The following is a 96013-nucleotide window of genomic DNA, read 5'->3' as shown; positions in this document are numbered from 1 at the left end:
CAAATAACTGATCTGTCGCGGGCGGGACTTCGCCCGCGCCGCGCCAGAACAAGGAAAAGACGAATGAACGGCCAGAATATCCGCATACGCCTCAAAGCGTTTGACCACCGGGTGCTTGATGCCTCGACGCGCGAGATCGTGTCGACGGCAAAGCGCACCGGCGCCAACGTCCGCGGCCCCATTCCGCTGCCGACGCGGATCGAGAAATTCACGGTCAACCGCTCGCCGCATGTCGACAAGAAGAGCCGTGAGCAGTTCGAGATGCGCACGCACAAGCGGCTGCTCGATATCGTGGACCCGACGCCCCAGACGGTCGATGCGCTGATGAAGCTCGATCTCGCAGCAGGCGTCGACGTCGAAATCAAGCTCTGAGAGCTGACATGAGCCGGCGGGCGAAGACCCAAAGGCTCCTCTGAAGGAAAACGAACCGATGCGTTCAGGTGTTATAGCACAGAAGTTGGGCATGACCCGCGTCTACAACGACGCCGGCGAGCATGTTCCGGTCACTGTTCTCCGCATGGAGAACTGCCAGGTCGTGGCTCAGCGCACGAAAGAGAAGAACGGCTACACCGCCGTCCAGCTCGGCGTTGGTCTGGCCAAGGTCAAGAACACGTCGAAGTCGATGCGCGGCCATTTCGCCGCCGCCTCGGTCGAGCCGAAGTCGAAGGTCGCGGAATTCCGCGTCTCCGACGAAAATATGCTCGACATCGGCGCCGAGATCACGGTCGAGCATTATGTGCCCGGCCAGAAGGTCGACGTGACCGGCACCACGATCGGCAAGGGCTTCCAGGGCGTCATCAAGCGCCACAATTTCGGTGGCGGCCGTGCGACCCACGGTAACTCGGTGTCGCACCGCACGCACGGCTCGACCGGCCAGCGCCAGGACCCGGGCAAGGTGTTTAAGGGCAAGAAGATGGCCGGCCACATGGGCTCGACCCGCGTGACCACCCAGAATGTCGAGGTTGTTTCGACCGATACGGACCGTGGCCTGATCCTGATCCGCGGTGCGGTTCCGGGTTCGAAGGGCGCATGGATCCTGGTTCGCGACGCCGTCAAGGAAGCGTTGCCTGAAAACGCGCCGAGGCCCGCCGGCATTCGCGCCGCGGCCAAGAGCGCAGCTCCGGCCAATGAGGGAGCGGAATAATGGATCTCAAGATTTCAACGCTTGGCGGCGAAGACGCCGGCAAGGTCAAGCTCTCGGAAGAGATTTTCGGCCTTGACCCGCGCGAGGACATCCTGCAGCGCGTCGTGCGCTGGCAGCTCGCCAAGAAGCAGCAGGGCACGCACAAGACCAAGGGCCGCGCCGAAATCGCGCGCACCGGCGCCAAGATGTACAAGCAGAAGGGTACGGGCCGCGCCCGCCACCATTCGGCTCGCGCTCCGCAGTTCCGCGGCGGCGGCAAGGCGCACGGCCCGGTCGTTCGCAGCCACGAGCATGACCTTCCCAAGAAGGTCCGCGCTCTCGGCCTGAAGCATGCGCTGTCGGCCAAGGCCAAGTCGTCGAGCCTGATCATCGTCGATGATCTGAAGCTGACGGAAGCCAAGACGAAAGCGCTGGTGGCGAACTTCGAAAAGCTCGGCCTGACCAACGCACTGATGATCGGCGGCGCCGAGCTTGACGTGAACTTCAAGCGTGCGGCCACGAACATCCCGAACATCGACGTGCTGCCGATCCAGGGCATCAACGTCTACGACATTCTGCGCCGCGGCACGCTGGTCCTTTCCAAGGCCGCCGTCGAGGCCCTCGAGGAGCGCTTCAAATGACGGATCTCCGCCACTACGACGTGATCGTCAGCCCGGCGATCACCGAAAAGTCGACCATGGCTTCCGAACAGAACCAGGTCGTGTTCAACGTCGCCAAGAAGGCGACGAAGCCGGAAATCAAGGCTGCCATCGAGGCGCTGTTCAGCGTCAAGGTGACGGCTGTCAACACCCTGATCCGCAAGGGCAAGGTGAAGCGTTTCCGCGGCACGGCAGGCCGGCAGAGCGACGTGAAGAAGGCGGTTGTGACGCTGGCCGAAGGCCAGTCGATCGACGTCGCTACGGGTCTCTGAGAGGCGCGAGGACAGTAAAATGGCATTGAAGAATTTCAAACCGGTAACGCCCAGCCTTCGTCAGCTGGTTCTCGTCGACCGCTCGGCCCTCTACAAGGGCAAGCCGGTCAAGGGCCTGACGGAAGGCCTGACCAAGTCGGGCGGCCGCAACAATTACGGCCGCATCACCGCCCGCTTCATCGGCGGCGGCCACAAGCGTTCGTATCGCATCATCGACTTCAAGCGCCGCAAGTTCGACATGGCTGCGACGGTCGAGCGGATCGAGTACGACCCGAACCGCACCGCCTTCATCGCGCTGGTCAAGTATGACGACGGCGAGCTGAACTACATCCTGGCGCCGCAGCGCCTGGCCGTCGGCGACAAGGTCATCGCCGGCGAAGCGGTCGACGTGAAGCCGGGCAATGCGATGCCGCTTTCGGCCATGCCGGTCGGCACCATCGTCCACAATGTCGAGCTGAAGCCCGGCAAGGGCGGCCAGATCGCGCGCTCGGCCGGTTCCTACGCCCAGCTCGTCGGCCGTGACCAGGGCATGGCGATCCTGCGCCTCAATTCGGGCGAGCAGCGCGTCGTCAGCGGCCTGTGCATCGCCACCGTCGGCGCGGTCTCCAATCCGGACCACGCCAACATCAATCTCGGCAAGGCCGGCCGCAAGGTCTGGCTCGGCAAGCGCCCGCACAATCGCGGCGTGACCATGAACCCGGTCGATCACCCGCATGGCGGCGGCGAAGGCCGCACCTCGGGCGGACGCAATCCGGTGTCGCCGTGGGGCAAGCCGACCAAGGGCAAGAAGACGCGGTCCAACAAGGCGACCGACAAGTTCATCCTGCGCTCGCGTCATCAGCGCAAGAGCTAAAGAGAGGTAGGCGGAAGTGACCCGTTCAGTTTGGAAAGGCCCGTTCATCGACGGCTTTCTCTTGAAGAAAGCCGAGAAGGTGCGCGAAGGCGGCCGTAGCGAAGTGATCAAGATGTGGAGCCGCCGCTCTACCATTCTGCCGCAGTTCGTCGGCCTGACCTTCGGCGTCTACAACGGCCAGAAGCACATCCCGGTCTCCGTGTCGGAAGACATGGTCGGCCACAAGTTCGGCGAATTCGCCCCGACCCGGACCTATTACGGTCACGGCGCGGACAAGAAAGCGAAGAGGAAGTAACATGGGCAAGGCCAAAGCTCCGCGCAGGCTTGCTGACAACGAGGCGCGCGCGGTTCTCCGCACCATCCGCATCAGCCCGCAGAAGCTGAACCTCGTTGCCGCGCTCATCCGCGGCAAGAAGGTGGCGACCGCGCTGTCGGATCTCGAATTTTCGCGCAAGCGCATTTCCGGCACCGTCAAGAAGACGCTGGAATCGGCGATCGCCAATGCCGAGAACAATCACGACCTCGACGTCGACGCCCTCGTGGTGGCCGAAGCCTATGTCGGAAAGTCGATTGTCATGAAGCGTTTCCATGCACGTGGCCGCGGCCGCGCCAGCCGGATCGAGAAGCCGTTTTCGCACCTCACGATCGTCGTTCGTGAAGTCGAAGAGAAAGGGGAGGCCGCCTGATGGGTCAGAAAATCAATCCGATCGGTTTCCGCCTCGGCATCAACCGCACCTGGGACTCGCGCTGGTACGCAAACACCGGCGAGTACGGCAAGCTGCTGCATGAAGACATCAAGATCCGCGAATACCTGAAGAACGAGCTGAAGCAGGCCGCGATCTCGAAGGTCGTCATCGAGCGTCCGCACAAGAAGTGCCGCGTCACGATCCATGCCGCCCGTCCTGGCCTGATCATCGGCAAGAAGGGCGCCGACATCGAGAAGCTCCGCAAGAAGCTGATGGAGATGACGAAGTCGGAGACGCATTTGAACATCGTCGAGGTGCGCAAGCCCGAGATCGACGCCATCCTGGTCGCGCAGTCCATCGCGCAGCAGCTCGAGCGCCGCATCGCGTTCCGCCGCGCCATGAAGCGCGCCGTGCAGTCGGCCATGCGTCTCGGCGCCGAAGGCATCCGCATCAACTGCTCGGGGCGTCTCGGCGGCGCTGAAATCGCGCGCATGGAATGGTACCGCGAAGGCCGCGTGCCGCTGCACACGCTGCGTGCCGATGTCGATTACGGCACGGCCGAAGCCAAGACGGCTTACGGCATCTGCGGCGTCAAGGTCTGGGTGTTCAAGGGCGAGATCCTCGAGCACGACCCGATGGCTTCGGAGCGCCGCGCCACCGAAGGCGATCATTCGCATGCAGGCGAACGGGGCGAGCGCAGCCGCCGCCGCGAAAACGCCTGATAAGCATTCGGCGTGATCCCGAAAAGTGGACGCCGGTTTTCGGAAAAGATCACGCTAACAAAAGGATTTGGAGTAAAGAACGATGCTGCAGCCAAAGCGCACAAAGTTCCGCAAGCAGTTCAAGGGACGCATCCACGGGCTTGCCAAGGGCGGCACGAACCTGGATTTCGGCGGCTTTGGTCTGAAGGCGATGGAGCCGGACCGCGTCACCGCGCGTCAGATCGAGGCGGCCCGCCGCGCGATCACTTGTGAGATGAAGCGCCAGGGCCGCGTCTGGATCCGCGTGTTCCCGGACGTGCCGGTGACCTCCAAGCCGACCGAAGTCCGCATGGGCAAGGGCAAGGGCGCGGTTGATTTCTGGGCATGCCGGGTCAAGCCGGGCCGGGTGATGTTTGAGATCGACGGCGTTTCCGAGGAAGTTGCGCGCGAAGCGCTGCGTCTCGGGGCGGCCAAGCTCTCGGTCAAGACGCGCTTCGTTCAGCGCATCGCAGAATAAGGGAAGGGCTGATCATGAAAGCCTCTGACGTCAGGGTGAAGACCCAGGACCAGCTCAACGACGAACTGGCCTCGCTGAAGAAGGAGCAGTTCAACCTGCGCTTCCAGAAGGCGACCGGCCAGCTCGAGAAGACCGCGCGCGTCAAGCAGGTCCGCAGGGACATTGCGCGCATCAAGACCATCGCCGCCGAAAAATCGGCCGGCAAGAAGGCTTAAGGACGAAAAACATGCCAAAGCGCATTCTGCAGGGCACCGTCGTCAGCGACAAGAACGAGAAGACGGTCGTCGTCAAGGTCGAACGGCGCTTCACGCATCCCGTGATGAAGAAGACCGTGCGCCAGACCAAGAAATACAAGGCGCATGACGAGAATAACGCCTGCAAGGTCGGCGATCAGGTCTTCATCCAGGAGTCGGCTCCGATCTCCAAGGACAAGCGCTGGGTCGTCATCACCGAAGCCCAGGCTCAATAACGAAATTTTGGACAAGCCGGGCAGGGCGCATGACGCCACTGTCCACGAATAAAGAAGGCGGCCAGTCATGATTCAGATGCAAACAAACCTCGACGTCGCGGATAATTCCGGCGCCCGTCGTGTCATGTGCATCAAGGTGCTGGGCGGCTCGAAGCGGAAATACGCTTCCGTCGGCGACATCATCGTGGTGTCGATCAAGGAAGCGATCCCGCGCGGCCGCGTAAAGAAGGGCGATGTGATGAAGGCGGTCGTGGTTCGCACGGCCAAGGACATCCGCCGCCCGGACGGCAGCGTGATCCGTTTCGACAAGAACGCGGCCGTTCTCGTCGACAACAAGAAAGAGCCCATCGGCACGCGCATCTTCGGCCCGGTTCCGCGCGAACTGCGCGCCAAGAACCACATGAAGATCATCTCGCTCGCGCCTGAAGTGCTGTAAGGAGCCGGAAAAATGCAGAAGATTCGCAAAGGCGACAAGGTCGTCGTCCTGGCCGGCAAGGACAAGGGCCGTACCGGCGAGGTGCTCAGCGTAGCACCGAAGGACGACAAGGCCATCGTTCGCGGCGTCAACCTGGTGCGCCGCCACCAGAAACAGTCCCAGTCCCAAGAGGGCGGGATCATTACGAAGGAAGCGCCGATCCATTTGTCGAACATCGCGCTGGCCGACCCCAAGGACGGAAAGCCGACCCGCGTCGGCTTCCAGGTCCAGGACGGCAAGAAGGTGCGCGTGGCAAAGCGCTCGGGAGAAGTGATCAATGGCTAAGGCAGAATATCAGGCCCGCCTGAAGACGGTCTACAACGAGACCATCCGCAAGGCGCTGCTCGAAGAGTTCAAGTATGAGAACGAGATGGAGGTCCCGCGCCTCGACAAGATCGTGCTCAACATGGGCGTCGGCGAGGCGACCGCGGACTCCAAGAAGCCTTCGGTTGCGGCTGCCGACCTGGCGCTGATCGCCGGCCAGAAGCCCGTCATCACCTATGCCCGCAATTCGATCGCCGGCTTCAAGGTCCGCGAGAAGATGCCGATCGGCACCAAGGTGACGCTCCGCAAGGAGCGCATGTACGAGTTCCTGGATCGCCTGGTCAACATCGCGCTGCCGCGCGTTCGCGACTTCCGCGGCCTGAACCCCAAGAGCTTCGATGGCCGCGGCAACTATGCCATGGGCATCAAGGAACACATCGTGTTTCCGGAGATCAACTACGACAAGGTTGATCAGATCTGGGGCATGGACATCATCGTTTGTACGACTGCGAAGACGGACGACGAAGCCCGGGCGCTGCTCAAGGCTTTCAACTTCCCCTTCCGCCAGTAACGGCAGCGAGAAAAGGAAAATCTGAAATGGCAAAGACCAGCTCAGTCGAGAAGAACAACAGGCGCCGCCGGCTCGTCGACCAGAAGGCCGCGAAGCGCAAGGCTCTCAAGGCGACGATCATGGACAAGAACGTCCCGATCGAGGAGCGTTTCCGGGCACAGCTGAAGCTCGCGGCGATGCCGCGCAACTCGGCCAAGACCCGTATCCGCAATCGCTGCGAAGTTACCGGCCGTCCGCGCGCCTACTATCGCAAACTGAAGATGTCGCGCATCGCGCTTCGTGAACTTGGCTCGCTGGGCGCAGTGCCCGGTCTCGTCAAGTCGAGCTGGTAAGGAGGACATAACATGTCATTGAGTGATCCTCTCGGCGATATGCTGACCCGCATCCGCAACGCCTATGGCCGCAAGAAGTCGAAGGTTTCGACGCCGGCCTCGCGCCTGCGCGCCCGTGTTCTCGACGTTCTGAAGAACGAAGGCTATATCCGCGACTACACGCAGACCGACTTCGACAACGGCAAGTCCGAGATCGAGATCGAGCTGAAGTATTTCGACGGCGCCCCCGTCATTCGCGAGATCGCCCGCGTTTCGAAGCCTGGCCGCCGCGTCTACGTGTCGGTCAAGTCGATCCCGCAGGTCGCCAACGGCCTCGGCATCTCGATCCTTTCGACCCCGAAGGGCGTGATGGCCGACCATGAAGCGCGCGAGCAGAATGTCGGCGGGGAAATCCTCTGCCAGATTTTCTGATCTGGCCGGCGTGAAGTAAGGACAAGAAAATGTCTCGTATTGGCAAAAAACCCGTTCCGCTGCCGCAAGGCGTGACCGCTACCGTCGACGGCCAGACCGTCACCGCGAAGGGTCCGAAGGGCGAGCTGAAGTTCGTGGTCAACGACGAAGTCCTGGTCAAGATGGAGAATGGCGAGATCGCCGTTCAGCCGCGCGACCAGACCAAGGTCTCGCGCTCCAAATGGGGCATGTCGCGCACGCAGATCGTCAACATCGTCGAGGGCGTGAAGCAGGGCTTCGAAAAGCGGCTCGAGATCAGCGGCGTCGGCTATCGTGCGGCGCTTCAGGGCAAGAACCTGCAGCTCGCGCTTGGCTTCAGCCATGATGTCGTCTATCAGACGCCCGAAGGCATCACGATCACCGTGCCGAAGCCGACCGAAATCGTGGTAGCGGGCATCGATAAGCAGGCGGTCGGCCAGGTTGCTGCGGAAATCCGGAAGTATCGCGGACCCGAGCCCTACAAGGGCAAGGGCGTGAAGTACGCCGGCGAGAAGATCGTCCGCAAAGAAGGCAAGAAGAAATAAGGCCACGGTGCGCGGTCGCGGGAGGCATTACGACTACCGCATATGGCCGCGCCCGTTTCACAAGGCAGGGAATAAGTACCATGGCTTCCAAGGAATCCACCCAGAGCCGCGCGATGCGCGTACGGCGTCAGATCAAGAAGGTCTCGGGCGATCGCCTGCGCCTGTCGGTCTACCGCTCGTCGAAGAACATCCACGCGCAGATCATCGACGATTCGAAGGGCCACACCGTGGCCGCCGCTTCGACGCTCGAGAAGGATCTGAAGGGCGCGCTCAAGACCGGCGCCGACGTTGCAGCCGCCGCTGCCGTTGGCAAGCTGCTTGCCGAACGCGCCACGAAGGCCGGCGTCAAGGAAGTCGTCTTCGATCGCGGACCGTACATCTATCATGGCCGCGTCAAGGCGCTGGCCGATGCCGCCCGCGAGGCGGGCCTCACCTTCTAAGCATGATCCCGAAAAGTTGCAGACTTTTCGGAAAAGATCATGCGATAGAAATGGACTTCCGCCCCGGTGGCGCAAAGCGTCGCCGGATCTTTGTAGAAACCGTGCTTCCGGAAAAGAATAAGGAACAGGATAATGGCACAGGAACGTAGGGATGACCGCCGCGGCGGTCGTGACCGCGAAGAGCGCGACAGCGAGTTTGTCGACAAGCTCGTCCACATCAACCGCGTCGCCAAGGTCGTCAAGGGCGGCCGGCGCTTCGGCTTTGCAGCGCTCGTCGTCGTCGGCGACCAGAAGGGCCGCGTCGGCTTCGGCCACGGCAAGGCTCGCGAAGTGCCTGAGGCGATCCGCAAGGCGACCGAGGCCGCCAAGCGCGAACTGATCTTCGTGCCGCTCCGCTCGGGCCGCACGCTGCACCACGACGTCGAAGGCCGTCACGGCGCCGGCAAGGTTCTGCTGCGCGCCGCCAAGGCCGGCACCGGCATCATCGCCGGCGGCCCGATGCGCGCCGTTTTCGAGACGCTGGGCATGCACGATGTCGTCGCCAAGTCGATGGGTTCGTCGAACCCGTACAACATGGTGCGCGCGACGTTCGATGCGCTGAAGAGCCAGATGCATCCCAAGGATGTGGCGGCCCAGCGCGGCATCAAGTACTCGACGCTCCAGGCCCGCCGCGGCACCGCCGTAGCGGCCGAGGAATAGTCGCTCGAGCTCAGGGATCACGACCATGGCAAAAAAAGCAACCAAGACCGTAACGGTCGAGCAGATCGGCAGCCCGATCCGCCGTCCGAAGGAGCAGCGCGCGACGCTGGTCGGCCTCGGCCTGAACAAGATGCATCGCCGCCGCACGCTCGAAGATACACCTTCGGTGCGCGGCATGATCGCGGCGGTACAGCATCTCGTCCGCGTCGTCGACGAGAAGTAGGCCCGGGCGCAGGAGAAAGACAATGAAACTCAACGATCTGCGCGACAATGAGGGCGCGACCCATTCGAAGAAGCGCCTCGGGCGCGGCATCGGTTCGGGTTCCGGCAAGACTGCCGGCCGCGGCGTGAAGGGCCAGAAGGCGCGCTCCGGCGTCGCCATCAACGGCTTCGAGGGCGGCCAGATGCCGCTCTACCGGCGCCTGCCGAAGCGCGGCTTCAACAACATCTTCCGCAAGGATTATGTGACCGTGTCGCTGGCCCGCATCCAGATAGCCCTCGACGCCAAGAAGCTCGACGCCAAGGCGACCGTGAATGCCGAGGCCCTTGTCAAGGCCGGCGTCATCCGCCGCGCCAAGGACGGCGTGCGCCTGCTCAGCGACGGCGAACTGAAGTCGAAGCTCAGCTTCGACGTCGCCGGCGCTTCGAAGGCCGCGATTGAGAAGGTCGAGAAGGCCGGCGGAACCGTAAAGGTTCCCGAGAAGGCCGACGCGTCGGAATAATTGCACTTTTCAAGCGGCGGTCCCGGCGGCCGCCGCTTGCATCTTTGCCGTCCGAAGCCTATCTCGGAGCTTCGTCGACAATGCCGCCCGCTGCGGGCTTTCAAGCGTGACGAAGCGGAGACTTCCATATGGCATCGGCTGCTGAACAACTTGCATCCAATCTGAATTTCGCAGCCTTCGCCAAGGCCGAAGACCTGAAGAAGCGCATCTGGTTCACCCTGGGCGCGCTCCTGGTCTACCGCCTCGGCACCTATATCCCGCTTCCAGGCATCAATCCCGACGCATTCGCACAGGCTTTCACGCAGCAGTCCGGCGGCGTGCTCGGCATGTTCAACATGTTTGCCGGCGGCGCGGTCGAGCGCATGGCGCTGTTTGCGCTGGGCATCATGCCCTACATTTCGGCCTCCATCATCATGCAGCTGATGACCTCGGTCATCCCCTCGCTCGAAGCCTTGAAGAAGGAAGGCGAGCAGGGCCGCAAGGTCATCAACCAATACACGCGCTACGGCACCGTGCTGCTCGCCCTCGTCCAGGCCTACGGCATCTCGGTCGGGCTTGAGAGCGGCGCCGGCATCGTCACCGAGCCTGGCATTTTCTTCCGCGCCTCGACCGTCATCACCCTGGTCGGCGGCACCATGTTCCTGATGTGGCTGGGTGAGCAGATCACCGCGCGCGGCATCGGCAACGGGATTTCGCTCATAATCTTTGCCGGCATCGTCGCCGGCCTGCCGTCGGCGATTAGCGGCACGCTGGAACTCGGCCGTACCGGCGCGCTGTCGACCGGGCTGATTCTCGCGATCATCGTGCTCGCCATCGCCGTCATCGCGATCATCGTCTTCTTCGAGCGCGCCCAGCGCCGGCTTTTGATCCAGTATCCAAAACGCCAGGTCGGCAACCGCATGTTCCAGGGCGATACGTCGCACCTGCCGCTGAAGCTCAACACCGCCGGCGTCATCCCGCCGATCTTCGCCTCGTCGCTTCTGCTCCTGCCGGCGACCGTCGCGGGATTCTCGGCAACGACGACGATGCCCGGCTGGGCAAGCACTGCCCTGGCAGCCCTTGGCCATGGGCAGCCGCTCTACATGCTGCTTTACGCGGCCATGATCGCGTTTTTCGCCTTCTTCTACACGGCCATCGTGTTCAATCCGAAGGATACGGCCGACCAGCTGAAGAAGCACTCCGGCTTCATTCCCGGCTACCGCCCGGGCGAGCGCACCGCCGAATACATCGACTATGTGCTGACGCGCATCACCGTCGTCGGCGCCATCTACCTCGTCCTCGTCTGCCTGCTGCCCGAATTCCTGATCTCGGCGACTGGCGTGCCGTTCTACCTTGGTGGCACTTCGCTTCTGATCGTGGTCAGTGTAACGCTGGATACGGTTGCGCAGATCCAGGGTCACCTGATTGCCCACCAGTATGAGGGACTGATCAAGAAGTCGAAGCTGCGCGGGGGCAAGAGAGGCAGATGAGGTTGATATTGCTCGGGCCGCCTGGGGCGGGCAAGGGGACGCAAGCCCAGAGGCTGGTCGAGCGGCACGGAATACCGCAACTCTCCACCGGCGACATGCTGCGCGCCGCGGTCGCCAACGGCACCGAGGTGGGCAAGCGCGCCAAGGCCGTGATGGACTCCGGACAGCTTGTCTCGGACGAGATCGTTAACCAGATCGTCTCGGAGCGGATCGACCAGCCGGATGCTGCCCGCGGCTTCATCCTTGACGGCTTTCCGCGCACCGTGCCCCAGGCCGAGGCGCTGACGCAGATGCTCGCCGACAAGGGCCAGAAACTCGACGCCGTGATCGAACTCAAGGTCGACGAATCGGCGCTGGTCAGCCGCATGGAGAAGCGTGTCGCCGAAACGCTGGCGTCAGGCGGCAAGGTGAGGGCGGACGATAATCCGGAATCGTTCAAGAAGCGCCTCAACGAGTATCGCGAAAAGACCGCGCCGCTGTCGGCCTATTACGCCTCCACCGGCGAACTGGTTACGCTGGACGGCATGGCCGACATGGACACGGTTACGGCCGAGATCGAAAAGGCGCTTCACGCAAACGCCTGATGCCCCTGAGAGGGCGGTTGACAGCCGGTCCGTTCTGGACTATGGCAGCCCGTCTCCCATTCAGGCATGAAACGGCCGGTCCGCGAGGACATGACGGTCTATTGAATAGGAACTCCCGCAAGGGCCGGCCTCCACCGGACGCGGGTCAACCCAAAATGCCGGCTCGACCGGCCCACATGGAGAAGAAGATGGCCCGTATAGCAGGCGTCAACATTCCGACCAACAAGCGCGTCATCATCGCGCTGCAGTACATTCACGGCATCGGCAAGAAGTTCGCTTCCGAGATCGTCGAGAAGGTCGGCATTCCGGCCGAGCGTCGCGTCAACCAACTGACCGACGCCGAAGTTCTGGCCATCCGCGAGACCATCGACCGCGACTACCAGGTCGAGGGCGATCTGCGCCGCGAAGTGTCGATGAACATCAAGCGCCTCATGGACCTCGGCTCGTATCGCGGCCTGCGCCATCGCCGCTCGCTGCCGGTCCGCGGCCAGCGCACTCATACCAATGCGCGCACCCGCAAGGGCCCGGCCAAGGCGATTGCCGGCAAGAAGAAGTAATTTGAGGCATTGGGCAGTAGGCAATGGGCAGTAGGGGAATCCGACTGCCTACTGCCTAACCCCTACTGCCTTACCAGGTGGAGCCGCTGGCATTACGGCGGTGTAGAGATCAACTGAAAGGACCATCATGGCCAAGGAAGCCGGGCGTATTCGCCGTCGCGAACGCAAGAACATTTCGTCGGGCGTAGCCCACGTCAATTCGACCTTCAACAATACGATGATCACTATCACCGACGCGCAGGGCAATACGATTGCCTGGTCGTCGGCCGGAGCCCAGGGCTTCAAGGGTTCGCGCAAGTCGACCCCGTTCGCGGCGCAGATGGCTGCCGAGGACGTGAGCAAGAAGGCTCAGGAGCACGGCATGCGCATGCTCGAGGTCGAAGTCTGCGGTCCGGGTTCGGGCCGTGAATCGGCGCTGCGCGCGCTGCAGGCCGGCGGTTTCACGATCACCTCGATCCGCGACGTCACGCCGATCCCGCACAATGGCTGCCGCCCGCGCAAGAAGCGCCGCGTCTGATTATTGCTTAACCGCCGCGTGAGCGTCTTCGGGCGCCTGCGCGGCTTTCCATATCGCCTGCCACGATTGGATGGTGGCAGGATATCGGAAGGAAGATAAAATGATCCAGAAAAACTGGCAGGAACTGATCAAGCCCAACAAGATCGAGTTCTCGTCCAAGAAGAAGACCCTGACCACGCTGGTCGCCGAGCCGCTCGAGCGCGGCTTCGGGCTGACGCTCGGCAACGCGCTTCGCCGCGTGTTGTTGTCGTCGCTGCGCGGCGCTGCCGTGACGGCGGTGCAGATCGACGGCGTGCTGCACGAGTTCTCCTCGATCTCGGGCGTCCGCGAGGACGTGACCGACATCGTGCTAAACATCAAGGAAATCGCCATCAAGATGGAAGGCGACGGCCCCAAGCGCATGGTCGTGCGCAAGCAGGGACCGGGCGCAGTGCTGGCCGGCGACATCCAGACCGTGGGCGACGTCGAGATCCTCAACCCCGACCACGTGATCTGCACGCTGGACGAGGGCGCCGAGATCCGCATGGAATTCACCGTCGACACCGGCAAGGGCTATGTGCCGGCCGACCGCAACCGCGCCGAAGATGCGCCGATCGGCCTTATCCCGGTCGACAGCCTCTATTCGCCGGTCAAGAAGGTCTCCTACAAGGTCGAGAACACCCGCGAAGGCCAGGTTCTCGACTATGACAAGCTGACCATGACCATCGAGACCGACGGTTCGATCACCGGCGAGGACGCGGTCGCTTTCGCCGCGCGCATCCTGCAGGACCAACTCGGCCTGTTCGTCAATTTCGAGGAGCCGCACAAGGTGCAGCCGGAAGAGGCCGTGACCGAGTTGGCCTTCAACCCGGCGCTGCTGAAGAAGGTCGACGAGCTCGAGCTTTCGGTGCGTTCGGCCAACTGCCTGAAGAACGACAACATCGTCTATATCGGCGACCTGATCCAGAAGACCGAAGCCGAGATGCTGCGCACCCCGAACTTCGGCCGCAAGTCGCTGAACGAGATCAAGGAAGTGCTTGCCGCGATGGGTCTCCATCTCGGCATGGAAGTGGCCGACTGGCCGCCGGAAAACATCGAAGATCTCGCCAAGCGTTACGAAGACCAGTATTGAAACCGCGAATAGGGAGTAGCGAATAGGGAAATAGCGGGCGCACTACTATTCGCTATTCGCTATTCGCTCCTCCCTCAATGAAACACCGGGCGTCATGCCCATACTCCAAGGAGAAGAGCCATGCGCCATGGATTTACCGGCCGCCGGCTGGGCCGCAGTGCAAGCCACCGCAGCGCGATGTTCGCAAACCTCGCTGTCTCGCTGATCGAGCATGAGCAGATCGTCACGACGCTGCCGAAGGCGAAGGATCTGCGTCCGATCGTCGAGAAGCTCGTCACGCTCGGCAAGCGCGGCGACCTGCACGCACGCCGTCAGGTGATCGCGCAGATCGGCAATGAAGGCGTCGTCAAGCGCCTGTTCGACACCATCGCGCCGCGCTACGCCACCCGCAATGGCGGCTATCTGCGCATCATGAAGGCCGGCTTCCGCCACGGCGACAACGCCCCGCTGGCCGTCATCGAGTTCGTCGATCGCGACACCTCCGCAAAGGGCGCCGCCGACCGCGCCCGCGTCGAGGCCGAAGATGCCAATTCGGAAGCCGAAGCGGCATAATTTTCCGCCGGGCCGGATTCAGACTTTGCGAAGGGGCCTTGCGGCCCCTTTTTGCTTTTTTGAGCGCACGATGCGGCTGACCGGCGGCAGTGAGGGCAGCGCTGCATAATTCGCGGCAAAGCCTTTCATTCCGCACAATCTTCACGACAATGCGCGCAACCATTCTTTGGAGGATTCGCATGTCTTTTGCGACTAGATTGCCGCATGTCCTGATCGCTACCTGGCTCGCATACGCGCCGGCGTTTTTTGCGCTTCCGGCGGGCGCACAGGACGCTCCGGCACCTCAGAATGCTCCCGTTGCCCAGAATGCTCCGGCTGCCGAGAATGCGCCTGCGGCCGAAGCGGCGCCGAAGGAGGATCCTGGCCTCAAGGACGTGCTGAACGAGCTTCTGAGCGGCGGCGAGGAGCCGCTGCCGCCGGCAGCGCCTCAAGGCCGGCGCCTGCCGTTCGGTCGGGCCGAAATCCAGCTTTCTTTCGCGCCGCTGGTCAAGGAGACCGCGCCGGCCGTCGTCAACGTCTATGCGTCGCAGCAGGCGCGCCTGCGCTCGCCTTTCGAGGGCGATCCGTTCTTCGAGCGCTTCTTCGGACGCCAGGCGCCGCCGCGCGCGCAATCGGCGCTCGGTTCGGGCGTGCTCGTCGATCCGAGCGGCATCGTCGTCACAAATTATCACGTCATCCGCGATGCCGACGCGGTGAAGGTTGCAACGGCCGACGGGCGCGAATTCGAGAGCAAGGTGCTGCTCAAGGACGAATCGCTCGACCTTGGCGTGCTCAAGATCGAGAGCGATGAGCCGTTTCCGGTAATCCCGATCGGCGATTCCGACGCGCTGGAGGTGGGCGATCTCGTCCTGGCGATGGGCAACCCGTTCGGCGTCGGCCAGACCACCACCAGCGGCATCGTCTCCGCACTTGCCCGCACGCATATCGGAGTCAGCGATTTCGGTTTCTTCATCCAGACCGACGCGGCGATCAATCCTGGCAATTCCGGCGGTCCGCTGATCAACATGACCGGCCAGCTCGTCGGCATCAACACTGCAATCTACAGCCGCAGCGGCGGCTCGATCGGCATCGGTTTCGCCATTCCCTCCAATATCGTGCGCGCCGTGACCGAGGCCGCCAAGCAGGGCCGCGACTTCTTCGAACGCCCGTTCATCGGCGCGACTTTCGAGCCGGTTACCGCGCAGATCGCCGACGCTCTTGGCATGGCGCGGCCTTCCGGCGCGCTTGTTGCGGCGCTCGACCCGGAAGGGCCGGCAGCGCGGGCCGGCCTGAGGCCGGGCGACGTCATCCTCGCCATGAACGAGGTCGCGATCGAACATGTGGATGCGCTTGGCTATCGCCTGGCGACGAAGCCCGTCGGCGGCAAGGCCAGCCTGAAGGTGCTCAGCCAGAACGAGGAAAAGACAGTCGAGATCAGTCTCGAGCGGGCGCCCGAGGGCGCATCGGCCAAGGAAGTCATGATCAGGGGACGCAGCCCGTTTTCGGGCGCGAAGGTCGCCGAGCTTTCGCCGCGCCTGGCGCAGCGCCTTCGGCTGCGGACCGACACCAAGGGCGTGACGATCCTCGACGTAGATCGCAACTCGCCGGCGGCCAGCTTCGGCTTTCAGCCGCGCGACATCGTGCGCGAGGTCAATGGCGAAGTGATCGATACACCGGACAAGCTGGCAGCGGTCGCCGCGCAGCAGACGCGCTGGTGGCGCTTCACGGTGGAGCGCGACGGGCAGTTGCTGCGTCAGATGCTGCGATACTGAGTGGACTATGGCTGACCTGTTCAAGGCCGACGAGCCGGAAAAAGAGCCTCCCGGAAGGCCGCTTGCCGACCGGCTGCGCCCTGCGAGCCTGGCCGAGGTGGTCGGCCAGGAGCATCTGACCGGCGAGGACGGCGCGCTGACGCGCATGATCCGCTCGGGCTCGCTCGGCTCCATGATCTTCTGGGGACCGCCGGGAACGGGAAAGACCACGGTTGCCAGGCTGCTGGCCGGCGAAACCGGACTGACCTTCGAGCAGCTTTCGGCGATCTTCTCGGGCGTCGCCGACTTGAAGAAGGTGTTCGAGATGGCGCGGCTGCGCCGCTCGCAGGGCCGTCAGACGCTGCTTTTCGTCGACGAGATTCACCGCTTCAACCGCGCCCAGCAGGATTCTTTCCTTCCCGTCATGGAGGACGGCACCGTCATCCTGGTCGGCGCGACCACGGAAAACCCGTCCTTCGAGCTCAATGCGGCTCTGCTGTCGCGGGCGCGGGTTCTGGTGTTTCATTCGCTGGGCGAGGAAAGCATCGAAAGACTGCTCGCCCGCGCCGAGGAGGCCGAGGGCAAAAAACTGCCGCTGGACGAGGAGGCGAGGGCGGTTCTCATACGCATGTCGGACGGCGACGGCCGTGCGGCGCTGACGCTGGCGGAAGAAGTCTGGCGCGCCGCCAAATCCAAGGAGGTGTTCGATGCCGAGGGCCTGCAGCGCATCGTGCAGCGTCGGGCGCCGATCTACGACAAGGGCCAGGACGGCCACTACAATCTGATCTCGGCGCTGCACAAATCGGTGCGCGGCTCGGACCCCGACGCCGCACTCTACTATCTGGCTCGCATGTTCGACGCCGGCGAGGACCCGCTCTATCTCGGCCGGCGGCTGGTGCGCATGGCGATGGAAGATATCGGCCTTGCCGACCCGCAGGCGCTGGTCGTCGCCAACGCTGCCAAGGACGCCTACGACTATCTCGGCTCGCCGGAGGGCGAACTCGCTTTCGCCGAAGCGACCGTCTATCTCGCCACCGCGCCCAAATCCAACGCCGTCTACACCGCCTTCAAGGGCGCGATGCGCGCTGCCAAGGAGAAAGGCTCACTGCTACCGCCCAAGCACATTTTGAACGCGCCGACCAAGCTGATGAAGGAAGAGAGCTACGGCAAGGGCTACGAATACGACCACGATACGCCCGAAGCCTTTTCCGGGCAGGACTATTTTCCCGAGAAGATGGGCCGCCAGACATTCTATGACCCGCCCGAGCGCGGCTTCGAGCGCGAGATCAGGAAACGGCTGGAATACTGGGCGAAGCTCCGGGCCGAACGATCAAAGGACGGCGGCTCATAGCCGATCGCCGTCACGGGAATTGACGAAGCAGCGCGCGCTTATTCCTGCCAGGGTTCCGAACTCTTGAACTCGACGCCGACGCGCTCGCTCTTTCGCCAGCACACCACGATCCGGTAGGCCAGCCCGTCTGACGGCACATGCAGCAGGAAACGGCCGGGCAGTTCGGTTTCGGCAGCGACATTCAGTTCCGCGCCGCCGGAATGAATATTGCGGACGATGCAGGGGATGCCGGCATTGTCGCCGACCAGGATGACCGCGTTCTTCTGGACGGCGGGCCGCGGCTGGCTGCGGCGTTCCGGCTGGTGGGATGGGCGCATGTCTGCTCCGGGAAAGGGCGGCGACGCTCGTTATCTTTGAACCTGCTTATAGACCAAAGCCAATCGGCGGAACGGGGTCAAGCGCTTATCCCCCAATGCACTGGAAACTTCGCGGCAGGCCACTTCGCGACGGCGAGGGAACGTCTTGGCGGTTCGTCGGTTTGGGGGCGCCCGGTGATTTGCTTTTGAGCGCTCTTCAAGACATCGGTTGACGAACCCTGCCGCCGCGGGCAGGAAACGGTTGCGGGCACTGCTGGGCCAGGCGCCGCTGTCGGGATCGGGTAATGCAGGAATTGCTTGGCACATTGATGTGGGTGGCGCTTGGCAGCGCCGTTGGCGGAATGGCCCGGTTCTTTCTCTCCGGTTTCGTTGGCCGCCGGATCGGCGAGACGTTTCCGTGGGGCACGATGGCCGTCAACTTGACTGGCGCCTTTGCAATTGGGCTGATCGCCGCCGCTGCGGACGGCCGATTGCTTTTCGACACGCCTGCGGCCTGGGCTTTCGTTGTCACAGGTTTCCTCGGTAGCTACACGACGGTTTCCTCGTTCAGCCTGCAGACGCTGGCGCTTGCCCGCGACGGCGATCTGCTGCGCGCCGGCGGCAATGTGGCCCTGTCGGTCATGCTGTGCCTTTGCGCGGTCGCGGCCGGCTTCGCCATCGGCGCCTCGACGTTTGGCGGTAGCATCTTTTGACCCGGCCGCTGAAGCCCAGCCGCGAAAGGCCGAGCGAGCAATCGGCGAAGCAGGACGGGCATGACCGTAAAGTTCCGGTTGGCTCCCGCTCTCACAAATTTCGCGATACTGCGATGCTGTATGCGGGCGTCGCGCTGGGAAGCATGATCGGCGGCGTGTTGCGGGCTCTCGCGTCGATGGCGAGCATTGGTCTTCTGGGACCCGGCTTTCCCGCGGGTACGCTCTTTGTGAACGTGCTTGGCTCGTTCATCATCGGCTTCTACGCCACGCTGACCGGGCCCGACGGCCGCGTTTTTGCTGGTTCTCGCGCGCGTCAGTTCGTGATGGCCGGCATTTGCGGCGGCTTCACCACTTTCTCGATGTTCAGCCTCGAAACCTTCAATCTGCTGCGGGAAGGGCGTCCGCTCGCAGCGGGACTGAATGTGGGAATTTCCGTCATGGCCTGGCTCGCCGCTGTCTGGCTTGGCCACGTGGCCGCATCGCGGCTCAACCGGTTGAAGGGATCTTGAACCATGCAAATACCCAAGCAGGCACAGTTGCTGCGGATATTCATCGGCGAGAACGATCGGGATAATGGCCGTCCGCTCTATGAATCGATCGTACTCAGGGCTCGTGAGATGCAGATCGCGGGTGCGACCGTCATACGGGGCGCGATGGGTTTCGGCCATTCCAGCCGGCTGCACACGACCAAGATCCTCCGGCTGTCGGAAGATTTGCCGCTGGTGATCGAGATTGTCGACAGCGAGGACAAGATCAATGCCTTCCTGCCGGTGCTTGACGCGATCATGACCAGCGGCTTGATCACGCTGGAGAAGGTCCAAGTCGTTCAATATGGAACGAACGGCAAGTGATAGGCTGATTGCCGCGCCGTTCGGCGGTTTGTGGCTCGCAAGAAGCCTCGGCTGATGCTATTGCGCCCGATTGGAAACGGGTAAGAAGCCACGATGGCAGGCGTAGAGCAGATCATGGTCGAGGCCGGCGAGACGGGCATGCGGCTCGACCGCTGGTTCAAGACACATTTTCCCGGCCTGGGTTTCGGCCATTTGCAGAAGCTGCTGCGCTCCGGCCAGATCAGGGTGGATGGCGGCCGCGCCAAGGCGGACACTCGTGTCGAACCCGGCCAGATGATCCGCATCCCGCCGCTCGGCGTCGATCAGAAGGGTGCTGGCCCGCTGACCGCCAAAACCATGCGCAATCAGGATGATGGCGACGTTCTTTCGCAAATGCTGATCTACGAGGACCCCAAGGTCTTCGTTTTCAACAAGCCGGCCGGGCTTGCCGTCCAGGGTGGTTCGGGCGTGGTGCGCCATGTCGACGACATGCTGGAGGCCTGGCGCAATTCCAAGGGCGAGAAGCCGCGGCTTGTACATCGCCTCGACCGCGACACGTCGGGCGTGCTGGTCGTCGCGCGCACCCGGCTTGCGGCGATGAAGCTCGCCGAGGCGTTTCGCGGGCGCGACGCCAAGAAGACCTACTGGGCGCTGGTCAAGGGCGTGCCGAAAAAGCGCGAGGACAAGATCTCGACCTGGCTGGTCAAGGAACCGACACCGGACGGCGACCGCGTGCGGGTGGCGCAGCACGGCGAAAAGGGCGCCGACCACGCGGTTTCGTATTATCGCGTGCTCGAACAGGCCGGGCAGACGCTATCCTGGCTGGAAATGGAGCCGCATACCGGCCGCACACATCAATTGCGCGTCCATGCCGCCCATATTGGCTGCCCGATCATCGGCGATCCGAAATATTTCGAGGCCGACACCAATTGGGATTTTCCCGGCGGCATCCAGAACCGGCTGCACCTCCACGCCAGGCGCATCCGCATTCCCCATCCCGACAAGGGTGTGATCGACGTCACCGCGCCGATGCCGCCGCACATGCGCCAGAGCTGGAACCTGATCGGCTTCGACGAGGCGAGCGCCGGAGAGGATAGTTGAGCGGCGCTGCCGGCGCCTTCGACCGTCGCGACGCCGTCGACCTGGCCGCGGCGGCGATCATGATCGGCCTGACCTTTTCATGGGGGGCTGAACGGCGTCGCCGCTAAAATCTCCTATGCCGGCTTCAGCCCCGTCTTCGTCGCCGTCGCGCGCTCGGCTATCGGCGGGTTGCTGGTGTTCCTGTGGTGCCGCTATCGCGGCATACGGCTGTTCGATAGCGACGGCACGCTGTGGCCGGGGCTGCTCGCCGGTCTGCTGTTCGGCGGAGAATTCCTGCTAATCTTCGTCGGCCTGGAATTCACGACCGTGGCGCGCAGCACCTTGATGGTCAACACGATGCCGTTCTGGGTTCTGGTCGGCGCGCATTTCCTGCTTGGCGAGCATATGACGCTGCGCAAATGGGCGGGCCTGGCTTTGGCTTTCACCGGCGTCGTGCTGGTGTTTTCGGACAAGCTCAGCCTGCCCGGCCCGGAGGCGATCACCGGCGACATTATGAGCCTGGGGGCGGGGGTTCTGTGGGCCGCGACCACGCTGGTCATCAAGAAGAGCAAGCTAGCCACGACCAGCGCCGAAAAGCTGCTGCTCTATCAACTGGCGGTTTCCGCCGTGATGGCCCTGCCGCTTCTGCCGCTTGCCGGCCCCGCCTTGCGCGAATTCTCCGCGTCGGCCTACGCTGCCCTGCTGTTCCAGGCTGTCTATGTCGTCGCCTTCACCTATATTCTGTGGTTCTGGCTGATGCGGCGCTATCCCGCCGCCGGGCTGTCGAGCTTTGCCTTCCTGACGCCGGCCTTCGGCGTCCTGTGTGGCGGGCTGCTGCTTGGCGAACCGCTGAGCATCAAAATATTCGCCGCCCTCGGCCTGATCGCCACTGGGCTGGTCATCGTCAACCGCCCGCGCCGGCAGCTTTCGTGAGGCAACCATGCGCGATCTCCTGAACGATCTCGACGCCCAGAAATACCTGTCCGACCCGGACCCCGTCCGGCGCGCGCAGAGCCAGATGAAAACGCAATTGCCGAAGCGCTTCTACAAGGAGGTTTCGGTTGCGGCGGTGAAGGAGGGGGTTGCCGTCCATCTCGACGGAAAGCCGGTTCGTACGCCGGGCAAGGCCATTTTGGCGTTGCCTACCGAAAAGGCGGCCGGGCTAGTTGCGGAAGAATTCGCCGCGCAGGGCGAAAAGATCGATCCGTCGACCATGCCGGTCTACCGCCTCGTCAACACGGCAATCGACGGCGTCGCTACCGATCCGGTTGCCGTGCGCGACGATGTCGCGCGCTTCGCCTCATCCGATCTGCTGTGCTATCGGGCCGACGCGCCCGCCGGCCTGGTGGAACGCCAGGCCAAGGCATGGGATCCGCTTCTCGAATGGGCGCAGCGGGCGCTCGGGGCGCGGCTTTTGCTTGCGGAGGGAGTTATCCATGTCGAGCAGCCGCGCCGGGCCATGGAGGCCATCGGCGAACATCTTGCGCTGCGCCAGGATCCGCTTCGGCTCGCCGCGCTGCACCTGATGACGACGCTCACCGGTTCGGCGCTTCTGGCGATGGCGGTCGAAGCCGGCGAAATCGACGCCGAAACGGCCTGGTCGGCCGCCCATGTCGACGAGGATTGGCAGGCCGAGCAGTGGGGCCAGGATTCCGAGGCGATGGCGCGTCGCGCCCACCGCAAGCGCGACATGATGGCTGCCGCCTCCCTGATCAAGGCGCTCTGATGGCTGAGCTTAGGCGGAGAAGCCCAGCGCCCTTATCACATTCGGAACAGCGGGCAGCGTAAGTAACGCAGTGAAGACCAGCCAGATCAGTCCGGCGATGCGGCCGTCCGATTGCTGCGACAGCCGCGAATAGAGCGCAGCCGGCACGCCCGAGACCATGAGCGTCAGCGTCGACAGAATCAACGCGCTGAACATGGAGATGATCTGCGGCGATGCCGGAAGCAGCGTGTGCGGGTACCAAAACCAGTTGGCAAGAAACACGACGATCACGAACGGCGAAAAGATGCCGTTGATGATGGCGAGAGCCATGACGGGGACAAGAGCGTTGCGATCCATGGTCAGGCTCCGGGAGCAGCAACGGGACCGAGCCCGAGATTCAAGAGCGTCGCAAGATAGACGAACCGAATGGCCATCAGCCACAGCACACCGAACAGCAGCACGAGCGGATGCGCGATTACGTCCGGCGTGACATAGCGCACGACCCGCACGACCGGGTCAGTGATGAACTTGAATCCGCGCCAGATAAAGTTGTCCCAGTTCTCCGGCACGAACAACCCGAGCACCAGCCGTCCGAGCAAGGTGTACATGATCGCTGCGAGGACGAAATTCGGTACATGAAAATACCAGTAGGACCAGAATTCGTTCATTCGGCAAAGACCTGGAGATTACGCGACAGAGCTGCCTTATGGGCTGCGTCGCGACGAAAAGAAAGCGGGGTCCGTTGCCGGACCCCGCTTCGGTTTCATTGTGGCCGATCAGGCGGTCTTTTCTTCCATGACCGTCTTGCCGCGCGGAACGCGGATCTCCTCGATGAACTCCTGCAGTTCCAGCGAGGGCTCTTTGGTCAGCCTGGAAGCTACGTACATCACGACGAACCCGACAGGCAGGCCGAATGCGGCAGCCGACAGGTTCTTCACGCCCCACCAGCTTGCGATCGTCTGCGCATGCTTGTCGAGTGCCGTCCATGCCGCCTCCTGCGCCTCGGGAGCTGCGGCCGCGAAGGCAGCCTTGAGTTCCGCGAACTTCGTCATCTGTTCGGCGGTGGCCGTGGACAGCCAGCCCCACGTTTCGACGAAGCTGACGGCGCCGTAGCGCGTGCCGAGCAGATAGTAGAGGCAGAGACCGAACCCGGCGATCATGCCGAGCACTGCGCCTGTGGAGTTTGCCCGTTTCCACCACACTCCGAGCACCAGTGCCGGGAACAGCCCGGCAGCGGCGAGCGAGAATGCCCAGGAGACCATCGCAAGGATGTCGCCGGGTTTCGTCGACGCCACATAGGCGGCGCAGATGGCGACCACGACGAGCAGGATGCGCGACACCACCAGGCGGCGGGCGGTCGGAGCATGCTGATCGAGCATCTTGTAGTAGATGTCGTGGCTCAACGCGTTGGCGATGGCGAGCAGCAGGCCATCGGCGGTCGACAGCGCGGCGGCAAGGCCGCCGGCGGCGACAAGGCCCGATATGACATAGGGCATCCCGGCCATTTCGGGCGTGGCAAGCACGATCATATCGGCGTTGAGATTGATGTTGGCAAAGCCGATGTTGGTGACGCCCTGCTCGGCGCAGGCCGCGGCGATTGAAGCGGCATCGAGAGCCGCCTTGCCGCAGATCTGAACGAGCGTGTTGTCAGCTGCCGCCCAGCGCATCATCCAGCTCGCCTTTTCAGCGATGTTGTCCGGTGTCAGCCCAGAGGCCACCAGATCGAGCATCGTCCACTTGGCAAACGCCGCATAGGCCGGCGCCGTGAAGTAGAGCAGGAAGATGAAGAGCAGGGACCACGCGACCGAGACGCGCGCCTCACGCACCGACGGCGTGGTGAAGTAGCGCATCAGCACATGCGGTAGCGAGGCCGTGCCGACCATCAGGCAGAGGATCAGCAGAAAGTAGTTCAGCGCATTGTAGCCGCCATGTACGAATGGCGTGACATGATGGACTGCGATGCCCTGCGCGGTTTCGAGCGCCGTGATGTTCTCGAGCGCCATGCCCTGCATAAGCTGCGGGATCGGAATGCCGGTCTTGACCGTCGACATCCAGATCGCCGGGATCAAATAGGCGATGATCAGCACGATGTACTGCGCGACCTGCGTCCAGGTGACGGCGCGCATGCCGCCGAGCATGGAACAGACCAGGATGCCGGCAAGTCCGACATAGACCGCGACGTTGAAATCGAGGCCGAGGAAACGCGCCGAGATGATGCCGGTCGCGTAAATCTGCGCCACCACATAGGTGAACGAGCAGGAGAACAGCACAACGACGCCGATGAAGCGGGCCAGGTTGCCGCCGTAGCGTGCCGACAGGAAGTCGGGAACCGTGTAGGCGCCGAACTTGCGCAAGTATGGCGCCACGAGGATGGCGACGAGCACATAGCCACCGGTCCAGCCGAGCACGAAGGCCAGGCCGTCGTAACCGAGGACGTAGAGCGTGCCGGCCATGCCGACGAAGGACGCTCCGGACATCCAGTCCGCGCCGGTCGCCATGCCGTTGTAGATCGCCGGGACCCTGCGCCCCGCCACGTAGTATTCGCCGACCTGCATGGTTCGGCTCAAGATTCCGATGACGGCGTAGATCGTGATCGTGAACGCCACGAACAAATAACCGATCACCCGGTTCGGAACGCCCAGGCCGCTCAGGATCGCCATCAGGATGATAAAGGCGATGAAGCCGCCCGTATAAATGCCGTAGACCCGGCCGAGATTGGCGGTGAAGTCGCTGCCGCCTGCTGTGGTGTTAGCCATGATCAATCCCCCCGATCATTCTTCGGCCACGCCATGCTCTTCGTCGATGGCGTTCTGCTTGCGCGCAAACCAGAACAGCATGATGACGAAGGCGATGAGCGAGCCCTGCGCGGCCATGTAGTAGCCAAACGGGAAGCCAAGGATGACGATATTGTCGAGCGCGCCCACAAACATGTGGACGACGTATCCGAAGAACACCCAGAGCGCCAACATGACGAACATGAGACTTCTGGTCTTGTTCCAGTAACTTACGCGGTCTGGCGTCGCCATCGCGTTTTCCCTCCTCCAAAAAGGCCCGGCAATCCTCCTCGACCCACGGACCTGGTTGCCCTGTCGCCCCATAGCCTTGCAACTGCGAGGTGGAGCGACACATCGGAGGACGGCGAGCGGTGCGCGCGCGAATCCGATGTTGACCGAACCTAACATCGGTTGCCGCTTGCTGTTCATAGGACTTTAGAATCAGTCGTCGTGCCTTCGACCGCCATTGGTGCTCGGGAGAAAATGGGGCTAAGCTTGCGACTGGGAAGAATGCGAGGGGTGGCCGTGAGTTTGTTCGACAAGTTTGTGGCTGGTCTGTTCGGCGCCTCCGAAACGGTCGCGGACCGGCGGGCGCTGGCCGATTTCATGGATTCGCGCGCCGCGTTCCTCTGCCAGAAATGCGTGGTGGAGTTCTGCCGGGTGAGGGCAGGCGTCTACTGGCAAAAGCTGTTCAGCGAAGCCGAATTCCAGGAAAAGCTGCGCCAATCGCGCTGGCAAAGCTATCCGCCGGCCTTTGCCATGGTCGCCGAAATGGTCGAGGGCGCCACCAGGTCGCATGCCGGGCAGAGGCAGCGACGGTTGCCGGCCGCGCTCGAAACGGTGGCGGCGGAGGTGTTCGCACGCTACCCGGTACCCGATGGCGCGCCAGTGGATTTCTGGGACGATGCGCTGGTTCTGGTCAGGGAGCGGCTCCAGGCAACGCAAGCCGGGCCACCGCGGCCGGTGAAGGACATGACCAGCCCGTCGGCGCGGATGATCTTCGAGGCGCTGCCGCTGCACAAGGAGATCGTCGCTCACGATTTCGACTATATCCGCAACAACCTGCGCATGAACCTCCTGCGCTTCCACGAGGATTTCGTCGCGGCGGCGCGATTCGAGACGTTAGTGCCTTCGCTGCTGGGCGAGGAGTAGCAGGATCGAAGCGCGCTACGAAAACCCGGCTTGCGCCGGGGCTTTCGGCTAACGCTTGCGGTCCCGTTCGGCTTCCTCGATTGCCGCCTCGTGATACCAGCCGCTGCCGACGGCGACGTTGGCTCGCGGGGCGAGACTCACGGCAGAATCCGCCTGGTTGCCATGGGTATCGGCCTTGATCCTAACCCGTTTGGGGAAGGTATAGATCTTCGCCGACTCGTGAGTAAAAGCCGTGCTCATCGTTCTTGCTTCCGTGCTGTATTGACCAGCGGAGATAACGCTCAATACCACGACTGCAACACATCTGTCCAAAAAAATAGCAGACTGACTAGTATTTAGGCAGGTATCTATTTTGCCGGTTCTTGGAGCATGTTGCAGCGCGCCCGCCAGCCTTGATTTTGAGCGGTTTTCCCATTTGCGCAAGGAAGTGGCATGCTTGTTGCTTGGCTGACGACTGGAATCGGCCTTGGCGGCCGGGATGTCGCGCTCCCTTCCAGGCGCATTGGTTAACTGGTTACGAGAGGCCGGAATGACGAAATACAAGCTCGAATATATTTGGCTGGATGGGTACACCCCGGTCCCCAATCTTCGGGGCAAGACGCAGATCAAGGAATACGCGGAATTTCCGACGCTCGAGCAGCTTCCTTTGTGGGGCTTCGACGGCAGTTCCACCATGCAGGCGGAAGGCCGGAGCTCGGATTGCGTGCTGAAGCCGGTCGCGGTCTATCCGGACCCGGCGCGCACCAACGGCGTTCTCGTCATGTGCGAAGTCATGATGCCGGACGGCGAAACGCCACATCCGTCGAACAAGCGGGCGACCATCCTCGACGACGAGGGAGCATGGTTCGGCTTCGAGCAGGAATATTTCTTCTACAAGAACGGGCGTCCGCTCGGCTTCCCCGAGAGTGGCTATCCCGCGCCGCAGGGTCCGTACTACACCGGCGTTGGTTATTCGAGCGTCGGCGACGTCGCCCGCACCATTGTTGAGGAGCATCTCGATCTGTGCCTCGCCGCCGGCATCAACCACGAGGGCATCAACGCCGAGGTGGCGAAGGGCCAGTGGGAATTCCAGATTTTCGGCAAGGGCTCCAAGAAGGCGGCCGACCAGATGTGGATGGCCCGCTACCTGATGCAGCGCCTGACCGAGAAATACGGCATCGACGTCGAATATCATTGCAAGCCGCTCGGCGACACCGACTGGAACGGCTCGGGCATGCACGCCAACTTCTCGACCGCCTATATGCGCGAAGTCGGCGGCAAGGAGTATTTCGAAGCGCTGATGGCGGCCTTCGAGAAGAACCTGCACGACCACATCGCCGTGTACGGTCCGGACAACCACATGCGCCTGACCGGCAAGCACGAGACTGCCCCGTGGAATAAATTCAGCTACGGCGTCGCTGATCGTGGCGCATCGATCCGCGTGCCGCACTCCTTCGTGCGCAACGGCTACAGGGGCTATCTCGAGGACCGCCGCCCGAATTCGCAGGGCGATCCCTACCAGATCGCCTCCCAGATACTGAAGACGATTGCGAGCGTGGAAGCGGGCGCGGCGGAGAAGGCTGCGGCGTAAGCGCCTGTCGTGAAACGGCGCCAACGCGCCGGATCGCATTCTTCCGGCGGGCGGTGTCAGTGATGACGCCGCCCGCTTCGTTTTGGCTGTGTATGCCCGCGCCATCCGATGGCGATTGACCGCCGCTCAACAAAAAACCCGGCGTTTCCGCCGGGTTTTTTCGTCGTGCCTGAAGCTTCCCGTCAGACCGAATAGTACATGTCGTATTCGACCGGATGCGGGGTCATTTCGAAGCGCATGACCTCGGCCATCTTCAGCTCGATGTAGCTGTCGATCTGGTCGTCGTCGAAGACGCCGCCGGCCTTGAGGAAGCCGCGGTCCTTGTCGAGGCTCTGCAGCGCTTCGCGCAACGAACCGCAGACGGTCGGGATCTTCTTCAGTTCCTTCGGCGGCAGGTCGTAGAGATCCTTGTCCATCGGCTGGCCGGGGTGGATCTTGTTCTTGATGCCGTCGAGGCCGGCCATCAGCATGGCGGCGAAGGCGAGATAGGGGTTCGCGCCCGGATCGGGGAAGCGGACCTCGACGCGCTTCGACTTCGGCGAGGAGCCGAAAGGAATGCGGCAGGAAGCCGAGCGGTTGCGCGCCGAATAGGCGAGCAGCACAGGGGCTTCATAGCCCGGCACCAGGCGCTTGTAGGAGTTGGTCAGCGGGTTGGTGAAGGCGTTGATTGCCTTGGCGTGCTTGATGATGCCGCCGATGTAGTAGAGGCAGGTCTCCGACAGCCCGGCATACTCATTGCCGGCGAAGGTCGGCTTGCCTTCCTTCCAGATCGACTGGTGGACGTGCATGCCCGAGCCGTTGTCGCCGAAGACCGGCTTCGGCATGAAGGTCGCCGTCTTGCCGTAGGCGTTGGCGACCTGGTGCACGACATACTTGTAGATCAGCATCTTGTCGGCGTTGCGGACTAGCGTATCGAACTTGATGCCGAGCTCGTGCTGGGCGGCCGCCACTTCGTGGTGATGCTTCTCGACGCGCACGCCCATCTCGGTCAGCACGGTCAGCATTTCCGAGCGCATGTCCTGGGCCGAATCGACCGGCGGAACCGGGAAGTAGCCACCTTTGATACGCGGGCGGTGGCCGAGATTGCCGGTTTCGTAGTCGGTGTCGTCATTGGACGGCAGTTCGGTCGAATCGAGCTTGAAGCCGGTGTTGTAGGGATCGGTCTTGTATTTTACGTCATCGAACACGAAGAACTCGGCTTCCGGGCCGACATAGATGGTGTCGCCGATGCCTTCGGCCTTCATGTAGGCTTCGGCCTTCTTGGCGGTGCCGCGCGGGTCGCGATTGTAGGCTTCGCCCGAAACCGGATCGAGAATGTCGCACAGGATGACCATGGTCGACTGCGCGAAGAACGGATCCATATGGGCCGTTTCGGCGTCGGGCATCAGAACCATGTCGGATTCGTTGATGGCCTTCCAGCCGGCGATCGACGAGCCGTCGAACATGACGCCGTCGGCGAACATGTCTTCTTCGACCTCGACGACATCCATGGTCACGTGCTGCAGCTTGCCCTTCGGATCGGTAAAGCGCAGATCGACGAATTTTACATCATTGTCCTTGATCTGCTTCAAAATATCTGAGGCTGCCGTCATGTTATGGTTTCCTGTGTAATGACGTTGAATCGAAATGGAAGAGGCGGTGCGATCAGATAGCGTCGATGCCGGTCTCGCCGGTGCGGATGCGCACGACTTCCTCGATATTGGAGACAAAAATCTTGCCGTCGCCGATGCGGCCGGTCTGCGCGGCCTTGCGGATCGCCTCGATGGCGCCTTCGACGGATTCGTCGCCCAGCACCACTTCGATCTTCACCTTGGGGAGGAAATCGACGACATATTCAGCGCCGCGGTAAAGCTCAGTGTGGCCCTTCTGGCGGCCGAAGCCTTTCGCCTCGGTGACGGTGATGCCTTGCAGCCCCGCCTCCTGCAAAGCCTCCTTCACTTCGTCGAGTTTGAACGGTTTGATGATCGCTTCGATCTTTTTCATGGATTGTGTAGGCCTCCGCTAGGGCAAATACGGGCTGTCGCCCCGCTTGCGCCTCTAAAAGCACGATCCGTGCCAATCTTGCCCTGCTGCAACGAATGAGCATGGAACGGAAACCACGCGCGAAAATCTGCTTGTGGGACGCTATTGCCCCGGTTCCGTGCAAGTTGAAGGCGGGCAATGCTAGTGATGAATTTTTCGGCAGGCCAAAAATTGGGCAGAAAGCCTAAAAAACAGGCATCGTGATCGCCGGACGCAACGCACGGTGGCGCGCCTATTCAGGCGCCGCCCGTCATGTGCTACCCGTTGCCGCAGGTGGAGCGCCTGTCGGCAATGTCGAACGAAATCCTGACGCCGCATGAAATGGCCGAGGCGGACCGGCTGGCAATAGCCGCCGGCCCGTTCAGCGGTATCCAACTCATGTGCAATGCTGGTGCGGCGGTTGCGGCGGAGGTGCTGCGGCGCTGGCCGGCGGCAATTCGTGCTCATGTGCTGTGCGGGCCGGGCAACAATGGCGGCGACGGCTATGTCGTGGCCAGACTTCTCGCCGACGTAGGAGTTCGCGTTACGGTCTGGGCCGAGGGTCGGCCAAAAGCCGGAAGCGACGCGGCGCAGGCGGCCGCCGAATGCCCAATCGAGGCGCAGCCGATTTCCGGCTTCCACCCGGAAGGCGGCGACATCGTCGTCGATGCGCTCTATGGCGCAGGTCTTTCGAAGCCGCTTTCGCCAAGTGCGGTCGCGGCGATCGTGAAATGCCGCAAGGCAAAAATCCCGGTCGTTGCCGTCGATCTTCCGTCGGGCATTTCCGGCGAAACCGGTCACCCGGTCGGTGACGAGGCGTTCCGGGCCGCTCTCACCGTCACCTTCGTGCGCAAGAAGCCCGGCCATCTGCTTTTGCCCGGGCGCGAGGCCTGCGGGGAAATCCTAGTCGCGGATATCGGGATCGGCGCGGAGATAATCGCGGCGGTCGGCCCGAAGTGTTTCGAGAACGGCCCGGTTCTGTGGCAATCCCGGTATCCGATGCCGGCGGCCGATACGCATAAATACCGACGCGGTCATGTCGGCGTGTTTTCGGGCGGTCCTTCCTCTACAGGCGCTGCGCGGCTCGCAGCATTTGCCGCGGCGCGGGCAGGGGTGGGGGCCGTAACCGTCCTGTCGCCCGGCAACACGCTGGCGACCAACGCTGCTCATCTGACGTCGATCATGCTGAGGCGGGTCGACGACATAGACGCCGCGCGCGCCTTCATCTCCGATCGCAAGCCGTCCGCGCTCGTGCTGGGGCCGGGCTTCGGCGTCGGCGAGCCGCTGCGGGAACTCGCTTTGGTTGTCCTCGAAACGGCCGGCGCGGAGGTCTCGCTTGTGCTCGATGCCGACGGCATCACCTCATTCCACGACGCGCCTGCCTCGCTCTTCATCGCGGCAGGAGCCAAGGGCGCGGCGGGACTGGTGCTCACGCCGCACGAGGGCGAGTTCGGCCGCCTTTTTCCGGATATCGCCAGGGATGCCGCGCTCTCCAAGCTTGAAAAAGCTCGGAAAGCGGCGGCCCGCTCGCATGGGGTGGTCATCTACAAAGGCCCGGATACGGTGATCGCATCGCCTGACGGGCGGGCGGCGATCAACGCCAACGGCACGCCCCTGCTGGCCACCGCCGGCTCCGGCGACGTGCTGTCGGGCATCGTTGCGGCACTGCTCGCACAGGGGATGCCGGCCTTCGAAGCTGCCTGTGCGGCCGTCTGGATGCACGCCGAGGCGGCGCGGCGCTTCGGGCCGGGGCTGATTGCCGAAGACCTGCCGCTTGCGCTTTGTCCGGTGCTTCGCGAACTTTTGGGCTGAGGCCGGATCGCGGTATGCCCCTCCACCGCTCTTCGCGATCACATCAAGCGTTTGCGCCGCCGTCGATGGTCAGGGCCGAGCCCGTCACGAACCGGCCCTGCGGCCCGGCCAGCCAGGCGACAAGTCCGGCAACGTCTTCCGGCGCGCCGAATTGCGGGATCGCCATCAGGCTGCGCTGTGCATCGGCATATTCGCCGTCTGCCGGGTTCATGTCGGTGTCGGTGGAGCCGGGATGCACGACATTGACGGTGATGCCGCGCGGACCGAGATCGCGCGCCAGCCCCTTGGTCAGCCCGACCAAAGCCGCCTTGCTGGCGGAATAGAGGCTGGTGCCGGGGGCCGGAACGCGTTCGGCGAGATTGCTGCCGATCGAGATGATCCGGCCGCCTTCGCTCATCACGGCCGCCGCTGCCTTGGAAGCGACGAAAGGCGCGCGGAAATTGATAGCCATGGTTTCATCCAGGGCCTCGATCGTCATCGTTTCGATCGAACCTGCCTGATAGATGCCGGCGCTGTTGACCAGGATGTCGAGACGTCCGAATTCGCGGACGGCCGCCGCGACCGCCGCTTCGACCGCGCCGGCGTCGAGATTGTCGGCTCTGATCGCGAAGCCGCGCCGGCCCAGAGCTTCGATCTCTTTCACAACGGCGCCGGCCTTGCCCGCCGAGCGCGCATAGGTCAGCGCGACATCCGCTCCGGCGCGCGCCAGCTTGAGGGCAATCGCCGCGCCAATGCCGCGGCTGCCGCCGGTCACCAGCGCCGCCTTGCCCTGGAGCTCGCCGGCATGGTTGCTTGAATTGCTGTCGTGCATTGCTTTCACCATTTATGTAACAGTCGATACATATATTGGTGGCAGGCTTGCGGTGCGTCGTCAAGCGATTTATGTAACGGTCATGACAGAAAACATCTCGGCGAGCTCAAAAGGCCGGCCGCGCGGCTTCGATCGCGCTGAGGCGCTGCGGCAGGCGATGCGGCTGTTCTGGGCGAAGGGTTACGACGGCGCCTCGCTGGCGGACCTGACGGCGGCGATGGGTATAAATCCCCCCAGCCTCTACGCCGCCTTCGGCAGCAAGGAAGCGCTGTTTCGCGAGGCGACCGATCTCTACAGCGAGACCGAAGGCGTCGACATCTGGCGCAGCCTGCACCAGTCGGCAACGGCAAAGCAGGCGGTGGAGGGCTTTTTGCGCGAATCGGCGGCCGCCTTTTCACGCGCCGGCGATCCGCCGGGCTGCCTGATCGTGCTCGGCGCGCTCAACGCCAACGGCAACAACGCCGCCATCTGCGAGGATCTGCGCCAAAGGCGGGAGGCGAATGTCGCCGAACTCAAGACGCGGCTTGAAGCCGCGGTGCGGGAAGGGGAGTTGCCTGCGGGTATAGATTGCGAAGCGATCGCGGTGTTCTACGTGACGGTCCAGCAGGGCATGTCGATCCAGGCGCGCGACGGCGCTTCGCACGCCAGGCTGCTTGCGGCGGCCGACGGCGCTATGGCCGCCTGGGACGCGCTGACGACGGGTGTGTGATATTCAGGTGATGCCGGCCTGCAAATGGCGGCTTTCTGCGCTTCCGGTACTCGCGTACTCGAATGTTCGCTCCGTTCCGGTTCTCGAAACCCACCATTTTCGGCGCGGCCTGACCTGAATCCCAACACACCCTGCGAAGGCGTGCATGGCCAAGCCAGCTTCTCCAGCGTCAGTCGCTCACCCGCTGCATCAGCGCAATCGCCCCGTGCGGTGCGTGCACCTTGCCGGATGTGATGAAATAGATGAACACGTCGCGCGGCTTGACCGGAGCCTCGCTTGAGGGGTCGGCGCGCGGCAGATCGCCAGGCGTTCCGCCCTCGGCCCATATTTTCGCGCGTGCAGCCCATGCGTCGAGCGCGCTCGGCTTGTAGCAGGTCTCGACTTCGTCCTCGCCGGTCTGCAGCCGGGCGTAGACGAAATCGCCGGTGACGTCGGCAATAGCAGGATATTTTTCGTGGTCGGCATAGACCACCGTGGCGTTGTGCTCGCGCAGCAGGGCCACGAATTCCGGCACGACGAAGGACGGGTTGCGGACCTCCACCGCGTGGCGCAGCGGCACGCCATCCTGTTTTTCGGGCAAAAGCTTCAGGAAGGCGCCGAAATCGGCTGGGTCGAATTTTTTGGTCGGCGCGAACTGCCAGAGGATCGGGCCGAGCTTGTCGCCGAGTTCGGAGACCCCCGAACCGAGAAACCGCTCGACCGACTCGCCGGCTTCCGCCAACACCCTGCGGTTGGTCGCGAAGCGTATGGCTTTCAGTGAAAAGACAAAACCTTCCGGCGCCTCGCTCGCCCATTTGGCGAAAGTGGCGGGCTTGAACGTCGAATAATAGGTGCCGTTGACCTCGATGGACGGAACCTGGCGGCTGGCGAACTGGAGTTGCTTCGCCTTCGACAATTTTTCGGGATAGAAAGAGGTGTCCCAGGGCTCGAAGGTCCAGCCGCCCATGCCGGCGCGGATTTTTCCAGAATCGGTCATGTGCTAAACTCTCAGTTGCATCTATCGGAGGCTGGCATGGTGAGCGTGAACATCACGGAAACTCGAAAGCGAATGAATGAACTGATCGACCGTGCGCTTGCCGGCGAAGAGGTCATCATCATGCGCGGTAAGAAGCCGATTGCAAGAATGAAGCCGCTGACTGCAGAAGAATTCGATCGCAGCAATAATGAGCTTCCAGGCCTTGCTGCTGCGCGAAAATTTGCGCGTAGGAACCCATAGTCTTCGCGGCCAATGCGCGACGCGCTTGCTAGCGTTTTCTCTGCGGTCGAGGTCCAGTGACGGTCGTTCTGACTGGATCGCACGATTTTATTGCGGGATGTCGCGGTGCAGCGGCGGCACCGCAAAGCTCTTTTCCTCGCGGACCGACGCGACGCCGTCCATTTGCTGCACCCGCTGGATCGCCGCATCGTCGGAGGCGGCGCCGACAATGGTTCTCATACCGCGCATGACGCGCTCGACGCGGACACCGCAGGCTTCAACGGCGGCGGTCACGGAATCGAGGCCGTGCTGTTCGTCGACAAGCACCATCACGTTCTTGGCCATCTTCGCGTCCTTTCACGGTCGCCGCATGCCACATCATATAGGTTGGGCTGCCCGCAAGTCCATCGCACTGCTTCACGGCGCGATCACGAGCCCCGAGCCGACATCGCGCGCCGGGTGACCGATATTGCGCGCGCCGCGCTCAAGCGCCGTCCACAGCGCCTTGCCGCGAAGCGTGTTGTCCGACTGCGCCAAAAGGGCGGCGATGCCGGCGACATGCGGCGTCGCCATCGACGTGCCGGAGAACCGGTCGTATTTGCGCGGCATCGGTACGGTGGAAAGAATGTCGACGCCAGGTCCGGCGATATTAACCTCGCCGCCGGCCGGGTTGATGCCGCCACAGGAGAAATTCGCCACCTTCATCTTCGCGTCGATCGCCGCGACCGCCATGATCGAGGCGGCGTTGGCCGGCGACGTGACTGGCCTGATGGAGTTGTACTGCCGCCAGCTTTCATTGCCAGCCGCCGCGATGATCAGTGATCCGTTCTCGAGCGCGTATTCGCCGGCGCGCTCGTAGAACGGGTCCGGTGGCTCGCCCGGCTGCACGGCACGGCCGAGCGACATCGATATGATCTCGCATTTGCTTTCGACCGCCCATTCGATGCCGGCGAGAACCGAGCGTTCAGTGCCGGAGCCGGCATTGTTCAGGACCTTGCCGGCATGAATCTCCGCTTCGTAGGCTACGCCGTAGCGGACCTGCTCGGCCGGCGCCAGCGGCCCGCAGGCGGTGCCGATGACGTGGGTGCCATGGCCCTGGACATCCTGCACGTCCTCGCCCGGCACGAAGCTTGCGGAAACGATGCTGCGCCCGGCGAAATCCGGATGGACGAGGTCGAGGCCGGTATCCAGCACCGCGAGTTTGATGCCCGCACCGGAAAAGGTCGAGCGGTCGACGCCCGTGGCGGTGAGGCCCCAGGTGGCCGAAATCTGCTCGGCGACCGGGATGAACGACGGCGCGGCGATGCCGCCCGGCGGCAGGAGCGCGCGCAGGGCAGGGTCTGCCAGCAGCGAGAGGCCGTCGCGCACCCAGGCGGCGTAGCGCTCGTCCCATCCGGCCAGCACATGCATCCAGAATTCCGGACGCACCTCGACGACCTCCTTGCGGGCGCGAAGCATGGTTGCGGCGACCGATATGCCGTCGCCCTCGGGAGCCTTGATCACGGCGATGCCGAGCCGATCGAGGCTGAGCGCGCCGGCCTCGGCGAAAGCTTCCGCCACATCAGGCCCGGCGGCGCGGAAATCGCGGGAATGCACCACCTTGGCGCCGATCGCGTTGGAGATCAGCCTCTCGATTTCCTTCGGCTTCCGGTTCGGCTGAAACATCACCAGCATATTGCCGGTGGGCTGGGGCGGCGGCGACGCTGCGATATTGTTCATTCGATCCCTCCGGCCTGCGATACCGGCGAGTATGCAGGCGAAAATGCACAATTAAAACGCGCAATTTGGATGACGCAGGTGGCGCGCCCGCGCCGGCCGCCTTATTCCGCCGCCTCCGCCGCCCGCGACTTCGGCCGGCGCGCCAACAACTCCTTAAGGAAATGGCCGGTATAGGAACGCGGCTCTTCGGCAATGTCCTCCGGCCGGCCGGCCGCCACCAGCTCGCCGCCGCCGTCGCCGCCCTCGGGGCCGAGGTCGAGCACCCAGTCGGAGGTCTTGATCACCTCCAGATTGTGCTCGATGACGACCACCGTGTTCCCCTGGTCGACAAGCTCGTGCAGCACTTCAAGAAGTTTCGCCACGTCGTGGAAATGCAAGCCTGTCGTCGGCTCGTCGAGGATGTAGAGCGTCTTGCCGGTCGCCTTTCGCGACAATTCCTTGGCGAGCTTTATGCGCTGCGCCTCGCCGCCCGACAGCGTGTTGGCCTGCTGGCCGACATGGATGTAGCCGAGGCCGACCTTGGCCAGCGTCTCCAGCTTGTCGCGCACGCCGGGCACTGCGGCGAAGAACTCGACGCCTTCCTCGACCGTCATTTCCAGAACGTCGGCGATCGACTTGCCCTTGAAGGTGACGTCGAGCGTCTCGCGGTTGTAGCGCTTGCCGTGGCAGACGTCGCAGGTGACGAAGACGTCAGGCAGGAAGTGCATCTCGATCTTGATCAGGCCGTCGCCCTGGCAGGCCTCGCAGCGCCCGCCCTTGACGTTGAAGGAGAAGCGGCCGGGCTGGTAGCCGCGCGCCTTGGCTTCCGGCAGGCCCGCGAACCAGTCCCGTATCGGCGTGAAGGCGCCGGTGTAGGTCGCCGGGTTTGAGCGAGGGGTGCGCCCGATCGGCGACTGGTCGATGTCGATGACCTTGTCGAGGAATTCGAGGCCCTCGATGCGGTCGTGGTCGGCCGGGTGCTCGCGCGAACCCATGATGCGGCGCGACGCCGCCTTGAACAGCGTCTCGATCAAAAAGGTCGACTTGCCGCCGCCCGAAACGCCGGTGACGGCCGTAAAGGTGCCAAGCGGGATCTCGGCCGTGACGTTCTTCAGATTGTTGCCGCGCGCGCCGACGATTTTTATGCGCCGGTTCTTCTTCAGCTCGCGCCGTGTGGGCGGCGTCGGTATCTCCAGCTCGCCGGTCAGATATCTGCCGGTGATCGAGTTCGGGTTGGACATCACCTCGGCCGGGGTGCCCTGGGCAATGATCTCGCCGCCATGGATGCCGGCGGCCGGGCCTATATCGACGACGTAGTCGGCGGTCAGGATCGCGTCCTCGTCGTGCTCTACCACGATGACGGTGTTGCCGAGGTCGCGCAGATGCTTCAGCGTATCGAGCAGGCGCTGGTTGTCGCGCTGGTGCAGACCGATCGACGGTTCGTCGAGCACGTAGAGCACGCCGGTCAGGCCCGAACCGATCTGCGATGCCAGGCGAATACGCTGGCTCTCGCCGCCCGACAGCGAGCCGGAATTGCGCGACATTGTGAGATAGTCGAGGCCGACATCGTTGAGGAAGCGCAGGCGCTCGCGGATCTCCTTGAGCACGCGCACGGCGATCTCGTTCTGCTTAGCGTTGAGCGCCGCGGGCAGTTCCGCGAACCATTGATTGGCCTTGCGGATCGACATTTCCGAGACTTGGCCGATGTGCAGGCCGGCGATCTTCACCGCCAGCGTCTCGGGCTTCAGGCGGTAGCCGTTGCAAGCCGGGCAGGGGCTGGCCGACATGAAGCGCTCGATCTCCTCACGCATCCAGGCGGATTCGGTTTCCTTCCAACGGCGCTCGAGATTGGGGATGACGCCCTCGAAGGTCTTCGTCGTCTTGTAGGAGCGCAGGCCGTCATCATAGTTGAAGGTGATCTGGCGCTCGCCGGTGCCGTTCAGCACCGCGTCCTTCGCCTCGTCGGTCAGATCCTTGAACTTGTCGCCGAGCTTGAAGCCGTAGACCTTGCCCAGCGCGTCCAGCGTCTGCGAATAATAGGGCGAGGTAGACTTCGCCCACGGGCTGACCGCGCCGTCGCGCAGCGTGACGTTCTCGTCGGGAACGACGAGGCTCGCGTCGATGGCGCGCTGGCTGCCGAGCCCGTCGCAGGCCGGGCAGGCGCCGAACGGATTGTTGAACGAAAACAGCCGCGGCTCGATCTCGGGAATGGTGAAGCCGGAAACCGGGCAGGCGAATTTTTCGGAGAACAGGAGACGCTCATGCGTGTCGTTCTTCGACTTGTTGGCGGAATCCTCCGCCGTTTCCGACGCCGGCAGCGGCCGGTCGGCGAATTCGGCCACGCAAAGCCCTTCGGCCAGCTTCAACGCGGTCTCGATGGAATCCGCAAGCCGCGTGGCGAGGTCGCCGCGCACCACGATGCGGTCGACCACCACATCGATGTCGTGCTTGTACTTCTTGTCGAGCGCCGGCGCGTCGGCAATCTCGTAGAACTGGCCGTCGATCTTGACGCGCTGAAAGCCCTTCTTCTGCAGTTCGGCGAATTCCTTGCGGTACTCGCCTTTGCGGCCGCGCACGATCGGCGCCATGATATAGAGCCGCGTGCCTTCCTCCAGCGCCAGCACCCGATCCACCATCTGGCTGACCGTCTGGCTCTCGATCGGCAGGCCGGTGGCCGGCGAATAGGGAATGCCGACGCGCGCGAAGAGCAGGCGCATGTAGTCGTATATTTCGGTGACCGTGCCGACGGTCGAACGCGGATTGCGCGACGTGGTCTTCTGCTCGATCGAGATCGCGGGTGACAGGCCGTCGATCTGGTCGACATCGGGCTTCTGCATCATCTCCAGGAACTGGCGCGCATAGGCCGAGAGGCTCTCGACATAGCGGCGCTGGCCCTCGGCATAGATCGTGTCGAAGGCGAGCGAGGACTTGCCCGAGCCCGACAGGCCGGTCATCACGATCAGCGAGTCGCGCGGCAGGTCGAGATCGATATTCTTCAGATTGTGTTCGCGCGCGCCGCGAACGGAAAGATATTTGTGATCGGCCATGCCGGTCCGCCGCCTCAATCAAAAATGTTTCGGAGTGGCTGGTTGTCCGGCCATCCCGTCATGTAGGTATTCCTGCCGCTCATTCGAGGGCAGCCAGTTCCCTCGTGTCAGGAGGTTTAGCCGCCTTTGCCGGGGTGGGGCAAGCGAAAAGAACAAACGGGAAACAGGCTCCTGACAAAGTTCCCGCAGCGGCGCACGGCGAAACCGGCGATCACATTTTTTGTAACCGGCTATTGCGCGGGTTGACGCAGCGGAATGAGCGGTGCACGATGCAATCCGTCAGTCGGAGCCGAGCGTCTTCGAGATGCTCTTCGCTGGCAGTCGGCCCGTCTGCGAGACGCCGCAGACAAGCGGATAGGCGCGCCGGCAGGCACAGGATAAACGGATATAGGAGTGAGGCATGACTCCACCGGACAATTCCGAAAGGCTCCACTAAGGTGTGGAGCCGCAGCAGGCAAAAGTGCCTGAGTTCGCTCGGCAGACTTTGACCCGCTGATCCCTTCACAATCAGAGACTACCAGTCGGATCGTCGGCTGATCGCCGCGTTGCATCCGAAATCAAAACTGGTCAGGACGACCAGTAGAATTGGGCTAAGACCCAAAAATGGCCCTGCGAGCTTCCGACGAAGCGGCAGGGCCGAATTTTTGTTGGCTGCCGGAGCGTTGTGGGTTCGAGGAAACTATCGGCCCGTGCGCGGCGCAAATGTCCCGATATCGATGGTGACGCTGCCGGATATTTTCACGTCCCAGTCGCCGATGCGGACAAAGCCGTTGGCGTCGGCTTGCGGCGTGTCGGCAACAGGCTCGCCGAGGGGCCTGATGCGGGCCTGGTCCGCGACCTTGCGGTCGACGCCAGGGAGGCCGGGGCCTTCCTCCGCCTGGAGCGCGGGGATGGCGGCCGAAAGCAAGACGGTCGCGATCGCCAAGGCGTAACTGCTTCGTTGCGGATTCCGATGGCTCATTCCGGTATCATAGTGGTGCGGCCGACAAACGCCAAATGCGCTATGGCGATGAACAGATTTCCGGAAAGGCGGCGTGGAATGACGAACGTTCTTCGAGCCGGCTTTGCACTTGCGCGGCACATGACGGCATGCTAGGAACAAAGAGCGAACAAAACTATTTGTGGACAGCAGGCCTTTTTGGGGTGCGGGCGGCGCATGTGCGGGCGTCGATCGGCTAGAGTGCGGCCTGTTTTGGTTTCGGATGAGCGCGGAGCGGTGTCATGGCGGGTAGCGTCAATAAAGTCATTCTGGTTGGTAATCTTGGCGCAGACCCGGAAATCCGGCGGCTGAACTCGGGCGACCCGGTCGTCAACATCCGTGTCGCGACCTCGGAAAGCTGGCGCGACAAGAATTCCGGCGAGCGCAAGGAAAAGACCGAGTGGCATAATGTCGTGATCTTCAATGACAATCTCGCCAAGGTCGCCGAGCAATATCTGAAGAAGGGCATGAAGGTCTACGTCGAGGGTCAGCTGCAGACCCGCAAATGGCAGGACCAGAGCGGCCAGGACCGCTACACGACGGAAATCGTGCTGCAGAAATTCCGCGGCGAGCTCCAGATGCTCGACGCACGCGGAGGCGGCGAGGGCGGTCAGGTCGGCCAGGGACGCGGCGGCGGTTCCGATTTCGGTCAGTCCGGCCCGACCGACGTTTCGCGCGGCGGCGGCAGCCGGGGCGGCGGCGGCGGATCGTCTCGCGATCTCGACGACGAGATTCCATTCTGAGGATTTGAATCGGCCGGCTACGCTTTCGACGTGGCCGGCTGGCAGGCATGGGATGTGTGGCATGGCAGGTCTCCCGCTGGAGTCGCAGCAACCCTCGGTATCGATTGGCTGAAAGCCTGATCGAGAAACGCACCCCTGACCCGCCGGCCTGCCATTGCGGCGGCCGCGGCGCAGGGGTCAAGCGCCTGTCAGGATTCTGGGCCTCTGATCGGGAAGGCCTTGCCGGCCGGGAGGACGGTGCATGCTGGTCATGCCGCCTCGCCGGAGCCTTGTTGCTGACTTTCGGCCGGCGGGGCATCGACGCTGAGAATGTGAAGTTCATGCCGGCGCCCGTCGCGTGCGGTCCAGCCGATCGATTGGCCCGGCGCAAGGCCGAGCAGCGCCGTGCCGATCGGCGTCAGCACCGAAACCTTGCCGACCGAAATGTCGGCCTCGCCGGGATAGACCAGCGTGACGGTGCGCGTTTCACCGGTGTCGGGTTCAAATTTCACACTTGAACCCATGCGTACCACGTCGTCCGGCACCCGGTCGTCATTCACCACGCGGGCGCGCTCCAGTTCCGCCAGCAGCTCCTCCGACGAATCCGGATTTTGTGCGGCGATGGTGTTGGCGAAGACCAGGAGCCGGTCGTGTTCCGACCTTGCCACGGTGATGACCGGCTTGCGGCCGGCTTTGGCAGTTCTCGGCATTTCAATACCTGTCGTTCTTTCGGCGATCCTTGGGATCGTCCAGCCCTTGTTCTCTGGGCAATTGGGTGTGAAATGCGCCACAGCCCGACGGACCCGGTCAGGGCCTAAACGTCATGGGTCCGGTGGTGTGCCTTCCCCCGCGGCTCGGGGGCGCAAAAGGCCGAGCCGGGGGTTAAGAACCCGCGATGGGACAAACCCGGAAGGGAAAATCGCTCGCGATTTTGGCGGCACGGAACATGAATGGGATTGTCCGCGACCCAGCGCGGGATGTCAAGGCAAGCGCCCTGACGGCAATTGCCGGCTTTCATTTTCGCCCGACGCGGACAACCAGGCGGAGCGCGGCAAATATGTTCTTCGTCGAGCTATGGGCGGAACACTCCTGGAAAATTCAGTCGGGTAATCCTGCCTTCCGCAACGCGTCGGCGAACTCATCCATCAAATGCGGGCGCACGAGATCCATCTTCACGAAACCGCTGATCGTCCATCCGGGGGCGATTTCCAGAAGGCGCGCGGCTGCGACGCGCGCCGCATCGAGACGGTCGAGACTCGCGTGGCTGGCCACCAAGGTCGCGTGGAGTATGCTGAAGCCGGGATTGGACTGGATTGCCAGCGTGGCATAGCCAGCGGCTTCCTCGAAGCGGCGGGTGAACAGAGAGACCCAGGCCAGCGCCAGATAAGGGTGATAATTCAACGGATCGAACGGGCTGAGCCGCAACGCCTTCTGAGCGTCATCGGTCGACCGCTCGTAGCGTCCGCAAAACATGTGCACCAGCGCGCTGAAGCCGAAACCCAGTGCCGAATTGGGGTTCATTTTCAGCCCCCGGTCGAGCGCGCCGATGGCGTTTTCGTAGTCGTGACTGATATTTGCGTAGACGAACGCTCCGATGCACAGCGCCTGCGGATCATCAGTGCCGATGCTCAGCGCGATGTTGGCATGTCGCAGCGCGGCCGCCCTGTCGTCCGGATGGAAACCGCCGCGGAGGAAGCGCTGCTCGTAACTCCACGCCAAGTATCCGTGCGCGACCGCGTAGTTCGGGTCGAGCAGCAAAGCTTCGTTGAGCAGGCGTAGCGCTTCGTTCGTGTTGGCCGGCGTGTTTGCATGAGCATACGGCATAGCTCGTAGATAGAGATCGTAGGCGTCCAGGCTGTCGGGGCGCTTGCGGCGCGCGCGCTCTATCTCGGCGCGCCGGATCGATGGTTCGATCGCACCGACGATGCTCTCCGTCAGCCGATCCTGCAGATCGAAGATGTCTTCGATTGCGCCCTCGAACTTGTCGGCCCAGACATGGGTTGCGTCCGTTCCCTCGACGAGCTGGCCGGTGATGCGCAGACGGTTCGCGGCCTTGCGGACGCTCCCTTCCAGGACGTAGCGTACCCCCAGTTCCTTCGCGACCTGACGGATGTCCGCCACTTTTCCCTTGTAGGCGAAGGTGGAATTGCGGGCGATCACGAAAATGCCGGGCATCTTGGACAGGCTGGTGATCAGGTCTTCGACCAGTCCGTCGGCGAAATACTCCTGCTCCGGGTCGCCGCTCATATTGGTGAAAGGCAGCACCGCGACCGACGGTTTGGTGGGCAGCGCAAGCGGTTTGGCCAGCATCGGCGGGGCTGCACCGCCGATGACGACGCGATAGGCGGGCACCGGCTCGGCTATATTCTTGACCTGCTGCTCGCCCATGGATTCGAATCCGAAGGCGAGCTTTTTCTCGACTTCCCGCGCCACCTTGCCGGAGACGCATATGCCGCCGGGTTCGGCGAGTTGCTCGAGCCGCGCGGCGACGTTGACGCCTTCGCCGTAGCAGTCCTCGCCCTCGATAATGACCTCGCCGAGATTGACGCCTATCCGAACCTCAATGCGCTTGTCTTCCGCAACACTGGCGTTGCGTTCCGCCAGACCGCGCTGCAGCGACACGGCGCATTCCACCGCATTCACGACGCTGCCGAATTCGGCGAGCAATCCGTCGCCCATGAGCTTGAAGATGCGGCCGTGGCGCTTTTCGATTTCGGGTTCGAACAGCTCCTTGCGGCCGGCTTTCAGTCGGTCGAACGTTCCCGCCTCGTCGCGCTCCATAAGAGCCGAGTAGCCGACAACGTCGGCAGCGAGAATCGCCGCGAGCTTCCGCTCCATGAAGGTCCCCTCAGGGCAGGATCGATTGATAATAGAGCACGGCAGGCAAGGGCGGAAGAGCGCCTTCTCGTCAGACCGCCATCAGTTCCCTGATGCCATCGGCGACGAACTGGACGGCAAGCGCCGCGAGGATCACGCCGAGCAGTCGGGTCAGGATCGAGCGGCCGATCTGGCCGAGGAGCCGGTCGATGCGTTCGGCGAGAATGAAGACCAGATAGGTCAAAAGCAGGCATACCGCGATGATGCCGACCAGCGCCGCCTGGGCGGCAAAACCCTGGAACGAACCCGAAAGCAGCACCGTTGCCGAAATCGCGCCGGGGCCGGCGATCAGCGGTATCGCCAGCGGGAAGGCGGCGATGTCGTGGATCATGTCCTTGGTGACAGCCATATCGGAGATCTTCTCCTTACGGTCCTGGCGCTTTTCGAAAACCATCTCGAAGGCGATGAAGAACAGGAGAAGGCCGCCCGCCACCCGGAAGGCGGGCAGGGTGATGCCGAGCACCGACAGGATCAGCGCGCCAGCCAGCGCAAACAGCGCGATCACCGAAAAACCGATGATCGAGGCGCGGATCGAGACCTGCCGGCGCTCGTCGCGGTTCATGCCGCGCGTGACGGCGAGGAAGAGCGGCGCCAGGCCCGGCGGATCGATGGTCACCAGAAGCGTGACGAAGGCGTTGAAGACGCTGTCGTAACTCGGCATGAGGCGGCCCCCTTCGGCACTCGATCGGGTGACAGATCACTTCACGCCGCCGGTGACCCTAATTGAACAAGCGCGTCGGAGTGCAGGCGGTCTTGCGTACCCCTTAGCTTGAAAGGAGACCGTGGATGAAGGGAAAAAGCCAGCGGGATCGCGGTAAGGGCGATCGACAAAATCACCAGCAAGGCGGCTTCGATGAGCGTCCAGGACGGATCCTGCATCGGCATGCCGACGAAAAGGGCTGCCGACCGACAATCGCTATCCGCGCCAAACAACAACAAGGCAATTATGTTGTTTGCGAAATGCGCGCCGAAGGCGGCTGCAAGACTACCGGTTGCGTAGACCAGGATCGTCATGGCAACGGAAAAAACAAGGATACTGGCCAGATAGGCGGCATTCATCCAAGGCAGGGCGTCGGAATCCCAATGCAGCAATGTGAAAACGATGGCGGGCAAAGCCGCCCAGACGCACCAGTGAGGAAACCGGTGCGCAAGAGACTGCTGGAGATAGCCTCGAAATACGAGTTCCTCCGCTGAGCTCTGGAACAGGATGAACAGCGAGAGAGGCAGAAGCGCCAGGCCCCAATCCAGCAATGCCGTTTCGCTTCGTGCGGCAGTCGCGTCCATCGCGAAAAAGGCCGCCGACGAAATTGCGCCGACCACGAACCACACGGCGAAGCTAGCCGCGAAATCCCGCCATGAAAGCCGAGCTGTCGCTCCCATGACGCTGGATAATTTCCTTTTGTGTGTACAATACGGACCACAAACCAGGCGCCAAGCCACATGCAACCAATCGCACCGAGAAGCAGCGCCAGGCCGAACCGTGTGACAAAAAACTCATCCACGGTGTCAAAATAGAGCGTCAATGGGCGATCAATTCCGAGGAGTGCATCATAACCCTTCAGAATGAGGGGATCGACGACAAACGCCGCCACTGCAAATGCGATGTGGAACAGCACAATCAGGATAAAACCCACGGCAATTCGCCGTGCGCTGTTGCGACCTTCACCCGCTCTCGCGACGTAGGCCGCGAAGGCTTCCGGCCGCCAATGCCAGCGTAATAGTACCGATTGAAACACCGCGCGCCCCCCGATCTGTCGGATCGTCCCGCGCAGTCATAGATGCCAATCAGCGTCAAGTGAAGCAATCGGTGACAGACCGGTTACCCGGTTTTGTCACAATAGGCCTCCAGCCGATAGCCGTCGGGATCGGCGACGTAAGCCGCGTAGTAGCCTTCGCCATAGTCGGTCCGCAGGCCGGGTCGGCCATTGTCGCGGCCGCTGGTGGCGAGTGCGGCGCTATGGAAGCTGTCGACGCCTTGGCGGGATGGCGCGGCGAAGCAGAAATGCAGGCCGGAGCCGGCATCGTCTGGGACTGGAGTTTCAACGCGGCTGATCCAGAAACCGACGGCGTCTTTGCCATAGCCGAGCGAGCCATCGGAAGCGCTGAGGCAGGAATAGCCGAGCGGTGCGAGCGCGGCGTCGTAGAAGCGTTTTGTCGCGGCGATGTCGCGAACGCCGATCGAGACGTGGTCGAGCATGTTTTTCTCCATTGCTATCATTGAGCGGACCGGCGGGCGAGGAACTCCACTTCCATCCGCCAGCTGGCGCCGTTGTCGTGCGAGCGTTCGCCGATCCAGCGGAACGCGTCGTCGGTGATGTCGGTAAAACTCCAGCGGACGGTCGAGCCGGTATCGTCGGCGCCCTGCTGGACGATATTGTCGCCCTCCGCGCGGCCGAGTTGCCGGCTGTAATACTGGGTGCGCGGGTCGCTCCAGATGATGTGCCAGGCGCCCAGGCCGGGGTCATAGATGCGCAAAGTCGTGCCGTAGAAGGTCCAGTTCCCGAGCGATGGCGTCGGTCCGGCGTCTCTGGCGGGCAGGATCCAGACATCCTGGATCGCGCGGCCTTCGAGCACCCAGCCGAAATGGATTTCGCCGCGGCCGGTCAGCAGCTTGCCGTCCTCCGGAAAGCGCTTGGCGTCGAACGACCATGCGCCGACGAAGCGGCCGTAGAGATTCAGCTTTTCGGCGTGGTCGGGCGCCGGACCGGCAGAATGCAGGGCTTCGGCAAAGGAACTGGCTTGGGACATGATACGGCTCCCGGATTGTCAGCAGATGCCGCCATGATGGCTGTCGGCCGCTTCATCCGCTTGGGAAAAATTGCTATCTTTTGCCTATGACAGTGACCGCCCATCTACTTGCGTCTGGTCCGGGCTGGCGGGTTCAAGACGTGATCTGCCGCGCCGGCGTTCACGACCGGCCTTTCGAGGAGCAGCACGGCGACTATTGCATCGCGGCCGTGACCGACGGGACTTTTCGCTACAGCGCCACGCAAGGGACTGCGGTTCTCGCGCCCGGCTCGATGCTGCTCGGCAATGCCGGCTCCTGCTTCGAATGCGGGCACGAACATGCGGCGGGTGACCGCTGCCTGTCTTTTCACTATTCGCCGGAATTTCTGGAGGGAGTCGCGGCCGAGACGCCGGGGGCGAGGAAAATCGGCTTCGCCGCGCCGCGGCTGCCGCCGTTGAGAGATTTCGCGCGCCTGCTGGCCGAGGCGGAGATCGCGCGAGACGACGGCGACGGAAACGCGCTCGAAGAGGCTGCCTTGCGGCTGGCCGGCGGCGTCGCCTCGACGCTTGCGGGCACGGCCGCGGATCAGCCGCGGCGGCCGAACCGTTTCGACCAGCGCCGCGTCAGCGAGGCTGTCCGCCGCATTGAACTGGCCGCGCACGAACCGCTTGCGCTCGCCGATCTGGCCAGCGAGGCGGCGACCAGCCCGTTCCACTTCCTGCGTTCGTTTCGCCAGATGACGGGCATGACGCCGCTCCAATATGTGCTGAGAACCCGCCTGCACCGGGCGGCGGTGCGGCTGCGGCTGTCGGACGAGCCGATTTCGGCCATCGCTTTCGATGCCGGTTTCAACGACCTCTCCACTTTCAACCGGCGTTTCAGGCGGATCATGGGCGTGACGCCCGGCGCATTCCGCGCGCCCCATCGCAGCGGTGGCGCAGGCGCTTCAATCCTTTAAGCCAGGACAGGAACGGCAGACGTTCGCGCCAGCCGCCCGCTATCTTGGCAGACATCTCGTCGCAGCCTCTGAAAACAGCCCCTATCCGGTTGATTTAAATCGAAAAATCAACTCTGGATATCGGCTGGATTTCGCATCCGAAAGTTGGAGTCGCCAATCACTTCCTATATAAGGAGCAAGTGATTCCCCATATTGCGTGATCCGATTTGACCGACATCAAAACTCCGCGCGGCCCCGACGGCCCATCCGGCGTCGAGCCGATTTCCATCATCGAGGAGATGGAGCGCTCCTTCCTCGACTATGCCATGAGCGTCATCGTGAGCCGTGCGCTGCCCGACGTGCGCGACGGCCTGAAACCGGTGCATCGGCGCATTCTGTTTGCGGCGCATGAGAGCGGCTACCACTGGAACCGCAAATATGTGAAGTCGGCGCGGCCGGTCGCCGACGTGATGGGTAAATACCATCCGCATGGCGACGCCTCGATCTACGACGCCTTGGTGCGCATGGCGCAGGACTGGTCGATGCGCGTGCCGCTCATCGACGGGCAGGGCAATTTCGGCTCGATCGACGGCGATATGCCGGCGGCGATGCGCTACACGGAATCGCGCCTCACCAAAGTCGCGCACGAGCTGCTGGAGGACATCGACAAGGACACCGTCGATTTCCAGGACACTTATGACGCGTCGGGGCAGGAGCCGCGCGTTCTGCCGGCGCGTTTCCCCAACCTTTTGGTCAACGGTTCCGGCGGCATCGCGGTCGGCATGGCGACCAACATCCCGCCGCACAATCTGAGCGAAGTGTGCAACGGCGCCATCGCGCTGATCGATAATCCGGCGATCGAGCTGCCGGCGCTGATGGAGATCATTCCCGGTCCCGATTTCCCGACCGGCGGCATTATTCTCGGCCGTTCCGGTATCTACAACGCCTATTCGAGCGGGCGCGGCTCGGTCGTCATGCGCGGCCGCGTCGCCATAGAGGAACGCGCCAACGACCGCGAGGCAATCATTATCACTGAGGTGCCCTACCAGGTGAACAAGGCGACGATGATCGAGAAAATGGCCGATCTGGTGCGCGAAAAGCGTATAGAGGGCATTTCCGACATCCGCGACGAGAGCGACCGGCAGGGCTATCGCGTCGTCATCGAATTGAAGCGCGACGCCAATGCCGACGTCATCCTAAACCAGCTCTACCGGTTCACGCCGCTGCAGACGTCTTTCGGCGTCAATATGGTCGCGCTCAACGGCGGCAAGCCGGAACTGATGAACCTGATCGACATCCTGAAGGCGTTCGTCGCCTTCCGCGAGGAGGTCATCAGCCGCCGGACAAAATTCCTGCTGCGCAAGGTGCGCGACCGCGCCCATGTGTTGGTCGGTTTGGCGATAGCGGTCGCCAATATCGACGAAGTCATCAAGCTGATCCGCCAGGCGCCCGACCCGCAGACAGCGCGCGAGCAATTGATGGAGCGGCGCTGGCCGGCGCAGGACGTGGAATCGCTGATCCTTCTGATCGACGATCCGCGCCACCGCATTAATGAGGACGGCACCTACAATCTCTCGGAGGAGCAGGCGCGCGCCATCCTCGAATTGCGCCTGCAGCGCCTGACCGCTCTCGGCCGGGACGAGATTGCCGACGAGTTGAACACGATCGGCGCGGAAATCGCCGACTATCTCGACATTTTGTCGTCGCGCGTGCGCATCCAGCAGATCGTCAAGGACGAGCTTGCGGCCGTGCGCGACGAGTTCGGCACGCCGCGGCGCACCGAGCTTGCCGAAGGCGGCGCGGATATGGACGACGAGGACCTGATCCAGCGCGAGGACATGGTCGTCACCGTCACGCATGAAGGCTACATCAAGCGCGTGCCGCTCTCGATCTACCGGGCGCAGGCGCGCGGCGGCAAGGGCCGCTCGGGCATGTCGACCAAGGACGAGGATTTCGTGACGCGGCTGTTCGTGGCCAACACCCATACGCCGATCCTGTTCTTTTCCTCGCGTGGCATTGTCTACAAGGAAAAGGTCTGGCGGCTGCCGATCGGCACGCCGCAGTCGCGCGGAAAGTTCCTGCGCAACATGCTGCCGCTGGAGGCCGGCGACCGCATTACCGCGATCCTGCCGCTGCCGGAGGACGAAGACAGCTGGGGCGATCTCGACGTGATGTTCGCCACCACGCGCGGCACGGTGCGACGCAACAAGCTTTCCGACTTCGTTCAGGTCAACCGCAATGGCAAGATCGCCATGAAGCTGGAGGAAGAAGGCGACGAGATCCTCGGCGTCGAAACCTGCACGGATAATGACGACGTGCTTCTGACCGCCAGCTCGGGCCAGTGCATCCGCTTCCGGGTCAGCGACGTACGTGTGTTTCAGAGCCGCGCCTCGCTCGGCGTGCGCGGCATCTCGATGGGCGAGAGCGACCGCGTCATCTCGATGGCCATTATCGAGCATGTCGAGGCGTCGCCGGCTACGCGCGCCGCCTATCTCAAGCGTTCGGTCGCAGAACGCCGGCTTGCTTCGGCCGAAGGCGAGGGCGAGGAAGAGATCGCGCTGACCAATGAGGAGGTTGCCGAGGAGGCAGACCTCTCCGACGAGAGCTATGAATTCCTGAAGCAGCACGAGCAGTTCGTGCTGACCGTTACCGAATACGGCTACGGCAAGCGCTCCTCGTCCTACGATTTCCGGCTCACCGGCCGCGGCGGCAAGGGCATTCGCGCCACCGACGTGTCGAAGGTGGCGGAGATCGGACGGCTGGTCGCGACCTTCCCGGTGGGGCAGGACGACCAGATCATGCTGGTTTCGGACGGCGGCCAGGTGATCCGCGTCCCGGTGCACGGCATCCGCATTGCCAGCCGCGCCACCAAGGGCGTCACGATCTTCAACACGGCCGACAGCGAAAAGGTGGTTTCGGTCGAGCGCATCTCGGAGCCGCAGAGCGACGAGGAGGTGGAGGAGATTATCGCTGAGGCCGCCGTGCCGGGCGAAGTCTCGAAAGCCGGAGACGGCGGGACGGAAGAATAGGGCGCTTTCGGTCGCGGCGGAACTGCCGCGGCCTATAGCCGAGGTGGCTTAACGCTGGCGCGGACCGAAGCCGCGTGAGCGGTCGTTGCGCTCCTCGAGGCGGATGCGTGCGGCTTCCTGGTGAAGGCCGAAGGCTGTGGCAATCAGCATGGCGATGGTCATTGCGGCGGCGAGCGTGTAGATCAGCATGACTTTGTTCTCCTGATCATTACAATGGCTACATGGCGATTTGGTTTCCGAATTTGTAGAGACGGTTCATCCGCGGCTGGTTGAACCTTTCGTGATGCGGCTGTTCATCTCCGGTTCATCTTGGTCTTCCGACGCGATGGCCGCGCAGCCGATGCGAATTGCCTTTGACCCTTGCCCCGGCTAGAAGCAGCTTCCATGAAACGCATCACTATATACGCGGGATCGTTCGATCCGCTGACCAACGGCCATCTCGACGTGCTGAAAGCGGCGCTGGCCGTCGCCGACACGATCTACGCCGCGATAGGCGTTCATCCCGGCAAGAAGCCGCTGTTTTCCCTGGAGGAGAGGATCGAGCTCATCGAGCGGGCGGCGCGCGCCGAATTCGGCGCCGACGCGGAGCGCATCAAGGTCATCTCGTTTGACGGGCTGGTGATCGACGCGGCGCGCAAGCATGGCGCATCGACCATGATACGAGGCCTGCGCGATGGCACCGATCTCGATTATGAGATGCAGATGGCCGGCATGAACGAAACCATGGCGCCCGAACTGCAGACCGTTTTCCTGCCGGCGAGCCCCTCCGTCCGCACCATTACCGCCACACTTGTCCGCCAGATAGCCAGCATGGGAGGCGACATCCGCCCCTTCGTTCCGGCCGTGGTCGCCGGCGCGCTCGTCGAAAAATTCGCTCATTGAGGAAATATCCATGAAGCTCAGGAAGCTTGCTTCGTCCCTGATTATTGCCGCGGCCCTGTTTGGCGGCTCGGCCGCGTTAGCCGCAGAGCCCGAAAACACGATGATCATCACGCTGGAGCAGGGCGACGTCACCATCGCGCTCAGGCCCGACATCGCGCCCAAGCATGTCGAGCAGATCAAGGCGCTGGTGCGCGACGGCGAATATGACAATGTCGCCTTCCACCGGGTGATCGACGGCTTCATGGCGCAGACCGGCGACGTGGAATTCGGCGACATCAAGGACGGTTTCGATCCGGACCGCGCCGGCACCGGCGGCTCCAAGCTGCCCGATCTGCCCGCCGAATTCTCCAGCGAGCGCTATGTGCGCGGCACGGTCGGCATGGCGCGCGCGCAGAGCCCGGATTCGGCCAATTCGCAGTTCTTCATCATGTTCGCGCCCAATCCGGGCCTTGAAGGCCAGTACACGGTCGTCGGCACGGTAGAGAGCGGCATGGAACTGATCGATCAGGTGAAAAAGGGCGACCCTGCCCTGAACGGGGTTGTCAGCGAGCCGGATCGGATGATCAAGGTGCGCATCGCCGCCGACGGCAATTGAACAATTAAAACCAGAAAAGGAATTCGGGATGGCCGAGATCAAGGATCGCGAAAACGCGCTCGTCATGGAAACCACCAAGGGCAACGTCGTCATCGAGCTTTTGCCCGATCTGGCGCCGGGCCATGTGGCCCGCATCAAGGAATTGGCGCGCGAGGGCGCCTATGACGGTGTCGTGTTCCACCGCGTCATCGACGGCTTCATGGCCCAGACCGGCGACGTGAAGTTCGGCAATTCGACCAAGCCGTCCTTCAATCCGTCGCGAGCAGGTATGGGCGGTTCGGACAAGCCCGACCTCAAGGCCGAGTTCTCCAACATGAACCACAGCCGCGGCACCTGCTCGATGGCGCGATCGCAGAACCCCAACTCGGCGAATTCGCAGTTCTTCATCTGCTTCGACGACGCGGCCTTCCTCAACCGGCAATATACGGTGTGGGGCCAGGTCATTGAAGGCATGGAGAATGTCGACAAGATCAAACGCGGCGAGCCGGTGCAGGATCCCGACAAGATCGTGTCGATGAAAGTGGCGGCGGACATCGCAGCCTGATTGGCCTGCTCCCCCTTTGAGGGGAAGTCGCCGAGCGAAGCGAGGCGGGTGGGGTTATATTGCTCCATCACCGATCATGCTTCTTGGATATCCAACTGTGAAATCGCACGGTAAGACCCCCATCCGCCCGGCCAAACAGCCGGGCGACCTCCCCTCAAGCGGGAGGTAAGGGTGCGCGTCGACCTCTTCGACTTCGACCTGCCGGAAGACCGGATCGCGCTTCGTCCCGCCGAGCCGCGCGATGCCGCGCGGCTGCTTGTCGTCAGGCCGGGCGAGGGGGTCGAGGACCGCGGCGTGGTCGACCTGCCGGAGCTGCTTCAGCCCGGCGACGTGATGATTTTCAACGACACCAAGGTGATACCGGCGCAGCTGAAGGGCGTGCGGCGGCGCGGCGAAGCGGTAGCGCAAGTGGACGCGACGCTGCACATGCGCGTAGCTCCGGACCGCTGGCTGGCTTTTGTCCGGCCGGGAAAACGCGTGGCGCCGGGCGACCGCATTCATTTCGGGCATGACGGCAACTCGTGCTTCCTCGGCGCGCTCGACGCGACCGTCGTTGAGAAGTGCGAGGGCGGCGAGGCGCTGCTCGCCTTCGACCTGTCGGGGCCGTTGCTGGACGAGGCGCTGCACGCGGTCGGGCATATTCCGCTGCCGCCCTATATCGCTTCAAAGCGGCCGGACGACGAGCGCGACAGGATCGACTACCAGACGATCTTCGCCCGCGACGAGGGTGCTGTCGCCGCGCCCACTGCAGGACTGCATTTCACGCCGGAACTGTTCGCAGCACTCGACGCGCGGGGCGTCGAACGGCATTTCGTCACTTTGCATGTCGGGGCTGGGACTTTTCTCCCGGTCAAGGTGGATGACACCGCCGACCACAAGATGCATGCCGAAAGCGGCAGCGTATCGGCGCAAACGGCCGCGGCGGTGAATGCCGCGAGGGCGCGCGGCAGCCGTGTGGTATCGGTCGGCACGACTTCGCTCCGGCTGCTCGAAAGCGCCGCGCGTGATGATGGCACGCTCGCCGAGTGGTTGGGCGCGACCAGCATCTTCATCACGCCGGGCTACCGCTTCAGGATAGTCGACACGCTGATGACCAATTTCCACCTACCGCGCTCGACGCTGTTCATGCTGGTCTCTGCGTTCAGCGGGCTGGAGACAATGCGCGCGGCCTATGCGCATGCGGTCGAAAACGGCTACAGGTTCTACTCATACGGCGACGCAAGCCTGCTTTTCAAAGCGGGAGAATAGCGATGGACGACGATCTTCCCGTCATAAGCCGCGAAGAACTCGCCGCGCCGGCGCGCCTGTCCACGACAAGGAATTCGATGACCGACCAATTTTCGTTCAAGATACTCGCCACCGACGGCAAGGCCAGGCGTGGCGAGATCTCGATGCCGCGTGGCAAAATCCGCACGCCGGTCTTCATGCCGGTCGGCACCGGCGGCACCGTCAAGGCGATGTATATGGACCAGGTGCGCGGCGTCGGTTCCGACATCATTTTGGGCAACACCTATCATCTGATGCTGCGGCCCGGCGCCGAGCGCGTCGCGCGGCTCGGCGGCCTGCATGAATTCGCCCGCTGGCCGTATCCGATCCTGACCGATTCCGGCGGCTTCCAGGTCATGTCGCTGTCGAAGCTACGCAAGCTCTCCGAAAAAGGCGTGACCTTTCGCTCGCATATAGACGGCGCGGCTTACGAAATGTCGCCGGAGCGCTCGATCGAGATACAGGGCCTGCTCGACAGTGACATCCAGATGCAGCTCGACGAGTGCACTGCGCTGCCCGCCAAGGATAAGGAAATTGAGCGGGCGATGGAGCTTTCGCTGCGCTGGGCGGAGTGCTGCAAGGCGGCTTTCGGCGAGCAGCCGGGCAAGGCGATGTTCGGCATCGTGCAGGGCGGCGACAATGCGCTGCTGCGCGAGAAATCGGCGCAGACGCTGGCAGCTATGGATCTGAAGGGCTACGCGGTCGGTGGGCTGGCGGTCGGCGAGCCGCAGGCGGTGATGCTCGAAATGCTCGAGATCACCTGTCCCGAACTGCCGGCGGAAAAACCGCGCTATCTGATGGGTGTCGGCACGCCCGGCGACATATTGAAGTCGGTCGCCCGCGGCATCGACATGTTCGATTGCGTGATGCCGACGCGCGCCGGCCGTCACGGCCTCGCCTACACCCGACGCGGCAAGGTCAATCTGCGCAACGCCCGTCATGCCGACGATCACCGCCCGCTCGACGAGGAGAGCGACTGCCCTGCCGCGCGCGACTATTCCCGCGCCTATCTGCACCATCTGGTCCGCTCGCAGGAGGCGCTGGGCGCTATGCTACTGACCTGGAACAATCTTTCCTATTACCAGAGCCTGATGGGCCAGATCCGCGATGCGATCTCGGCGGGCGCGTTCGAGGAGCGCTCGGCGGAGATCGCCGAGGGCTGGGCCAAGGGCGACCTGCCGCCGCTTTAGCCCGCCGGTCTGGATACTCGCTTCAGGAATGAGCTTGAGCGAAAGGGAGTCGCGGGGAACATTTGTCGCCAGTCTGGATTGTGTTGGGTGAATGCGCTCGGCGAAAATGCCGGCAGAGGTAAATGCACCGACCATCCGGGCTTGCGCCATGGAGCTTACTGTCTTTCTTTCGAAAGTCTTCGGCATCGGGCTCATCATCATGGGCGTGGCGATCATGATTCGAAGGCGCTACTTCATTCCCGTTTTCGGCGCTTTCGTTGAAGAACGTCTTGTTCGCTTTGTCGTATCGTTGGCTGAGCTTATCGCCGGTCTTTTTCTGGTGATTGGGCACAACGTCTGGTCGCCGCTGCCGGCCGCGATTATCTCGTTGCTCGGGTGGATGGCCGTAATTGAAGCAACAGCCTATTTGCTCCTCCCGGACGATGTGCTCGAAAAGTTCATAGGCACGTTCAATGCCCCTGCCTGGTACCTATTCGGTGGATTATTCACAATTCTGATCGGCATCTACCTGGCCAGTTTTGGCTTTGGCTGGTTGTGACTGTCCACGTGCTCTGGCGACTTCGAGGCCGACCAACGACAGCACTACCGATGGCTCTGCATGTACACGACCGGGCCGGAAATCATGCCTGTTGCAACGGGCCTAGTTGGTCTCCAACAGTCGGAGATGAAGCGATTCTGTACTAGTCATACAAATTTAATGTACTTTTTAGCTGTCCGCATAACCGGAAAAACGGCGGTAATTCAGAAAATCATAATTTAGAATACAATAAAGTGTTCGGAAAAATCTTGCCTCTGGGCGCTATCATATGCAACCTTTGGTTTGCTGGACCGTTTGGTCGGCGTGACGCCATGTCGGGCGAGTGAGCGTCGAAGCGAACTGAAGGATTGGCGTCATGGTTCGTACCGCAATTTTAGCGGCGGCGATGGCAGCAATACTGACCGGTTGCACAGTTACTGATGAAACCCTCGTGACGCGCAGCGTCGCGATAGACAACCGGCCCAACGCGGTTGTCTATCGCGACAGTCGGCCGACTTCCATTACAATGCGGGATGCGCGCCCGAATGCGATCATCTATCGAGACGACCGCCCCGACTCCATCACCTACGAGGACAGCCGTCCTGACTCCGTAATTTACGAGGACAGTCGGCCTGACGAAATCACCTATGAGGATGACGACTGATGTCCGTCTCCATAAGCGGACAAGTGCCACCAGGCGTGACGCAAGCTGACTTGAGGAAGGGTCTTCCCGACAGGTTGGCCCTCGCAAATGCGACAAAAATCGAGGAGGTTGCCATGCGCCCGTTTCTCGGGATTATTTGTCTGTGCCTGATCGGCTGGTCCTTGCCTGCGGCAGCGGCGGAAAAACGCTGTGGGTGGTATGGAAATCCCGCGCCCGGCGACATGCTGCTCACGGACCGGGACGGCGACTGGTGGATCACAGGCGGCGGCGAGGGAGCGTACGCCAAAGGCCTCGATAACGTGCCCCAGATGAGCGACCGCGGATTTATCGCAACCGGTGTGCCGGGTTCAGGCCGAGGCTTCAACTGCGCCTGTCTGACCGTCGAGACCAATGCGAGGACGCAACGGATCACCAGAGTGATCTCCGGCCAAATTCTCCCACTGGCGCAATGCCGCAACGACAGATCGCTTCCAAGTCCGAGCTGACGATCATCGACCGGGCGAGGGGCTCGTCGAAGGGGACACGCTTGTCACCATCGAAAACCTGGAGGAACCCATGAAGAAACCAGCTCTAGCAATTGCTCTGGCGGGCAGCTTCGCGCTGACAGCCTGCCAGTCGTCGTCGGATCCGAACGTGCAGGCGCGCAACGCCGAATTCGGCTGTATCGCCGGCACGGTCGGCGGCGCGATCGTCGGCGGTTTGATCGGCAGCACGATTGGCGGCGGCACTGGCCAGGTTATCGGCACGGCAGTTGGCTTGGGCGGCGGCAGCTTCCTCGGCAATCGCCTGGCATGCCGCTAAGAGAAAGGAACGCACGATGAGAACGAAAATCGCGACCACCGTTTCCGCCCTCCTGCTTTGCACCGCCATGGCTGCCGCGCAGCAAGCCAGCCCCATGCATGAAGGCCATCGGGATCATCTCGATACCGACGACGACGGCGCGGTCAACCGCACAGAGTATCGAGCCTTCATGACCGAGGCCTTCGGCAAGCTTGACACGGACCGGGACGGCAGCTTGCGCGCCGCCGATGTCGGCCAGATCCTCACCACGGATCAGTTCACCGCCATGGACCGAAACGGCGATGGCGCGGTGAGCAGGACCGAGTTCATGAACCAGGTCATGGCGGACTTCGCCAGGGCCGACAGCAGCGGCGACGGCCAGCTTCAGTAAATGGTCAGGAGCATCGGAGGAAGCGGAGATGTCCTTTCTGATGGCGATAGCCGTTGCCGTGATCGCCGCAATCGTCGGGTTGGCGATCGTGTCCGCCATCCTCCGATGGCTCTGGAACGCCACTATGCCCGAAGTCTTTGGTCTCAGGGCACTGACATTCTGGCAGGCGGTCAAGCTCCTGCTCATCGCCACGATACTGTTCGGCGGGCCAACATCCGCCGTGCATCTGGCGCCAGACGACGGCGGACCAGTCATAGCCGGCCTGGAAGATGCGACCGGGCCCGCCGATTGATGCCGACAAGTTAACCTCTCCAACCAGACGTTCCCGTGCTTCGCGAAGTCGGCTTCCGGCATCTCTCGCTCGTTCCCGCACCAGCACGGTTGGCCGCCAAATTCCGGAAGTTCATTTTCTGCCCTGCGGGTAGATCGTCTCGCCGCGCTTCAGCATCTCGACGAAAGCCGCGATCTTCTTCTTGCGGCCCGCCTCGGTCTTCATATTGTGGGTGCGGAAGGCCAGCGCGAAGCGGTTCTGCTCGCTGAGTTTCGCGAGCATTTCCCTGGCATTGGGCTCGGCGTCTATCGCCGCCTGGAGATCGTCGGGGATTTTCATGTCCTTGCCGCTCTTGTAGGCGCGGTCCCAGCGCCCGTCGGCCTTGGCAGCCTCGACTTGCGCGAGCCCATGCTCGGTCATCCGGCCTTCCTCGATCAGCCGGGCGACATTGTCGACATTGATCTGGCTCCAGGTGCTCTTCCTGCCGCGCGGCGTGTAGCGCTGCAGATAGCTTTTGTCGTCGAAGCCCTTGCGGATCGCGTCGATCCAGCCCCAGCAGAGCACCACGTCGATGGCCTCCGTTGGGCTGATCGATTTCAACCTCGATCCCACCTTGTGGACCTTGATCCAGACCTCGTCTTCCTTGTCGTGGTGCTTGCCGAGCCAGTCGTAAAAGCTCTCGGCGTCCTTGAACTCATGGACCTTTTCGGGATCGACATTGAAGGGCGCCATCGAAATCTTCGCTCTCCATGCTCAGCGCATTTAATGACGGCAGACTGACGCCGCGCCACCGGCGTCAGCCGAAGCGTTGCTGATTCCATCATATCATACGTGGCTCGGAGGCATGGCTTCAGCGGCTCGCCGAAAAATTGAGCCCGGTGACCGGAATATATTCGCCTTCTGCCCAATCCGTTTCCAACGGGCGCAGGCAACCTGCCGCGAAATTGGGCAGAGGCCTGATCACGCCCGCGTCCCAACCGATTGGGCTTGCTTTTCCTGACGGACGCAATTGAAATGCGGGGACAGGGGAGTTCGTGCGTGGTCGCTTTCGACGAGATGCTGCCGGAAACTACCGGACTGCGAAGGCCATATACCGGGTATGACAGCTGGCTGAAGAACCAGGATCCGGCGCGGTTGACCGAGAAGATGCGCGATGCCGAACGCGTCTTCCGCAAGACCGGCATCACATTCGCGGTCTATGGCGAGGAGGAGGCGGCGGAGCGGCTGATCCCCTTCGACATCGTGCCGCGCATCATTTCCGGACATGAGTGGCGGCGGCTGACGCAGGGTATCGAACAGCGCGTCCAGGCGCTGAACGCCTTCCTCGACGACATCTACCACCGCCAGGAAATATTGCGAGCCGGCCGGGTGCCGAAGGAACTGGTCGCCAACAATGAGGCGTTCCTGCCCGAAATGATCGGCGTGCGCCCACCGGGCGGCGTCTATACCCATATCATCGGCGTCGACATCGTGCGCATCGGCGAGGATGAGTTCTACGTGCTCGAGGACAATGCGCGCACGCCTTCCGGCGTCTCCTACATGCTGGAGAACCGCGAGACGATGATGCAGCTCTTTCCCGAGCTGTTCCAGCAGATCAAGGTCCGGCCGGTGGAGAACTATCCGCAGCTTCTGCGGCAGTCGCTGGCGACGCTGCGGCCGAACGACATAACGGACGCGCCCTGCATCGCGGTGCTGACGCCCGGCAGCTACAATTCCGCTTATTTCGAGCATGCCTTCCTGGCCGACCAGATGGGTGTCCAGCTCGTCGAGGGCCAGGACCTGCGGGTTGTCGACGGCCATGTGGCGATGCGCACGACCGAGGGCTACAAGCAGATCGACGTGCTCTACCGGCGCGTCGACGACGCTTTCCTCGATCCACTGACCTTCAATCCGGATTCGGCGCTCGGCGTACCCGGCATCATGGATGTATACCGCGCCGGCAACATCACCATCGCCAACGCGCCCGGCACCGGCATCGCCGACGACAAGGCGATCTATTCCTATATGCCGGAGATCATCGAATTCTACACCGGCCGCAAGGCTATCCTCGGCAACATCCCGACCTGGCGCTGCTCGGAGCCCGACAGCCTGAAATATGTCCAGGAACACCTCTCCGAACTGGTCGTCAAGGAGGTGCACGGCTCCGGCGGCTACGGCATGCTGGTCGGGCCGGCGGCGAGCAAGAAGGAGCGCGAGGATTTCGCCAAAAAACTCGCCGCGAAGCCGTCCAACTACATCGCCCAGCCGACGCTGTCGTTGTCGACCTGCCCGATCCTGACCGAGAAGGGGCTGGCCCCGCGTCATGTCGATCTGCGGCCCTTCGTGCTGGTTTCCGACCGCATCCAGATCGTGCCGGGAGGGCTGACGCGGGTGGCGCTGAAGGAAGGCTCGCTGGTCGTCAATTCCTCGCAGGGCGGCGGGACGAAGGATACGTGGGTTCTCGACGATTGAGGGTAGGGAGTAGGAATTAGTGAGTAGTGAGTAGTGAGTAGTGAAAAAGGGGCTGTGATCTGGGGACGGTCGTCAAGTCATATAGAGATCTGCTTGTATGGAAGGCGGCTATCGAACTTGCCGTAGATTGCTATTCGGCGACAAAGGCTTTTCCTGCCAGGGAAATTTACGGGATGAGTTCTCAAATCCGCCGGTCGGCAGCGTCTGTCGGTGCGAACATCGCAGAAGGCTATGGAAGAGAAAATAGGGGTTCATTCATTCAATTCCTCAGGATCGCTCAAGGATCCCTCAAGGAGTTGGAGACGCATGTTATTTTATGCGGAAGGGTAGAGTTGATGCTCGAGAACGACGTTGCCCGGCTGCTTCGCCAATCAGATGATCTGGGGAAGATGTTGCATGCGATGATCCGGAGCCTGCAGCGGAAACCTTCATGATGTTCCCCAACTACTCACTACTCACTATTCCCTATTCACTAAGCGGCGGAGCCGCCTGATGCTCCTCGGTCGCACCGCCAACGGCCTCTACTGGATGAACCGCTATATCGAGCGGGCCGAAAACATGGCGCGGCTGGTCGATGCGGGGTTGCGCATGGCGCTGACCAGGACCGCGAGCTCGGCGGAGGAATGGACCTCCGTGCTTCTGAGCGCCGGCTGCGAGACCGAGTTCCGCAACCGGCATGACGATCTTTCGGCCGCACCCGTCGCTGATTTCCTGCTGCGCGACAGGTCAAATCCCTCCAGCGTCATGTCGTCGATTGAAATCGCGCGCAACAATGCGCGCATGGTGCGCACCGCGCTGACCCGCGAGACCTGGGAGAGCATCAACGAGGCCTGGATGTCGCTGAAGCGCATGCTGGCCGACCCGATCGACGAGCGCGAACTGCCCAAGGTGCTCGACGCCATCAAGCGCGAGACGGCTCTGATACGCGGCGCCTTCTACGGTACCATGCTGCGCAACGAGATCTTTGACTTTTCGCAGATCGGCACTTTTATCGAGCGCGCCGACAATACCGCCCGCATTCTCGATGTGAAATATTACGTGCTGCTGCCGTCGATTTCGTGGGTCGGCTCCTCGCTCGACAACTACCAGTGGGAATCGATCCTGCGCTCGGTCTCGGCGCACCGCTCCTATCGCTGGGTTTATGAGGCCGATTACCGCCCGACCAACATCGCCGATTATCTCATTCTCGATGGCCGCATGCCGCGCTCGCTGGCCTTCTGCTACCGCAACATTTCGCAAAGTCTGAAGTATCTCGATGAGGCGTACGGCATGCGCCATGTGTGCCACAAGACTGTCGCCGAAACGCTCGCCAAGCTGAAGGTCGGGTCGATCAAGGAGATATTCGATTCCGGCCTGCACGAATTCCTGATGGACTTCATCCGCGACAATTACCGGCTGGGCGACGAGGTCGCCGAGCATTACCGGTTCCATTGATGGCGGGCGGTCCGATGCGTCTGAAGATCACCCACCGCACCGAATACCGCTACGACTTTCCCATCCAGTACGGGCTGCAGCGGCTGAGACTGATGCCGAATGGCGGCGCCTGCCAATCGGTGCAGTCCTGGTCGCTCAACATCGAAGGCGCGCGCGAGGAGGTGCGATTCACCGACCAGTTCGGCAATGACACAAGGCTGGTCAGCATCGAGGGCGAGCCGCATATCGTCAGCGTCGAGGCCGCGGGCGAGGTGCTGACGCACAACAAGGCCGGCGTGACCGGCGCGCATCACGGCTTTGCGCCGCTCTGGCTGTTCGAGCGGTCGACGCCGCTCACCGAAGCCGGCGAGGGCATACGCGACCTTGCAGCCTCGATCAGCGGCGGTTCCGACATCGAGCGGCTGCACCGCCTGATGAACGTGATCGGCGAACGCGTCGCCTATACTGCCGGGGTGACCGACGCCGCCACCACCGCCGAGGCGGCGCTGACGTTGAAGAGCGGCGTCTGCCAGGACCATGCGCATATTTTCATCTCGGCGGCGCGGCTGCTCGGTTTTCCCGCGCGATACGTCAGCGGCTATCTTATGATGGACGCCGCCACCGAGCAGGCGGCCAGCCATGCCTGGGCCGAGGCCCATGTAAAATCGCTCGGCTGGGTTGCCTTCGACGGCGCCAACGGTATCTCTCCCGACGAGCGCTATGTGCGGCTGGCGACCGGCCGCGACTATCGCGACGCCGCCCCGGTGTCGGGGATTAGGATTGGACAGGCGGCGGAACAGCTTGCGGTCCGCATCACTGTGGAGCAGTAATTTCCGGCAAATTCGCCGCCGGAAGAGATTCGATGACCTATTGTGTCGGCCTCAAGATCGATCGCGGGCTGGTGTTCATGTCGGACACCCGCACCAATGCCGGGATCGACTCGATATCGACTTTCCGCAAGATGCATCTCTGGGAAAAGCCGGGTGAGCGCGTCGTGGTTCTGATGTCGGCCGGCAATCTGGCGACCACGCAGGCGGTGGTGAGCCTGCTCGACGAGCGCATGAAGGCGGTAAAGGACCGCACGCCGACCCTATTGGCAACGCTGTCAATGTTCCAGACCGCGCGATTGGTCGGAGATACAGTCAAGGAGGTGATTGCCAGTTCGACCCCTGAAGGCGAGCGGGCCGATTCCTATTTCAACGCTTCCTTCATCCTGGGCGGCCAGATCCGCGGCTCCGAGCCGCGCCTGTTCATGATCTACCCGGAAGGCAATTTTATCGAATCGACCGACGACACGCCGTTCTTCCAGGTCGGCGAGACGAAATACGGCAAGCCGATCATCATCAGGGCCTACGATCGCGCCATGAGCTTCGCTGAAACGGTCAAACTGCTCATGATTTCGTTCGATTCGACGCTGAAGTCGAACCTGTCGGTCGGCCTGCCGCTCGATCTGCTGTTTTACGAGAAAGATTCCTTCCGGGTGGCGCTGAACAAGCGCATCGGCCACGACGACCCATACTACCGCACGGTTTCGGATGGCTGGTCCAACGCGCTGAAGCTGGCCTTCAAGAGCCTGCCCGATTTTCCTGATTAATCCCGTTCGCGCTGATTTCGTGCTTCTCCGGATTGACTTCCAGCCACTTTCGTTTTCGAATAGAAAGGCATAAAACGAAAGCGGAGGATCGGAAATGTATCTGTCGGCGCGGCATTCCGAAATCGTGCAATTGGCCAAGGACAACGGCCGCGTGCTCGTCGACGATCTCGCCACCCATTTCGGTGTGACGCCGCAGACGATCCGCAAGGATCTCAACGACTTGTGCGACCAGCGCCTGCTCAGCCGCATCCATGGTGGCGCGCTTTTTCCCTCCGGCATAGAGAATATGGAGTACGAGGCGCGCCGCAAGATCGCTTCTGACGAGAAGGAGGCGATCGGCAAGGCGGCAGCGCGGTTGATCCCGGACAATGCTTCGCTGTTCATCAATATCGGCACCACCACGGAGGCCGTCTCGAAGGCGTTGCTCGACCATGTCGGGCTCATGGTCATCACCAATAACATCAATGTCGCCAACAGGATGCGGGTCTATCCTGGTATCGAGGTGGTGATCGCCGGCGGGGTGGTGCGCGGCTCAGACGGCGGCGTCGTCGGCGAGGCCGCAGTCGATTTCATCAAGCAGTTCAAGGTCGACTACGCTGTGATCGGCGCTTCGGCCATCGACCATGACGGCGCGCTTCTCGATTTCGATTTTCGCGAAGTGAAAGTGGCGCAGGCCATCATCGCCAATGCGAGACACGTCATCCTCGTCTCCGACGCGACGAAATTCGAGCGCACCGCGCCGGTGCGGATCGGCCATCTTTCGCAGGTGGATACCTTCATCACCGACCATTGCGACATCGCGACGGTGCGCCGCATCTGCCAGGATTCGGAGGTGCAACTGATCGAGACCTCGCGCTGAACGGCGGCTTTTCAGTAGAGGAAAGGCCCAAATTTCGCCGGCTGCGGATTTTCGTTTGACATTCGTTCCAACTTCGAAATAATTCCTATATAGTTTCGAAACGGCAAGAAAATGCTGCAGTGCGAAACTCGGGAGGAATTTTTTCTTTGGACGCAGTTCCCATCCATGACATTTTCGTCATTGGCGGCGGCATCAATGGCTGCGGCATAGCCCGCGATGCTGCGGGCCGCGGCTATTCCGTATTCCTCGCGGAAATGAACGATCTCGCAAGCGGCACCTCGTCGGGCTCGACCAAGCTGATCCATGGCGGCCTGCGCTACCTAGAGCATTACGAATTCCGCCTGGTACGCGAGGCGCTGATGGAGCGCGAGGTGCTATGGAAAGCGGCGCCGCACATCATCTGGCCGATGCGCTTCGTGCTGCCTTACGCCAAGGGCCTGCGCCCGGCGTGGTTGATCAGGCTCGGCCTTTTCCTCTACGACCACATTGGCGGGCGCAAAATGCTGCCGCCAACACGCACGCTCGACATGACGCGCGATCCCGCAGGTAAGCCGCTCAAGCCCTTGTTTCGCAAGGCTTTCGAATATTCGGACGGCTGGGTCAATGACGCCCGGCTGGTCGTGCTCAACGCCCGTGACGCGGCCGAGCGCGGCGCAACAATCCGGACGCGCGCCAAGGTGGTGCGGGCGCGGCGCGAGAACGGCCACTGGACGATCGACGTCGAGAATCTGCGCGACAAGACCATCGAGACGGTGAAGGCCCGCCTGATCGTCAACGCGGCCGGGCCGTGGGTGGACAGGGTGCTCGCCGGCGCGGTCGGGCAGAACGATGTCCGCAATGTCCGCCTGGTGCAGGGCAGCCACATCGTCGTCGAGAAGAAATTCGAGGATCCGCGCGCCTATTTCTTCCAGAACAAGGATGGCCGGATCATCTTCGCCATTCCCTATGAGGGCGATTTCACGCTGATCGGCACCACCGACCAGGATTATCTCGGCGACCCCCGCGAAGCGAAGATTACCGACGCCGAGATCGATTATCTCTGTGCGGCCGCCAGCGAGTATTTCGCCGAGCCGGTGCAGCGCAAGGACATTGTCTGGACCTATTCTGCCGTGCGCCCGCTCTATGACGACGGCGCCTCGAAGGCGCAGGAGGCAACCCGCGACTATGTGCTGAAGTCGGACGCGCCGGACGGGCAGGCAGCGATAGTCAATATATTCGGCGGCAAGATCACTACCTACCGGCGGCTCGCCGAATCCATGCTGGAAAACATCGAGGAACACCTCGGCACGCGCGGCAAGCCGTGGACCGCAAACGCGCCGCTGCCCGGCGGCGATTTCCCGGCGACGGGGTTCGAGGAGGAGGTGGCGAAATTAAAAAACGCTTACCCTTTTCTCGATCTGGCCCATGCCAAGAGGCTCACCCGGCTTTACGGTACGCGGGCGAGGACCTTGCTGGGCCTAGCGCGGTCTCAGGCCGATCTCGGCCGGCACTTCGGCGCCGATCTCTACGAGGCCGAAGTCCGCTACCTGATGAACCAGGAATGGGCGGTGACGGCGGAAGATATTTTGTGGCGCAGGACCAAACGCGGCCTGCAGCTCACGCGGGAGCAGGCGGACGCCCTTGACCGCTATATGAACGGCGCGAGCGGCGCGATAGCGGCGGCCGAATGACCGACGCGATGGGCAGAATGGCCTTGGAGGAGGCGCAATGCTGGAACTGAGAAACGTAACCAAGACGGTGGCAGGCGTGGATCACATCAGCGACGTCTCGCTGACGCTCCAGCACGGCTCGCTCAACGTGCTTCTCGGGCCGACGCTTTCCGGCAAGACCAGCCTGATGCGGCTGATGGCGGGGCTCGACGCGCCGAACTCCGGCTCGGTCTGGTTCGACGGCGTCGACGTGACCGGCGTGCCGGTGCAGAAGCGCAACATCGCCATGGTCTACCAGCAGTTCATCAATTATCCGGCGATGACGGTGTATGAAAACATCGCCTCGCCGCTGCGCGTCGCGGGCGCCAGCCGGGCGACCATCGACAGCGAGGTGAAGCGCGCAGCCTCGCTCCTGAAGCTTACGCCCTATCTCGACCGCACGCCGCTCAATCTGTCCGGCGGGCAGCAGCAGCGCACCGCGCTCGCTCGCGCAATTGTCAAGAACGCAAAGATCGTTCTGCTAGATGAGCCGCTCGCCAATCTCGACTACAAGCTGCGCGAGGAATTGCGCGCCGAATTGCCGAAGATATTTGCCGAAACCGGCGCGATTTTCGTTTACGCCACGACCGAACCGCACGAGGCGCTGCTGCTCGGCGGCAATACGGCGACGCTGTCGGAAGGCCGCGTCACGCAGTTCGGGCCGACGATCGACGTGTTCCGCAAGCCCAACGACCTCCTGACCGCGATGACCTTCGCCGACCCGCCGCTGAACACGATCGTGCTCAGGAAGAGCGGGGCGCATTTCCTGCTCGACGGCGGCGTCAACCTTCCTGTTCCTGCCGAGATGGCGCACGCGGAAGATGGGAGCTACACGATCGGCTTCCATCCGCACCACCTCGCGCCACGTGCCAAAACGATGTCGGCGGTGCCGATATCGGCGAAAGTCTCGATCACCGAGATCACCGGCTCGGAGAGTTTTGTACATCTCGACTTCGCCGATGCGCGCTGGGTCATGCTGGCGCACGGTATCCGCGTGTTCGAGCCCGACGAAACCATCGAGGTGTTCATCGATCCGCGTCACATCATGGTCTTCGACGCGAGCGGCCGCGCTGTCGCGGCGCCTCAAAGAATGGCGGCGTAAGAACATGGCGCGCATCGATCTGAACCACATCCGTCACGCCTACATGCCCGATCCGAAATCGGATGCGGATTATGCACTGAAGGAAGTGCACCACACATTCGAGGATGGCGGCGCCTATGCGCTGCTCGGCCCGTCGGGCTGCGGCAAGACCACGCTGTTGAACATCATTTCGGGCCTGCTCCACGCCTCGCACGGCGAACTGCTGTTCGACGGCAAGGATGTCACGCGGCTGTCGACGCAGGAGCGCAACATCGCGCAGGTGTTCCAGTTCCCGGTGATCTACGACACCATGACGGTCTACGACAATCTGGCCTTCCCGCTGCGCAACCGCGGCGTGCCGGAAGCCGACGTGGCCCGCAAGGTGCACGAGACGCTGGAGATGATCGGCCTTGCCGACTGGGCCAAGCGGCGGGCGAGGGGGCTGACCGCCGACCAGAAGCAGAAGATATCGCTGGGGCGCGGCCTGGTGCGCTCGGACGTCAACGCCATCCTGTTCGACGAGCCGCTGACCGTCATCGACCCGCACATGAAGTGGGTGCTGCGCTCGCAGTTGAAGCAGCTTCACCGGCGCTTCGGCTACACCATGGTCTATGTCACGCACGACCAGACCGAAGCGCTGACCTTCGCCGAGAAGGTGGTCGTCATGTATGACGGCGAGATCGTGCAGATCGGCACGCCGGCGGAACTGTTCGAGCGTCCGAAGCACACATTCGTCGGCTATTTCATAGGTTCGCCGGGCATGAACGTCATGCCGGTCGAGATCGACGGCCGCAACGCCCGGCTCGGCGGCCAGGTGATTGTGCTGCCCGGCGCGCCGAAGGCGAAGGCCGGCGGCTCGACCGAACTCGGCATCCGGCCCGAATATGTCCGGCTCGGTAGTGAAGGCATGCCGGTCTCGGTTAGCAAGGTCGAGGATATCGGCCGCCACAAGGTCGTGCGCGCCAGCCTTGAGGGCCGCGAGATCGCGGCCATCCTGGGTGAGGACGAGAGCATCCCTGCCGACCCGAAGATCGTTTTCGACCCGGCCGGCATCAACATCTACGCCAACTCCTGGCGCGTCGAGACGGGGGGCTGATCATGGACAAGACCTGGAACAACAAAGCCTGGTTCATGGTGCTGCCGGTGCTGCTGCTGGTGGCGTTTTCGGCCCTGATCCCGCTGATGACAGTCGTCAACTATTCGGTGCAGGACACGTTCGGCAGCAACGAGTTCTTCTGGGCCGGCACCGCCTGGTACGAGGAAGTGCTGGAATCTGACCGCTTCTGGAATTCGATGGGGCGCAATCTTCTGTTTTCCGCCATCATCCTCGGTATCGAGATCCCGCTCGGCATCTTCATCGCCCTCAACATGCCGCGCAAGGGCTGGGGCGTACCGGTTTGCCTCGTGCTGATGGCGCTGCCGCTGCTCATCCCGTGGAACGTCGTAGGCACGATCTGGCAGGTGTTCGGCCGCATCGACATCGGGCTTCTCGGCTACACGCTTTCGGCGCTGGGTCTCGACTACAATTACGTCAGCGATCCATTCGACGCCTGGGTTACTGTCATCGTCATGGATGTCTGGCACTGGACCAGCCTCGTCGTGCTGCTCTGCTATGCCGGGCTGGTTTCGATCCCCGACGCTTACTACCAGGCGGCCAAGATAGACGGCGCCTCGCGCTGGGCGATCTTCCGCTACATCCAGCTGCCGAAGATGAACCGCGTGCTGCTGATCGCCGTGCTGCTGCGCTTCATGGACAGCTTCATGATCTACACCGAGCCCTTCGTGGTGACCGGCGGCGGGCCGGGCAATACAACGACCTTCCTGTCAATCGATCTGGTCAAGCTGGCTATCGGCGAGTTCAACCTCGGCGAGGCGGCGGCGATGTCGATCGTCTACTTCCTGATCGTGCTCCTGCTGTCATGGGTCTTCTACACGGTCATGACCAGCTACGATGCGGAGCGCTGAGATGACGGTGCGCGAACAGACGACTACCGGCGCGGATGCGCTGATGCGGAAGAGCCAGGCTGGAGCAGAAGTGCATGCGCTCAACGTGGCGCTGGCGCGCAAGATGCGCCGGCGCGGCGAGGAATCGCGCTTCTGGTGGCTGGTGCCGACGATCTACATCATCTTCCTGATGCTGCCGATCTACTGGCTCATCAATATGAGCTTCAAGACCAACCAGGAGATTCTGGGCGCCTTCTCGCTGTGGCCGCAGGACCCGACGCTGCGCAACTATATGGTGATCTTCACCGACCCGTCCTGGTACAAGGGATACATCAACTCGATCATCTATGTGGTCATGAACACGGTGATTTCGGTCACTGTCGCGCTGCCGGCGGCCTACGCCTTCTCACGCTACCGCTTCCTCGGCGACAAGCATCTGTTCTTCTGGCTGCTCACCAATCGCATGGCGCCGCCCGCAGTCTTTGCGCTGCCCTTCTTCCAACTCTATTCCGCCTTCGGCCTGATCGACACGCATATCGCGGTGGCGCTGGCGCACTGCCTTTTCAACGTGCCGCTGGCCGTGTGGATCCTCGAAGGTTTCATGTCGGGCGTGCCGAAGGAGATCGACGAGACCGCCTACATCGATGGCTATTCCTTCCCGCGCTTCTTCGTGAAGATTTTTACGCCGCTGATCGCGAGCGGCATCGGCGTCGCCGCCTTCTTCTGCTTCATGTTCTCCTGGGTCGAACTGCTGATTGCGCGCACCCTGACCACCACCGACGCCAAGCCGATCGCCGCGATCATGACCCGCACCGTCTCGGCCTCCGGCCTCGACTGGGGCGTGCTGGCCGCGGCCGGCGTGCTCACCATCATCCCGGGCGCGCTCGTGATCTGGTTCGTCCGCAACTACATCGCCAAGGGCTTTGCCCTGGGTCGGGTTTAGGAGGAGTGTGATGACCAACACTCGTCGCTGGCAACTCCCCTTTGTCATGGTGCTCGCCTTATACGGAGCCGTCGTATGGCTGCTGACCGGCCTGTTGCCGGTCAAGGATGGCGCTCCCGACTGGTTCGCGCCGCTCAGAGCCGGCGGCTGGATGGCCTGGTCGTTCCCGACCGCACTGTTCTTCCTGACGATCTTGCTGCTGCTCGCGCTCATGGCGGTATGGGAGTACGCTTCGCCCGGCGGCAATCCGCGCGTCGGCCTGCTGCGCTTCGAGACGACGCGCGGCGATCGTCTGTTCATCTCGCTGCTCGGCAGCGCCTATATCCATCTCGCTTGGCTGGGTCTTATCGGACCCAACCTATGGTGGGCTCTCGCCCTTTCTGTGGTCTACGCCATCGGCGTATTCCGCTTCGTCTAGGGCGGGCACTGATCGGAGCGCCGCGCAATGCGAACGCTCTGATGGAACTTGTAACTGTAACGGGAGGAAACCCATGCGAAGGCAATTTCTGACGTCAACAACCGCCCTGGTCCTGCTCCTCGGAGCCGGCCAGGCCTATGCTGGAATGGACGAAGCCAAGGCGTTTCTCGACGCCGAGATCAAGGACATGTCGGTGCTCGACCGCGCCGCGCAGGAAGCCGAGATGCAGTGGTTCGTCGATGCCGCGAAGCCTTTCGCCGGCATGGACATCAAGGTGGTCTCGGAAACCATCACCACCCACGAATACGAATCCAAGACGCTGGCCAAGGCGTTTGCGGACATCACCGGCATCAAGGTCACGCATGACCTGATCGGCGAAGGCGACGTTGTCGAGAAGCTGCAGACGCAGATGCAGTCGGGCGAGAACATCTACGACGCCTACATCAACGATTCGGACCTGATCGGCACCCATTGGCGCTATCAGCAGGCGCGCAACCTGACCGACTGGATGGCCAATGCCGGCAAGGACGTCACCAACCCGAACATCGACGTCGACGACTTCATCGGAAAGTCGTTCACCACGGCGCCGGACGGCAATCTTTACCAACTGCCCGACCAGCAGTTCGCGAACCTCTACTGGTTCCGCTACGACTGGTTCAACGACGAGAAGAACAAGGCCGACTTCAAGGCCGAATACGGCTACGACCTCGGCGTGCCGGTCAATTGGTCGGCCTATGAGGACATCGCCAAGTTCTTCACCGGCCGCGAGATCGACGGCAAGAAGGTCTATGGGCACATGGACTATGGCAAGAAGGACCCGTCGCTCGGCTGGCGCTTCACTGACGCCTGGCTGTCGATGGCCGGCAATGGCGACAAGGGCATTCCGAACGGCCTTCCGGTCGACGAGTGGGGCATCAAGGTCAACGAGAAGTCGCAGCCGGTCGGCTCTTGCGTGGCGCGCGGCGGCGACACCAACGGCCCAGCGGCGGTCTACTCGATCGAAAAGTATCTCGAATGGCTGAAGGCCTACGCGCCGCCGGAAGCCCAGGGCATGACCTTCTCCGAATCCGGACCGGTGCCGGCGCAGGGAGCGATCGCGCAGCAGATCTTCTGGTACACGGCGTTCACCGCCGACATGGTCAAGGAAGGCCTGCCGGTGCTCAACGACGACGGGACGCCGCGCTGGCGCATGGCGCCCAGCCCGCATGGCGTCTACTGGAAGGACGGCATGAAGCTCGGCTACCAGGACGCCGGTTCATGGACGCTGATGAAGTCGACGCCGGACGACCGCGCTAAGGCCGCCTGGCTCTACGCGCAGTTCGTCACCTCGAAGACCGTGGACGTGAAGAAGAGCCATGTCGGCCTGACCTTCATCCGCGAATCGACTCTGCAGCACCAGAGCTTCACCGACCGCGCGCCGAAGCTCGGCGGCCTGATCGAGTTCTACCGCTCGCCGGCCCGCGTGCAGTGGACCCCGACCGGCACCAACGTGCCGGACTATCCGAAGCTGGCGCAGCTCTGGTGGCAGGCGATCGGAGACGCATCGTCGGGCGCCAAGACCGCGCAGGAAGCGATGGATTCGCTCTGCTCCGAGCAGGAGAAGGTGCTGGAACGCCTCGAGCGCGCCGGCGTGCAGGGCGACATCGGCCCGAAGATGGCCGAGGAGACTTCGCTCGAGGAGCAGAACGCAGCCGCGGTCGCGGCCGGCAATCTCGCTCCGCAGCTGAAGATCGAGAACGAGAAGGAACAGCCGCAGACCGTCAACTACGACGAGCTGGTCAAGAGCTGGAGCAAATAGTCACGGCGTCTGCTGTGATCGACATGAGGGGAGGCGGCGTGAATGTCGGCTCCCTTCTTCTATAGCGTAGGGGAGGGATCATGACCGGCTTCATTCTCGCTATCGACCAGGGAACGACGTCCAGCCGCGCCATCGTCTTCGACGGCTCGATGAAGCCCGTGGGCTCCGGCCAGAAGGAATTCACGCAGCATTTTCCGGCTTCCGGATGGGTCGAGCACGATCCGGAGGAGATCTGGTCGACCGTCGTATGGGCTGTGAAAGAGGCGCTGAAGAATGCTGGCCGTTCGGCAAGCGACATTTCCGCTATCGGCATCACTAACCAGCGCGAGACGGTCGTGATCTGGGATAAAGCGACGGGCGAGCCGATCCACAATGCCATCGTCTGGCAGGACCGCCGCACGGCGAAGCTCTGCGAGAAGCTCAAGGCGCAGGGGCTTGAGGAAAAATTCTCGGAGAAGACCGGGCTGCTGCTCGACCCATATTTCTCCGGCACCAAGATCGCCTGGCTGCTCGACGAGGTGAAGGGCGCGGGCGAACGTGCCGAGAAGGGTGAACTGCTCGCCGGCACCATCGACAGTTTCCTGATCTGGCGGCTGACCGGCGGCAAAGTGCACGCGACCGACGCCACCAACGCCTCGCGCACGCTGGTCTACAACATCGAGAAGAACGAGTGGGATGCCGAGCTTCTCGACATTCTTCGCATTCCGGCCGCACTCCTGCCTGAGGTGAAGGATTGCGCCGATGACTATGGATTTACGGAGAAATCCCTGTTCGGCGCCGAAATCCCGATCATGGGAGTGGCCGGCGATCAGCAGGCAGCGACGATCGGCCAGGCCTGCTTCGAGCCGGGCATGATGAAATCGACCTATGGCACCGGCTGTTTCGCGCTGCTCAACACCGGCGGCGACCTTTGCCGTTCGAAGAACCGGCTTTTGACGACGATCGCCTACCGGCTGAACGGCCGGACCACCTATGCGCTGGAGGGCTCCATCTTCGTCGCCGGGGCGGCGGTCCAGTGGCTGCGCGACGGCATCAAGGTGATCGGCAAAGCCGAGCACAGCGGCGAACTGGCGGCAAAGGCCGACGAGACGCAGAACGTCTATCTGGTGCCGGCTTTTGTCGGGCTCGGGGCCCCGCATTGGGATGCGGAGGCGCGCGGAGCTATCTTCGGGCTGACCCGCAACACCGGGCCGGCGGAATTTGCCCGCGCGACGCTGGAATCGGTAGCATTCCAGACCCGCGACCTGCTCGACGCGATGAAGAAGGACTGGAAAAGCGGCAATGGCAAGACAGTGCTGCGCGTCGACGGCGGCATGGTGGCGTCCGACTGGACCATGCAGCGGCTCGCCGACCTGCTCGACGCGCCGGTCGACCGGCCGACCATCCTGGAAACCACTGCGCTGGGTGCTGCATGGCTCGCCGGCTCCCGCGCCGGCGTGTGGCCGAATGCAAAGAAGTTCGCCGAGACCTGGGCGCTCGACCGCCGCTTCGAGCCGCAAATGGACGAAGGCCTGCGTTCGACGAAGCTGAAAGGCTGGCGCGATGCGGTCAGGCGAACGCTGAGTCACTGATTGAATGTAAGGCATGAAAGACCCCGCGCCGAAAGGGCGCGGGTTTTCAGGTCAGCAGGAGGCCAAACGATCAGCTATAGGGCGAGTAGCACTGCCGGCGCGGACCGTTGTAGGGCTGGAAGGTGTTGTCCCACGCGCGGTACGAACGGTAGCGGTCATAGCACCACTGGACATGCGCATTGCCGCCGTAAACCCGACGCGGTGGACTGCTCAGCGCTCCACCGATGATGGCGCCGGTAATGAAGGCGGCGGCCGGGAACCAGAAGTCGCCGTGGCGGCGATAGCCCGGGCGATAGGAGCGGTAGCCGCGGTGACCTCTGTACCAGCCATACCTGTCATCACGATCCCGGCGGATGCTTCGCCGGAAATCGCGCCGGTCCCGGCGAAATTCGCGCCGGTCCCCGCGAAATTCGCGGCGGAATTCGCGGCGGTTGCCGCGGAACTGCCGGCGAAGCCACCTTTCTTCCATCACCTCACGGCCGCGCGACTGGACCTTGATGATATCGGACTGAGCAACCGGAGCCTGGGGAACAATCAGCGGAACCGCATTTACCGGCACGGCCGACGCAATCGCGAAGGACGCGGCCAGCGTTGTGGCGCAAAGGCCGGATAGAAGTTTTCTCATGAGCTTTCTCCTCATAGGGCTGTGCCTGTCCCTTATGGCGGTTGAACGACCGAGCCATGCCATGGTTCCGGCAAAAATGCCAAGTTACTGATAAGTAATGTCTCTTGCTGCCGCGAGGGGACCGGCGGCAAGGCCTCGCGCGAGCGTTGAAAGCCGGTGCTTTTTCCGGTTGACCGGCCCAAACACTCTCCCTATGTTCCGCCGCACTTTCAAAGGGCGCTGAGCGCCCCTGAAAAGCCGGCAGCTGCAGGGCGCCTGACCTCGATGGTTCTGCCGTTGAACCGGACGACTCGGTCGGGCGGTATTTGCGCAACAGCTGCGGCGCGTTGGTGAGGGCGGGTAGCTCAGTGGTAGAGCATTCGACTTTTAATCGAATGGCCGTGGGTTCGATCCCCACCCCGCCTACCAGGCCCACAGTTCACGACAAGCCTGCGACACGGCGTCCGGCCACGCAATGGTGATTGGAGACGCGCCGGCCGAGCGTCTATAGGCGGACAATCAGTCACGCGGCAGGCAACATGGCGATCGACATAGGATTTCTCAGCGCAATAGGGGCGGGCGCGATTTCGTTCCTTTCGCCCTGCGTCCTGCCGCTGGTCCCGCCCTATCTCTGCTACATGGCGGGCGTTTCGGTAGAGGATTTCCGCGCCGATGGGCGCGGCGCGGCGGTCAAGTCCGGCACGCGGAGCGCTCTGCTCGTGACATCATTCGCCTTCGTGCTCGGCTTCACCACGGTTTTCGTGGCGCTCGGGGCCGGCGCCTCGACCATCGGCCGGCTGCTGCGCGTCTGGCAGGAGCCGCTGGCGATGGCGGCGGGCGTTCTCATCATCCTGATGGGCCTCAACTTCCTCGGGGTCCTGCGCATTCGGTTCCTGTCGCGCGAGGCGCGCTTCCAGTCGCAGGGCAAGCCCGCCAGCACGCTGGCGGCCTATGTCATGGGCCTCGCCTTCGCCTTCGGCTGGACGCCCTGCATCGGGCCGGTCCTCGGGCCGATCCTGACGCTGGCGGGCGGACGCGAGACGGTCGGCGAGGGCGCGGCCCTGCTCGCCGCCTATTCGCTCGGTCTCGGCATTCCGTTCCTAATCGCCGCGCTGTTTTCCGGCGCGTTCATGCGTTTTCTGGGACGCTTCCGGGTCCATCTCGGCCGCGTCGAAAAAGCGATCGGGGCAATGCTGGTCGTGGCCGGCGTGTTCTTCCTCACCGGCGGCATGCAGGCGGCGTCGTACTGGCTGCTGGAGACCTTCCCGGCTCTGGGGCAGCTTGGGTAGGGTTTGCTGATTAAGAGTCAGCTGCTCCGGGCATCGAAACTCAGCCGCATTTGGAACGCGATGCGAGCGGTGCTAGAAATATGCACGAATCCCGCCCTTGCTCCGGATCTTCCATGACAAAGAGAACCTGCCTGTCCATCATTCTCGCCGCCGGCGAAGGCACGAGGATGAAGAGCGCGCTGCCCAAGGTGCTGCACAAGATTGCCGGCCTGCCGATGGTCGCCCACGTCGCCAAGGCTGCCGAATCGGCCGGCGGCGAGATCGCGCTGGTCATCGGCCATGGTGCCGACCAGCTCCGGGCGGCCGCGCAGTCCTTTGCGCCGAACGCCGAAACCTTCGTCCAGGAAAAAAGGCTCGGCACCGCGCACGCGGTCCTGGCCGCTCGCGAGGCGATCGCGAAAGGCCATGACGACATTCTGGTGATGTTCGGGGATACGCCGCTGCTGGAGCCGGACGCGCTGCTGCAGGCCAGAGCGGAATTGGCCAGGGGCGCCGCAGTGGTCGTGGTCGGCTTCCGCACCGCCGATCCGACTGGCTATGGCCGGTTGATCGAGGAGAACGGCGCGCTCGTCGCCATCCGCGAGGAAAAGGACTGCACCGAAGCGGAAAAGAAGATCGGCTTCTGCAATGGCGGCCTGATGGCGATTGCCGGGGAGCATGCGCTGGCGCTGCTCGACTCGGTTGGAAACAGCAATGCCAAGGGCGAGTATTATCTTACCGACATTGTCGAGATTGCCCGCAAACGCGGCCTGCAGGTCGTGGCCACCGAGGCGAGTTTCGAGAATGCGCTGGGCATAAACAATCGCGCCGAACTGGCCGAGGCCGAGGCGATCTGGCAGCGCCGCCGCCGCCGCGCAATGATGCTTTCGGGCGTGACGCTGATTGCGCCCGAGACCGTTTTCTTCTCGCACGACACCGAAATCGGCGCGGAGACCATCGTCGAACCCAATGTTTTCTTCGGCCCGGGCGTGAAAGTCGCCACGGGTGCGAAAATCCACGCCTTCTGCCATATCGAGGGCGCGGAGATCGGGGCGGGTTGCGATGTCGGGCCATTCGCCAGGCTGCGACCGGGCGCCGATCTCCGCGAGAAGGCCAAGGTCGGCAATTTCTGCGAGGTCAAGAAGGCCACCATCGAGCCGGGCGCGAAGGTCAACCACCTGACCTATATCGGCGATGCGCGCGTCGGCGCGGGGGCCAATATCGGCGCCGGCACCGTCACATGCAATTACGACGGCTATTCGAAATTCTTCACCGACATCGGCGCCGGCGCCTTCATCGGCTCGAACTCCTCGCTGGTCGCGCCGATTTCCATCGGCGCCCGGGCCTATGTGGCGTCCGGAAGCGTGATCACCGAAAGCGTGCCGGACGACGCGCTGGCTTTCGGCCGCGCGCGACAGAAGACCATGCCTGAAAAGGCCAGCGAGTTGCGCGAACGACGGGCCGGCGCGGCAAAGAAGTAGGCGCTAATGGCAGTCCGGCCATGGTCGCTGTCGCCGTCGGTTGACATGAAAAGTCACCGAAAGTGACTTTCGCCGGGCCATCGGAGTTTTTAAACAGCGACTTGGGTTTGGGCGTGAACGGGGGCTGGGCATGTGCGGTATCGTCGGAATTGTAGGACGCGCTCAGGTGGCGCCGCTGATCGTCGACGCGCTGAAGCGTCTGGAATATCGCGGCTATGATTCGGCGGGCGTCGCAACGGTCGCGGCCGGCGAACTCGGGCGCAGGCGCGCGGAAGGCAAGCTTGTCAATCTCGAACGCCGCCTGAAGGACGAGCCGCTAGACGGCACGATCGGCATCGGCCACACGCGCTGGGCCACACATGGCATTCCCAACGAGACCAACGCGCATCCGCATTTTTCCCACGGCGTGGCGATCGTCCACAACGGCATCATCGAGAATTTCGCCGAGTTGCGCGCCGAGCTGAAGGCCGACGGTTTCGAATTCGCCTCGCAGACCGACACCGAGGTCGTCGCCCACCTTGTGGCTCGGGAACTCGCCCGCGGGGCAGTGCCGGTCAAGGCGGCGCACCTTGCGCTGAAGCGGCTGGAAGGCGCGTTCGCGCTGGCGATCATGTTCCAGGGCGACGACAACCTGATCGTCGGCGCCCGCAACGGCCCGCCGCTGGCCGTCGGCTATGGCGAAGGCGAGATGTTCCTCGGCTCCGACGCGATCGCGCTGGCGCCTTTCACCGATTCCATAACCTATCTCGAGGACGGCGACTGGACGGTGATCCGGCGCGACGAAGTCGGCATTTTCGACATGGACGGCAATGCCGTCGACCGCAAGCGCCAGCAATCGCTGAGCACCAGCTACATGGTCGACAAGGGCAACCACCGCCATTTCATGGAAAAGGAAATCCACGAGCAGCCGGAGGTGATCTCGCACACTCTGGCGCACTATCTGGATTTTGCCGGTGGCGTCTCGCGAAAGCTCGACCTGCCGTTCGATTTCGCCAAACTCGACAGGCTCGCCATCTCGGCCTGCGGAACCGCGTTCCTGAGCGGTCTCATCGGCAAATACTGGTTCGAGCGCTTTGCCAGGCTGCCGGTCGACATCGATATCGCCTCGGAATTCCGCTACCGCGAAATGCCGATTTCGCCCGACAGCGCCGCGCTCTTCGTCTCGCAATCGGGCGAAACCGCCGACACGCTGGCCTCGCTTCGCTATTGCCGCAAGGCTGGCATTCCGATCGGCGCGATCGTGAATGTCCGCGAATCGACGATCGCGCGCGAATCCGATGTCACTTTGCCGACGCTGGCCGGCCCGGAGATCGGCGTTGCCTCCACCAAAGCGTTCACGTGCCAGCTTTCGGTGCTGGCCTCGCTCGCCATCCGCGCCGGCGTCGCCCGCGGTACTATCTCGCCGGAAAAGGAAAGAACGCTGGTGCGCGAGCTTTCCGAGGCGCCGCGCTACGCCAGCCAGGTGCTGCGGCTCGACAGGCAGATCGAAAAGGTGGCGCGCGAACTCGCGCACTACAAACACGTGCTCTATCTCGGCCGCGACACCAACTACCCGCTCGCCATGGAAGGCGCGCTGAAGCTCAAGGAAATCTCCTACATCCACGCGGAGGGCTATGCCGCGGGCGAGTTGAAGCACGGGCCGATTGCGCTGATCGACGAGAACATGCCGGTCATCGTGATCGCGCCGCACGACCGCATCTTCGAAAAGACCGTGTCGAACATGCAGGAGGTGGCGGCGCGCGGCGGCAAGATCATCCTGATCACCGACAAGAAGGGCGCAGCCCAGTCATCCATAGAGACGATGGAGACGATCGTGCTGCCCGACGTGCCGGAGATAATCACGCCGATCATCTATGCGCTCCCGGTGCAGATGCTCGCCTATTTCACCGCCGTATTCATGGGCACCGATGTCGACCAGCCGCGCAATCTGGCCAAGTCGGTGACAGTCGAATAGGGGCCGCTGCCCCGCCTCTCGCAATTCGGTTGTCCTTCGCAGGCAATCCCGTCTAGATAGGTGCGGTGCACAAATCTTGCGGCGGGGCAGATGTCGGATCACACAGGCTCACATCCAGGGATAACCAGGCTCAGGAATTATTTCCTGACTGGCTTCGTCGTCTCCGCGCCCTTGGCGATCACGATCTACATTGCCTGGTCGCTGGTCGGCTGGGTGGATTCGTGGGTAAAGCCCTATGTGCCGGCGAGGTACAATCCGGACAATTATCTGCCCTTCGTCATTCCCGGTTTCGGGCTGATCGTGGCCCTGGTGCTGATCACGCTGATCGGCTTTCTGACCGCCAATATCATCGGCCGCACGATCGTGAAATATGGCGAGTATTTTCTCGACCGAATGCCACTGGTGCGCTCGATCTATCGCGGGCTGAAGCAGATTTTCGAGACGGTGCTTTCCAGCAAGGCCGACAGCTTCCAGAAAGTCGGCCTGATCGAGTATCCGCGTCGCGGAACCTGGGCCGTCGTTTTCATTTCGAGCGAAAAGGAGAACGAGGTCAACGACAAGCTCGCGGGACGCGAGGACGATTTGATCGCCGTCTTCATGCCATCGACGCCGAACCCGACCACCGGCTTCCTGATGTATGTGCCGCGCTCGGATGTGGTTGAACTCTCAATGTCCGTGGAGGAAGCGGCCAAGCTGGTGATCTCGGCGGGCTTGGTCGCGCCGGAATACCGCAAGAAGACCAAGGCGCTGGTTGAGGATGCTCATGTGGTCCGGCCTGCGGCGAATTCTTCCATGCTGGAGGCAGATCAGCCGGCGCGCAAGAGCCGCACCGCCTCGTCGCGCCCGAAAAGATAAAGCAGAATCCGCACCGCCTCGCCGCGCTCCGATTGCAGGTCCGGATCGCGCGACAGGATAAGGCGCGCGTCGTCGCGGGCGATCTCCAGCAAATCGGCATGGGTATCGATGCGCGCGACCTGGAAGCCCGGCGTGCCGGACTGGCGGGTGCCAAGCAATTCGCCTTCGCCGCGCAGCTTCAGATCTTCCTCCGAGATCAGGAAGCCGTCCTCGGTCTCGCGCATCACCGACAGCCGCCGCGCGGCGGTTTCGCCGAGCGGCGCCTGGTATAGCAGCACGCAGGTCGACGCCTTGGAGCCCCGGCCGACGCGGCCGCGCAACTGGTGGAGTTGGGCAAGGCCGAAGCGCTCGGCGTGCTCGATGACAATGATCGTCGCATCCGGCACATCGACGCCGACCTCGATGACGGTGGTGGCGATCAGAATGCGCGCCTCGCCATCCTTGAAGGCGCGCATCGCCGCATCCTTGTCGACACCCTTCATGCGGCCATGCACCAGCCCGACCGCGTCGCCGAACATCGGCTGCAGCGAGGCGAAGCGCTCCTCGGCCGCCATCAGTTCCACTTCTTCGGATTCCTCGACCAGCGGGCATATCCAATAAACCTTCTGGCCGTCGGCGACCGCATCGCTTATACGGCCGATCAACTCGTCGAGACGTTCGAGGGGCAGGGTGACGGTGCGGATAGGCTGGCGGCCGGCCGGCTTTTCCGTGAGCTTCGAGACTTCCATGTCGCCGAACGCGGTCAGCACCAGCGTGCGCGGAATTGGCGTTGCGGTCATCACCAGCATGTCGGGCGCGTCGCCCTTGGCGGTGATCGCGAGGCGCTGATGCACGCCGAAGCGGTGCTGCTCATCGACGATGGCGAGACCCAGATCGCGGAACCGCACGCTTTCCTGAAACAGCGCATGCGTGCCAAGGACAAGGTCGATCTCGCCGCTTTCGAGCCCGGCGAGGATTTCGGCGCGTTCGCGTCCCTTTTCGCGGCCGGTCAGCACCGCGCTTTTCAGGCCTGCCGCTTCGGCCAGCGGCGCAATCGTCGCAAAATGCTGGCGCGCCAGGATCTCGGTCGGCGCCATCAGCGCCGCCTGCCGGCCCGCCTCGGCGGCGCGGCCCATCGCCATCAGCGCCACCACCGTCTTGCCTGAGCCGACATCACCCTGCAAAAGCCGCAGCATGCGCTCCGGCTCGGCCAGATCGGCGTTGATCTCGGCCAGCGCCTGTTCCTGCGAATTGGTGAGCTTATAGGGCAGGGCGTTGCGCAGCGCCGCCACGATGCGCCCGTCGCCGGTGAGCGGCCTGCCCGAAAGCCTGCGAACCTTTGCCCGCACCAGCGCCAGCGAAACTTGCCCGGCCAGGAACTCGTCATAGGCAAGACGTCGCCACGACGCGCTGTCCGGTGAGATGTCGATAGGGTCGGCGGGATTGTGCAGCCGCTTCAGCGCCTCGGCGAAGGGCGGAAAACTCTGGCGGCGGGCCACATCCGCGTCCAGCCATTCGGGCATTTCCGGCACGCGCGCCAGCGCCTGGCCGATGGCGCGGCGCAGCACTTTCGCCGAAAGCCCGGCCGTCATCGGATAGACCGGCTCGACCAGCGGCAGGTTTTCCGCCTCGTCGGCGCGGGCGATATGGTCCGGATGAACCATGGACGGACGGCCGTTGAACCATTCCATCTTGCCGCTGACGACCATCTTTTCGCCGACAGGCATGGATTTTTCCAGCCACGCATTGTTGGCGTGGAAGAAGGTCAGCGCGATCTCGCCGGTGTCGTCGTGCGCAAAGACCCGGTACGGGACCGATTTGTTGCCGCGCGGTGGCGGCTGATGGCGGTCTATGCGCACGTCCAGCGTCACGATCGCGCCTTCCGCGCCATAAGCGATGCCCGGCCGGTTGCGCCGGTCGATGACCGAATGCGGCAGCGTGAACAGAAGGTCGCCGGCGCGCGCCTCGCGGTCGGAGATGTCCGCCGGAACGATCTTCGCGATCAGTTCGCCGACTTTTGGGCCTACGCCGGCAAGCGAGGTGACCGACGCGAACAGGGGATCGAGAAGGGAAGGGCGCATGGTGTCAGCTTATGCGGCAGTGAGGCATGCGCAAGGCTGACAGGCCGGTTCATCCACGCTATATGCGCGCCAGACCAATGGATATGAGAGTCATGAGCGGCACGACGCGGTCAGGCGCGGAACTCGATGCGCGGCGGCGCAAGCTTCTGTTCCGCTCGTGGCATCGCGGCATCCGCGAGATGGACCTGATTCTGGGCGGGTTCGCAGATCATGCGATCGCCGAACTCCCCGACCATGAACTCGACGAATACGAAACCCTTCTCGAATTGCAGGATGCCGACATTCTTTCATGGATTACCGGCGAGCAGCCCGTCCCCTCCACCCACGACACCCCACTTTTCCGGAAAATCGCGGCGTCGCGCCCGGCAATGAGCATCTGAAATGAGCCTTATCGATCCTATTGGCCTGCCGAAAGGCCGGCCCGGCCTGTTCGTGGTCGACGGCGTTGCCGATGGCTATGAGGCCTTCGCGATTGCTGCCGCGGCCGGCGAATTAGCCGGCGACCGGCCGGTCCTGTTCGTCGCGCGCGACGGTCAGCGCCTGCCGGCGATCGTCGACGCGCTGGCCTTTGCCGCGCCGGACCTGCCAGTACTCGAATTTCCGGCCTGGGACTGCCTGCCCTACGACCGTGTCTCGCCCGGTTCGGATGCGGCCGCGCGGCGTCTCGACGCGCTCGCCGCGATGATCTCGCTGGCAAAAAAACCGCATCGCGCCGTGGTGCTCACCACGGCGAACGCGCTGCTGCAGCGCATTCCGCCTGCGGCTGTGATCGAGGCGCAGACCTTCCACGCCCGGCCCGGCAACCAGATCGACATGAAGGAGCTGATCGCGCGGCTGGAAAATTCCGGCTTCGACCGCGTTCCGACCGTGCGCGAAGTCGGCGAGTTCGCCGTGCGCGGCGGCATTCTCGACCTTTACGCGCCGGGTTCGCCGGAAGCGCTGCGGCTCGATTTCTTCGGCGACACGCTGGAATCGATCCGCTCCTTCGATGTCGCCACGCAGCGCACTACCGGCCAGCGCAAGTCGATGACGCTGCAGGCGATGAGCGAGGTGGCGCTGACCTCCGACACGATCAGCCGCTTCCGCCGGTCTTACATCGGGGCGTTCGGCGCGCCGTCTCCCGATGACGGGCTTTACGCCGCCGTCAGCGAAGGTCGCCGTTTCGCCGGCATGGAGCACTGGCTGCCGCTGTTCTACGAGCGCCTGGACACCGTGTTCGACTATCTGCCGGATGCGCCGGTAGTGTTCGACCATCTGGCGCGCGAAGCGCTCGGCGAACGCCATGTGTTGATCGAGGACTATTACGAGGCGCGCAGGAGCCAGGCCGAAGGCGCGCTGAAGGACGCCGTGCCCTACAAGCCCGTCCCGCCGTCGGGGATGTACCTGTCCCCGGACGAGGTGAACGCCATGCTGCCCGACCGCGCGGCGGTCGAGTTCACACCGTTCGCCGCGCCGGACGCCGGCACGGCGAAGATCTACCACGCCGGGGCCAAGGATGGCCGCGGCTTCGGGCTCGAACGCGCCGATCCTTCGGCCAATGTGTTCGAGGAGGTGGTGAAATATATCGGCGACCTGCGCGCGGCGCGCCGCCGGGTGATCGTCGCCGGCTGGACGGAAGGCTCGCTCGACCGGCTGAGCCAGATCCTCGCCGAGCACCACCTCGGCAATATGAAACAGGTGGCCACGCTCGCGGATGTGGAGAAGCTCCTGCCGGGCCAGGCTGGCATGGCGGTGCTGCCGCTGGAGACGGGCTTCGAAACGGAAAAGATCGTCGTCGTTGCCGAGCAGGATATTCTGGGCGATCGGCTCGTGCGCCGCTCGAAAAAGCGCAAGCGCGCCTCCGATTTTATCGCCGAAGCCTCTGCGCTGTCGGCGGGCGACATTGTTGTCCATGCCGACCATGGCATCGGCCGCTTCATCGGCCTGCGCACCATCGAGGCGCTGGGCGCGCCGCATGACTGCATCGAAATCCACTATGCCGGTGACGACCGGCTGTTCCTGCCGGTCGAGAACATCGAGCTCTTGTCGCGCTACGGTTCGGATTCGGCCGAAGCCACGCTCGACAAGCTCGGCGGCGGCGCATGGCAGTCGCGCAAGGCGAAACTGAAGAGACGGTTGCTCGAAATGGCGGGCCAGCTGATAAGGCTCGCCGCCGAGCGCCAGATGCGGGCCGCGCCCGCCTTCAACCCTCCCGACGGCCTCTACGGCGAGTTCTCGGCCCGCTTCCCCTATGAGGAAACCGACGACCAGCAGCGCGCCATCGATTCGGTCACGGACGACCTTTCCGCCGGCAAGCCGATGGACCGGCTGATCTGCGGCGACGTCGGATTTGGAAAAACGGAAGTTGCCCTCCGCGCGGCTTTCATCGCGGCCATGGAAGGTTTCCAGGTCGCGGTTGTGGTGCCGACTACGCTGCTTTCGCGCCAGCACTTCAAGACGTTCACGCAGCGCTTTGCCGGACTGCCCCTGGTGGTGCGCCAGGCGTCGCGGCTGGTCGGCGCAAAGGAGCTGGCCGAGACCAAGAAGGGCATCGCCGAAGGCACGGTCGACATCGTCATCGGCACCCATGCTCTGCTCGGCAGCTCGATTTCGTTCAAGAATCTCGGCCTCCTGATCATCGACGAGGAACAGCACTTCGGCGTCAAGCACAAGGAGCGGCTGAAGGATCTGAAGACCGACGTGCATGTGCTGACGCTGTCGGCGACGCCGATCCCGCGCACGCTGCAGCTGGCGTTGACCGGCGTGCGCGAGCTGTCGCTGATCGCAACGCCGCCGGTCGACCGCATGGCGGTGCGCACCTTCATTTCGCCGTTCGACCCGCTGGTGATCCGCGAGACACTGCTGCGCGAGCGCTACCGCGGCGGCCACAGTTTTTACGTCGTCCCGCGTATTGCGGATCTGTCGGAAATCCAGCAATTCCTTCAGGAGCAGGTGCCCGAGCTCAAGGTCGCCGTCGCCCACGGCCAGATGCCGCCGGGCGAGCTCGATGACATCATGAACGCCTTCTATGATGGCCAGTACGACGTGCTGCTGTCGACGACCATCGTCGAATCCGGCCTCGATATCCCTACCGCCAACACGCTGATCGTACACCGCGCCGACATGTTCGGCCTAGCGCAGCTCTATCAGCTTCGCGGCCGCGTCGGCCGTTCCAAACTCCGCGCCTATGCGCTGTTTACGCTGCCGGCCAACCGCACGCTCACCGCCACGGCCGAACGGCGGCTGAAGGTGCTGCAGTCGCTCGATACGCTGGGCGCGGGCTTCCAGCTTGCCAGCCACGACCTCGACATTCGCGGCGCCGGCAATCTGCTCGGCGAGGAGCAGTCCGGCCATATCAAGGAGGTCGGCTTCGAACTTTACCAGCAGATGCTGGAGGAGGCGGTCGCCGAAATCCGCGGCACCGGCGAAGTCGTCGACGGCGGCTGGTCGCCGCAGATCGCGGTCGGCACGGCGGTGATGATCCCGGAAAGCTACGTGCCCGACCTGCAGCTCAGGCTGGCGCTCTATCGGCGGCTCGGCGATCTGGAATCGACCGAGGAGATCGATGGCTTCGCCGCCGAGCTGATCGACCGTTTCGGGCCGCTGCCGGAAGAGGTTCAGCACCTGCTGAAGATCGTCTTCATCAAGGCGTTGTGCCGCCAGGCCAATGTGGAAAAGCTCGATGCCGGGCCGAAGGGCGTCGTCATCCATTTCCGCAAGCGCGAATTCCCCGATCCGACGGCTCTTGTGCGCTATATCGGCGAGCAGGGCTCGCTTGCGAAGATCAGGCCGGACCAGAGCGTGGTGTTCATTCGCGACTGGCCGAACGCCGACAAAAGGCTGGCGGGAGCGGCGGTGGTGATGACGCAACTGGCGCGGCTGGCCACGAAAGCCGCGGCTTAGCGAGAATTTCTAGGCACGCTTGGGATCTGGAAAGAACAGCGCCCGCACACCATTGCGGTCGAAAGGCTTCCATCGGCCTTCAGGCTGAGCCAGGCGGTCGGCAACCGCGAACACCGCGGCCGGATGATGGCCGAGCCCGCAATGGCTGGCCTGAACCTCGATGTTCTCGGCGATCGGGCTCTCCTTTTCAACGCAGTTCCGCCAGGCGCAGATCCCGTCGCTGCGGCTGAAGATTGCCGTGGTCGGCACCGGGGGCGAGACGTCGATCGGGCCGCCGATATGGCGTTCGCGATCATCGACCCTATGGCCAGATTTGCGTTCGTAGAGCCTCCACGCATTGGTGTGGCGCGGATCGCCGTTGAACGGGCTGCCGAGCGTGATCACGCTGCGCACCTCGTCCGGCAGCACCTTCGCCAGCTGCCGCGCATAGATGCCGCCGAGGCTCCAGCCGACGAGGCTGATCTTGCGGCCATGTAAGTCGGCGAGCTGCTTTACCCGGTCGAGCATCTTTTCCTCGACGCCCGGCCGCGGGCCGAAATTGCGGCCTTGCTCCCAGCCGAACGTGGAATATCCCTTGGACCTCAGGAACATCCGGAGCGGCAGGGTCACGCTGTCTCCTGTGATGAGGCCCGGCAGCACCATCACCGGGTGGCCGTCGCCGCGCGGCGCAAGCGCCGTCAGGAGCGGCAGCGCGGCGATGAAGCCGCCAAGCTCGGGCAGGGTGCGAAGTTCAAGCGCGAAGAGCAGCCTGGAAGGCGGCTTCAGCGTCTGTTCGGTTAACGTCATTCCAGTTCCGGTCGAACGTCCTTGGGTCGAATGGCCTTCACTCACAATTCCGAGTCTGTTTCGCCAATTGTGCGGTTTTGATGCAGGGCTGCCTGGGTCGAGATGGTGCTGCATCGTGCTCCTTGCAATAGTTTGCCGGGAAATCGAAAAGAGTGCGAGACTGTTGTTGGAAGCCGGCTTCGGATACTGCACTTCGCCCGCTTGGCAGGCGCTTTTGAAGAGCGTGCATCGCGTCCGCCAGGGGGCATGTCGTGGACCGCTCGGACGCTAGCGACGCAATCCTGCTGGTCCAGCAAAAGCAAAAGTGCCTGCGCTTGTCACGGCCAAACTGCCTTATCGGCCGCAATGTGAGAATCCTCACAGACGGTGCGGCGTCAGAATGAGAAACCCTAGGCCGCGAGCAGGCCTTTCAGGCGGGTTAGCTGTCATCTGCAAGTAACCCCAAACGGCTCTGCTCCATCCGCCAGGAGCAAGATCCGGCATGGGCGAAGTTCTTTTTTTCGAGCCGCAGCGCTTTGTGCGCCGACATGCATCGATCGAGGAGCGAGATGCGCCGTCGACTGCGGTGATCGTCATTTTTCCCGGTGTTCGCTATGAGCGTCTGGACGACGCTGACTCGCACCCTTGCGCCAAGGTTGAAGCGCGAATGCCGAAGAGACCCAAGCCGCGCCCCTCCCGTTCTTGAATTTGCCACCAGCGTTCTGCCGGGGACCGTGGCGCGCGCGTATCCCTGCTACGGCGCGCTTACTGCGCTTCTCGGCGCTTCCTGAATTCCAGCCTCCTCGACACGCCCATGCAGATGGAGCTTTTCTTATGGTTCAGCTACATCTAATGTCTTGAACGAGGAGTAAGGGGGCGCGAACGTCGTCCAGGCGTAGGCTCTCCTATGTTGAATGGGAATTCGGCCTGAAGCCGGGGGCAACACCCGGTCTTGAAGATGCCCGGAAGGGGTGAACCGATGGCTGATTGGCACTACACCCGTCAGCTGGCTACCATCGTTTCGATCGACGCGGTTGGATTTTCGCGCTTGATGGGCCTCGATGATGTGTCCGCCGTGGCCGCGTTCGAGGAACGACGGAATATCATAATCGAAAGCTGCGGCGTGTTTGGCGGCCGGACGTTCGGCGCGGCCGGCGACAGCATCATGGCGGAATTCGGCAATCCGATCGAAGCGCTGCGCGCTGCGTTCGATTTCCAGGACAGGATCGCCACCCTCAACGCCTCGGCGGATGACAATATGCAGATGCCGTTCAGGGCCGGCATCAACACCGGTGATGTTATCGTCCGGGACGACAGCCTCTATGGCGACGACGTCAATATCGCAGCCAGAATCCAGGAATTCGCGCCCCACAACGGCCTCGCAATCTCCGAGACCGCCTGGCACCATGTGAAGGACAAATCCACCGCCGAGTTTACTGATCTCGGCGAATTCCTGCTCAAGAACATCACGCTCCCGGTCCGCGTCCTGATTGCGACTCGTGGGGGCGATGGAGCGCCTGGAAGACCGCGGACGATCGCTCAGCCTAACACGGCCCACCAGCAGAAGCATCTTTCAAGCGGACCTCCCGCAATAGCAGTCCTGCCGTTCCGCAACGACGGAAGCGAGCGAGACATCGATTACATTGCCGACGGCCTCGCCGAAGACATCATTTACGGCCTGTCCAACACAAGATGGATCTCGGTGATCGCCAAGAGCTCCAGTTTCCAGTTCCGCGACGATGCCCTTGGCGCCACGGCGATCGGCAACGTCCTCGGCGCTCGTTACGTGGTCGGCGGCGCGTTGAGCCGCGGCGCCGGAAGCATCCGGCTGAATGCGAGCCTGGTGGATGCGTCGAACGGCCGGCTGGTGTGGTCGCGGCGTTTCGAACGCGAACTGGTCGATATTTTCAAGCTGCAGGACGAGATCGGCAGCGAGATCGTATCCATGCTCGAAAAGGAGGTCGACCGGGTCGAGCAGACGCGCACTTTCCAGGTGCCTTGGGAAAGCCTGGAAACCTGGCAGTTGGTCCGACGGGGACGCTGGCACATGAACCGTCGCACCCGCAAGGATACGGAACTCGCCCGTGAATTCTTCGAAAAGGCCTATCTCGAGGATCCCAATTCCAGCGCGGTCCTCAACGAACTGGCATGGTGGCATTTCTGGCGCGCCTGGCTTCGTTTCGGCGACAGCGACGAGCTCGAGAAGGTTACCAGCTATGCGCGCAAGGCGCTGCTTGTGGATAGCCAGGATGCGCGCCCACATGCATATCTCGGCGTCGCCGACATTATGCGTGGCCGCCCGAAATCGGCGCTCGAACATCTGGAGGACGCGCTTCACATAAATCCCAGTTTCGCCTTTGCGCGCTCGGCCAAGGGCAGCGCCCATCTTCTTCTGGGGGAAGCCAGGAAAGCGATCCCGCTCTTTCAAGACGTGGAGCGGCTGAGCCCGTTCGACCTCTACGCCTTTCATAATCTGGGAGAACTCGCCGCCGGCTACTGCTTCATCCATGACTGGACTTCGGCAATCGAGACAGCCGATCGCTCCCTCAGCCTTTCGCCCGGCTACTTCTACGCGCGTTTTCTCAAGATCGGCGCGCTGATGCGAAGCGGCCAGCCTGACGCAGCCAGGCGGGAACTGGCGGTATTCCAGGCCAGGCATCCGGACTTTTCCAGTGAGCGAGTGGGCTGGATACCGTTCGCCGACAAGGCAGCGAATGCGTTCCTGATCGAGAATTTCGAAATGGCCAGAACACACGAGCCGGCCGGTGGGAAGTGCTTGCAGACCGAGGATGGCCGCCATCTGTGAAGCTGTTCACATACGCGGGGGGCTCGCATTCCTATGTCAACAATAGCGGGGCATTGGATGACGAGCGCTGGGGGTGGCGGATGGCTAGGTTCAAATATTTCGAGGGCGTCCGCAAGGCGCAGAGCGCCCAGAAGCCGGCTTCGGAACTGCCGCGTTTCGATCTCGGGCGGCTTCGTACCGATGGTCTTGCCAGCCGGATCATAGGGAGGCTTTTCGAGGATCCGCGCTGGGCCCTTTCGCTGCTTCGGCGCTTCTGGCCCATACTCCGCGTCGGCAAGTTCATGCTGGTAACGAGGAACGACGACGTCCGAGACATTCTCGAACGCCAGGACGAATTCGAAACGCCGTACGGTCCGGAGATGACCGAGATTGCATGCGGCTCGAATTTCATTCTCGGCATGCAGGATGGCCCGGACTATCGGCGGATGAAGTCGTCGGTGCTAAGCGCGTTTCCGCCGGACGAGGTGGAGGCCGCCGTCAGGCCGATAGCCGCCCGCCATTCGCGCGAGATCATGACCCGCGCCGCGCCGGGCTTCGACGCTGTCCGCGATCTTCTGAAGATCGTCCCCGCGCATATTTGCCGGGAATATTTCGGTATGTTGATAGACGACGAGGCCGAGTTCGCCGACTGGTCGATCGCACTCAGCGCGCTGTTTTTCTCCGATCCAGGCGGCAGCCCCGCGACCCGCGAAACGGCGGTTGTCGCTGCCGACCGGATGATCAAGACCATCGACCGGTCGATCGAAGCCGTCAGGGACGGCAGGACTGGGAGCAAGACGCCGCTGGCCCGGCTGGTCGCCATGCTCGACCGTGGGAAGCTCACTCTCGGAGATATCCATTCGATAATGCTGGGCATGATCGCGGGCTTCGGGCCGACCAACCTGCTTGCCGGCGGCAATTGCCTCGACGTCATCCTCTCCCGGGCCGATGCCCGGGCGGCCGTGGAGCGGGCGCTTGCCGCCGGTGACGACGAACTGCTCGACCGGGCAATCCTCGAGGCGATGCGTTTCAAGCCGATCTGGATCGGCCCGTTCCGCTACACCGCTCGGGACACGGTGATCGCCAAGGGGACCCGCCGCGAACGCGTGGTCAAGGCGGGGACGGTGGTGATGCCGGCGACGCTTTCGGCAATGTTCGACCCGGACGCGGTCCAGCGGCCGAATGACTTCGATGCAACCCGCCCCTATCGGGACTACCTCGTGTTTGGACACGGCATCCACCTTTGCATCGGTTCTGCGATTGCGAGGATCCAGATCGGCGAGAGCCTGCGCGCCCTGTTCGCGAAGAAAAATCTGCGGCGCGCCAAGGGCAAGGCCGGCAGGCTGACGCGAATTGCCGCCTTTCCGGACAGCCTGAAGGTCGACTTCGAACCGTCCCCTCTTTGCCGCGCGGTCAAGCATTCTATGGTCACGGTCGTCTGCCCGATCGAGCCGGCATCGTCTCTCGCCGAAATACGCGAAAAGATCGCGGCCCTCGGCAATCCGGCGGGTCCGGAGATGCGCGCCGCGCTCGACGCGAGCGGCGTCATCCATTTCGCCAGCCTCGCCGTTGCCGTGACCGAGGACAGCCGGGGCAAACCGGATCGCAACGGCGCGCATCTCGTGCTCGAATTGTCGGGCGACGGCAGCAATGACGAAGTCATCGACGCCTTCGCCGGTCATGCCGGGCACCTGGTTCGGGAAATTTTCGAACAGGCTTGCAATTTCCCCGGCGGTCAGACGCTGCAGCATTTCATGCGCAAGCATGCGGTGGAGATATCTCCATCCTTCGGCAGCAATGCAGGCCTTGTTTTCTCGGGGACGCCCGGGTTCTCGGTCGGGCGCATCCGCGCCGAGGCCGATCTGGCGGAGATGGCGCAAGCCATTGTCGAACAGCCGCATTGCAAGGCGGGAGCCGCCGCGACGCTGCATGAAGTCAGGCAGCACATCAGGAAGAGCGATGATCTCTCCTGGGCGTTCGAGCCAGAGGAAAATCCGCTCGAAGGGCCGAAAGGAAACCTCTGGCGAGCGGCGATCACCACTTTGAAGGCGCCGGCAGTGCTTGCAACGGTTTTGGCCATCCTGGCGGCCTGCTGGTGGATAACCTACACATTCGTTTTCGGCTATGCTCCCGGCTTCTTCCGCAATCTGCTCGTGGCCGGCACGTCCCTCATCCTGACAGTCGTCGGCGTGACGTCGCTGATCGTGACCTTTGTCGGCCTCTGCTTCCTTGCGCTGCGCCGGCTCGAGAAGCGCGATGTGCCAAGCGACGAGATGATCGATCTTGCCTCACTGGAGGCCATTCTCGAGCGCGAGGATAGGACCGCCCAGAACCATCTGACGGCGATTTCGACGATGAAGTACGGCACGTTGCGAAGGCTCGCCTTGCGCCTGACCTTCTACCTTATTTCGATTTCCGCTCAGAAGGTCTTCCGGCCGGGGTTTCTCGCCGACATCAACACTATCCATTTCGCACGCTGGGTGCTCGTGCCGGGCACCAACAAGCTGATGTTCTTCAGCAACTACGGCGGCAGCTGGGAGAGTTATCTGGAGGATTTCGTCGCCAAGGCGGCTTCCGGCCTGACCGGCGTTTGGAGCAACACCGAAGGTTTTCCCAAAACGCGCTGGCTGTTCCTGGACGGCGCCCGCGACGGCGATCGCTTCAAGCGATGGGCGCGCCGGCAGCAGATCCCGACCCTGTTCTGGTACTCCGCCTATCCCGACCTCAACACGTCGCGCATACGCATCAACTCGAAGATCAGACAGGGCATAGCCCAGGCGACGGACAGCGAGGCGAATGATTGGCTCCACCTCTTCGGCTCGATGCCGCGGCCGGAACCGGCAAAGGAGGGCAGCAAGCTGGTCGATCTGTTCGCGCCTGCTCCGCCGCCGGTGGAAACGCTCGAGAGCGGCGAGATCCAGTCGGTTTTCTTCAGCGCCCTCGGCTCGCTGGAACATGCCCGCATGCTCGCGGTCCGGATTCCGGAAACCCTGGGACGCGCCAAGCGGAAGGCTTGGCTCGAATTCATCGCTGCCAGGGTGAGTTTCGGCGAAAGCGTCCCGGCGGAGCGGGCAATGATGATTGCTTTCGGACCGGACGGCCTGCGCCGCCTTGGGTTGGAGAGCGATCCCGACCATGATCCGCTGGAGAAATTTCCGCTGGCGTTCCGTCAGGGCATGGGCAGCGCGGCGCGAAGCCGCATCCTCGATGATGTCGGGGAAAGCACGCCGGATAACTGGCAGTGGGGTTCCCCGGCCAAACCGGTGGATGCGGTGGTCGTCTGCTACGCGGCAAGTCCCGAAGCGCTGGAGGCGGATATCGCTGAACTTGCCCGACGGACGAAAACCGCCGGGATGGTCCTTGTGGCGCAACTGCCTTTGGCGATCCGCCGCAGCGGCAAGAAGGCGGTGGAACAGTTCGGCTTTGTCGATGGCGTGTCGCAACCTATCGTGCGCGGGACGCCCCGCGCCAACTCGTCGGTCGCCGCCCAGCACATCATCTCGGCCGGGGAGTTCCTCTTCGGCTACCGCGACGAACATGGCTTCTACCCGCCCACGCCGACAGTGCGTTCTTCGCACGACCGATGCGGCGTCCTGCCGGCGCTCCGCGCGGACAACATCACGTCCGATGGCCCCGGTCTGCGCGATTTCGGCAGGAACGGATCGTTTCTCGTCGTGCGGCAATTCGAGCAGCACGTCGACAGGTTCAAGGAATACTGCGTCGCGGCGGCGGAGGAAAAGAACGATCCGGAAATCACGCCGCGCTGGATTGCCGCCAAGATGGTCGGCCGCTGGCCTGACGGCACCTCGCTCGTCCGCAATCCGGATGGGCGTCCGGGACGTACCCCCGACAACGATTTCACCTTCGGCGCCGAAGACCCCCAGGGACTGCGCTGCCCGCTCGGCGCTCACGTGCGCCGGTCGAATCCGCGCGATTCGCTTGGCGAGGACCACGAAACGCAAATCAGGATCGGCAAGCGCCACCGGATCCTCCGCATCGGCCGCACCTATGAAAAGGAAAGCGGCGAGGGGACCGAAAAAGGCCTGCTCTTCATGTGTCTGAATGCCGACATCGAGCGCCAGTACGAGTTTATGCAGCAGACCTGGGTGGCGTCAGCCTCGTTTCACGGCTTGCTTGCGGAGAAAGACCCAACGATCGGAGCGCAGGTCGGCGAAGGCCGGTTCTCGATCCCGCGATGGGAGGGAGCCGTTGTGCTCAAGGGAATTCCGAACTTCGTCACGACGCGCGGGGGCGGTTATTTCTTTCTGCCGAGCCGTGCGGCGCTGCGGTATCTCGCGACGCGGCTGTGAATTCAGTTGTCTTCCGCATCGGCCACGTGGCGAAGCGCGCCCGGATTATCGATGTGCAATCCGCCTCGCCTGATGGCGATGATGCCCCGGCTGCGCCAGTCGTTGAGCGTCTTGTTCACTGATTCGCGCGTGGCTCCCAGAAATTCGGCGAGTTCCGATTGCGAGATCGGTATCCAGCCGGCCGAATCCGACATGGTGCCGGACAGGAAAAGCAGCCGCTTGGCCAGCCGCGCTTCGATTCCGAGAAATGCCTGATCGCCGAGTTCGCCGCTTACCCAGCGCAAGCGCGCGCACAAGAGTTCGATCATGGCGCGTGCGAGCGGCGGATGTTTCTCTATGCGATCGAACAGCTGCGCCCGGCTCAGCGAGACAAGTTCGCAGTCGCTGAGGCATCTCGCCGTCGCCGTGCGGGGACCGCCGTCCAGCACGGCGATTTCACCGATCAGGCTTTGCGCCAGCTCGATGTTTGCGACGAGCTTTTGCCCGCCGGGCGAATAGATCGAGATCTCCACCGTTCCGGCGATGACGCCATATATGCGATCGGCGACGTCTTCCTGGACAAAAAGATGCTGGCCGGCTGTGTAGCGCTCGGCCTTGCATCCGCCGAACAGGAGTTCGAACAATTGCGGACTGATCCTCGCGAGCCGTGGCAGCTCGCGCAGATTGTTAACTTTCGCTGTCGGGAGGGCCATGAGATTACCCGGTCCTGCTCTCCACCTTTCTACGGCAAGAGGTGCCCGGATCAAAGGCCGTTGTCGCGTCAAAAGCAGTGATGCTGTGAGATGGGTTACATTCGGCGGCAACCATCCGCTCTAAGCTGGGAGGGGTCAACTCGGGAGGCGTGGAAAACCGTCCGTCGCCGGTATCGCAGCGAGCGCAACGGGCCAGCCGAACCTGATCAAACCCGTTGCGGGACTTGAGCCATGTCCAACTTCGCCCATCCCCTGGAACTGTCATTCGCGGCGTTCCACGCCCATGCCGGTCACAGCTTCGGCTATGGTCTGCGGCTCGCTGCGGTTTCAACCCTCTGCTTCGCCGCGTCGGGCTCGGGCATGCCTGCCTATGCCCATGAAGCTCCCACAGGCTGGCGATACCCATACTCCTGCTGCTCCGGTTTCGATTGCCGCGAGGTTTCGTCGAAAGTTATCGGCGAAGGTCCGGAAGGATACGTGATCAAGGGGACGGGCGAGATCGTCTCCTATTCCGACGCCCGGCTGAAAAATTCGCCGGACGGCGAATATCACTGGTGCTCGGTTGCGGGCGCAGACGATACCAGGACTATCTGCCTGTTCGTGCCGCCGCACTCCTTTTGATGCGGAAGCAACGACCGCGGCGGCCGCCAATCCATTACTGGCGCGCCGATTGACCGGCTCAGACGATGAAGTCGGTCCCTGTCATGAAGCTGGTGCCGGCGATGTCGGCGGTTGAATCGCCGCTTACATCGGCGTCGATGATCACAGGAAGAAGATCAATGTCTCCGCCGTGCTCGCCGGACAGAGGCTCGGAATCACCGAAGTCGACGACGGCATTTGGCTCGTCAGCTTCATGCACTTATGATTTGGGATATATCGACCTGGAACAGAGGACCTTGCAGACCATCGACAACCCGTTCGGCACGAGGTTGTCACCCATGTCCTAGGCACAAGCTGTTACCCATGTCTGCGGGCCGTACAGCATGTCTCCGGATCGGGCAGGAGGACTTGACCCCCCGACCGGGAGGATTTCGATGGGCGCGCGGAAAACCGGGCGGAAGCCGACGCTGAGGCGATGTTCGCGAATCCGCTGGGGCCGCGCCTGCGGGTTAGTCGCCTTCGGCGCGTGCGTTCTCTTTCTTGGCCGATTTCACGGTGCGCACAGCAGCCATAAAACTGCTGCCTTTGTCGGTCAGTGACCAGAACACGCCCATTCCTCCCTGTGTGGTTTGACGATAGTCGACAGTGACTAATCCAAGCGCTATTAGCTGCACCTTTACAGTTTGGAAGCAATCATTATCAAGCTTAACTACCTTTTCGCCAGTGTTGTTTGTTTTATATGCTACTCTGCCGATCATTGACTCAACTTTTCCATCTGAAGGATGAGAAATTAACTCAGGCGCTATGGCTCCAAATATCTGCTGCCACGTCATTTTTGCATTTTCGCTTATTGTATCAGTGGCGTATTGGCGTTTAATTGTGTATGAATATTTCAAATCAAAGGTTTCGTCGAAACCGGCCAGATTGAGAGATTTATTGTACAAACTGCTATTTGCTGATTCGATTTGCTTCTTAAGCGCACTATTTTCCTTTTGTAGAGAGTTTATTTCGATCAGAGATGACTCTGACGTCACTTTGTCGGCCCTTACCCAGCCAATCGCCGGGTATGCTTTAATTGTTTTCATGAGGCTAAACGCTACGAGCCCCGGCAGCTCTTTCTCGCTACTCCAGAACTTCACCAGTCTGTCCGCCTTCACCTTCGTTCTGAATGCCTCAAATTTCTCCCGCAAGCTCGCGTCCAGCTCGGATTTGGCGACAGGGATAGAACTGGGATTCTCGTGCACAAAGGATAATATTTTCAAGCCGATAGACTTTGCATAGTCAAATTCCATCTCGGTATACCCGATGCCTTCGACGTTCGTCGAGCCATATCGACCACCTAAGATCAAGATATAGTAGTCACAATCATCGATTACTTTCTTAATGAACTGCCATTGATCGTCATCCGAGGCAGGAAATAGCTCCATCCCGGCTGGAATACAGTCCATCTCCATAAGAGTTTGAATGACACTGCGGCGCTCTTGCTCCAAATCCGCATAAGTTGAGCTGACGAAAACTTGGAAACGCTTATCCAATTTGGAATCCCCCTAATGTTCAAATCATACAGATCCTTTCGCCTCCCGGTCCACTATCCCGTTTAGGCC

Annotated in this window: 104 protein-coding genes, 1 tRNA gene and 3 pseudogenes; 81 read left to right on the top strand and 27 right to left on the bottom strand. The window is 62.7% G+C overall.

Going from position 1 to position 96013, the window contains the following annotated elements:
• Positions 1–63 precede the first annotated feature (63 nt).
• The 29 genes from rpsJ (at position 64) to G6N73_RS14735 (ending at position 17628) form a co-directional block, all read left to right on the top strand.
• Positions 64–372 (top strand): 30S ribosomal protein S10, encoded by a 309-nt coding sequence (gene rpsJ, locus G6N73_RS14875; RefSeq protein WP_006205468.1) that lies wholly within the window; start codon positions 64–66, stop codon positions 370–372.
• 58 nt (positions 373–430) lie between these two features.
• Positions 431–1144: a 50S ribosomal protein L3 gene (gene rplC / locus G6N73_RS14870; RefSeq protein ID WP_165028820.1), complete on the top strand. Its 714-nt coding sequence runs from the start codon at positions 431–433 to the stop codon at positions 1142–1144.
• Positions 1144–1764, top strand: coding sequence for a 50S ribosomal protein L4 (rplD, locus tag G6N73_RS14865; protein ID WP_165028818.1), 621 nt, complete (start codon positions 1144–1146; stop codon positions 1762–1764). Before rplC ends, rplD begins: the two co-directional genes overlap by 1 nt.
• A complete protein-coding gene (locus G6N73_RS14860; RefSeq protein ID WP_165028815.1) occupies positions 1761–2054 on the top strand; it encodes a 50S ribosomal protein L23 in 294 nt (97 codons plus the stop codon). The genes rplD and G6N73_RS14860 overlap by 4 nt, the downstream gene beginning before the upstream one ends.
• A gap of 19 nt (positions 2055–2073) precedes the next feature.
• The gene (gene rplB / locus G6N73_RS14855) at positions 2074–2907 is read left to right on the top strand and encodes a 50S ribosomal protein L2 (protein WP_165028813.1); all 834 of its coding nucleotides are present in this window, start codon (positions 2074–2076) and stop codon (positions 2905–2907) included.
• Positions 2908–2923: 16 nt separating this feature from the next.
• Complete coding sequence (gene rpsS / locus G6N73_RS14850; protein WP_008837718.1) at positions 2924–3202, top strand: 30S ribosomal protein S19; 279 nt, start codon at positions 2924–2926, stop codon at positions 3200–3202.
• Between the two features lies 1 nt (position 3203).
• On the top strand, positions 3204–3593 hold the full coding sequence (gene rplV / locus G6N73_RS14845) for a 50S ribosomal protein L22 (RefSeq protein ID WP_008837719.1): 390 nt from the start codon (positions 3204–3206) through the stop codon (positions 3591–3593).
• The gene (gene rpsC / locus G6N73_RS14840; RefSeq protein WP_165028811.1) at positions 3593–4315 is read left to right on the top strand and encodes a 30S ribosomal protein S3; all 723 of its coding nucleotides are present in this window, start codon (positions 3593–3595) and stop codon (positions 4313–4315) included. Before rplV ends, rpsC begins: the two co-directional genes overlap by 1 nt.
• 82 nt (positions 4316–4397) lie before the next feature.
• The gene (rplP, locus tag G6N73_RS14835) at positions 4398–4811 is read left to right on the top strand and encodes a 50S ribosomal protein L16 (protein ID WP_165028809.1); all 414 of its coding nucleotides are present in this window, start codon (positions 4398–4400) and stop codon (positions 4809–4811) included.
• A gap of 14 nt (positions 4812–4825) precedes the next feature.
• Positions 4826–5026 carry a 50S ribosomal protein L29 gene (rpmC, locus tag G6N73_RS14830; RefSeq protein WP_008837722.1) on the top strand — a complete coding sequence of 67 codons (201 nt, stop codon included), beginning with the start codon at positions 4826–4828 and terminating at the stop codon, positions 5024–5026.
• Positions 5027–5037: 11 nt separating this feature from the next.
• Entirely contained in the window at positions 5038–5280 is a 243-nt protein-coding gene (gene rpsQ, locus G6N73_RS14825) for a 30S ribosomal protein S17 (RefSeq protein ID WP_008837723.1), read from the top strand.
• Positions 5281–5347: 67 nt separating this feature from the next.
• On the top strand, positions 5348–5716 hold the full coding sequence (rplN, locus tag G6N73_RS14820; RefSeq protein WP_006205457.1) for a 50S ribosomal protein L14: 369 nt from the start codon (positions 5348–5350) through the stop codon (positions 5714–5716).
• Positions 5717–5728: 12 nt separating this feature from the next.
• Positions 5729–6040 carry a 50S ribosomal protein L24 gene (gene rplX, locus G6N73_RS14815; RefSeq protein WP_165028807.1) on the top strand — a complete coding sequence of 104 codons (312 nt, stop codon included), beginning with the start codon at positions 5729–5731 and terminating at the stop codon, positions 6038–6040.
• Complete coding sequence (rplE, locus tag G6N73_RS14810) at positions 6033–6590, top strand: 50S ribosomal protein L5 (protein ID WP_008837725.1); 558 nt, start codon at positions 6033–6035, stop codon at positions 6588–6590. The genes rplX and rplE overlap by 8 nt, the downstream gene beginning before the upstream one ends.
• Before the next feature lie 26 nt (positions 6591–6616).
• Entirely contained in the window at positions 6617–6922 is a 306-nt protein-coding gene (gene rpsN, locus G6N73_RS14805) for a 30S ribosomal protein S14 (protein WP_008837726.1), read from the top strand.
• 12 nt (positions 6923–6934) lie between these two features.
• Positions 6935–7333 carry a 30S ribosomal protein S8 gene (gene rpsH / locus G6N73_RS14800; RefSeq protein WP_008837727.1) on the top strand — a complete coding sequence of 133 codons (399 nt, stop codon included), beginning with the start codon at positions 6935–6937 and terminating at the stop codon, positions 7331–7333.
• 29 nt (positions 7334–7362) lie between these two features.
• The gene (gene rplF, locus G6N73_RS14795) at positions 7363–7896 is read left to right on the top strand and encodes a 50S ribosomal protein L6 (RefSeq protein WP_008837728.1); all 534 of its coding nucleotides are present in this window, start codon (positions 7363–7365) and stop codon (positions 7894–7896) included.
• A gap of 80 nt (positions 7897–7976) precedes the next feature.
• Entirely contained in the window at positions 7977–8336 is a 360-nt protein-coding gene (gene rplR, locus G6N73_RS14790; RefSeq protein ID WP_165028805.1) for a 50S ribosomal protein L18, read from the top strand.
• Positions 8337–8468: 132 nt separating this feature from the next.
• Positions 8469–9035 carry a 30S ribosomal protein S5 gene (gene rpsE, locus G6N73_RS14785; RefSeq protein WP_008837730.1) on the top strand — a complete coding sequence of 189 codons (567 nt, stop codon included), beginning with the start codon at positions 8469–8471 and terminating at the stop codon, positions 9033–9035.
• Between the two features lie 25 nt (positions 9036–9060).
• Positions 9061–9258, top strand: a complete 198-nt coding sequence (gene rpmD / locus G6N73_RS14780; protein WP_008837731.1) for a 50S ribosomal protein L30 — start codon at positions 9061–9063, stop codon at positions 9256–9258.
• Between the two features lie 22 nt (positions 9259–9280).
• Positions 9281–9757, top strand: coding sequence for a 50S ribosomal protein L15 (rplO, locus tag G6N73_RS14775; RefSeq protein ID WP_008837732.1), 477 nt, complete (start codon positions 9281–9283; stop codon positions 9755–9757).
• Positions 9758–9885: 128 nt separating this feature from the next.
• On the top strand, positions 9886–11226 hold the full coding sequence (gene secY / locus G6N73_RS14770) for a preprotein translocase subunit SecY (protein WP_165028803.1): 1341 nt from the start codon (positions 9886–9888) through the stop codon (positions 11224–11226).
• Positions 11223–11810, top strand: a complete 588-nt coding sequence (locus tag G6N73_RS14765) for an adenylate kinase (RefSeq protein WP_165028801.1) — start codon at positions 11223–11225, stop codon at positions 11808–11810. Before secY ends, G6N73_RS14765 begins: the two co-directional genes overlap by 4 nt.
• A 188-nt stretch (positions 11811–11998) precedes the next feature.
• Positions 11999–12367, top strand: a complete 369-nt coding sequence (gene rpsM / locus G6N73_RS14760) for a 30S ribosomal protein S13 (RefSeq protein WP_165028799.1) — start codon at positions 11999–12001, stop codon at positions 12365–12367.
• A 127-nt stretch (positions 12368–12494) separates the two neighbouring features.
• Positions 12495–12884 (top strand): 30S ribosomal protein S11, encoded by a 390-nt coding sequence (gene rpsK / locus G6N73_RS14755; protein WP_008837736.1) that lies wholly within the window; start codon positions 12495–12497, stop codon positions 12882–12884.
• Positions 12885–12984: 100 nt separating this feature from the next.
• The gene (locus tag G6N73_RS14750) at positions 12985–13995 is read left to right on the top strand and encodes a DNA-directed RNA polymerase subunit alpha (RefSeq protein ID WP_165028796.1); all 1011 of its coding nucleotides are present in this window, start codon (positions 12985–12987) and stop codon (positions 13993–13995) included.
• A gap of 120 nt (positions 13996–14115) precedes the next feature.
• On the top strand, positions 14116–14547 hold the full coding sequence (gene rplQ / locus G6N73_RS14745) for a 50S ribosomal protein L17 (protein WP_165028794.1): 432 nt from the start codon (positions 14116–14118) through the stop codon (positions 14545–14547).
• Positions 14548–14726: 179 nt separating this feature from the next.
• Positions 14727–16298: a DegQ family serine endoprotease gene (locus tag G6N73_RS14740; RefSeq protein WP_165028792.1), complete on the top strand. Its 1572-nt coding sequence runs from the start codon at positions 14727–14729 to the stop codon at positions 16296–16298.
• A gap of 7 nt (positions 16299–16305) precedes the next feature.
• Positions 16306–17628 carry a replication-associated recombination protein A gene (locus tag G6N73_RS14735; protein WP_165028790.1) on the top strand — a complete coding sequence of 441 codons (1323 nt, stop codon included), beginning with the start codon at positions 16306–16308 and terminating at the stop codon, positions 17626–17628.
• A gap of 38 nt (positions 17629–17666) precedes the next feature.
• Here G6N73_RS14735 and G6N73_RS14730 read toward each other — a convergent pair whose 3' ends face one another.
• On the bottom strand, positions 17667–17945 hold the full coding sequence (locus G6N73_RS14730) for a PilZ domain-containing protein (RefSeq protein ID WP_165028788.1): 279 nt from the start codon (positions 17943–17945) through the stop codon (positions 17667–17669).
• A gap of 284 nt (positions 17946–18229) precedes the next feature.
• Here G6N73_RS14730 and crcB (G6N73_RS14725) point away from each other — a divergent pair, with 284 nt between their 5' ends.
• From crcB (G6N73_RS14725) to G6N73_RS14705, 6 genes and pseudogenes are all read left to right on the top strand, one after another.
• A complete protein-coding gene (gene crcB / locus G6N73_RS14725; RefSeq protein WP_165028786.1) occupies positions 18230–18637 on the top strand; it encodes a fluoride efflux transporter CrcB in 408 nt (135 codons plus the stop codon).
• Positions 18634–19146, top strand: a complete 513-nt coding sequence (crcB, locus tag G6N73_RS36875; RefSeq protein WP_343044627.1) for a fluoride efflux transporter CrcB — start codon at positions 18634–18636, stop codon at positions 19144–19146. The genes crcB (G6N73_RS14725) and crcB (G6N73_RS36875) overlap by 4 nt, the downstream gene beginning before the upstream one ends.
• A gap of 3 nt (positions 19147–19149) precedes the next feature.
• Positions 19150–19488 (top strand): DUF190 domain-containing protein, encoded by a 339-nt coding sequence (locus G6N73_RS36870; protein WP_246252060.1) that lies wholly within the window; start codon positions 19150–19152, stop codon positions 19486–19488.
• Positions 19489–19581: 93 nt separating this feature from the next.
• Positions 19582–20568: an RluA family pseudouridine synthase gene (locus G6N73_RS14715; RefSeq protein WP_165028784.1), complete on the top strand. Its 987-nt coding sequence runs from the start codon at positions 19582–19584 to the stop codon at positions 20566–20568.
• Positions 20565–21480 (top strand): annotated as a pseudogene (locus G6N73_RS14710) (DMT family transporter). The gene G6N73_RS14715 and the pseudogene G6N73_RS14710 overlap by 4 nt, the downstream one beginning before the upstream one ends.
• A gap of 7 nt (positions 21481–21487) precedes the next feature.
• Positions 21488–22273: an ATP12 family chaperone protein gene (locus G6N73_RS14705; protein ID WP_165028782.1), complete on the top strand. Its 786-nt coding sequence runs from the start codon at positions 21488–21490 to the stop codon at positions 22271–22273.
• A 9-nt stretch (positions 22274–22282) separates the two neighbouring features.
• Here the strand turns inward: G6N73_RS14705 and G6N73_RS14700 are convergent, their stop codons facing one another.
• The 4 genes from G6N73_RS14700 to G6N73_RS14685 all read right to left on the bottom strand — a co-directional run bounded on the left by G6N73_RS14700 (position 22283) and on the right by G6N73_RS14685 (position 25278).
• Entirely contained in the window at positions 22283–22609 is a 327-nt protein-coding gene (locus tag G6N73_RS14700) for a hypothetical protein (protein ID WP_165028780.1), read from the bottom strand.
• A gap of 2 nt (positions 22610–22611) precedes the next feature.
• Positions 22612–22920 (bottom strand): YggT family protein, encoded by a 309-nt coding sequence (locus tag G6N73_RS14695; RefSeq protein ID WP_165028778.1) that lies wholly within the window; start codon positions 22918–22920, stop codon positions 22612–22614.
• Between the two features lie 108 nt (positions 22921–23028).
• Entirely contained in the window at positions 23029–25008 is a 1980-nt protein-coding gene (locus tag G6N73_RS14690; RefSeq protein WP_165028776.1) for a sodium:solute symporter family protein, read from the bottom strand.
• A gap of 15 nt (positions 25009–25023) precedes the next feature.
• Positions 25024–25278 (bottom strand): DUF4212 domain-containing protein, encoded by a 255-nt coding sequence (locus G6N73_RS14685; RefSeq protein WP_165028774.1) that lies wholly within the window; start codon positions 25276–25278, stop codon positions 25024–25026.
• Between the two features lie 273 nt (positions 25279–25551).
• Here G6N73_RS14685 and G6N73_RS14680 point away from each other — a divergent pair, with 273 nt between their 5' ends.
• On the top strand, positions 25552–26178 hold the full coding sequence (locus G6N73_RS14680) for a type II toxin-antitoxin system VapC family toxin (RefSeq protein WP_165028772.1): 627 nt from the start codon (positions 25552–25554) through the stop codon (positions 26176–26178).
• 48 nt (positions 26179–26226) lie between these two features.
• Here G6N73_RS14680 and G6N73_RS14675 read toward each other — a convergent pair whose 3' ends face one another.
• A complete protein-coding gene (locus G6N73_RS14675) occupies positions 26227–26721 on the bottom strand; it encodes a DUF2735 domain-containing protein (RefSeq protein ID WP_165028770.1) in 495 nt (164 codons plus the stop codon).
• Here G6N73_RS14675 and G6N73_RS14670 point away from each other — a divergent pair.
• Positions 26708–27748: a glutamine synthetase beta-grasp domain-containing protein gene (locus G6N73_RS14670; protein ID WP_165028768.1), complete on the top strand. Its 1041-nt coding sequence runs from the start codon at positions 26708–26710 to the stop codon at positions 27746–27748. The genes G6N73_RS14675 and G6N73_RS14670 overlap by 14 nt on opposite strands.
• 182 nt (positions 27749–27930) lie before the next feature.
• Here G6N73_RS14670 and glnA read toward each other — a convergent pair whose 3' ends face one another.
• On the bottom strand, positions 27931–29340 hold the full coding sequence (gene glnA, locus G6N73_RS14665) for a type I glutamate--ammonia ligase (RefSeq protein ID WP_165028766.1): 1410 nt from the start codon (positions 29338–29340) through the stop codon (positions 27931–27933).
• 52 nt (positions 29341–29392) lie between these two features.
• Positions 29393–29731, bottom strand: a complete 339-nt coding sequence (locus tag G6N73_RS14660) for a P-II family nitrogen regulator (protein ID WP_008837753.1) — start codon at positions 29729–29731, stop codon at positions 29393–29395.
• Positions 29732–30061: 330 nt separating this feature from the next.
• On the opposite strand from G6N73_RS14660, the gene G6N73_RS14655 reads away from it, so the two are divergent.
• Positions 30062–31561: an NAD(P)H-hydrate dehydratase gene (locus tag G6N73_RS14655; RefSeq protein ID WP_165028842.1), complete on the top strand. Its 1500-nt coding sequence runs from the start codon at positions 30062–30064 to the stop codon at positions 31559–31561.
• A 43-nt stretch (positions 31562–31604) separates the two neighbouring features.
• Here the strand turns inward: G6N73_RS14655 and G6N73_RS14650 are convergent, their stop codons facing one another.
• Entirely contained in the window at positions 31605–32372 is a 768-nt protein-coding gene (locus G6N73_RS14650; RefSeq protein ID WP_165028763.1) for an SDR family oxidoreductase, read from the bottom strand.
• An 82-nt stretch (positions 32373–32454) separates the two neighbouring features.
• Between G6N73_RS14650 and G6N73_RS14645 the strand changes: the two genes are divergently transcribed.
• Positions 32455–33081 carry a TetR/AcrR family transcriptional regulator gene (locus tag G6N73_RS14645; RefSeq protein ID WP_165028761.1) on the top strand — a complete coding sequence of 209 codons (627 nt, stop codon included), beginning with the start codon at positions 32455–32457 and terminating at the stop codon, positions 33079–33081.
• Positions 33082–33250: 169 nt separating this feature from the next.
• On the opposite strand, the gene G6N73_RS14640 is transcribed toward G6N73_RS14645, so the two are convergent.
• Entirely contained in the window at positions 33251–34057 is an 807-nt protein-coding gene (locus tag G6N73_RS14640; protein WP_165028759.1) for a DUF72 domain-containing protein, read from the bottom strand.
• 36 nt (positions 34058–34093) lie between these two features.
• Here G6N73_RS14640 and G6N73_RS14635 point away from each other — a divergent pair, with 36 nt between their 5' ends.
• A complete protein-coding gene (locus G6N73_RS14635) occupies positions 34094–34297 on the top strand; it encodes a type II toxin-antitoxin system Phd/YefM family antitoxin (protein WP_165028757.1) in 204 nt (67 codons plus the stop codon).
• An 87-nt stretch (positions 34298–34384) separates the two neighbouring features.
• Here the strand turns inward: G6N73_RS14635 and G6N73_RS14630 are convergent, their stop codons facing one another.
• The 4 genes from G6N73_RS14630 to G6N73_RS14615 all read right to left on the bottom strand — a co-directional run bounded on the left by G6N73_RS14630 (position 34385) and on the right by G6N73_RS14615 (position 39946).
• On the bottom strand, positions 34385–34621 hold the full coding sequence (locus tag G6N73_RS14630) for a hypothetical protein (protein ID WP_246252058.1): 237 nt from the start codon (positions 34619–34621) through the stop codon (positions 34385–34387).
• A gap of 72 nt (positions 34622–34693) precedes the next feature.
• Positions 34694–35995: a S8 family serine peptidase gene (locus G6N73_RS14625; RefSeq protein ID WP_206078860.1), complete on the bottom strand. Its 1302-nt coding sequence runs from the start codon at positions 35993–35995 to the stop codon at positions 34694–34696.
• Positions 35996–36096: 101 nt separating this feature from the next.
• Positions 36097–39021 carry an excinuclease ABC subunit UvrA gene (gene uvrA, locus G6N73_RS14620; RefSeq protein WP_165028756.1) on the bottom strand — a complete coding sequence of 975 codons (2925 nt, stop codon included), beginning with the start codon at positions 39019–39021 and terminating at the stop codon, positions 36097–36099.
• 679 nt (positions 39022–39700) lie between these two features.
• Positions 39701–39946, bottom strand: coding sequence for a hypothetical protein (locus tag G6N73_RS14615; protein ID WP_206078859.1), 246 nt, complete (start codon positions 39944–39946; stop codon positions 39701–39703).
• 296 nt (positions 39947–40242) lie between these two features.
• Between G6N73_RS14615 and G6N73_RS14610 the strand changes: the two genes are divergently transcribed.
• Positions 40243–40743, top strand: coding sequence for a single-stranded DNA-binding protein (locus G6N73_RS14610; RefSeq protein WP_165028753.1), 501 nt, complete (start codon positions 40243–40245; stop codon positions 40741–40743).
• A gap of 248 nt (positions 40744–40991) precedes the next feature.
• Here the strand turns inward: G6N73_RS14610 and rnk are convergent, their stop codons facing one another.
• The 4 genes from rnk to G6N73_RS14590 all read right to left on the bottom strand — a co-directional run bounded on the left by rnk (position 40992) and on the right by G6N73_RS14590 (position 44928).
• Positions 40992–41432, bottom strand: a complete 441-nt coding sequence (gene rnk, locus G6N73_RS14605) for a nucleoside diphosphate kinase regulator (protein WP_165028751.1) — start codon at positions 41430–41432, stop codon at positions 40992–40994.
• A 388-nt stretch (positions 41433–41820) separates the two neighbouring features.
• On the bottom strand, positions 41821–43560 hold the full coding sequence (locus G6N73_RS14600; protein WP_165028749.1) for an adenylate/guanylate cyclase domain-containing protein: 1740 nt from the start codon (positions 43558–43560) through the stop codon (positions 41821–41823).
• Between the two features lie 70 nt (positions 43561–43630).
• On the bottom strand, positions 43631–44260 hold the full coding sequence (locus tag G6N73_RS14595) for a MarC family protein (RefSeq protein WP_165028746.1): 630 nt from the start codon (positions 44258–44260) through the stop codon (positions 43631–43633).
• A 41-nt stretch (positions 44261–44301) separates the two neighbouring features.
• Positions 44302–44928 carry a CPBP family glutamic-type intramembrane protease gene (locus G6N73_RS14590; RefSeq protein WP_165028744.1) on the bottom strand — a complete coding sequence of 209 codons (627 nt, stop codon included), beginning with the start codon at positions 44926–44928 and terminating at the stop codon, positions 44302–44304.
• A gap of 74 nt (positions 44929–45002) precedes the next feature.
• On the opposite strand from G6N73_RS14590, the gene G6N73_RS14585 reads away from it, so the two are divergent.
• Positions 45003–45317 (top strand): hypothetical protein, encoded by a 315-nt coding sequence (locus G6N73_RS14585; protein ID WP_165028742.1) that lies wholly within the window; start codon positions 45003–45005, stop codon positions 45315–45317.
• Positions 45318–45418: 101 nt separating this feature from the next.
• Here the strand turns inward: G6N73_RS14585 and G6N73_RS14580 are convergent, their stop codons facing one another.
• Together G6N73_RS14580 and G6N73_RS14575 are read right to left on the bottom strand one after the other, a co-directional pair.
• Positions 45419–45796: a VOC family protein gene (locus G6N73_RS14580; RefSeq protein WP_165028740.1), complete on the bottom strand. Its 378-nt coding sequence runs from the start codon at positions 45794–45796 to the stop codon at positions 45419–45421.
• A gap of 17 nt (positions 45797–45813) precedes the next feature.
• A complete protein-coding gene (locus G6N73_RS14575; protein ID WP_165028738.1) occupies positions 45814–46347 on the bottom strand; it encodes a hypothetical protein in 534 nt (177 codons plus the stop codon).
• A gap of 86 nt (positions 46348–46433) precedes the next feature.
• On the opposite strand from G6N73_RS14575, the gene G6N73_RS14570 reads away from it, so the two are divergent.
• Positions 46434–47285 carry a helix-turn-helix transcriptional regulator gene (locus G6N73_RS14570; RefSeq protein WP_165028836.1) on the top strand — a complete coding sequence of 284 codons (852 nt, stop codon included), beginning with the start codon at positions 46434–46436 and terminating at the stop codon, positions 47283–47285.
• A gap of 206 nt (positions 47286–47491) precedes the next feature.
• Positions 47492–50293: a DNA gyrase subunit A gene (gyrA, locus tag G6N73_RS14565; protein ID WP_165028736.1), complete on the top strand. Its 2802-nt coding sequence runs from the start codon at positions 47492–47494 to the stop codon at positions 50291–50293.
• A gap of 48 nt (positions 50294–50341) precedes the next feature.
• Here the strand turns inward: gyrA and G6N73_RS14560 are convergent, their stop codons facing one another.
• A complete protein-coding gene (locus G6N73_RS14560) occupies positions 50342–50482 on the bottom strand; it encodes a hypothetical protein (protein ID WP_165028734.1) in 141 nt (46 codons plus the stop codon).
• Positions 50483–50677: 195 nt separating this feature from the next.
• Between G6N73_RS14560 and coaD the strand changes: the two genes are divergently transcribed.
• The 11 genes and pseudogenes from coaD to G6N73_RS14505 all read left to right on the top strand — a co-directional run bounded on the left by coaD (position 50678) and on the right by G6N73_RS14505 (position 57414).
• A complete protein-coding gene (gene coaD / locus G6N73_RS14555) occupies positions 50678–51175 on the top strand; it encodes a pantetheine-phosphate adenylyltransferase (protein WP_165028732.1) in 498 nt (165 codons plus the stop codon).
• Positions 51176–51185: 10 nt separating this feature from the next.
• Entirely contained in the window at positions 51186–51770 is a 585-nt protein-coding gene (locus tag G6N73_RS14550) for a peptidylprolyl isomerase (protein ID WP_165028730.1), read from the top strand.
• A 28-nt stretch (positions 51771–51798) separates the two neighbouring features.
• Positions 51799–52314: a peptidylprolyl isomerase gene (locus tag G6N73_RS14545; RefSeq protein ID WP_165028728.1), complete on the top strand. Its 516-nt coding sequence runs from the start codon at positions 51799–51801 to the stop codon at positions 52312–52314.
• Between the two features lie 171 nt (positions 52315–52485).
• Positions 52486–53569, top strand: a pseudogene (gene queA, locus G6N73_RS14540) (tRNA preQ1(34) S-adenosylmethionine ribosyltransferase-isomerase QueA); the annotation flags it as partial.
• Positions 53570–53639: 70 nt separating this feature from the next.
• Positions 53640–54770: a tRNA guanosine(34) transglycosylase Tgt gene (gene tgt / locus G6N73_RS14535; protein ID WP_165028834.1), complete on the top strand. Its 1131-nt coding sequence runs from the start codon at positions 53640–53642 to the stop codon at positions 54768–54770.
• A gap of 91 nt (positions 54771–54861) precedes the next feature.
• Positions 54862–55308 carry a hypothetical protein gene (locus G6N73_RS14530; RefSeq protein ID WP_165028724.1) on the top strand — a complete coding sequence of 149 codons (447 nt, stop codon included), beginning with the start codon at positions 54862–54864 and terminating at the stop codon, positions 55306–55308.
• Positions 55309–55663: 355 nt separating this feature from the next.
• The gene (locus G6N73_RS14525) at positions 55664–55951 is read left to right on the top strand and encodes a hypothetical protein (RefSeq protein ID WP_165028722.1); all 288 of its coding nucleotides are present in this window, start codon (positions 55664–55666) and stop codon (positions 55949–55951) included.
• The gene (locus tag G6N73_RS14520) at positions 55951–56436 is read left to right on the top strand and encodes a DUF4087 domain-containing protein (protein ID WP_246252056.1); all 486 of its coding nucleotides are present in this window, start codon (positions 55951–55953) and stop codon (positions 56434–56436) included. Before G6N73_RS14525 ends, G6N73_RS14520 begins: the two co-directional genes overlap by 1 nt.
• 70 nt (positions 56437–56506) lie before the next feature.
• The gene (locus tag G6N73_RS14515; protein WP_165028719.1) at positions 56507–56752 is read left to right on the top strand and encodes a glycine zipper 2TM domain-containing protein; all 246 of its coding nucleotides are present in this window, start codon (positions 56507–56509) and stop codon (positions 56750–56752) included.
• A gap of 16 nt (positions 56753–56768) precedes the next feature.
• Entirely contained in the window at positions 56769–57122 is a 354-nt protein-coding gene (locus G6N73_RS14510; RefSeq protein WP_165028717.1) for an EF-hand domain-containing protein, read from the top strand.
• A gap of 28 nt (positions 57123–57150) precedes the next feature.
• Entirely contained in the window at positions 57151–57414 is a 264-nt protein-coding gene (locus G6N73_RS14505) for a hypothetical protein (protein ID WP_206078858.1), read from the top strand.
• Positions 57415–57525: 111 nt separating this feature from the next.
• Here G6N73_RS14505 and G6N73_RS14500 read toward each other — a convergent pair whose 3' ends face one another.
• The gene (locus G6N73_RS14500) at positions 57526–58125 is read right to left on the bottom strand and encodes a YdeI/OmpD-associated family protein (RefSeq protein ID WP_165028715.1); all 600 of its coding nucleotides are present in this window, start codon (positions 58123–58125) and stop codon (positions 57526–57528) included.
• A 306-nt stretch (positions 58126–58431) separates the two neighbouring features.
• Between G6N73_RS14500 and G6N73_RS14495 the strand changes: the two genes are divergently transcribed.
• The 14 genes from G6N73_RS14495 to glpK all read left to right on the top strand — a co-directional run bounded on the left by G6N73_RS14495 (position 58432) and on the right by glpK (position 73153).
• Positions 58432–59844, top strand: coding sequence for a circularly permuted type 2 ATP-grasp protein (locus G6N73_RS14495; protein ID WP_165028713.1), 1413 nt, complete (start codon positions 58432–58434; stop codon positions 59842–59844).
• A 59-nt stretch (positions 59845–59903) separates the two neighbouring features.
• On the top strand, positions 59904–60278 hold the full coding sequence (locus G6N73_RS14490) for a four helix bundle protein (RefSeq protein ID WP_165028830.1): 375 nt from the start codon (positions 59904–59906) through the stop codon (positions 60276–60278).
• Between the two features lie 58 nt (positions 60279–60336).
• The gene (locus G6N73_RS14485; protein ID WP_165028711.1) at positions 60337–61278 is read left to right on the top strand and encodes an alpha-E domain-containing protein; all 942 of its coding nucleotides are present in this window, start codon (positions 60337–60339) and stop codon (positions 61276–61278) included.
• Positions 61279–61292: 14 nt separating this feature from the next.
• Complete coding sequence (locus tag G6N73_RS14480) at positions 61293–62087, top strand: transglutaminase family protein (protein ID WP_165028709.1); 795 nt, start codon at positions 61293–61295, stop codon at positions 62085–62087.
• A gap of 32 nt (positions 62088–62119) precedes the next feature.
• Entirely contained in the window at positions 62120–62851 is a 732-nt protein-coding gene (locus G6N73_RS14475) for a proteasome-type protease (RefSeq protein ID WP_165028707.1), read from the top strand.
• A gap of 94 nt (positions 62852–62945) precedes the next feature.
• Entirely contained in the window at positions 62946–63710 is a 765-nt protein-coding gene (locus G6N73_RS14470; RefSeq protein WP_165028705.1) for a DeoR/GlpR family DNA-binding transcription regulator, read from the top strand.
• A 146-nt stretch (positions 63711–63856) separates the two neighbouring features.
• Positions 63857–65380 carry a glycerol-3-phosphate dehydrogenase gene (gene glpD, locus G6N73_RS14465; RefSeq protein WP_165028702.1) on the top strand — a complete coding sequence of 508 codons (1524 nt, stop codon included), beginning with the start codon at positions 63857–63859 and terminating at the stop codon, positions 65378–65380.
• A 37-nt stretch (positions 65381–65417) separates the two neighbouring features.
• On the top strand, positions 65418–66500 hold the full coding sequence (locus G6N73_RS14460) for an ABC transporter ATP-binding protein (protein ID WP_165028700.1): 1083 nt from the start codon (positions 65418–65420) through the stop codon (positions 66498–66500).
• Between the two features lie 4 nt (positions 66501–66504).
• On the top strand, positions 66505–67575 hold the full coding sequence (locus G6N73_RS14455; protein ID WP_165028698.1) for an ABC transporter ATP-binding protein: 1071 nt from the start codon (positions 66505–66507) through the stop codon (positions 67573–67575).
• A gap of 2 nt (positions 67576–67577) precedes the next feature.
• Positions 67578–68444, top strand: a complete 867-nt coding sequence (locus tag G6N73_RS14450; RefSeq protein ID WP_165028696.1) for a carbohydrate ABC transporter permease — start codon at positions 67578–67580, stop codon at positions 68442–68444.
• A gap of 103 nt (positions 68445–68547) precedes the next feature.
• Positions 68548–69366: a carbohydrate ABC transporter permease gene (locus G6N73_RS14445; protein WP_165028828.1), complete on the top strand. Its 819-nt coding sequence runs from the start codon at positions 68548–68550 to the stop codon at positions 69364–69366.
• A gap of 46 nt (positions 69367–69412) precedes the next feature.
• Positions 69413–69784: a DUF2160 domain-containing protein gene (locus G6N73_RS14440; RefSeq protein ID WP_343044628.1), complete on the top strand. Its 372-nt coding sequence runs from the start codon at positions 69413–69415 to the stop codon at positions 69782–69784.
• Positions 69785–69857: 73 nt separating this feature from the next.
• The gene (locus G6N73_RS14435; protein WP_165028694.1) at positions 69858–71582 is read left to right on the top strand and encodes an ABC transporter substrate-binding protein; all 1725 of its coding nucleotides are present in this window, start codon (positions 69858–69860) and stop codon (positions 71580–71582) included.
• 80 nt (positions 71583–71662) lie between these two features.
• On the top strand, positions 71663–73153 hold the full coding sequence (gene glpK, locus G6N73_RS14430) for a glycerol kinase GlpK (RefSeq protein WP_165028692.1): 1491 nt from the start codon (positions 71663–71665) through the stop codon (positions 73151–73153).
• Positions 73154–73223: 70 nt separating this feature from the next.
• Here glpK and G6N73_RS14425 read toward each other — a convergent pair whose 3' ends face one another.
• A complete protein-coding gene (locus G6N73_RS14425) occupies positions 73224–73778 on the bottom strand; it encodes a BA14K family protein (RefSeq protein ID WP_165028690.1) in 555 nt (184 codons plus the stop codon).
• 333 nt (positions 73779–74111) lie between these two features.
• Between G6N73_RS14425 and G6N73_RS14420 the strand changes: the two genes are divergently transcribed.
• The 5 genes from G6N73_RS14420 (at position 74112) to G6N73_RS14400 (ending at position 79315) form a co-directional block, all read left to right on the top strand.
• Positions 74112–74186 (top strand) — tRNA-Lys (locus tag G6N73_RS14420).
• Between the two features lie 110 nt (positions 74187–74296).
• Positions 74297–75046, top strand: a complete 750-nt coding sequence (locus tag G6N73_RS14415) for a cytochrome c biogenesis CcdA family protein (RefSeq protein ID WP_165028688.1) — start codon at positions 74297–74299, stop codon at positions 75044–75046.
• Positions 75047–75159: 113 nt separating this feature from the next.
• Positions 75160–76506, top strand: coding sequence for a bifunctional UDP-N-acetylglucosamine diphosphorylase/glucosamine-1-phosphate N-acetyltransferase GlmU (gene glmU, locus G6N73_RS14410; protein WP_165028686.1), 1347 nt, complete (start codon positions 75160–75162; stop codon positions 76504–76506).
• Between the two features lie 130 nt (positions 76507–76636).
• Positions 76637–78460, top strand: a complete 1824-nt coding sequence (gene glmS, locus G6N73_RS14405; RefSeq protein WP_165028683.1) for a glutamine--fructose-6-phosphate transaminase (isomerizing) — start codon at positions 76637–76639, stop codon at positions 78458–78460.
• 90 nt (positions 78461–78550) lie between these two features.
• Positions 78551–79315 (top strand): DUF502 domain-containing protein, encoded by a 765-nt coding sequence (locus tag G6N73_RS14400; RefSeq protein WP_206078856.1) that lies wholly within the window; start codon positions 78551–78553, stop codon positions 79313–79315.
• On the opposite strand, the gene recG is transcribed toward G6N73_RS14400, so the two are convergent.
• Positions 79267–81375, bottom strand: coding sequence for an ATP-dependent DNA helicase RecG (gene recG / locus G6N73_RS14395; RefSeq protein WP_165028681.1), 2109 nt, complete (start codon positions 81373–81375; stop codon positions 79267–79269). The two genes, G6N73_RS14400 and recG, sit on opposite strands and share 49 nt — an antisense overlap.
• Positions 81376–81467: 92 nt before the next feature.
• On the opposite strand from recG, the gene G6N73_RS14390 reads away from it, so the two are divergent.
• Together G6N73_RS14390 and mfd are read left to right on the top strand one after the other, a co-directional pair.
• Positions 81468–81755, top strand: a complete 288-nt coding sequence (locus G6N73_RS14390) for an FAD assembly factor SdhE (protein ID WP_165028679.1) — start codon at positions 81468–81470, stop codon at positions 81753–81755.
• 1 nt (position 81756) lies between these two features.
• Complete coding sequence (mfd, locus tag G6N73_RS14385; RefSeq protein WP_165028677.1) at positions 81757–85257, top strand: transcription-repair coupling factor; 3501 nt, start codon at positions 81757–81759, stop codon at positions 85255–85257.
• A 9-nt stretch (positions 85258–85266) separates the two neighbouring features.
• Here mfd and G6N73_RS14380 read toward each other — a convergent pair whose 3' ends face one another.
• Positions 85267–86043, bottom strand: a complete 777-nt coding sequence (locus tag G6N73_RS14380; RefSeq protein ID WP_165028675.1) for an esterase/lipase family protein — start codon at positions 86041–86043, stop codon at positions 85267–85269.
• Between the two features lie 481 nt (positions 86044–86524).
• Here G6N73_RS14380 and G6N73_RS14375 point away from each other — a divergent pair, with 481 nt between their 5' ends.
• The 3 genes from G6N73_RS14375 (at position 86525) to G6N73_RS14365 (ending at position 93117) form a co-directional block, all read left to right on the top strand.
• Positions 86525–86728 (top strand): hypothetical protein, encoded by a 204-nt coding sequence (locus tag G6N73_RS14375; protein ID WP_165028673.1) that lies wholly within the window; start codon positions 86525–86527, stop codon positions 86726–86728.
• A 273-nt stretch (positions 86729–87001) separates the two neighbouring features.
• Entirely contained in the window at positions 87002–88828 is a 1827-nt protein-coding gene (locus tag G6N73_RS14370; RefSeq protein WP_165028671.1) for an adenylate/guanylate cyclase domain-containing protein, read from the top strand.
• An 80-nt stretch (positions 88829–88908) separates the two neighbouring features.
• Complete coding sequence (locus G6N73_RS14365; RefSeq protein ID WP_165028669.1) at positions 88909–93117, top strand: cytochrome P450; 4209 nt, start codon at positions 88909–88911, stop codon at positions 93115–93117.
• A 2-nt stretch (positions 93118–93119) separates the two neighbouring features.
• Here the strand turns inward: G6N73_RS14365 and G6N73_RS14360 are convergent, their stop codons facing one another.
• Positions 93120–93809 carry a Crp/Fnr family transcriptional regulator gene (locus tag G6N73_RS14360; protein WP_165028667.1) on the bottom strand — a complete coding sequence of 230 codons (690 nt, stop codon included), beginning with the start codon at positions 93807–93809 and terminating at the stop codon, positions 93120–93122.
• A 360-nt stretch (positions 93810–94169) separates the two neighbouring features.
• On the opposite strand from G6N73_RS14360, the gene G6N73_RS14355 reads away from it, so the two are divergent.
• Both G6N73_RS14355 and G6N73_RS38585 read left to right on the top strand, forming a co-directional pair.
• Positions 94170–94430, top strand: a complete 261-nt coding sequence (locus tag G6N73_RS14355; RefSeq protein WP_165028822.1) for a hypothetical protein — start codon at positions 94170–94172, stop codon at positions 94428–94430.
• A gap of 142 nt (positions 94431–94572) precedes the next feature.
• A pseudogene (locus G6N73_RS38585) lies at positions 94573–94756 on the top strand (hypothetical protein); the annotation flags it as partial.
• Between the two features lie 162 nt (positions 94757–94918).
• Here G6N73_RS38585 and G6N73_RS14345 read toward each other — a convergent pair.
• Positions 94919–95944 (bottom strand): DUF4062 domain-containing protein, encoded by a 1026-nt coding sequence (locus tag G6N73_RS14345; RefSeq protein WP_165028665.1) that lies wholly within the window; start codon positions 95942–95944, stop codon positions 94919–94921.
• Between the last annotated feature and the right edge of the window lie 69 nt (positions 95945–96013).

Source organism: Allomesorhizobium camelthorni (genome assembly GCF_011045125.1).
Taxonomy (GTDB): Bacteria; Pseudomonadota; Alphaproteobacteria; order Rhizobiales; family Rhizobiaceae; genus Allomesorhizobium; species Allomesorhizobium camelthorni.
Note: the sequence above shows the minus strand (reverse complement) of the source record. Positions and strands in the feature narration are given on the sequence as shown.

What these genes read in the sequence shown, in the direction of transcription:
- rpsJ (WP_006205468.1), top strand. Translation starts at nt 64, where the DNA reads ATGAACGGCCAGAATATCCGCATACGCCTCAAAGCGTTTGACCACCGG.
- rplC (WP_165028820.1), top strand. Translation starts at nt 431, where the DNA reads ATGCGTTCAGGTGTTATAGCACAGAAGTTGGGCATGACCCGCGTCTAC.
- rplD (WP_165028818.1), top strand. Translation starts at nt 1,144, where the DNA reads ATGGATCTCAAGATTTCAACGCTTGGCGGCGAAGACGCCGGCAAGGTC.
- G6N73_RS14860 (WP_165028815.1), top strand. Translation starts at nt 1,761, where the DNA reads ATGACGGATCTCCGCCACTACGACGTGATCGTCAGCCCGGCGATCACC.
- rplB (WP_165028813.1), top strand. Translation starts at nt 2,074, where the DNA reads ATGGCATTGAAGAATTTCAAACCGGTAACGCCCAGCCTTCGTCAGCTG.
- rplV (WP_008837719.1), top strand. Translation starts at nt 3,204, where the DNA reads ATGGGCAAGGCCAAAGCTCCGCGCAGGCTTGCTGACAACGAGGCGCGC.
- rpsC (WP_165028811.1), top strand. Translation starts at nt 3,593, where the DNA reads ATGGGTCAGAAAATCAATCCGATCGGTTTCCGCCTCGGCATCAACCGC.
- rplP (WP_165028809.1), top strand. Translation starts at nt 4,398, where the DNA reads ATGCTGCAGCCAAAGCGCACAAAGTTCCGCAAGCAGTTCAAGGGACGC.
- rpmC (WP_008837722.1), top strand. Translation starts at nt 4,826, where the DNA reads ATGAAAGCCTCTGACGTCAGGGTGAAGACCCAGGACCAGCTCAACGAC.
- rpsQ (WP_008837723.1), top strand. Translation starts at nt 5,038, where the DNA reads ATGCCAAAGCGCATTCTGCAGGGCACCGTCGTCAGCGACAAGAACGAG.
- rplN (WP_006205457.1), top strand. Translation starts at nt 5,348, where the DNA reads ATGATTCAGATGCAAACAAACCTCGACGTCGCGGATAATTCCGGCGCC.
- rplX (WP_165028807.1), top strand. Translation starts at nt 5,729, where the DNA reads ATGCAGAAGATTCGCAAAGGCGACAAGGTCGTCGTCCTGGCCGGCAAG.
- rplE (WP_008837725.1), top strand. Translation starts at nt 6,033, where the DNA reads ATGGCTAAGGCAGAATATCAGGCCCGCCTGAAGACGGTCTACAACGAG.
- rpsN (WP_008837726.1), top strand. Translation starts at nt 6,617, where the DNA reads ATGGCAAAGACCAGCTCAGTCGAGAAGAACAACAGGCGCCGCCGGCTC.
- rpsH (WP_008837727.1), top strand. Translation starts at nt 6,935, where the DNA reads ATGTCATTGAGTGATCCTCTCGGCGATATGCTGACCCGCATCCGCAAC.
- rplF (WP_008837728.1), top strand. Translation starts at nt 7,363, where the DNA reads ATGTCTCGTATTGGCAAAAAACCCGTTCCGCTGCCGCAAGGCGTGACC.
- rplR (WP_165028805.1), top strand. Translation starts at nt 7,977, where the DNA reads ATGGCTTCCAAGGAATCCACCCAGAGCCGCGCGATGCGCGTACGGCGT.
- rpsE (WP_008837730.1), top strand. Translation starts at nt 8,469, where the DNA reads ATGGCACAGGAACGTAGGGATGACCGCCGCGGCGGTCGTGACCGCGAA.
- rpmD (WP_008837731.1), top strand. Translation starts at nt 9,061, where the DNA reads ATGGCAAAAAAAGCAACCAAGACCGTAACGGTCGAGCAGATCGGCAGC.
- rplO (WP_008837732.1), top strand. Translation starts at nt 9,281, where the DNA reads ATGAAACTCAACGATCTGCGCGACAATGAGGGCGCGACCCATTCGAAG.
- secY (WP_165028803.1), top strand. Translation starts at nt 9,886, where the DNA reads ATGGCATCGGCTGCTGAACAACTTGCATCCAATCTGAATTTCGCAGCC.
- G6N73_RS14765 (WP_165028801.1), top strand. Translation starts at nt 11,223, where the DNA reads ATGAGGTTGATATTGCTCGGGCCGCCTGGGGCGGGCAAGGGGACGCAA.
- rpsM (WP_165028799.1), top strand. Translation starts at nt 11,999, where the DNA reads ATGGCCCGTATAGCAGGCGTCAACATTCCGACCAACAAGCGCGTCATC.
- rpsK (WP_008837736.1), top strand. Translation starts at nt 12,495, where the DNA reads ATGGCCAAGGAAGCCGGGCGTATTCGCCGTCGCGAACGCAAGAACATT.
- G6N73_RS14750 (WP_165028796.1), top strand. Translation starts at nt 12,985, where the DNA reads ATGATCCAGAAAAACTGGCAGGAACTGATCAAGCCCAACAAGATCGAG.
- rplQ (WP_165028794.1), top strand. Translation starts at nt 14,116, where the DNA reads ATGCGCCATGGATTTACCGGCCGCCGGCTGGGCCGCAGTGCAAGCCAC.
- G6N73_RS14740 (WP_165028792.1), top strand. Translation starts at nt 14,727, where the DNA reads ATGTCTTTTGCGACTAGATTGCCGCATGTCCTGATCGCTACCTGGCTC.
- G6N73_RS14735 (WP_165028790.1), top strand. Translation starts at nt 16,306, where the DNA reads ATGGCTGACCTGTTCAAGGCCGACGAGCCGGAAAAAGAGCCTCCCGGA.
- G6N73_RS14730 (WP_165028788.1), bottom strand. Translation starts at nt 17,945, where the DNA reads ATGCGCCCATCCCACCAGCCGGAACGCCGCAGCCAGCCGCGGCCCGCC.
- crcB (WP_165028786.1), top strand. Translation starts at nt 18,230, where the DNA reads ATGCAGGAATTGCTTGGCACATTGATGTGGGTGGCGCTTGGCAGCGCC.
- G6N73_RS36870 (WP_246252060.1), top strand. Translation starts at nt 19,150, where the DNA reads ATGCAAATACCCAAGCAGGCACAGTTGCTGCGGATATTCATCGGCGAG.
- G6N73_RS14715 (WP_165028784.1), top strand. Translation starts at nt 19,582, where the DNA reads ATGGCAGGCGTAGAGCAGATCATGGTCGAGGCCGGCGAGACGGGCATG.
- G6N73_RS14705 (WP_165028782.1), top strand. Translation starts at nt 21,488, where the DNA reads ATGCGCGATCTCCTGAACGATCTCGACGCCCAGAAATACCTGTCCGAC.
- G6N73_RS14700 (WP_165028780.1), bottom strand. Translation starts at nt 22,609, where the DNA reads ATGGATCGCAACGCTCTTGTCCCCGTCATGGCTCTCGCCATCATCAAC.
- G6N73_RS14695 (WP_165028778.1), bottom strand. Translation starts at nt 22,920, where the DNA reads ATGAACGAATTCTGGTCCTACTGGTATTTTCATGTACCGAATTTCGTC.
- G6N73_RS14690 (WP_165028776.1), bottom strand. Translation starts at nt 25,008, where the DNA reads ATGGCTAACACCACAGCAGGCGGCAGCGACTTCACCGCCAATCTCGGC.
- G6N73_RS14685 (WP_165028774.1), bottom strand. Translation starts at nt 25,278, where the DNA reads ATGGCGACGCCAGACCGCGTAAGTTACTGGAACAAGACCAGAAGTCTC.
- G6N73_RS14670 (WP_165028768.1), top strand. Translation starts at nt 26,708, where the DNA reads ATGACGAAATACAAGCTCGAATATATTTGGCTGGATGGGTACACCCCG.
- glnA (WP_165028766.1), bottom strand. Translation starts at nt 29,340, where the DNA reads ATGACGGCAGCCTCAGATATTTTGAAGCAGATCAAGGACAATGATGTA.
- G6N73_RS14660 (WP_008837753.1), bottom strand. Translation starts at nt 29,731, where the DNA reads ATGAAAAAGATCGAAGCGATCATCAAACCGTTCAAACTCGACGAAGTG.
- G6N73_RS14655 (WP_165028842.1), top strand. Translation starts at nt 30,062, where the DNA reads ATGTCGAACGAAATCCTGACGCCGCATGAAATGGCCGAGGCGGACCGG.
- G6N73_RS14650 (WP_165028763.1), bottom strand. Translation starts at nt 32,372, where the DNA reads ATGCACGACAGCAATTCAAGCAACCATGCCGGCGAGCTCCAGGGCAAG.
- G6N73_RS14645 (WP_165028761.1), top strand. Translation starts at nt 32,455, where the DNA reads ATGACAGAAAACATCTCGGCGAGCTCAAAAGGCCGGCCGCGCGGCTTC.
- G6N73_RS14640 (WP_165028759.1), bottom strand. Translation starts at nt 34,057, where the DNA reads ATGACCGATTCTGGAAAAATCCGCGCCGGCATGGGCGGCTGGACCTTC.
- G6N73_RS14635 (WP_165028757.1), top strand. Translation starts at nt 34,094, where the DNA reads ATGGTGAGCGTGAACATCACGGAAACTCGAAAGCGAATGAATGAACTG.
- G6N73_RS14630 (WP_246252058.1), bottom strand. Translation starts at nt 34,621, where the DNA reads ATGGCCAAGAACGTGATGGTGCTTGTCGACGAACAGCACGGCCTCGAT.
- G6N73_RS14625 (WP_206078860.1), bottom strand. Translation starts at nt 35,995, where the DNA reads ATGAACAATATCGCAGCGTCGCCGCCGCCCCAGCCCACCGGCAATATG.
- uvrA (WP_165028756.1), bottom strand. Translation starts at nt 39,021, where the DNA reads ATGGCCGATCACAAATATCTTTCCGTTCGCGGCGCGCGCGAACACAAT.
- G6N73_RS14610 (WP_165028753.1), top strand. Translation starts at nt 40,243, where the DNA reads ATGGCGGGTAGCGTCAATAAAGTCATTCTGGTTGGTAATCTTGGCGCA.
- rnk (WP_165028751.1), bottom strand. Translation starts at nt 41,432, where the DNA reads ATGCCGAGAACTGCCAAAGCCGGCCGCAAGCCGGTCATCACCGTGGCA.
- G6N73_RS14600 (WP_165028749.1), bottom strand. Translation starts at nt 43,560, where the DNA reads ATGGAGCGGAAGCTCGCGGCGATTCTCGCTGCCGACGTTGTCGGCTAC.
- G6N73_RS14595 (WP_165028746.1), bottom strand. Translation starts at nt 44,260, where the DNA reads ATGCCGAGTTACGACAGCGTCTTCAACGCCTTCGTCACGCTTCTGGTG.
- G6N73_RS14580 (WP_165028740.1), bottom strand. Translation starts at nt 45,796, where the DNA reads ATGCTCGACCACGTCTCGATCGGCGTTCGCGACATCGCCGCGACAAAA.
- G6N73_RS14575 (WP_165028738.1), bottom strand. Translation starts at nt 46,347, where the DNA reads ATGTCCCAAGCCAGTTCCTTTGCCGAAGCCCTGCATTCTGCCGGTCCG.
- G6N73_RS14570 (WP_165028836.1), top strand. Translation starts at nt 46,434, where the DNA reads ATGACAGTGACCGCCCATCTACTTGCGTCTGGTCCGGGCTGGCGGGTT.
- G6N73_RS14560 (WP_165028734.1), bottom strand. Translation starts at nt 50,482, where the DNA reads ATGCTGATCTACACGCTCGCCGCCGCAATGACCATCGCCATGCTGATT.
- coaD (WP_165028732.1), top strand. Translation starts at nt 50,678, where the DNA reads ATGAAACGCATCACTATATACGCGGGATCGTTCGATCCGCTGACCAAC.
- G6N73_RS14550 (WP_165028730.1), top strand. Translation starts at nt 51,186, where the DNA reads ATGAAGCTCAGGAAGCTTGCTTCGTCCCTGATTATTGCCGCGGCCCTG.
- G6N73_RS14545 (WP_165028728.1), top strand. Translation starts at nt 51,799, where the DNA reads ATGGCCGAGATCAAGGATCGCGAAAACGCGCTCGTCATGGAAACCACC.
- tgt (WP_165028834.1), top strand. Translation starts at nt 53,640, where the DNA reads ATGACCGACCAATTTTCGTTCAAGATACTCGCCACCGACGGCAAGGCC.
- G6N73_RS14530 (WP_165028724.1), top strand. Translation starts at nt 54,862, where the DNA reads ATGCGCTCGGCGAAAATGCCGGCAGAGGTAAATGCACCGACCATCCGG.
- G6N73_RS14525 (WP_165028722.1), top strand. Translation starts at nt 55,664, where the DNA reads ATGGTTCGTACCGCAATTTTAGCGGCGGCGATGGCAGCAATACTGACC.
- G6N73_RS14520 (WP_246252056.1), top strand. Translation starts at nt 55,951, where the DNA reads ATGTCCGTCTCCATAAGCGGACAAGTGCCACCAGGCGTGACGCAAGCT.
- G6N73_RS14515 (WP_165028719.1), top strand. Translation starts at nt 56,507, where the DNA reads ATGAAGAAACCAGCTCTAGCAATTGCTCTGGCGGGCAGCTTCGCGCTG.
- G6N73_RS14510 (WP_165028717.1), top strand. Translation starts at nt 56,769, where the DNA reads ATGAGAACGAAAATCGCGACCACCGTTTCCGCCCTCCTGCTTTGCACC.
- G6N73_RS14505 (WP_206078858.1), top strand. Translation starts at nt 57,151, where the DNA reads ATGTCCTTTCTGATGGCGATAGCCGTTGCCGTGATCGCCGCAATCGTC.
- G6N73_RS14500 (WP_165028715.1), bottom strand. Translation starts at nt 58,125, where the DNA reads ATGGCGCCCTTCAATGTCGATCCCGAAAAGGTCCATGAGTTCAAGGAC.
- G6N73_RS14485 (WP_165028711.1), top strand. Translation starts at nt 60,337, where the DNA reads ATGCTCCTCGGTCGCACCGCCAACGGCCTCTACTGGATGAACCGCTAT.
- G6N73_RS14480 (WP_165028709.1), top strand. Translation starts at nt 61,293, where the DNA reads ATGCGTCTGAAGATCACCCACCGCACCGAATACCGCTACGACTTTCCC.
- G6N73_RS14475 (WP_165028707.1), top strand. Translation starts at nt 62,120, where the DNA reads ATGACCTATTGTGTCGGCCTCAAGATCGATCGCGGGCTGGTGTTCATG.
- G6N73_RS14470 (WP_165028705.1), top strand. Translation starts at nt 62,946, where the DNA reads ATGTATCTGTCGGCGCGGCATTCCGAAATCGTGCAATTGGCCAAGGAC.
- G6N73_RS14460 (WP_165028700.1), top strand. Translation starts at nt 65,418, where the DNA reads ATGCTGGAACTGAGAAACGTAACCAAGACGGTGGCAGGCGTGGATCAC.
- G6N73_RS14455 (WP_165028698.1), top strand. Translation starts at nt 66,505, where the DNA reads ATGGCGCGCATCGATCTGAACCACATCCGTCACGCCTACATGCCCGAT.
- G6N73_RS14450 (WP_165028696.1), top strand. Translation starts at nt 67,578, where the DNA reads ATGGACAAGACCTGGAACAACAAAGCCTGGTTCATGGTGCTGCCGGTG.
- G6N73_RS14445 (WP_165028828.1), top strand. Translation starts at nt 68,548, where the DNA reads ATGCGCCGGCGCGGCGAGGAATCGCGCTTCTGGTGGCTGGTGCCGACG.
- G6N73_RS14440 (WP_343044628.1), top strand. Translation starts at nt 69,413, where the DNA reads ATGGTGCTCGCCTTATACGGAGCCGTCGTATGGCTGCTGACCGGCCTG.
- G6N73_RS14435 (WP_165028694.1), top strand. Translation starts at nt 69,858, where the DNA reads ATGCGAAGGCAATTTCTGACGTCAACAACCGCCCTGGTCCTGCTCCTC.
- glpK (WP_165028692.1), top strand. Translation starts at nt 71,663, where the DNA reads ATGACCGGCTTCATTCTCGCTATCGACCAGGGAACGACGTCCAGCCGC.
- G6N73_RS14425 (WP_165028690.1), bottom strand. Translation starts at nt 73,778, where the DNA reads ATGAGAAAACTTCTATCCGGCCTTTGCGCCACAACGCTGGCCGCGTCC.
- G6N73_RS14415 (WP_165028688.1), top strand. Translation starts at nt 74,297, where the DNA reads ATGGCGATCGACATAGGATTTCTCAGCGCAATAGGGGCGGGCGCGATT.
- glmU (WP_165028686.1), top strand. Translation starts at nt 75,160, where the DNA reads ATGACAAAGAGAACCTGCCTGTCCATCATTCTCGCCGCCGGCGAAGGC.
- glmS (WP_165028683.1), top strand. Translation starts at nt 76,637, where the DNA reads ATGTGCGGTATCGTCGGAATTGTAGGACGCGCTCAGGTGGCGCCGCTG.
- G6N73_RS14400 (WP_206078856.1), top strand. Translation starts at nt 78,551, where the DNA reads ATGTCGGATCACACAGGCTCACATCCAGGGATAACCAGGCTCAGGAAT.
- recG (WP_165028681.1), bottom strand. Translation starts at nt 81,375, where the DNA reads ATGCGCCCTTCCCTTCTCGATCCCCTGTTCGCGTCGGTCACCTCGCTT.
- G6N73_RS14390 (WP_165028679.1), top strand. Translation starts at nt 81,468, where the DNA reads ATGAGCGGCACGACGCGGTCAGGCGCGGAACTCGATGCGCGGCGGCGC.
- mfd (WP_165028677.1), top strand. Translation starts at nt 81,757, where the DNA reads ATGAGCCTTATCGATCCTATTGGCCTGCCGAAAGGCCGGCCCGGCCTG.
- G6N73_RS14380 (WP_165028675.1), bottom strand. Translation starts at nt 86,043, where the DNA reads ATGACGTTAACCGAACAGACGCTGAAGCCGCCTTCCAGGCTGCTCTTC.
- G6N73_RS14375 (WP_165028673.1), top strand. Translation starts at nt 86,525, where the DNA reads ATGGGCGAAGTTCTTTTTTTCGAGCCGCAGCGCTTTGTGCGCCGACAT.
- G6N73_RS14370 (WP_165028671.1), top strand. Translation starts at nt 87,002, where the DNA reads ATGGCTGATTGGCACTACACCCGTCAGCTGGCTACCATCGTTTCGATC.
- G6N73_RS14365 (WP_165028669.1), top strand. Translation starts at nt 88,909, where the DNA reads ATGGCTAGGTTCAAATATTTCGAGGGCGTCCGCAAGGCGCAGAGCGCC.
- G6N73_RS14360 (WP_165028667.1), bottom strand. Translation starts at nt 93,809, where the DNA reads ATGGCCCTCCCGACAGCGAAAGTTAACAATCTGCGCGAGCTGCCACGG.
- G6N73_RS14355 (WP_165028822.1), top strand. Translation starts at nt 94,170, where the DNA reads ATGCCTGCCTATGCCCATGAAGCTCCCACAGGCTGGCGATACCCATAC.